General features: G+C 65.3%; 103 protein-coding genes (2 of these 103 running past the window's edge). 56 read left to right on the top strand and 47 right to left on the bottom strand.

Annotation, left to right across the window (positions count from 1 at the left end):
- On the bottom strand, positions 1-1,087 hold the 5' portion of the coding sequence (gene trmFO / locus L7H23_RS02865) for a methylenetetrahydrofolate--tRNA-(uracil(54)-C(5))-methyltransferase (FADH(2)-oxidizing) TrmFO (RefSeq protein WP_237837858.1). 260 nt of this gene lie to the left of the window's left edge; only the first 1,087 of its 1,347 coding nucleotides appear in the window; it begins with the start codon at positions 1,085-1,087; its stop codon lies beyond the left edge, outside the window.
- Between the two features lie 75 nt (positions 1,088-1,162).
- On the opposite strand from trmFO, the gene L7H23_RS02860 reads away from it, so the two are divergent.
- A complete protein-coding gene (locus tag L7H23_RS02860) occupies positions 1,163-1,825 on the top strand; it encodes a lysoplasmalogenase (RefSeq protein WP_237837857.1) in 663 nt (220 codons plus the stop codon).
- Here L7H23_RS02860 and L7H23_RS02855 read toward each other — a convergent pair.
- Positions 1,822-2,343, bottom strand: a complete 522-nt coding sequence (locus tag L7H23_RS02855) for a hypothetical protein (protein ID WP_237837856.1) — start codon at positions 2,341-2,343, stop codon at positions 1,822-1,824. The two genes, L7H23_RS02860 and L7H23_RS02855, sit on opposite strands and share 4 nt — an antisense overlap.
- A gap of 115 nt (positions 2,344-2,458) precedes the next feature.
- On the bottom strand, positions 2,459-3,298 hold the full coding sequence (locus L7H23_RS02850) for a TauD/TfdA family dioxygenase (RefSeq protein ID WP_237837855.1): 840 nt from the start codon (positions 3,296-3,298) through the stop codon (positions 2,459-2,461).
- A gap of 187 nt (positions 3,299-3,485) precedes the next feature.
- On the opposite strand from L7H23_RS02850, the gene L7H23_RS02845 reads away from it, so the two are divergent.
- Positions 3,486-3,839: a glycine zipper 2TM domain-containing protein gene (locus L7H23_RS02845; RefSeq protein ID WP_237837854.1), complete on the top strand. Its 354-nt coding sequence runs from the start codon at positions 3,486-3,488 to the stop codon at positions 3,837-3,839.
- Between the two features lie 105 nt (positions 3,840-3,944).
- Positions 3,945-4,505 (top strand): peroxiredoxin, encoded by a 561-nt coding sequence (locus tag L7H23_RS02840; RefSeq protein WP_237837853.1) that lies wholly within the window; start codon positions 3,945-3,947, stop codon positions 4,503-4,505.
- A gap of 42 nt (positions 4,506-4,547) precedes the next feature.
- On the opposite strand, the gene L7H23_RS02835 is transcribed toward L7H23_RS02840, so the two are convergent.
- The 4 genes from L7H23_RS02835 to gyrA form a co-directional block, all read right to left on the bottom strand.
- Complete coding sequence (locus L7H23_RS02835; RefSeq protein WP_237837852.1) at positions 4,548-6,704, bottom strand: EAL domain-containing protein; 2,157 nt, start codon at positions 6,702-6,704, stop codon at positions 4,548-4,550.
- 121 nt (positions 6,705-6,825) lie between these two features.
- Positions 6,826-8,895 (bottom strand): amidohydrolase family protein, encoded by a 2,070-nt coding sequence (locus L7H23_RS02830; protein WP_237837851.1) that lies wholly within the window; start codon positions 8,893-8,895, stop codon positions 6,826-6,828.
- A gap of 107 nt (positions 8,896-9,002) precedes the next feature.
- Positions 9,003-9,311, bottom strand: a complete 309-nt coding sequence (locus L7H23_RS02825; protein ID WP_237837850.1) for a DUF952 domain-containing protein — start codon at positions 9,309-9,311, stop codon at positions 9,003-9,005.
- Complete coding sequence (gene gyrA, locus L7H23_RS02820; protein ID WP_237837849.1) at positions 9,308-12,007, bottom strand: DNA gyrase subunit A; 2,700 nt, start codon at positions 12,005-12,007, stop codon at positions 9,308-9,310. The genes L7H23_RS02825 and gyrA overlap by 4 nt, the downstream gene beginning before the upstream one ends.
- Before the next feature lie 382 nt (positions 12,008-12,389).
- Between gyrA and L7H23_RS02815 the strand changes: the two genes are divergently transcribed.
- From L7H23_RS02815 to L7H23_RS02805, 3 genes are read left to right on the top strand one after another with little or no spacing between them, the layout of a single operon-like run.
- Positions 12,390-13,604: a hypothetical protein gene (locus tag L7H23_RS02815; protein ID WP_237837848.1), complete on the top strand. Its 1,215-nt coding sequence runs from the start codon at positions 12,390-12,392 to the stop codon at positions 13,602-13,604.
- A 57-nt stretch (positions 13,605-13,661) separates the two neighbouring features.
- The gene (locus tag L7H23_RS02810; RefSeq protein ID WP_237837847.1) at positions 13,662-14,552 is read left to right on the top strand and encodes a hypothetical protein; all 891 of its coding nucleotides are present in this window, start codon (positions 13,662-13,664) and stop codon (positions 14,550-14,552) included.
- Positions 14,545-15,924: a HAMP domain-containing sensor histidine kinase gene (locus L7H23_RS02805; RefSeq protein WP_237837846.1), complete on the top strand. Its 1,380-nt coding sequence runs from the start codon at positions 14,545-14,547 to the stop codon at positions 15,922-15,924. The genes L7H23_RS02810 and L7H23_RS02805 overlap by 8 nt, the downstream gene beginning before the upstream one ends.
- A gap of 57 nt (positions 15,925-15,981) precedes the next feature.
- On the opposite strand, the gene L7H23_RS02800 is transcribed toward L7H23_RS02805, so the two are convergent.
- Both L7H23_RS02800 and gltX read right to left on the bottom strand, forming a co-directional pair.
- Complete coding sequence (locus L7H23_RS02800; RefSeq protein ID WP_237837845.1) at positions 15,982-17,265, bottom strand: citrate synthase; 1,284 nt, start codon at positions 17,263-17,265, stop codon at positions 15,982-15,984.
- Positions 17,266-17,301: 36 nt separating this feature from the next.
- Complete coding sequence (gltX, locus tag L7H23_RS02795) at positions 17,302-18,756, bottom strand: glutamate--tRNA ligase (RefSeq protein WP_237837844.1); 1,455 nt, start codon at positions 18,754-18,756, stop codon at positions 17,302-17,304.
- A 131-nt stretch (positions 18,757-18,887) separates the two neighbouring features.
- Between gltX and L7H23_RS02790 the strand changes: the two genes are divergently transcribed.
- Positions 18,888-20,975 (top strand): ComEC/Rec2 family competence protein, encoded by a 2,088-nt coding sequence (locus tag L7H23_RS02790; protein WP_237837843.1) that lies wholly within the window; start codon positions 18,888-18,890, stop codon positions 20,973-20,975.
- Here the strand turns inward: L7H23_RS02790 and lexA are convergent.
- From lexA to L7H23_RS02740, 10 genes are all read right to left on the bottom strand, one after another.
- A complete protein-coding gene (lexA, locus tag L7H23_RS02785; protein WP_237837842.1) occupies positions 20,929-21,606 on the bottom strand; it encodes a transcriptional repressor LexA in 678 nt (225 codons plus the stop codon). The two genes, L7H23_RS02790 and lexA, sit on opposite strands and share 47 nt — an antisense overlap.
- A 65-nt stretch (positions 21,607-21,671) precedes the next feature.
- On the bottom strand, positions 21,672-22,862 hold the full coding sequence (locus L7H23_RS02780; RefSeq protein ID WP_237837841.1) for a molybdopterin molybdotransferase MoeA: 1,191 nt from the start codon (positions 22,860-22,862) through the stop codon (positions 21,672-21,674).
- Positions 22,859-23,329: a cyclic pyranopterin monophosphate synthase MoaC gene (gene moaC / locus L7H23_RS02775; protein WP_237837840.1), complete on the bottom strand. Its 471-nt coding sequence runs from the start codon at positions 23,327-23,329 to the stop codon at positions 22,859-22,861. Before moaC ends, L7H23_RS02780 begins: the two co-directional genes overlap by 4 nt.
- On the bottom strand, positions 23,326-24,120 hold the full coding sequence (gene trpC / locus L7H23_RS02770) for an indole-3-glycerol phosphate synthase TrpC (protein WP_237837839.1): 795 nt from the start codon (positions 24,118-24,120) through the stop codon (positions 23,326-23,328). Before trpC ends, moaC begins: the two co-directional genes overlap by 4 nt.
- Positions 24,117-25,115, bottom strand: coding sequence for an anthranilate phosphoribosyltransferase (trpD, locus tag L7H23_RS02765; RefSeq protein ID WP_237837838.1), 999 nt, complete (start codon positions 25,113-25,115; stop codon positions 24,117-24,119). Before trpD ends, trpC begins: the two co-directional genes overlap by 4 nt.
- Complete coding sequence (locus L7H23_RS02760) at positions 25,112-25,702, bottom strand: aminodeoxychorismate/anthranilate synthase component II (protein WP_237837837.1); 591 nt, start codon at positions 25,700-25,702, stop codon at positions 25,112-25,114. The genes trpD and L7H23_RS02760 overlap by 4 nt, the downstream gene beginning before the upstream one ends.
- Before the next feature lie 159 nt (positions 25,703-25,861).
- A complete protein-coding gene (locus L7H23_RS02755; protein WP_237837836.1) occupies positions 25,862-26,938 on the bottom strand; it encodes an alpha/beta fold hydrolase in 1,077 nt (358 codons plus the stop codon).
- 9 nt (positions 26,939-26,947) lie between these two features.
- Positions 26,948-27,727, bottom strand: a complete 780-nt coding sequence (locus L7H23_RS02750) for a phosphodiester glycosidase family protein (protein WP_237837835.1) — start codon at positions 27,725-27,727, stop codon at positions 26,948-26,950.
- Positions 27,724-29,241: an anthranilate synthase component I gene (gene trpE / locus L7H23_RS02745; protein ID WP_237837834.1), complete on the bottom strand. Its 1,518-nt coding sequence runs from the start codon at positions 29,239-29,241 to the stop codon at positions 27,724-27,726. Before trpE ends, L7H23_RS02750 begins: the two co-directional genes overlap by 4 nt.
- 5 nt (positions 29,242-29,246) lie before the next feature.
- On the bottom strand, positions 29,247-31,196 hold the full coding sequence (locus L7H23_RS02740) for a peptidylprolyl isomerase (protein WP_237837833.1): 1,950 nt from the start codon (positions 31,194-31,196) through the stop codon (positions 29,247-29,249).
- A gap of 161 nt (positions 31,197-31,357) precedes the next feature.
- Here L7H23_RS02740 and tpiA point away from each other — a divergent pair, with 161 nt between their 5' ends.
- The 11 genes from tpiA (at position 31,358) to L7H23_RS02685 (ending at position 44,705) form a co-directional block, all read left to right on the top strand.
- Positions 31,358-32,107, top strand: coding sequence for a triose-phosphate isomerase (tpiA, locus tag L7H23_RS02735; protein WP_237837832.1), 750 nt, complete (start codon positions 31,358-31,360; stop codon positions 32,105-32,107).
- 86 nt (positions 32,108-32,193) lie between these two features.
- On the top strand, positions 32,194-32,628 hold the full coding sequence (secG, locus tag L7H23_RS02730) for a preprotein translocase subunit SecG (protein WP_237837831.1): 435 nt from the start codon (positions 32,194-32,196) through the stop codon (positions 32,626-32,628).
- 113 nt (positions 32,629-32,741) lie between these two features.
- Positions 32,742-34,373 (top strand): CTP synthase, encoded by a 1,632-nt coding sequence (locus L7H23_RS02725; RefSeq protein ID WP_237837830.1) that lies wholly within the window; start codon positions 32,742-32,744, stop codon positions 34,371-34,373.
- Positions 34,374-34,399: 26 nt separating this feature from the next.
- Positions 34,400-35,086, top strand: a complete 687-nt coding sequence (locus L7H23_RS02720) for a Crp/Fnr family transcriptional regulator (RefSeq protein ID WP_237837829.1) — start codon at positions 34,400-34,402, stop codon at positions 35,084-35,086.
- Positions 35,087-35,241: 155 nt separating this feature from the next.
- On the top strand, positions 35,242-35,676 hold the full coding sequence (locus tag L7H23_RS02715) for a DUF3617 family protein (RefSeq protein ID WP_237837828.1): 435 nt from the start codon (positions 35,242-35,244) through the stop codon (positions 35,674-35,676).
- A 349-nt stretch (positions 35,677-36,025) separates the two neighbouring features.
- Positions 36,026-37,276 (top strand): lipoprotein-releasing ABC transporter permease subunit, encoded by a 1,251-nt coding sequence (locus tag L7H23_RS02710; RefSeq protein WP_237837827.1) that lies wholly within the window; start codon positions 36,026-36,028, stop codon positions 37,274-37,276.
- Entirely contained in the window at positions 37,269-37,946 is a 678-nt protein-coding gene (locus L7H23_RS02705; RefSeq protein ID WP_237837826.1) for an ABC transporter ATP-binding protein, read from the top strand. The genes L7H23_RS02710 and L7H23_RS02705 overlap by 8 nt, the downstream gene beginning before the upstream one ends.
- 25 nt (positions 37,947-37,971) lie before the next feature.
- The gene (locus tag L7H23_RS02700; RefSeq protein WP_237837825.1) at positions 37,972-38,571 is read left to right on the top strand and encodes a hypothetical protein; all 600 of its coding nucleotides are present in this window, start codon (positions 37,972-37,974) and stop codon (positions 38,569-38,571) included.
- Entirely contained in the window at positions 38,572-39,048 is a 477-nt protein-coding gene (locus L7H23_RS02695) for a glutathione peroxidase (protein WP_237837824.1), read from the top strand. It abuts the gene before it with no gap.
- Between the two features lie 39 nt (positions 39,049-39,087).
- Positions 39,088-42,576, top strand: a complete 3,489-nt coding sequence (gene dnaE / locus L7H23_RS02690) for a DNA polymerase III subunit alpha (RefSeq protein WP_237837823.1) — start codon at positions 39,088-39,090, stop codon at positions 42,574-42,576.
- A gap of 524 nt (positions 42,577-43,100) precedes the next feature.
- Positions 43,101-44,705, top strand: a complete 1,605-nt coding sequence (locus L7H23_RS02685) for a long-chain fatty acid--CoA ligase (protein ID WP_237837822.1) — start codon at positions 43,101-43,103, stop codon at positions 44,703-44,705.
- On the opposite strand, the gene L7H23_RS02680 is transcribed toward L7H23_RS02685, so the two are convergent.
- The 5 genes from L7H23_RS02680 to L7H23_RS02660 are packed head-to-tail and all read right to left on the bottom strand — an operon-like array spanning position 44,702 to position 49,501.
- Positions 44,702-45,790: a PA0069 family radical SAM protein gene (locus tag L7H23_RS02680; protein ID WP_237837821.1), complete on the bottom strand. Its 1,089-nt coding sequence runs from the start codon at positions 45,788-45,790 to the stop codon at positions 44,702-44,704. The two genes, L7H23_RS02685 and L7H23_RS02680, sit on opposite strands and share 4 nt — an antisense overlap.
- Positions 45,791-45,832: 42 nt before the next feature.
- A complete protein-coding gene (locus L7H23_RS02675) occupies positions 45,833-46,435 on the bottom strand; it encodes a hypothetical protein (protein ID WP_237837820.1) in 603 nt (200 codons plus the stop codon).
- A complete protein-coding gene (moaB, locus tag L7H23_RS02670) occupies positions 46,432-46,956 on the bottom strand; it encodes a molybdenum cofactor biosynthesis protein B (protein WP_237837819.1) in 525 nt (174 codons plus the stop codon). Before moaB ends, L7H23_RS02675 begins: the two co-directional genes overlap by 4 nt.
- Positions 46,946-48,703 carry a lytic transglycosylase domain-containing protein gene (locus L7H23_RS02665; protein ID WP_237837818.1) on the bottom strand — a complete coding sequence of 586 codons (1,758 nt, stop codon included), beginning with the start codon at positions 48,701-48,703 and terminating at the stop codon, positions 46,946-46,948. Before L7H23_RS02665 ends, moaB begins: the two co-directional genes overlap by 11 nt.
- 12 nt (positions 48,704-48,715) lie before the next feature.
- On the bottom strand, positions 48,716-49,501 hold the full coding sequence (locus L7H23_RS02660; protein ID WP_237837817.1) for a uracil-DNA glycosylase family protein: 786 nt from the start codon (positions 49,499-49,501) through the stop codon (positions 48,716-48,718).
- Positions 49,502-49,621: 120 nt separating this feature from the next.
- On the opposite strand from L7H23_RS02660, the gene L7H23_RS02655 reads away from it, so the two are divergent.
- From L7H23_RS02655 to L7H23_RS02620, 8 genes are read left to right on the top strand one after another with little or no spacing between them, the layout of a single operon-like run.
- Positions 49,622-51,277, top strand: coding sequence for an electron transfer flavoprotein-ubiquinone oxidoreductase (locus L7H23_RS02655; RefSeq protein ID WP_237837816.1), 1,656 nt, complete (start codon positions 49,622-49,624; stop codon positions 51,275-51,277).
- Positions 51,278-51,326: 49 nt separating this feature from the next.
- Positions 51,327-52,934: a hypothetical protein gene (locus L7H23_RS02650; RefSeq protein ID WP_237837815.1), complete on the top strand. Its 1,608-nt coding sequence runs from the start codon at positions 51,327-51,329 to the stop codon at positions 52,932-52,934.
- Entirely contained in the window at positions 52,934-53,782 is an 849-nt protein-coding gene (locus L7H23_RS02645) for a 4-(cytidine 5'-diphospho)-2-C-methyl-D-erythritol kinase (protein ID WP_237837814.1), read from the top strand. Before L7H23_RS02650 ends, L7H23_RS02645 begins: the two co-directional genes overlap by 1 nt.
- Entirely contained in the window at positions 53,779-54,510 is a 732-nt protein-coding gene (locus L7H23_RS02640; protein WP_237839314.1) for an N-formylglutamate amidohydrolase, read from the top strand. The genes L7H23_RS02645 and L7H23_RS02640 overlap by 4 nt, the downstream gene beginning before the upstream one ends.
- Before the next feature lie 59 nt (positions 54,511-54,569).
- A complete protein-coding gene (ilvD, locus tag L7H23_RS02635; RefSeq protein WP_237837813.1) occupies positions 54,570-56,426 on the top strand; it encodes a dihydroxy-acid dehydratase in 1,857 nt (618 codons plus the stop codon).
- Entirely contained in the window at positions 56,426-56,812 is a 387-nt protein-coding gene (locus L7H23_RS02630) for a hypothetical protein (protein WP_237837812.1), read from the top strand. The genes ilvD and L7H23_RS02630 overlap by 1 nt, the downstream gene beginning before the upstream one ends.
- A gap of 35 nt (positions 56,813-56,847) precedes the next feature.
- On the top strand, positions 56,848-58,206 hold the full coding sequence (locus L7H23_RS02625; RefSeq protein WP_237837811.1) for an NAD(P)H-hydrate epimerase: 1,359 nt from the start codon (positions 56,848-56,850) through the stop codon (positions 58,204-58,206).
- A gap of 1 nt (position 58,207) precedes the next feature.
- On the top strand, positions 58,208-59,407 hold the full coding sequence (locus L7H23_RS02620; RefSeq protein WP_237837810.1) for a class I SAM-dependent RNA methyltransferase: 1,200 nt from the start codon (positions 58,208-58,210) through the stop codon (positions 59,405-59,407).
- A gap of 3 nt (positions 59,408-59,410) precedes the next feature.
- Here L7H23_RS02620 and L7H23_RS02615 read toward each other — a convergent pair whose 3' ends face one another.
- The 5 genes from L7H23_RS02615 to L7H23_RS02595 all read right to left on the bottom strand — a co-directional run bounded on the left by L7H23_RS02615 (position 59,411) and on the right by L7H23_RS02595 (position 64,752).
- Complete coding sequence (locus tag L7H23_RS02615) at positions 59,411-59,845, bottom strand: MAPEG family protein (RefSeq protein ID WP_237837809.1); 435 nt, start codon at positions 59,843-59,845, stop codon at positions 59,411-59,413.
- 13 nt (positions 59,846-59,858) lie between these two features.
- Positions 59,859-60,293 (bottom strand): MAPEG family protein, encoded by a 435-nt coding sequence (locus L7H23_RS02610; RefSeq protein WP_237837808.1) that lies wholly within the window; start codon positions 60,291-60,293, stop codon positions 59,859-59,861.
- A gap of 65 nt (positions 60,294-60,358) precedes the next feature.
- Complete coding sequence (locus L7H23_RS02605; RefSeq protein ID WP_237837807.1) at positions 60,359-61,519, bottom strand: CoA transferase; 1,161 nt, start codon at positions 61,517-61,519, stop codon at positions 60,359-60,361.
- Between the two features lie 115 nt (positions 61,520-61,634).
- Positions 61,635-63,440, bottom strand: a complete 1,806-nt coding sequence (locus tag L7H23_RS02600) for a sulfatase-like hydrolase/transferase (protein ID WP_237837806.1) — start codon at positions 63,438-63,440, stop codon at positions 61,635-61,637.
- A gap of 118 nt (positions 63,441-63,558) precedes the next feature.
- Positions 63,559-64,752: a type III PLP-dependent enzyme gene (locus L7H23_RS02595; protein ID WP_237837805.1), complete on the bottom strand. Its 1,194-nt coding sequence runs from the start codon at positions 64,750-64,752 to the stop codon at positions 63,559-63,561.
- Between the two features lie 246 nt (positions 64,753-64,998).
- Between L7H23_RS02595 and L7H23_RS02590 the strand changes: the two genes are divergently transcribed.
- Both L7H23_RS02590 and L7H23_RS02585 read left to right on the top strand, forming a co-directional pair.
- Positions 64,999-66,657: an FAD-dependent oxidoreductase gene (locus tag L7H23_RS02590; protein ID WP_237837804.1), complete on the top strand. Its 1,659-nt coding sequence runs from the start codon at positions 64,999-65,001 to the stop codon at positions 66,655-66,657.
- Between the two features lie 55 nt (positions 66,658-66,712).
- Positions 66,713-67,447, top strand: a complete 735-nt coding sequence (locus L7H23_RS02585) for a hypothetical protein (protein ID WP_237837803.1) — start codon at positions 66,713-66,715, stop codon at positions 67,445-67,447.
- 6 nt (positions 67,448-67,453) lie between these two features.
- Here L7H23_RS02585 and L7H23_RS02580 read toward each other — a convergent pair whose 3' ends face one another.
- The 5 genes from L7H23_RS02580 to L7H23_RS02560 all read right to left on the bottom strand — a co-directional run bounded on the left by L7H23_RS02580 (position 67,454) and on the right by L7H23_RS02560 (position 72,399).
- On the bottom strand, positions 67,454-68,626 hold the full coding sequence (locus L7H23_RS02580) for a carboxynorspermidine decarboxylase (protein WP_237837802.1): 1,173 nt from the start codon (positions 68,624-68,626) through the stop codon (positions 67,454-67,456).
- Between the two features lie 81 nt (positions 68,627-68,707).
- Positions 68,708-69,529, bottom strand: coding sequence for a N(4)-(beta-N-acetylglucosaminyl)-L-asparaginase (locus L7H23_RS02575; protein ID WP_237837801.1), 822 nt, complete (start codon positions 69,527-69,529; stop codon positions 68,708-68,710).
- Positions 69,530-69,749: 220 nt separating this feature from the next.
- On the bottom strand, positions 69,750-70,100 hold the full coding sequence (locus tag L7H23_RS02570; protein ID WP_237837800.1) for a DMT family protein: 351 nt from the start codon (positions 70,098-70,100) through the stop codon (positions 69,750-69,752).
- The gene (locus L7H23_RS02565; protein ID WP_237837799.1) at positions 70,097-71,188 is read right to left on the bottom strand and encodes an alpha/beta hydrolase; all 1,092 of its coding nucleotides are present in this window, start codon (positions 71,186-71,188) and stop codon (positions 70,097-70,099) included. Before L7H23_RS02565 ends, L7H23_RS02570 begins: the two co-directional genes overlap by 4 nt.
- A 2-nt stretch (positions 71,189-71,190) precedes the next feature.
- The gene (locus L7H23_RS02560; protein WP_237837798.1) at positions 71,191-72,399 is read right to left on the bottom strand and encodes a saccharopine dehydrogenase family protein; all 1,209 of its coding nucleotides are present in this window, start codon (positions 72,397-72,399) and stop codon (positions 71,191-71,193) included.
- A gap of 66 nt (positions 72,400-72,465) precedes the next feature.
- Between L7H23_RS02560 and L7H23_RS02555 the strand changes: the two genes are divergently transcribed.
- The 5 genes from L7H23_RS02555 (at position 72,466) to L7H23_RS02535 (ending at position 76,572) form a co-directional block, all read left to right on the top strand.
- Positions 72,466-73,455, top strand: coding sequence for a pyridoxal-phosphate dependent enzyme (locus tag L7H23_RS02555; RefSeq protein ID WP_237837797.1), 990 nt, complete (start codon positions 72,466-72,468; stop codon positions 73,453-73,455).
- A 50-nt stretch (positions 73,456-73,505) separates the two neighbouring features.
- Positions 73,506-73,958, top strand: coding sequence for a hypothetical protein (locus L7H23_RS02550; protein WP_237837796.1), 453 nt, complete (start codon positions 73,506-73,508; stop codon positions 73,956-73,958).
- Between the two features lie 126 nt (positions 73,959-74,084).
- Positions 74,085-75,305 carry a DUF3419 family protein gene (locus tag L7H23_RS02545; RefSeq protein WP_237837795.1) on the top strand — a complete coding sequence of 407 codons (1,221 nt, stop codon included), beginning with the start codon at positions 74,085-74,087 and terminating at the stop codon, positions 75,303-75,305.
- Between the two features lie 2 nt (positions 75,306-75,307).
- Positions 75,308-75,946: a class I SAM-dependent methyltransferase gene (locus L7H23_RS02540; RefSeq protein ID WP_237837794.1), complete on the top strand. Its 639-nt coding sequence runs from the start codon at positions 75,308-75,310 to the stop codon at positions 75,944-75,946.
- A gap of 35 nt (positions 75,947-75,981) precedes the next feature.
- Positions 75,982-76,572 (top strand): GNAT family N-acetyltransferase, encoded by a 591-nt coding sequence (locus tag L7H23_RS02535; RefSeq protein ID WP_237837793.1) that lies wholly within the window; start codon positions 75,982-75,984, stop codon positions 76,570-76,572.
- Positions 76,573-76,578: 6 nt separating this feature from the next.
- Here the strand turns inward: L7H23_RS02535 and L7H23_RS02530 are convergent, their stop codons facing one another.
- The 4 genes from L7H23_RS02530 to murI all read right to left on the bottom strand — a co-directional run bounded on the left by L7H23_RS02530 (position 76,579) and on the right by murI (position 80,746).
- Positions 76,579-77,826 carry a YceI family protein gene (locus L7H23_RS02530; protein WP_237837792.1) on the bottom strand — a complete coding sequence of 416 codons (1,248 nt, stop codon included), beginning with the start codon at positions 77,824-77,826 and terminating at the stop codon, positions 76,579-76,581.
- An 85-nt stretch (positions 77,827-77,911) separates the two neighbouring features.
- The gene (locus L7H23_RS02525; RefSeq protein WP_237837791.1) at positions 77,912-78,601 is read right to left on the bottom strand and encodes a nitroreductase; all 690 of its coding nucleotides are present in this window, start codon (positions 78,599-78,601) and stop codon (positions 77,912-77,914) included.
- Complete coding sequence (gene hemA / locus L7H23_RS02520) at positions 78,598-79,812, bottom strand: 5-aminolevulinate synthase (protein WP_237837790.1); 1,215 nt, start codon at positions 79,810-79,812, stop codon at positions 78,598-78,600. Before hemA ends, L7H23_RS02525 begins: the two co-directional genes overlap by 4 nt.
- Positions 79,813-79,936: 124 nt before the next feature.
- Complete coding sequence (gene murI / locus L7H23_RS02515) at positions 79,937-80,746, bottom strand: glutamate racemase (protein WP_237837789.1); 810 nt, start codon at positions 80,744-80,746, stop codon at positions 79,937-79,939.
- Positions 80,747-80,871: 125 nt separating this feature from the next.
- Here murI and plsY point away from each other — a divergent pair, with 125 nt between their 5' ends.
- From plsY to L7H23_RS02480, 7 genes are all read left to right on the top strand, one after another.
- Positions 80,872-81,477 carry a glycerol-3-phosphate 1-O-acyltransferase PlsY gene (gene plsY, locus L7H23_RS02510; protein WP_237837788.1) on the top strand — a complete coding sequence of 202 codons (606 nt, stop codon included), beginning with the start codon at positions 80,872-80,874 and terminating at the stop codon, positions 81,475-81,477.
- Complete coding sequence (gene dprA, locus L7H23_RS02505) at positions 81,474-82,559, top strand: DNA-processing protein DprA (protein WP_237837787.1); 1,086 nt, start codon at positions 81,474-81,476, stop codon at positions 82,557-82,559. The genes plsY and dprA overlap by 4 nt, the downstream gene beginning before the upstream one ends.
- Before the next feature lie 165 nt (positions 82,560-82,724).
- Positions 82,725-84,275 (top strand): vWA domain-containing protein, encoded by a 1,551-nt coding sequence (locus tag L7H23_RS18490; protein WP_275671220.1) that lies wholly within the window; start codon positions 82,725-82,727, stop codon positions 84,273-84,275.
- Between the two features lie 168 nt (positions 84,276-84,443).
- Positions 84,444-85,115, top strand: a complete 672-nt coding sequence (locus L7H23_RS02495; RefSeq protein ID WP_237837786.1) for a hypothetical protein — start codon at positions 84,444-84,446, stop codon at positions 85,113-85,115.
- A 66-nt stretch (positions 85,116-85,181) separates the two neighbouring features.
- On the top strand, positions 85,182-87,719 hold the full coding sequence (gene topA, locus L7H23_RS02490; protein ID WP_237837785.1) for a type I DNA topoisomerase: 2,538 nt from the start codon (positions 85,182-85,184) through the stop codon (positions 87,717-87,719).
- A 25-nt stretch (positions 87,720-87,744) separates the two neighbouring features.
- The gene (locus L7H23_RS02485; protein ID WP_237837784.1) at positions 87,745-88,122 is read left to right on the top strand and encodes a hypothetical protein; all 378 of its coding nucleotides are present in this window, start codon (positions 87,745-87,747) and stop codon (positions 88,120-88,122) included.
- Between the two features lie 65 nt (positions 88,123-88,187).
- Positions 88,188-89,309: a lipase family protein gene (locus L7H23_RS02480; RefSeq protein WP_237837783.1), complete on the top strand. Its 1,122-nt coding sequence runs from the start codon at positions 88,188-88,190 to the stop codon at positions 89,307-89,309.
- Between the two features lie 4 nt (positions 89,310-89,313).
- Here L7H23_RS02480 and L7H23_RS02475 read toward each other — a convergent pair whose 3' ends face one another.
- From L7H23_RS02475 to lepB, 4 genes are read right to left on the bottom strand one after another with little or no spacing between them, the layout of a single operon-like run.
- Positions 89,314-89,754: a hypothetical protein gene (locus tag L7H23_RS02475; RefSeq protein ID WP_237837782.1), complete on the bottom strand. Its 441-nt coding sequence runs from the start codon at positions 89,752-89,754 to the stop codon at positions 89,314-89,316.
- Positions 89,755-89,763: 9 nt separating this feature from the next.
- Positions 89,764-90,657: a GTPase Era gene (era, locus tag L7H23_RS02470; RefSeq protein WP_237837781.1), complete on the bottom strand. Its 894-nt coding sequence runs from the start codon at positions 90,655-90,657 to the stop codon at positions 89,764-89,766.
- The gene (gene rnc / locus L7H23_RS02465) at positions 90,654-91,337 is read right to left on the bottom strand and encodes a ribonuclease III (protein ID WP_237837780.1); all 684 of its coding nucleotides are present in this window, start codon (positions 91,335-91,337) and stop codon (positions 90,654-90,656) included. The genes era and rnc overlap by 4 nt, the downstream gene beginning before the upstream one ends.
- The gene (gene lepB / locus L7H23_RS02460; protein WP_237839312.1) at positions 91,334-92,266 is read right to left on the bottom strand and encodes a signal peptidase I; all 933 of its coding nucleotides are present in this window, start codon (positions 92,264-92,266) and stop codon (positions 91,334-91,336) included. The genes rnc and lepB overlap by 4 nt, the downstream gene beginning before the upstream one ends.
- 114 nt (positions 92,267-92,380) lie before the next feature.
- Here lepB and pgi point away from each other — a divergent pair, with 114 nt between their 5' ends.
- The 3 genes from pgi to L7H23_RS02445 all read left to right on the top strand — a co-directional run bounded on the left by pgi (position 92,381) and on the right by L7H23_RS02445 (position 96,402).
- Positions 92,381-93,886 (top strand): glucose-6-phosphate isomerase, encoded by a 1,506-nt coding sequence (gene pgi, locus L7H23_RS02455; protein WP_237837779.1) that lies wholly within the window; start codon positions 92,381-92,383, stop codon positions 93,884-93,886.
- Positions 93,887-93,978: 92 nt separating this feature from the next.
- Positions 93,979-95,325 (top strand): glutathione-disulfide reductase, encoded by a 1,347-nt coding sequence (gene gor / locus L7H23_RS02450; RefSeq protein WP_237837778.1) that lies wholly within the window; start codon positions 93,979-93,981, stop codon positions 95,323-95,325.
- A 60-nt stretch (positions 95,326-95,385) separates the two neighbouring features.
- The gene (locus L7H23_RS02445; protein WP_237837777.1) at positions 95,386-96,402 is read left to right on the top strand and encodes an aldehyde reductase; all 1,017 of its coding nucleotides are present in this window, start codon (positions 95,386-95,388) and stop codon (positions 96,400-96,402) included.
- Positions 96,403-96,408: 6 nt separating this feature from the next.
- On the opposite strand, the gene L7H23_RS02440 is transcribed toward L7H23_RS02445, so the two are convergent.
- On the bottom strand, positions 96,409-97,194 hold the full coding sequence (locus L7H23_RS02440; protein ID WP_237837776.1) for an SDR family oxidoreductase: 786 nt from the start codon (positions 97,192-97,194) through the stop codon (positions 96,409-96,411).
- Positions 97,195-97,311: 117 nt separating this feature from the next.
- Between L7H23_RS02440 and L7H23_RS02435 the strand changes: the two genes are divergently transcribed.
- Positions 97,312-98,205, top strand: a complete 894-nt coding sequence (locus tag L7H23_RS02435) for a LysR family transcriptional regulator (RefSeq protein WP_237837775.1) — start codon at positions 97,312-97,314, stop codon at positions 98,203-98,205.
- Here the strand turns inward: L7H23_RS02435 and L7H23_RS02430 are convergent.
- Positions 98,202-99,611, bottom strand: a complete 1,410-nt coding sequence (locus L7H23_RS02430; protein WP_237837774.1) for a helix-turn-helix transcriptional regulator — start codon at positions 99,609-99,611, stop codon at positions 98,202-98,204. The two genes, L7H23_RS02435 and L7H23_RS02430, sit on opposite strands and share 4 nt — an antisense overlap.
- A gap of 108 nt (positions 99,612-99,719) precedes the next feature.
- Between L7H23_RS02430 and L7H23_RS02425 the strand changes: the two genes are divergently transcribed.
- The 10 genes from L7H23_RS02425 to L7H23_RS02380 all read left to right on the top strand — a co-directional run bounded on the left by L7H23_RS02425 (position 99,720) and on the right by L7H23_RS02380 (position 109,370).
- Positions 99,720-101,252, top strand: a complete 1,533-nt coding sequence (locus L7H23_RS02425) for an acyl-CoA carboxylase subunit beta (protein ID WP_237837773.1) — start codon at positions 99,720-99,722, stop codon at positions 101,250-101,252.
- A 102-nt stretch (positions 101,253-101,354) separates the two neighbouring features.
- Entirely contained in the window at positions 101,355-102,104 is a 750-nt protein-coding gene (locus L7H23_RS02420) for a hypothetical protein (protein ID WP_237837772.1), read from the top strand.
- A gap of 10 nt (positions 102,105-102,114) precedes the next feature.
- Positions 102,115-102,552: a methylmalonyl-CoA epimerase gene (mce, locus tag L7H23_RS02415; RefSeq protein WP_237837771.1), complete on the top strand. Its 438-nt coding sequence runs from the start codon at positions 102,115-102,117 to the stop codon at positions 102,550-102,552.
- Positions 102,553-102,633: 81 nt separating this feature from the next.
- On the top strand, positions 102,634-104,781 hold the full coding sequence (gene scpA, locus L7H23_RS02410; RefSeq protein WP_237837770.1) for a methylmalonyl-CoA mutase: 2,148 nt from the start codon (positions 102,634-102,636) through the stop codon (positions 104,779-104,781).
- A complete protein-coding gene (locus L7H23_RS02405; RefSeq protein WP_237837769.1) occupies positions 104,778-105,143 on the top strand; it encodes a hypothetical protein in 366 nt (121 codons plus the stop codon). The genes scpA and L7H23_RS02405 overlap by 4 nt, the downstream gene beginning before the upstream one ends.
- Positions 105,140-106,144 carry a biotin synthase BioB gene (gene bioB / locus L7H23_RS02400; protein ID WP_237837768.1) on the top strand — a complete coding sequence of 335 codons (1,005 nt, stop codon included), beginning with the start codon at positions 105,140-105,142 and terminating at the stop codon, positions 106,142-106,144. The genes L7H23_RS02405 and bioB overlap by 4 nt, the downstream gene beginning before the upstream one ends.
- The gene (locus L7H23_RS02395) at positions 106,141-106,506 is read left to right on the top strand and encodes a hypothetical protein (RefSeq protein ID WP_237837767.1); all 366 of its coding nucleotides are present in this window, start codon (positions 106,141-106,143) and stop codon (positions 106,504-106,506) included. The genes bioB and L7H23_RS02395 overlap by 4 nt, the downstream gene beginning before the upstream one ends.
- Positions 106,507-106,522: 16 nt before the next feature.
- Entirely contained in the window at positions 106,523-108,529 is a 2,007-nt protein-coding gene (locus tag L7H23_RS02390) for an acetyl/propionyl/methylcrotonyl-CoA carboxylase subunit alpha (RefSeq protein ID WP_237837766.1), read from the top strand.
- 4 nt (positions 108,530-108,533) lie between these two features.
- Entirely contained in the window at positions 108,534-108,905 is a 372-nt protein-coding gene (locus L7H23_RS02385) for a tRNA-binding protein (RefSeq protein WP_237837765.1), read from the top strand.
- Between the two features lie 54 nt (positions 108,906-108,959).
- Positions 108,960-109,370, top strand: coding sequence for an MAPEG family protein (locus tag L7H23_RS02380; protein ID WP_237837764.1), 411 nt, complete (start codon positions 108,960-108,962; stop codon positions 109,368-109,370).
- Here the strand turns inward: L7H23_RS02380 and L7H23_RS02375 are convergent.
- A complete protein-coding gene (locus tag L7H23_RS02375; RefSeq protein ID WP_237837763.1) occupies positions 109,367-110,134 on the bottom strand; it encodes a cyclase family protein in 768 nt (255 codons plus the stop codon). The genes L7H23_RS02380 and L7H23_RS02375 overlap by 4 nt on opposite strands.
- Before the next feature lie 105 nt (positions 110,135-110,239).
- On the opposite strand from L7H23_RS02375, the gene L7H23_RS02370 reads away from it, so the two are divergent.
- Positions 110,240-111,871, top strand: a complete 1,632-nt coding sequence (locus L7H23_RS02370) for an MFS transporter (protein ID WP_237837762.1) — start codon at positions 110,240-110,242, stop codon at positions 111,869-111,871.
- A 41-nt stretch (positions 111,872-111,912) separates the two neighbouring features.
- Positions 111,913-112,956 (top strand): alanine racemase, encoded by a 1,044-nt coding sequence (gene alr / locus L7H23_RS02365; protein ID WP_237837761.1) that lies wholly within the window; start codon positions 111,913-111,915, stop codon positions 112,954-112,956.
- Here the strand turns inward: alr and L7H23_RS02360 are convergent.
- On the bottom strand, positions 112,953-113,936 hold the full coding sequence (locus L7H23_RS02360; protein WP_237837760.1) for a 2OG-Fe(II) oxygenase: 984 nt from the start codon (positions 113,934-113,936) through the stop codon (positions 112,953-112,955). The genes alr and L7H23_RS02360 overlap by 4 nt on opposite strands.
- Before the next feature lie 88 nt (positions 113,937-114,024).
- Positions 114,025-114,297, bottom strand: the final stretch of a protein-coding gene (locus L7H23_RS02355; RefSeq protein ID WP_237837759.1) for a TonB-dependent receptor. 3,024 nt of this gene lie beyond the right edge of the window; only the last 273 of its 3,297 coding nucleotides appear in the window; its start codon lies off the right edge, out of view; the stop codon is at positions 114,025-114,027.

Genomic DNA, 114,297 nt, shown 5'->3' with positions numbered 1-114,297 from the left:
CGAGGCCGATCGCGGCGCTTTCGACATAGCCTTCGCAGCCGGTGATCTGGCCGGCGAAGCGGATGTGCGGCGCGGACTTCAGGCGAAGCTGGCCGTCGAGCAATTCGGGCGAGCGGATGAAGCTGTTGCGGTGAAGGCCGCCGAGGCGTGCGAACTCGGCCTTTTCGAGGCCGGGGATGGTGCGGAACAGCTCGACCTGCGCAGCGTGCTTCAGCTTGGTCTGGAAGCCGACCATGTTCCACAGCGTGCCGAGCGCATTGTCCTGCCGGAGCTGGACGACGGCATAGGGCCAGCGCCCGGTGCGCGGGTTGTCGAGGCCGACGCCCTTCATCGGACCGAAGCGCAGCGTTTCGGGGCCGCGTTCGGCCATCACCTCGATCGGCATGCAGCCCTCGAAATAGGGCGTGTCCTTTTCCCAGTCCTTGAAGTCGGTCTTGTCGCCGTCGACCAGCCCCTGGACAAAGGCGTGATACTGATCCTTGTCCATCGGGCAGTTGATATAGTCCTTGCCGTCGCCGATCGGCCCGACCTTGTCCCAGCGGCTCGCCATCCATGCGACGTCCATATCGATGCTGTCGCGGTAGACGATGGGGGCGATCGCATCGAAGAAGGCGAGCGCATCCTTGCCCGTAGCGGCGCCGATGCTCTCGGCGAGCGATGCGGCGGTCAGCGGACCGGTGGCGACGATGGTCATGCCCTCGCCCGGCAGCGTGTCGATGCGTTCGCGTACGATGGTGACGTTGGGATGCTCTGACAGCGCCCTGGTGACGCCGCCCGAGAAGAGGTCGCGGTCGACGGCGAGCGCCGAGCCTGCGGGGACTTTGGTGGCGTCGGCCTCGCGCATGATGATCGAGCCGAGCGTCCGCATCTCGCGGTGGAGCAAGCCGACCGCGTTGCTGTCGCCGTCGTCGCTGCGGAAGCTGTTCGAGCAGACCATCTCGGCGAGCGTCTCGCCCTGATGCGCAGGGGTCATGTCGCCCCCGCCGCGCATTTCGGACAGGCGGACGCGATAGCCGGCCTCGGCGAGCTGCCATGCTGCCTCGGAGCCGGCGAGGCCGCCGCCGATGATGTGAATGTCGTGGCTCATTTACGCTATCCGTTGACTTGTACTTGTGGAGCCGCGCACTAGGCCGGTTGGAGACAAGATGCAAAGGGGCGGAGCATGAGTGAAGCAGGCTGGGATCGCGCGCGGTGGCTTTGGTGGCTGGCGCTGCTGGGCGGGATCAGCTTCTTCGTCGCTGTGCTCCAGCGGCTTGACGGCCCGGCGATCTGGGCGTGGAAGACGAGCGGCGTCGGTCTGCTCGCGGTCTGGGCGGCGGCGAATGCGCGCGAACGGAACGGCTGGCTGATCGCTGCGGTGCTCGGCTTCGGAGCGCTCGGCGACTGGCTGCTCGATGCGAAAGGGCTGATCGCCGGCGCGTCGGCGTTCGCGGTGGGGCACATCATCGCGATTACCCTGTACCTCATGAACCGCCGCGCGCAGATGACGCCGTCGCAGCGCCTGCTGGGCTGGCTGACGATGCCCGCGACGCTGGCGATCGTCTGGGGCATGCTCAGTCCTCAGCCCGGCTGGTGGCACGCAGCGGTCTATTCGCTGTTCGTTGCCGCGATGGCGGCCGCCGCGTGGACGAGCCGCTTTCCGCGCTATCGCACCGGCATCGGCGCGATGATGTTCCTTGCGAGCGACCTGTTCATATTTGCGGGCGAGGGGGCCGTGCTCAGCAAGGATGTCACGATGTGGCTTGTCTGGCCGCTCTATTTTGGCGGGCAGGCGCTGATCGCGTGGGGCGTGGTCAGCACCCTGGCAAAAGAAGCGAAAACCTAGTCCCTACCGGCGGCGCACGACACCAGCCACGCCTCGTCGTCGGCCTCGGGGCCTTCGTTCGAGAGGGTTCGGACTTTCGGCAATCCAGCCTCGGGCCGCGCGGCGGCGCAGGAGAAGGCTTCGCCATCGTCGGCGCCGTAGAGGTGGTTGCCGCAGGCGTGGAGCGTCCGGTTCGAAGCTCCCCACCCCGTCTTTTCGACGCCGGCGGGCGCACGGCCGGCGCAATATGTGTCGGTTTCGGAACCAGGATCGCCGCAGATCCTGTCGATGCGCGCGCTCTTGCCTTCGGCAGTCGCGACGAAGCGCTGTGTATAATAGGCGTTGGTCGCGAAATCGCGCTGGACGCCGCAGACGCGCGTGCCTGCCTGCACCATCAGCGTGTAGGAACAGATGTTCGCGCCTTGATAGCTCTCGCAGTTCATCCATGCGCCGTCGAAAGGCGTGCGCGTACGTTCGGGCGCGGCACCGCCGGTCAGCAAGGCGCCGAAGGGAAGGAGAAGGAGGGCGGCAAGGCGCATGGCAGATCGCTTTCGTATGGGGGGCAGGCTCCGGCTACCTCCGCATCCGCATGCATGACAATGTCGGCGATCACAGCCCGTGCCGATATTTCATGTCTTTGGAAGAGTTTGGCGGTCAACCATCCCATGCCGCGATGGTCGTGCGGTGGAGCAGGCGGTCGTGGCCATCGTAGCCGCCGGTCGCGCGGTGAAGCACCGAACGGTTGTCCCACATGACGAGCATGTCTGGCTCCCAGGCGTGGCTATAGCGGAACTCTTCGCGTCCCTGCCACTGGATGAGATCGTAGAGGAGGGGCAGCGCCTCGCTATCGTCGAGGCCGTCGAAGCCGATGATATAGCCGGCGCAGCCGAAGAGGCCCTTGCGGCCGGTTTCGGGATGCTCGCGGACGAAGGGATGGCGCTGCGTTTCGAGCGCCTTTTCGTCCGAGCGGATGTCCATGCTGCGACCCTGATCGTTCGCCCCATACATGCCCGTGGGGGCGTAGCCGTTGCGGGCACTGTGGACCGCCTGCAGCCCGTCTACGCGCGCGCGCAGCTCGGCGGGCATTGCGTCGAGCGCGGCGTGCTGGTTCGAAAATTCGGTGTTCCCGCCGACGGGCGGGATGGTGATGCCGAAGAGGCAGGTGCCCGCGGGCGGACGCTCCTGAAAACTCCAGTCGCTGTGCCAGTTCTCGGCGAACAGCGGCGCGGTCTCGTCGGCCTTGCGCTTCACCGCAATGATATGCTCGTGCCCGGGGATGGGCCGGATAAAGGGATCGTCCCCGAAACCGCCGAAATAGCCGGTGAAGCGTTCGAGATCGCCCGCACTCATCTTCTGGTCGGGGAAGGCAAGGACGTGATGATCGAGCCAAGCGGCGCGGATTTCGGCGACCGTTTCGGCATCGAGCGGCTGCGTGAAGTCGACGCCGGTCACGCGTGCGCCGCAAGCCTGACCGCTGGGGGTGATGGTGATCATGGCGCGATGCTGCGCCGATTGCGGCGCCGGGTCAATCGCGCGCGACGGGCCGCCCCGAAAGCTCGCCGAGCCGATGCGGGCGCCGGGCCGGGGCAGGGGGAATTCAGCGGGGCGCCATCTTTCGACTCCTAATCTGCTTCGCGGGGACCATTGGAGACGACAGATGCTATTTTTCAGGAAACTGGCGTTGACCGTGCTGATTGGCGCGAGTGCCGTTGCGGCGCTGCCCGCCGAAGCCGATGCGCGCGATCGCCATCATCGCCACGGCCATTACAGCCACCGCGATCATGACCGCTACAGCGACCGCCGCGACTATCGGCGCGATTATTATCGCGATCATCGCCGCAGCGACTATCGCGACCGCCGCTATTATTGCCGCCGCGGCAGCGGCACGACGGGCCTGATCGTCGGGGGCGCCGCGGGTGCGCTGCTCGGCCGCGAGGTCGATCGCTATGGCGACCGCGTTCCGGGAACGATCATCGGCGGCGCTGCCGGTGCGCTGATCGGGCGCGAGATCGATCGCGGCGGCCGCCGCTGCTGATCCGCTGACCGGATCCGTCGCCGCACATTTTTATGCCGTGTCGGCGGATATCGCGGTAGAGATGCCGGAGCGAGGCGCCCTTGCGCTTCGCTCCGGAGTCCGCCGATGAAAACCCTGACGAAAATCACGATGTCGTTCGGCCTTGGCCTGTCGCTGGCCATTTTGCCTGCACAGGGCGTCGCTGCTCTTAAGCAGGGCACCAAGGCTCCCGACTTCACGCTGAATGCCGCGCAGGGCGGCAAGGAATTCAGCCTGTCGCTGAAGCAGACGCTGCGGAACGGGCCGGTGGTGCTCTATTTCTTTCCCGCCGCCTTTACCCCCGGCTGTACGGTCGAGGCGCATCTGTTCGCGGAGGCGAACGGCCAGTTCAATCAACTCGGCGCGCGCGTGATCGGCGTGACCGCGGGCAATATCCACCGCGTCGCCGAATTCTCGCGCTCCGAATGCCGCGACAAGTTCGCCGTCGCGGCCGATCCTGGCGCGAAGACCGCGGCGAAATATGACGCGACAATGCAGGGGCCCGACGGCAAGCCGCTTTCCAATCGCACATCCTATGTCATCGCCCCGAACGGGACGATCCTGCTGAGCTACACCGACAGCAAGCCGCAGGCACATATCGAAAAGACGATGGCTGCGGTTCGCGCCTGGAACGCCAAGCGCCGCTAATTCGGGCCCCCGCGGGAGGACAAGGCGGTTATCCCTGGCCTATCAGACGGCCGAGGCCATGCGCTTGCCCAGATAAAGCTCCTCGAAGATCGCTGCCGGAACGGGCTCGCCGAACCAATAGCCCTGTCCTTCGTCGCAACCATAGGAGCGGAGAAAGGCGGCATCGTCTTCATCCTCGACGCCTTCGGCGATGACCCCGATTCCCAGCCGGCGCGCCATTTCCACAAGCCCGGTGACGATGACACGGTCGCGTTCCGAACTGCGCATGAGGAAGGTGAAGCTCTTGTCGATCTTGATGTGCGTCACCGGCACCACGCGGAGCAGGTTCAGCGACGCGAAGCCGGTCCCGAAGTCGTCGAAGGACAAGGCGACCCCGCGTTCGCGCAGAGCCTCAAGATGCGCGATCACATCATCCTCGTCATGGAGCAGGATGTTTTCGGTGATCTCCAGTTCAAGCGTCTCGGGCGCGATCCCGTGGCGCCGCAATGCCGTATCGACGACCTTCACCAGATCGCCACGCCGGAACTGCGCGGACGAAAGATTGACTCCCATCCGGAAAGCGGGAGCGAGCCGGCGCCACGCGGCCGCTTGCGCACACGCGGTCTCGATCACCCATGTTCCGACCGGCGCGGCCAGCACGCCCGCGTCGAGCGCGGGGAGAAAGGCCGAAGGTGGCAACAATCCGCGCGTCGGATGCTTCCAGCGGATGAGCGCCTCGGCGCCGGCAAGCCCATGGTCAGCAAGACGGACCTGCGGCTGGTAGAAGAGGCAAAACTCCTCGCGCTCGAACGCGTGGTGAAGCTCGGCGTCGTACATGCGCCGTGCGACCGCTTCGGCGCGGAGATTCGGGATGAAGTGGAACGATGTGCCGGGCCCGCGCTGGCGCGCTTGGAAGAGCGCCAGCTCGGCGCTGCCGATCAGTTCGGCGTCGCTCGCGCCGTGCGCGGGCGCAGCGGCGATCCCGACGTTTCCGGCCAGTCGGACCTCCTGTCCGTCGACGTGGATAGGCTCGGCGATCGCTGCGAGTATCCGGCTGGCGAGCGCGTCGAGCGCGAGCGGATTGCGCCCTTCGGCCACGAACGCGAAGGCGGCGCCGCCGATCCGAGCGACGAGGTCGAGCCCGCCGCCGATCGCGCTCAGCCGATCGCCGATTTCGGAGAGAACCGCATCGCCGGCGGCATGGCCCAGCGTATTATTGATGTCGGCGAACCCGCCAAGATCGGTAACGAGGATCGCAAGCGGAATTCCCGCGCCGATGGTTTCGGCGAGCCGGGTCCGCAGCAGGTTACGGTTCGGAAGGCCGGTCAGGCTGTCATAGTTTGCGAGGCGATAGAGCGCGTCATGCTCGCGGCGCACTTCGGTCATATCGCGAACGATCGTGCCGAAGTGCATCTTGCCGTTTTCGTGCCAGTGCGACCAGTGAATCTCGCCGGGAAAGCGGTCGCCCGATGCGCGAACGCCAGTCAGAGGGGTTGCTTCGGTCAGCGGCGTGCCGCCGCCGAGCACCCGCGCGATCGCGGCATGGACGAGCGGATGGTCGCGCGCGTCGATAATCCGGTCGATCGGTTCGCCAATCATCGTGGCTTCCGCATGGCCGAACATGGCTGCGGCGGCGGCATTCCACGCCGTGATCCGTGCATCGGTACCAAAGCAGATCACGGCGTTCGGCGAGGTCGCGGCGCTTGCCTCGAAGCGGCTGGGTTTCGCGGCTGCCTGGGTCTCCAGACGGCGGAGTTCCAGCTTGTCCGAGACGAGCGAGGCGAGATCCATCAGGCGACGCCGGTCCTCTGTCGCGAACGTCGCGTGGGGTTCGCCGTCGAGCACACAGAGCGCTCCAAGGGCGTGCCCCGAAGGCGATTTCAGCGCGACGCCCGCGTAGAAGCGGATCAGGCCGGCCTTGACGAGCGGGTTGTCGTGAAAGCGCGGATCGTGGGCGGCATCTTCGACGACCATGACGCCGTCCTGGTTGATCGCATGGGCGCAGAAGCTGACGTCGCGCGACATGTCGCAGTCGCGAACTCCTTCGTTCGCAGCCAGAAAGACATGGTCGTCGCCGATCATGTTCACCGCGGCGGCGGGGCAATCGAACATGCGAACGGCCATCTCGACGATCGGCTGCAGGCTCGGCAGTCCCTCGCGCTCGTCGATCCCATATTCGGCGAGCGCCGCAAGGCGCCCCGCCTCATCGTCTGACCGCACCGGACACTTCACATCGAACCTCGCGCCATCCCCCTAGAATATGGAGTAACGGCAGGTCTGTCCGGAGTTAAACTGCCAGATTGGTGTCAATTGCTCCGTATCGGTTTCAAACCGCCGCCGACTATTTCGGGCGGCCGCTGTACCCGGCCGCTTTCCGCAACTCGTCGGCATCCATGACATAGCCGTCGCTGATCACCGTCACGACGCGGCGCAGTGCGCCGAGGTCGGTCGAGGGGTCGCCGTCGACGAGCACCATGTCGGCCTCCTTGCCGACGGCGATCGAGCCGGTGCGCTTGTCGGCGCCGACAACGCGTGCGGGGACGATCGTCGCGCTCTGGATTGCCTCGGCGGGGGTGAAGCCCGCCTGGCGATAGATTTCGAGCTCGCGGATCAGTTCGATCCCCCAGCCGTCGGTGCCTGCGACGATCGGCACGCCCGCCTTGTGCAGGCGGCCGACGAGATCGACCATCTTCGCATAGCTCTTGCGATAGTCGTCGCGCGTCAGGCCATCGACCAGCGGATAGCCCGCCGCGGTGAAGGTCGAACGTTCGAGGACGGGCGAGATGATGCCCATATAGGGAGCATAGGCGGGCTGGGCCTTGCCGCCGTCCTGCGTCAGCATGCCTTCGAAGATCACGATCGTCGGGTCGACGATGGTCTTCTTCTTCGCAAGGTCGGCGACGAAGCCCGACATGAGCGGCCCGTCGAGGTCGACATCCTTGAAGTAACGCGCCGGTCCCTCGACTCGTGCCCGTGTGTTCGCCTTGTCGATCACCTCGCGCGGCATTGCTTCCATCGCGACGAAATTGAGGTGGGTGAGTTCGTCATAGCCTGCGGTCACCGCCTCGCTGGGCTTCATCCCGGCGGGCACATGGCCATGAACATGGAGGCCGAGGCGGTGGGCTTCGGCCGCGGCGGGGGCAATCCACGCCGGGTTCATCGACGTGTAGAATTTGACGCCCCACAGCCCCGCCGCCTTGATCCGGCGCACTGCGGCGATCGCTTCCTCGGCGCTGCTGACGACCTCGGCGCCCTGCGCCGAGAGCGGATCCTTCTTGTCGACGATGACCGAGATGAAAGGTTCGCCCATCAGCAGGCTGTGATCGGCGCGGCGCTTGGTCGCCTCGACCGCGCGGTCGAGGTTGGTTCCGGGGCTGCGGAAGCTGGTGATCCCGTTCGCCATGTTCGACAGCACGTCCCAATCGTCGCCGATGTGGAGATGGCTGTCCCAGATGCCCGGTACGAGCGTCTTGCCGCGTCCGTCGATGACTTGCGCGCCGGCGGGGGCTTTCAGCGAGCCCGCGGCACCGATGGCGGCGATCTTGCCGTCTCTGGCGAGGACCGCGCGGTTCGCGAGGAACACGCCCTTGTCGGCGTCGAACAGCTGGACGTTGTCGATCAGCACGGGGGCTTTCGCTGCATCAGACAGGAAGCGCTTCGCGATGCCGGCAACGGCATCCGCTGTGGCCTTGTCCTGAACGGCCTTGAGCTGTTTGAGCACACCCTCATAGCCTGCAGGGATCACCGAGATGAAGCTGATGTCGGCGAAATAGCGCTTGTTTTCGTCGAGCCAGACGGGGAGCGGCGAGGGCAGAATACCGCTGATGAAGGCAAGCTGGACCGTCTTGGGTCCGCCGGGCCCCTGAATGACCTCGGTCGGGCCAAAGGTCATCCGGCCCCGGCCGCTTGGCAGAAAAGCGATCCCCGCATCGCCCGCGGCGGCGAGCGCGTCGATCATCGGCGCGTTGGCGATGCCGACGCCGCCGGCAGGGATGTACCAGCCGCCAGCGGCCGCCTCGCCCGTGTCGGTGGCCGTATTCCAGCTCGCGCGGCCATCCGCGACCCGATAGTCCTCGGCGGCGTCGCCCGAGGGTGTGACCCCGCGCATGGTTGTTGCCGCGATCGTGCCGCCGGGACCGAAGGTGGTGACCTGATCCATCTCGGTGATCCAGCCGCGCAGCTCTTGCGACCAGCGATAGGCGGTGCGGCCATCGGCAAGCTGCCAGCGCCACTGGTCGCCATGCTTGCCCGATTCGGAGACGACGACATAATGAACCGCGTCAGCGGGAGGCTTCAGCAGTTCATCCTTGGGAACGGGTTTGGATTGCGCCACGGGAGCGGGCTCTTCATGTGCATGCACGGCGGCGGGTGCGGCCGAGGCCAGCAGGGCGGCAAGCAAAAACAGGCGCATCGTCAATCTCCCCTGAACGCGGACGGCCGCGAAGCGCGACCGTGGTAAGAGGATTTGACGGCGCGAAGCAAGAAGCGACCAACGCCGGTCGGCGTTCGACCGGCGTGTTAGTCGCGCCGTTGCAGGCTCACCACCGCGTGGATCGGGAGCTCGGCATAGATGTGCGGGAACAGGTCGCCGCCGCGCGCGGGCTCCCAGCGGATCGCATCGCCGAGGCAGATGAGGTCCACCTCGGCGATCATCAGGCCGCTTTGGCCCGCGAAATATTTGGCGATGGTCGCCTCGAGCTGTTCCGCCGTCGACAGGTGGATATAGCCGTCGGCGATATCCACCGGTGCGCCACGGAACACGCGTTCGCGCTCGAAATCGGCCCATTGTTGTGCGGTGAGCACCTTGAAGGCCGTCGAGGGCGTCATTCGGAGGGGGCTTCCGTCGCAGGGGCTTCGGGCGCGATTTCCGTGCCGTCGGCTTCTTCTTCGTCGCTGTCCTCGATCAGCGCCGCCGAAACGACATGCTCGTCGTTCGCGACATCGAACAGGCGCACGCCCGCGCTGCCGCGGCCGATGACGCGCATCGAATCGAGCCCCATGCGGATCAGCTTGGCCTGGTCGGTGACCAGCATCAGCTGATGCGCCTTGGTTGCAGGGAAACTCGCGACGACAAGGCCGTTGCGGGCGATGTTGTCGATGTTGGTGATCCCCTGGCCGCCGCGGCCGGTGCGGCGATATTCATAGGCCGACGACAGCTTGCCATAGCCGTTCGCGCAAACCGTCAGGATGAACTGCTCGCTGGCGGCAAGTTCGGCCATGCGGTCGCCGTCAAGCGTCGGCTCGTTCTCGTTGTCCTTCCACGGCGCGGCGCGCAGATAGGCTTCGCGCTCCTCCATGGTGGTTCCGACGCGGTGCAGGATCGACAGCGAGATGACTTCGTCGCCGTCGGCGAGGCGCATGCCGCGGACGCCGGTCGAGTTGCGGCTCTGGAATTCGCGGACGTCGTCGCCGGCGAAGCGGATCGCCTTGCCCTGGCGGGTGGCGAGCAGGACATCGTCGCTTTCGTCGAGCAGCGCGACGCCGATCAGCCGGTCGTCCTCGTCCTCGCCCTCGAACTTCATCGCGATCTTGCCGTTCGAGGGCACGTTGGTGAAGGCGTCCATGCTGTTACGACGCACATTGCCCTTTGCGGTTGCAAACATGACGTGCAGCTTACCCCATTCGCCCTCGTCCTCGGGCAACGGGAGCACGGTCGAGATCGTCTCGCCCTGTGCGAGCGGCAGCAGGTTGATCATCGGGCGGCCGCGCGTGGCGGGCCCGCCCTCGGGCAGGCGCCACACCTTCATGCGATAGACCTTGCCCGCGGTCGAGAAGAACAGCACCGGCGTGTGCGTCGAGGTGACGAACAGCTCGGTAACGACATCCTCGTCCTTGGTCGCCATGCCGGCGCGGCCCTTGCCTCCGCGGCGCTGGGCGCGGAAGGTGTCGAGCGGGGTGCGCTTGATATAGCCGTCGAGGGTAACGGTGACGACCATCTCCTCGCGCTCGATCAGATCTTCGTCGTCGATGCCGTCGGCGGCGGGGGCGACGAGCGTCTTGCGGGGAGACGCGAATTCGTCGCGCACCGCGACAAGCTCCTCGCGCATGACGGCATAGAGTTTTTCGCGGTCGGCGAGGATCGAAAGCAATTCCTCAATCTCGGTAGCCAACTCACCAAGTTCCTTGCCGATTTCATCGCGGCCGAGCGCGGTCAGGCGGTGGAGGCGAAGATCGAGGATCGCCTTCACCTGCACTTCGGACAGGCGATAGGTGGCGCTTTCCTCCATTTCGCCCTCGATCGCCTCGACGAGACGGATGTAAGGTGCGATCTCGCCGATCGGCCATTCACGCGCGAGCAGCGCCTCGCGGGCGAGCGCCGGGCTAGCCGAGCCGCGGATGATGCGAACGACTTCGTCGAGGTTCGAGACCGCGACGACGAGACCGAGCAAGATATGTGCCCGGTCGCGGGCCTTTGCGAGTTCGAACTTGCAGCGTCGGGTGATGACCTCTTCGCGAAAGGCGATGAAGGATGTCAGGATATCCTTCAGTCCGAGCATTTCGGGGCGGCCGCCGCGGATCGCCAGCATGTTCGCGGGGAAGCTCGACTGCGCCGGCGTGTGGCGCCAGAGCTGGTTGAGCACGACCTCGGCGGTTGCGTCGCGCTTCAGTTCGATAACGACGCGGACGCCTTCACGGTTCGATTCGTCGCGGATGTCGGCAACGCCCTCGATCCGCTTGTCGCGCGCCGCCTCGGCGATCTTCTCGACGAGCCCCGATTTGCCGACCTGATAGGGAATCGACGTCAGAACAATCGATTGCCGGTCGTTCCTGCCTTCTTCGATAATATGCGTCGCACGCATCATGATCGAGCCGCGACCCGTCAGATAGGCGTTACGCGCGCCACCCTGGCCGAGCATCAGCGCGCCGGTCGGGAAGTCGGGCCCGGGGACGATCGCCATCAGATCTTCGAGCGTGATCGCGGGATTTTCGATCGTCGCGAGCGTCGCGTCGATGACTTCGCCGAGATTGTGGGGCGGGATGTTCGTGGCCATGCCGACCGCGATGCCGCCCGCGCCGTTGACGAGCAGGTTCGGGAAGCGCGCCGGGAGCACGGTGGGCTCGTCGCGGCTCGCGTCATAGTTGGGCTGGAAATCGACCGTATCCTTGTCGAGGTCGTTCAGCAGCACCATTGCGGTCTTCGCGAGGCGCGCCTCCGTATACCGCATCGATGCCGGCGGATCGGGGTCCATCGAGCCGAAATTGCCCTGACCGTCGATCAGCGGAACGCGCAGCGACCAGTCCTGCGTCATGCGTGCGAGGGCATCGTAGATCGCGCTGTCGCCGTGGGGGTGATAGTTACCCATCACGTCCCCGACGATCTTCGCCGATTTCTTGTACGGGCGGCCGGGAACGAAGCCGCCTTCCTGCGCCGCGTAGAGGATACGGCGATGCACCGGCTTCAGGCCGTCACGGACGTCGGGCAGCGCGCGGCTGACGATCACGCTCATCGCGTAATCGAGGTATGAGGTCTTCATTTCATCGACGATATTGATCGGCGAAACGCCGTCGTCGGACGGCTGCATAGGCGTATTTTCTTCGGTCAAGACCCGGCCTTTTTTCTGCTTATCGGGAGATGGTTCCGGCCTAGCCGATGGGGGCGGGAAAGGCCAGCGATTCGGTCGGTTTCAATCATATTTTTTGTCCGCTCCCGCAAAGGGTCTAGGGCAATAAAAATGAAAATATTCCAACGGATTATGATGACGTCATGGCGGCCGATCGAATGCGCCCGCAGGCCGTCGTCCGGATATGCTCTCCGGTGGATGGATCGGCCGGCGGGAGCCACGATCCACGAGCGCCGGCTTGCGCCGGCAAACGCAGGCGATCGGCCGTGGAAGCCGCTTGCCAATTGCGGCTTCCACCCTAAAGCTGCACCGCGATGACCAAGAGCCTGCCTGGGGGGCGCCAGTGGCCCTGATCGCGCTGGTCGGTGCCAGCGAAGCGCTGCCCGATGGCAGCTTGCGTGCGCTCGTCACGGTGGCGGGCGAGACCCTGATCGAGCGGCAGGCGGCGCGGCTTGCCGACGTCGGCGTGACGCATGTTGCGGTTGCCGTCGCAACGGTTCCGGCGGAACTGATCGCCACCTGCGATCGCATCCGCCGCCGGGGCATGAAAGTGACGCCGGTACGCGAGGCGTCGGACCTCGTTGCCCTTGTCGAGCCCGATGACCGGATCATCCTTGTCGCTGACGGCCTGCGCGCCGGCGGTACGCACTACGGCGCTATCGCCAAACCGGGATCGCCTGCGATCCTCGTCACCGGCGACACCGTGCTGACGCAGGGGTTCGAGCGGATCGACGCGACGCGGCGCTGGGGCGGGCTCGCCGCAATCTCGCAGCCGATGGTCGCCGAACTCGCCGCGATGCCCGGCGAATGGGACATGATGCTCACCTTGCTGCGTATGGCGGTGCAATCGGGCGCGCGGCGGCTCTATTGTGAACCCGCCCTGTTCGAACAGGGCGAGATCGCGATCGTCGCCGATCGGCCGACTGCGGCGTTGATCGAGCAGTCGAGCCTGCAGCAGGTCGAATATGGCGGGATGGGGCTCGGGCGGTCGGCGGTGATGATGCCGCTGGTCCGCCTCGCAGGGCCCTTGCTTGTAAGGTCGCCGAAGACCGCACGCTATCTACCCTATGTCACGGCGATTTTATGGGTTTCGGTTGCTGTGCTGGCGGCGAGCGGATTGGCTGCGGCAGGGGCGCTCGTCTCGATCCTCGGCGGACTTTGCCTCGCCGCCATGCGCTTCCTGTCGGCCTTCCGCGCGGAAAGTGCGGCGCAGGACCGCGTGCGCGACGTGATCCGGACCTTCGGATGGCTCGTCCTCGGCGTTTATCCCTGGCTCGTCTCGCTCGGCGGCCCCGACCATCTGATGCCGCGCTTTTCAGAAGCGGCGCTCGCGCCGTGCCTTGCGGCCGCGATCCTGCTTGCACGCTGGCTTTATGAGGACGCGGGCGACAAGCGACGCTTTCATTGGCTGCTTCCCGATACCGATCAGGCCTGGATATTGCTCGCGCCCGCGTTGATTTTTGGCCTGTCCACGCTGATGTTTGCGATCCTGCCGCTTCTGGCGCTGCTGCAGATATTGCTGTGGTTGCGGCTCGCGCGGCGGCCCGAAACACGTTAAAACAACCGTCTTCAAGGTTTAATGCCTATTAACGACATGCTGCTATCGCGGGCGTGCATGGCTGAATCCTTCTCCTCGGGCATCGATCTGCCGTCGCCGATTCTGTCGGCGCGTCTGCGCGAGCTTGCGAGCTTTCTTGCGGCGCCCTCGGCGGGACGCCTGACCGAGGAGCAGCGCGCGCTGGCGCTCGGCATCGCGCGGCGCCTTGTCGCCGATGTCGCGGCCGAGCTCGATCCCGCGATCGACGGCGCGGTGCTGTGGCAGGACTGGTTCGCCGCTGGGGTGCCCGCGGCCGAACGGATCACTACAGTCTGTTTCGGGCGCGCCGAGGAGCACCGCTGGCGCGAACAGTCGGCGCAACGCGTCGGGACCCCGCCCCCGTTGGCAGAGGGGAACGACGAAGCGCCCGCTGCTTCCCCGATTTCGGACGTCGATCGCGCCTATCTGGCGCTTCGGATCGCCGATCGCCGCCGGTTCGATGCCTATGGCTCGCCGCGCGTAGCACTTGCAGACATTCCGGCGGGCCTGCTTCGTACCCTGTTGCTCGATATCGCAGGGTGGCGACTGGCGCAGGTCGCGAAGGACAAGAAGCTGGCCGCCGACCTGGGGGAGGCCGTCCGCGATGCGACCGACCGGCTGGCCACCGCGAGCGGGATCGACGCCGCAGCGAGGCTCTATCACGACCGGCTCGCGGAGCAGGGTGATCTGGCCGCGGCGGCGACATCAGCGATAGCGCGGCACGATTGGGCGGCGTTTGTCGCGCTCGCAAGTGCCGCAGGCCGGAGCAGGTTTGATGAGATGGCGCTTGCCTTGCTGAGCTCTGCAGCCGCGGCGTTGCCCATCCTGCTGGCGCCGTTGAAGCTGGATCGCGCGTCGCTGGCGCCGCTTGAGGCGTCGCTCGCGATGTTGCCGGCACGAGCCGTCGACGGCGGAGGCGCCGGTGACTGATCGCATCATCCGCGGGCGGATCGACCGCGCGGGCGCACTTGTCAGCGCCGATGCGCCGTTGATGCGACTTCAGCAGCGTGCGGGCGCCGGGATCGGCAAACCGCTTGCGCTTCCGCATCTCGCGCGGCTGGTTGCGCTGGCGCAGCGGTTGCAGCGCGATATTTCGCGGCCGCTCTATACAGCCGACGACCATAGCGACATTCATGCGCTCGTCCGCGTCGTTCCCGACGAAGACGGCGCAAACCTCGAAATCAGTGACTGGCGGACGCGGCCCACAGTCATGCCGCAGATGCCGGTTGTCGGCGAGCTTGCGGCGCGGCCGCGAAGCTGGAGCTGGGAATGCGACCAGCAATTGCGGATGGTCGCACTGCGCGAAGGGGACGGAGCCCCGCTAGCGCCGACGGATTGGGAAGGGCGTTCGCTGTCCGAGCTGTTCGAGTTGCAGCCCGATGAGGAAGGTCGCTTTCCGGTATTGCGCGCGCTCGCACGACAGTCGGCGTTCGAGGGACAAAAGGTCCAGGCCGATAGCAACGGGTCGCGGATTGCGATGATCCTGGTCGGCGAGCCGCTTTTCGACGCAACCGGTCGTTTCACGGGGTTCCGGGGTACGACGAGCATCGACGCAGGCTTCGAGACCAGCCCGTCGCCGGACGCTGCCGCACCGGTCGACCCCGCCTTCGGATCATTGCCGCTATCCGATCCGCAGTTCGGACGCCGGATCGACGGTGCCCTGCGCGGGCCGCTCAGCCGCATCATTGCGACCGCCGAGACGATCTCGGGACAGTTCGACGGGCCGATCCGCGCCGACTATGCGCGCTATGCCGGCGATATCGCGCACGCAGGGCGCCATCTGCTCGGGCTGGTCGATGATCTGGCCGATCTCCAGAATATCGAACGTCCGGGTTTCAAGGCGGCCGCGGACGAGATCGATCTCGGCGATCTGGCGCGTCGCGCGGTCGGGCTGCTCGGCATGAAGGCCGAGGAAAAGGGCATTCGCATCGACGCGCCCAAAGTCGACGACAAGATGCCGGCGACCGGCGAGTTTCGCCGCGTATTGCAGGTGCTGCTCAACCTGCTCGGCAATGCGATCCGTTATTCGCCCGACAATTCGCAGATATGGATCCGCGTGGATCGCGAAGGCGACCGCGCGATGATCACCGTTGCCGACCAGGGGCAGGGAATCTCGAGCGAACAACAGGCGGTCGTGTTCGAGAAATTCGAACGGCTGGGCCGCACCGACAGTGGTGGCTCGGGGCTGGGACTCTACATCGCGCGGCGTCTGGCGCGGGCGATGGATGGCGACCTGACCGTCGAGAGCGCGCCGGGGCAGGGTGCGCGCTTTACGCTGAGCCTGCCGGCACGCGACGTGTGAATCGAAACGGCGGCGCAGTTTCCTGCACCGCCGCTCGAAAACGTCTGAAACTGGCAGTTAGCGCTTGTCGACCGGAACGAACGGACGATGCGTTGCGCCGGTGTAAAGCTGGCGCGGACGGCCGATCTTCTGTGCGGGGTCCGAAATCATTTCGTTCCACTGCGCGACCCAGCCGACGGTGCGGGCGAGAGCGAAGAGCGCGGTAAACATGGTCGTCGGGAAGCCGATCGCCGACAGAATGACGCCCGAGTAGAAATCGACGTTCGGGAACAGCTTCTTCTCGACGAAATAGGGGTCGCTGAGCGCCATTTCCTCAAGCTGCAGCGCGACTTCGAACACGGGGTCGTTGACCTTGAGCGCAGCGAACACCTCGCGCACGGTCTTCTGCATCACGGTCGCGCGCGGATCGTAGTTCTTGTAGACGCGGTGGCCGAAGCCCATCAGGCGGAACGGATCGTCCTTGTCCTTCGCGCGCGCGATATATTCGGGAATGCGTTCCGGACGGCCGATCTCGCGCAGCATGTTGAGCGCGGCTTCGTTCGCGCCGCCGTGCGCCGGACCCCAGAGGCATGCAATGCCCGCCGCGATACACGCAAAGGGGTTCGCGCCCGACGAGCCGGCAAGGCGAACGGTCGAGGTCGATGCATTCTGCTCATGATCGGCATGGAGGATGAAGATACGGTCAAGCGCGCGCTCGACGACCGGGTTCACCTCATAGGGCTCGGCGGGAACGCCGAAGGTCATCCGCAGGAAGTTGCCGGTGTAGCTCAGCGAATTGTCGGGATAGACAAAGGGCTGGCCCACCGAATATTTATACGCCATCGCCGCGATCGTCGGCATCTTCGCGATGAGACGGTGGCTGGCGATCATCCGCTGGTGCGGATCGTGGATCTCGGTCGAGTCGTGGTAGAAGGCGCTGAGTGCGCCGACCACGCCGCACATCACCGCCATCGGGTGCGCGTCGCGGCGGAACCCGCGGTAGAAGGTCGCAAGCTGCTCGTGCAGCATCGTGTGGCGCGTGATCGTGGTGTCGAATTCGGCCAGTTCCTGCGCGTTCGGCAGTTCGCCGTTCAGCAGCAGATAGCAGGTCTCCATGAAGCTCGAATGTTCGGCGAGGTCGCCGATTGCGTAGCCGCGGTGGAGCAGAACGCCCTCGTCGCCATCGATATAGGTAATCGCCGATTCACAGCTCGCGGTCGAGGTGAAGCCGGGATCATAGGTGAAGGCGCCGGTCTGGGCATAGAATTTGCGGATATCGACGACATCGGGGCCGACCGTGCCCTTGAGCACGGGGCTTTCGACGGTGGTGTCGCCCAGGGTGATCTTTGCGGTATCGGTCATTTTCTTCCCCTGATGATAGGGCGGGAGGCGTTGCGGTTACGCCCCTGCCGGATAATTGTGCGCTGCGTCAAGTCGCGCCAGGCTCGCGTCGCGGCCGAGCAGCAGCAACACGTCGAAAATCCCCGGAGACACCGTCCGTCCGGTCAGCGCGGCGCGTAGCGGTTGCGCCAGTTTGCCGAGCCCTATTTCGGCCGACTCGCTCGTCTCGCGAACCGCGGCCTCGATATCTTCGGGATTCCAGTCATTCAGGCCGCGCAGCTTTTCGGTGACGCTGGCGAGCACTCCCTCCGGGGCGTCCTTTAGCACCTGCGCCGCCTTTTCGTCCACTGCCAGCGGCAGCGTTTCGAAGAGGAAGAGCGCGCCCTCGGCGATTTCGTCCAGCGTCTTGGCGCGGGGCTTCAGCGACTCCATTGCCCGGCCGAGAAGGTCGCGGTCGGCATCGTCCAGCGCGCGGTCGACCAGCTTTTCGATGCGCGGTGCGACGAGCCCGGCGAGGCGGCTGTTGTCGGCCTCGCGAATATAATGACCGTTGAGATTCTCCAGCTTCTTGAAGTCGAAACGCGAGGGTGAGCGGCCGACATGGTCGAGATCGAACCATTCCACGGCCTGTGCGCGGCTGATGATCTCGTCGTCGCCATGGCCCCAGCCGAGGCGGAGGAGATAGTTATTCACCGCTTCGGGAAGATAACCCATCTCGTCGCGATAGGCGTCGACGCCGAGCGCGCCGTGGCGCTTCGAGAGTTTCGCGCCGTCAGCGCCATGAATCAGCGGGACATGTGCATAAACCGGCTCGCGCCAGCCCATCGCACGGATCAGCGCGAGCTGGCGGAAAGCGTTGTTGAGATGATCGTCGCCGCGGATGACGTGCGTAATTCCCATGTCATTGTCATCGACGACGACGCTCAGCATATAGGTCGGCGTCCCGTCGCTGCGGAGAAGGACGAAATCGTCGAGTTCGGCATTCTGCACGGTGACGTCGCCCTGCACCTTGTCGCGGATCGTAACTTCACCCTCCTGCGGAGCCTTCAACCGCAGGACGTGCGGAACCGACGGGTCACCGTCGGCGCGGTCGCGCCAGGGGCTGCGGACGCGGAAGGGAATACGCTTTTCCTGCGCTTCGGCGCGCATCGCCGCGAGTTCGTCCTGTGTCAGATAGCAGCGATAGGCATCGCCCTTTGCGAGCAGCTCGTGCGCGACCTCCGCGTGACGCGGCGCGCGGGCGAACTGGAATACGGTCTCGCCATCCCAGTCGAGGTCGAGCCACTGCATTCCGTCCAGAATCGCATCGATCGCGGCATCGGTGGATCGCGCGCGGTCGGTGTCCTCGATGCGGAGAAGGAATTTGCCGCCGTGATGGCGCGCGAAGAGCCAGTTGAACAGCGCGGTGCGCGCCCCGCCGATGTGCAGATAGCCGGTCGGCGAGGGAGCAAAGCGCGTCACGACTGCGGCGCCGGTCGCTTCTGCCAAATCGGTTGGGGTTTCGGTTGCCACTATGGCCTCTTTCACTCAGTTTTGGTTCGCCGGAAACGGAACCGGTACACAGGATCGGGGCAGCCCCTAGCATGGCGACAAGGCGGCTTCAAACGACCTTTGGTCCGGGCGGGGTAGCCGGCTGGCGGCGGTTGTTTCATGCGCTGGAGGCGCAGCTTGAAGCCGAGCGCGAAAGGCTGGGGCTGTGGCTGCCTGTCGCGTCGGGCGCGGGGATCGCCGCCTGGTTCATCTTGCCGGCAACCATGCATTGGGCCGGGCTTCTGTTCTTGCTGGGAGGCGGACTGTTCTGTGGGCTGCTGATCGGCTGGCATAGTCGAACCGGCAGAATGGCGGCGATCGGATTCGGCGCGATGGCTCTCGGACTGTTGCTGATATGGGCGCGGGCGCTGTGGGTGGCCGCGCCGATTCTTGCCGGACCGGCGACGACGGCCTTTTCGGCCGAGGTCGAGGCGGTCGAACCGCTGCCGGCGAAAGACCAGACGCGGCTGATCGTGCGGCCGCAGGCACGCGAGGACTTGCCGCCGCGGATTCGCGTAACGCTGGCCGGCGAGGCGGGCACTGGGATTGCCCCTGGCGAGAGGATCGGACTGCGCGCGCGACTGATGCCGCCCCCGACAGCGAGCCTTCCGGGCAGCTATGATTTCGCGCAGCGGGCATGGTTCGACCGGATCGGCGCCGTCGGAACGGTCCTTGGCGACGTGTCGCGCAGCGCGAACGCGGGGAGAGGGGGGCAACCGGTTCGGGCACGGCTGAGCGCGCATATCCACGACCGGATCGCGGGCTCGCCGGGCGGTATCGCCGCGGCCTTCGTGACCGGCGACCGCGGCGCGATTTCGTCCGAGGACGAGGAAGCGATGCGGCGTAGCGGGCTCGCGCATCTGCTGTCGATCAGCGGGCTGCATGTCACCGCCGTGATCGGCTTCGCGATGTTTCTTGCGATGCGCCTGCTAGCGTTGAGCCGGCGGATCGCGCTTGGCGGTTATGTGCTGCCGATCGCGGCGGCTGCCGGGGCACTTGCCGGCGCGGGCTATACCTGGCTCGCAGGCGCGGAGGTGCCCACCTTGCGCTCGCTGATCGCGGCGTTGCTTGTGCTGGTTGCTTTCCTGATGGGGCGGGAGGCGCTGACTCTCCGGCTGGTTGCGGCGGGGGCATTGATCGTGCTGGTCTGGCGACCTGAATCGCTCGTCGGGCCGAGCTTCCAGCTGAGTTTCGCGGCGGTGACGGCAATCGTCGCGCTGCATGAAAGCAGGACGATGCAACGCTTCATGGCGCGGCGCGAGGAGCCTATCGTCTTTCGATGGGGGCGCGGGCTTGCGGGGCTGCTGATTACCGGGATCGCCGTCGAAGTCGCGCTGGCGCCGATCGCGCTCTTTCATTTTCACAAGGCAGGGCTTTATGGAGCGCTCGCCAATGTGGTCGCGATCCCGCTGACGACCTTTGTCATCATGCCCGCCGAAGCGCTGGCGCTGGCGTTCGATAGTGTCGGGCTGGGAGCCCCCTTCTGGTGGGTGACCGAACAAGCGCTGACGCTGCTCATTCAGCTCGCGCATCGCGTCGCGGAGGCACCGGGCGCGGTTGCGACCTTGCCGCGCTTCCCGCCTTGGGGGTTCGCGATGGCGGCTTTCGGCGGGCTGTGGATATTGATCTGGTCGACCCGTTGGCGCTGGTGGGGCGCTGTTCCGTTACTCGCCGGAATGCTGGCGCTGTTGATGCAGCCGCGCCCCGACCTTCTGGTGACGAGCGATGGACGTAATATAGCCGTGGCAGCGCCCGGAGGTGGGTATGCGCTCCTCCGCGACCGTGCCGGCGATTTCGTGCGCGACACGATGAACGAGGCGGCGGGAAGCGATGCGCCGCTGGGGGCGCTGGCCGATCTCGATCATGTCGAATGCAATCCGGACTTTTGTCGATGGGTGCAAGAGGGGCGCATCATCCTTGCCTCGCGAGGTCGGGACAGGATCGAGGGTGAAGAGATGGCGGCGGCGTGCAGGGCGGCCGACGTCGTGATCAGCGACCGCTGGTTGCCGCGCGAGTGCGCCGCGCGCTGGCTGACGATCGATCGCGACAGTCTGGCGGAAAGCGGCGGGCTGGCGATCTATCTCGGTAAAAAGCCGAAGGCCGTCGCCACGCTGGATGCGGGCGACGGCCATCCGTGGCGCCATGCGCCGCTGGTCAGTGGTAACGACGAAGCAGTCCCGAAAGCCGACCTTGCACGATGACGCGTCCGGCTTCGTAGCGCTGCGGTTCATACGCGCTGTTCGCGGGATCGAGCCGGATCATCTTGCCCTCGCGACGGAAATATTTGAGCGTCGCGTCCTGACCATCGACGAGCGCGACGACGATGTCGCCCTCGCGCGCGGTGCTGGCCTTCTGGATCAGCGCATAGTCGCCGTCGAAAATGCCTGCCTCGACCATCGAGTCGCCCGAAACCTCGAGCGCATAATGTTCGCCGGCACCGAGCAGCGCGGCAGGCACCGCGAGCTGGTTGTGATCCTCGAACGCCTCGATCGGGACGCCCGCGGCGATCTTGCCGTGCAGCGGTACCTCGATGATGTCGTTCGCGGCGATCGGCTTGAGCGCCGGCGCGGGTTTGCGGAGCGGAACGATATTATCGTTGCGCACGGGCGTCTTGGCGGCTTCGGGGACCTTCAGCACCTCCAGCGCGCGGGCGCGGTTGGGGAGGCGGCGGAGAAAACCTCTTTCTTCCAAGGCACTTATCAGGCGATGAATGCCCGATTTCGACTTGAGGCCGAGCGCTTCCTTCATCTCCTCGAACGAGGGTGAAATCCCGCTCGCGTCGAGGCGCTGTTGAATGAAGTGGAGCAGTTCATGCTGCTTCGCGGTCAACATCGGTCGTTCTCCATGATGCCAGTTCCGGACATAATGAGAACGATAATGGAACAAAGCGGAACTTGTCAAGCGATCGCGATATAGTCCGCCTGCTCGCCCGCGGCGCGCGGGGGTACGCCGATCTCGCGGATGACCAGCGCATTGGCCTCGACGAGCGGAGCAGTGCGTCCACTGTCCTGCCCGTCGAATACGGTGAGCGCGCCGCGATCGAGTCGGGCGCGGAGATAGTCGCGGCGTTTGGCGCCGGGGCCCAGCGCGCTTGCAAGCGGCGCCTGATGGATGTCGGGCAGCGGGCTCGGGGCTCCGGCGAGATGGCGGACGAGCGGGATCAGGAACAGCGTCGCGGTGACGAAGGCCGACGATGGATTGCCGGGCAGTCCGAGGAGCAGCGCATCGCCGATGCTGCCGGCGATCAGCGGCTTGCCCGGGCGCATCGCGATCTTCCAGAAATCGATGCTGCCGCCGGCGTCTCCGAGCGCGCCGCGGACATGGTCATGATCGCCGACCGAGGCGCCGCCGACGGTCACGATGACGTCGTGACGTCGCGCCAAATCCTTCAATACACGCGACAAGATCGTCCGGTCGTCGCGGATGTGGAGCGGCAGCGTAACGACTGCGGGTTCGCCTGCCAGCATCGCGGCGAGCATCGTGCCGTTGCTGTCGGGGATCTGGCCGGGGGCGAGGGCGTGGCCGGGCTGGACGAGTTCGTCGCCCGTGGTGAGGATCGCGACGCGCGGACGCCTGCCGACGGTGAGCTGCCCGGCGCCGCTCATGATCGCGGCCGCAATCGCGCCGGGAGTGAGGCGGGTGCCGGCGGGGACGAGCGTCGTTCCGGTCGCAAAGTCGCTGGCGCGGGCGCGGATATGCTGGCCGGGCTGGATCGTATCGGCGGTCGACAGGCGCAATGTGGTGCCGTCGGCCGCCACATCTTCCTGAATGATCACCGTGTCGGCGCCATCGGGCAGCCACGCGCCGGTGAAGATGCGCATCGCCTCTCCCTTGCCGACCGGCGCGGACGGAACGCTTCCCGCGGCGCTTTCGCCGATGATCGTCCATGGTCCCGGCAGGTCGGCGAAGCGCACCGCATAGCCGTCCATCGCCGAGAGCGGCGCGGCGGGCTGATCGCGGCGGGCGACGATGGCTTGCGAAACATAGCGGCCAAGCGATTCGGAAAATGCGATATTCTCCGCCCCCAGCGGTTCGCGGAGCGCGAACAGGCGCGCCTGCGCTTCCTCGACGGGAAGCAGTCCGCTCATTCGGCGCGCCAGTCGCCCGAGCGGCCGCCGCTCTTTTCGAGGAGGCGGATGTCACCGAGGATCATCGCGCGGTCGAGCGCCTTCGCCATGTCATAGAGGGTGAGGAGCGCGACCGAGGCGGCGGTGAGCGCCTCCATCTCGACCCCGGTCGGGCCGGTCGTCGCGGCGGTCGCGCGCACTGAAATGCCGTCCATCTCCCAATCGAACTCGACCGCGACCTTGGTAAGCGCGAGCGGGTGGCACAGCGGGATCAGGTCGGCGGTGCGCTTGGCGGCCATGATGCCGGCGATGCGCGCGGTCGAGAGAACGTCGCCCTTGGGCGCATTGCCGCTGCGGATCGCTTCAAGCGCATCCGCCGACATGGTGATGCGGCCGCCCGCGACGGCGCGCCGTTCAGTAGTGGGCTTGGCGCCGACATCGACCATATGCGCCGCACCCGTTTCATCGAGGTGCGTCGGGCGGCTCATGCGGTGGCCCCTTCGAGCAAGGCCCTTGTTGCCGTCGTGACGTCACTTTGCCGCATCAGGCTTTCGCCGACGAGGAACGCATTTACGCCGCTTTTGGCGAGGCGCTGGCAGTCGGCATGGGCTGCGATGCCGCTTTCGCCGACGAGCAAGGTGCCCGGAGGGACGAGCTTCGCGAGACGTTCGGTGACGGCGAGATCGGTCTCGAAGGTGCGGAGGTCGCGGTTATTGACCCCGATCAGGCGCGACTGGAGCTGTGTCAGCGCGCGGTCGAGTTCGGCCTCGTCATGGACCTCGACAAGGACGTCCATGCCGCGTTCGACAGTCGCCGCCTCGATCTCGCGCATCGCGCCGTCGTCGAGCGCGGCAACGATGATCAGGATCGCGTCGGCGCCGATCGAGCGCGCCTCGGCGACTTGCCAGGGGTCGATCATGAAATCCTTGCGCAGGACCGGCAGGCCGCATGCGGTGCGCGCGGCGATCAGGAATTCCTCGTGGCCCTGAAAATAGGGCGCATCGGTGAGGACCGAGAGGCACGCCGCGCCGCCGGCTTCATAGGCTCGGGCGTGATCGGCGGGATCGAAATCTTCGCGAATCAGTCCCTTGGATGGCGAAGCTTTCTTGATTTCTGCGATCAGGCCATAGCCGCCAGCGTCGATCTTCGCCTGCAGGGCCGCCTGAAAGCCGCGCGGCGCGCCGGCGTCGATGCGGTCGAGGTCGGCGACCGAATAGGCCTGCCGCCGTGTCGCGACCTCTTCGGCCTTGGTGGCGAGGATTTCGGTGAGCTTGTTCATTTATACGCGATCCAGCAATTGAGGAGCGCGTTGGCAAGCCCTTTATCGATAGCCTCGGCGGCCTCCTCGACCCCGTCGAGCAGGTTTTCGGCAGCTCCGGCGACGACGAGCGCCTCGGCGGCGTTGTAGAGCACGGCGTCGCGATAAGCGCTCTTCTCGCCCATCAGCAGGCGGCAGAGCGCCTTGGCATTCTCCTGCGCATCACCGCCGCGGATCGCGGATACGGGATGCGTAGGCAGGCCGGCGTCGGCGGCGACGCTGCGCTGCATGCGGACACCCTCGGGAGTGATCACCGCAACCTCGTTGCCGCCCGCGAGCGACAGTTCATCGAGGCCTTCATCGCCCGAAATCACGCGCGAATGCTCGGTCCCGAGCCGGTGAAGCGCCTCGGCATAGACGGGGACATAGGCGGGGCGCGCGATGCCGACGAGCTGGCGCGTCACGCGCGCGGGGTTGGCGAGCGGACCCATCAGGTTGAAGATCGTGCGGCGGCCGATCGCCTTGCGGATCGGCATGATGCGCTTCATCGCCGGGTGATGATGTGCGGCGAAAAGGAAGCAGATGCCGAGATCGGCGAGCTGCGCCTCGGCCATCTGGCCGGCGCGCTCCATGTCGAGGCCGAGCGCTTCGAGCGTGTCGGCGGCGCCAGATTTGGAGGAAGCGGCGCGATTTCCGTGCTTTGCGACCGGTACTTCGCACGCCGCGACGACGATCGCGACCGCGGTCGAGACATTGAGCGTGTGGTGGCCGTCGCCGCCGGTGCCGCAGACGTCGATCGCGCCCGCCGGCGCGTCGATCGGGATCATCCGGTCGCGCATCGCCTGCGCCGCGGCGGCGATTTCGACCATCGTCTCGCCGCGTTCGGCAAGCTCGATCAGGAATTCGGAGATATTGTCGTCGCTCGCGGTGCCGTCGAGGATCGCAGTGAAGGCGGCCGCGGCCTCGTCATGATCGAGCAGCGCGGCGGGATCGGGAAGCGGGCCGAGACGGCTCATGCCGCCTGTCGCGCCGCGACCGGCAATCCTGCAAGCGTCAGGAAGTTGGCGAGCATCGCATGGCCATGCTCGGTCGCGATGCTTTCGGGATGGAATTGCACGCCGTGAATCGGCAGCCCGGCATGGCGGAAACCCATCACCGCGCCGTCGTCGCTGGTCGCGTTGATGAGCAGTTCGGCGGGAATGTCGACGACCTCGAGGCTGTGGTAGCGCGTCGCGGTGAGCGGCGAGGGCAGGTCGGTGAAGAGACCGGTGCCGTCGTGGCAGACGGGCGAGGTCTTGCCGTGCATCAGATGGCCGCGCTGGACGGTGCCGCCGAAATGCTGGCCGATCGCCTGATGACCTAGGCAGACGCCGAGAAGCGGCTTTTTCGCGGCGGCGCAGGCGGCGACGAGATCAAGGCTGACGCCCGCCTCGTTCGGGGTGCAGGGGCCGGGCGAGATGAGGAAGGCCGACGCCCCGGTTGCGAGCGCTTCGGCCGCGGTCAGCGCGTCATTGCGTTCGACGCGCACGTCGGCGCCCAGCTCGATCAGATAATGAACGAGGTTGAAGGTGAAGCTGTCATAATTGTCGATGACGAGGATCATGGGGGCGCACTAGCGGTCTTGCGGGCGTTGGGGAAGCTTTACGAACTATCGGTGGGGCAAACCTGGCTTCGTCATTCCCGCGAAGGCGTGAATCCAGCTGGACCGCGTTCAGAGTCACGTGCCTCGGAACGCCCTTCGCGGGGGTGACGAAAAACAAGGCTATTCCGCCATCAGTTTCGCGAGATCGTCTTTCCAGAATTTGGCCCAGGTGTGTGTCCCGTGCCCTTTGGTTTCGGCGCTCGCGGGGATCAGGATGTAGCGCGCTTTCGGCATGCGTTTCACGCCGTCTTCGGGGTAGGAATAGCCAGGCGGGTTGATGAAATCGTCGCCCGAGTTGATCCACAGCACGGGCACGGTGATCTTTTCAAGGTTCGGCCAAGGATTGTAATTGCGGGACGAATCGAGCTGGTAGATGGTGTCGTTGGCATCGTTGCGGCCGAAGGTGCGCGCGAAGGCCTCGTCCTTGTATTTCTCTGCCGCGATGCGGGTCGGATATTGCGCCTGCAGCGCATAGGGGTTCGCGCCCGCGATCATGGTGAGCGAGGCGGCGGTGCGCAGACCGCCGAGCGGCGGGTCGGTATAATTGCCGTCCTTCCAAAGAGGATCGGCCTTGATCGCGTCGATCGAGAGGGTACGCCACATGCGGTTCTCGCCCGCGATCTCGACCGGCTGGCATGCGAAGGGCGCGAGGCGTTCGGCAAAGCCCGGGTGCGTCTCGCCCCAGACGAAGGCGTGCATGCACCCCATCGAGGTACCCAGAATGAGTTTCAGGCTCTTCACGCCGAGCTTTTCGGTGAGCATCCGGTATTGGGCGCTGACCATGTCGTCATAGTCGTATTTCGGGAACTGCATCCGGAGGCCGTCGCTCGGCTTCGACGAGCCGCCGTGGCCTAGATTGTCGGGCAGGATGACGTAATATTTGGCCGTATCGAGCAGCTGGCCGGGACCGAACAGCTCGTTCGCGAACTGCGGCTGGAAGAATTGCTTTCCCGTGCCGCCGGTGCCGTGGAGGATCATCACGGCGTTGGTGACATTGCCCTTCTTGTCGCGCTGCGGCGTGCCGAGCGTCGTGTAGTGCATCTTGATTTCGGGCAGCTTTTCGCCGGTGCCGAAGGTGAAATCCTTGAGGATCGCGTCGCCCTCGACGGCGCCTTCGACCGTCTGGGCCTGAGCCTGAATCGATGCGGGAACGGTACTGGCGAGCAGCAGGGCGAGGGGGGCGAGATAGTTGCGCATGGCGCAAGGCTAGTCGGCGCTGCGCATCGATACAAGGATCAGCGGACCGAGCGGGTAGCGCGCGTCGAGACGGCCGTGCGCCGGGTCCCAGAGCGCGGACACCGTCCCGTCGAGAAACAGCGCGTCGCGGGCGCCCGCCTGGTCGCGCAGGAAGCGGGCGAGGGTGCCGAAGGCAACGGGCTCGTTCGAGATGACGAAATGGGCGCGGCCCGCCGCGTCGACGCCGACGCCGTTGCGGAGCTTCAGCGAGGTGCCGTCGGCGGCGATCTTCGGGTGGAGTTTGCCCCCGATCAGCAGCATCGGACCCGACTGGGTCCCGAACGATGGGCGCCGGTTCACGATCGTCGCGAAATCCTCGCTCGTCATGACCCGCCATTTGCCGTCGGCGTCACCGAAGAAGACGCCGTTCGGCTTGAGATAGAAATTGCCGCCCGCATCGCGCGTGTTGAGCGGATAGAGGCGCTTCCCGCTTTCGGCGTAATAGCCGATCGGGCGGCTGCGGACGTCGTACATGCCGCCGTTGACTGCAAAGGCGACGCGGCTGGTGTCGATATCGGCCGCGAGCCGCGCGAAGCCGCGATAGATTGTGCCGTCGGAGCCGGTGATCTTCGTGTCGATCCGGTGCTTGCCGGGGACGGCGATGCATTCGGTGAAGCGCTTGCCCTCGAAGGTCACAATTTTACAGGCATCGGGCGCGCCGGGAGTCGCCGAGTTGCCGTAATGCTGAAAGAATATGAAGCCCGCGAGCAGGGTGGCCGCGCTGACCGAGGCCAGCGCGGCGCGCCTCACTGGCCGTAACCCGGCGTCCCGGCGAGCCGCACCGCCTCGCGTGCCGCGGCGAACAAGGCGCCGGCCTTGGCCTCGCATTCGCGCTGTTCGTAAGCGGGGTCGCTGTCGGCGACGATGCCCGCGCCGGCCTGGACGTGCATTTCGCCGTCCTTCACGATCGCGGTGCGCAGCACGATGCAGCTGTCCATATTGCCGTCGGGGGCGAAATAGCCGACGCCGCCCGCGTACGGCCCGCGCGCATCGGCCTCGAGCTCGGCGATGATCTGGCACGCGCGCACCTTGGGCGCCCCGCTCACCGTTCCGGCGGGAAAGCCCGCGAACAGCGCGTCGATCGCGTCCTTGTCGGGCGCGATGCGGCCGATGACGTTCGAGACGATGTGCATGACGTGGCTGTAGAATTCGACGGTGTAGCTGTCGGTGACGGTCACGGTTCCGCCGATCGCGGCGCGGCCGACGTCGTTGCGGCCGAGATCGAGCAGCATCAGGTGCTCGGCGCGCTCCTTGGGATCGGCGAGCAGGCTTTCGCGGTTCTCGACATCCTCGGCGCTGGTGCGGCCGCGCGGGCGGGTGCCGGCGATGGGCCTGATCGTGATCTCGCCGTCGCGGACGCGGACGAGGATCTCGGGCGACGAACCGATGATCGCGAAGCCGGGGAGATCGAGGAAATAGAGGAAGGGCGAGGGATTGATGCGGCGGAGGGCGCGGTAGAGGTCGAAAGGCGGCAGGTCGAACGGGGTCGAGAAGCGCTGCGACAGCACGACCTGGAAGATGTCGCCCGCGGCGATATATTCCTTCGCGGTCGCGACCATTTTCGCGAATTCGGCAGGGCTGGTCGCCGGATTGGCGGCGATATCCGCGGGCAGGGCATCGGTCTTTGCGGGCTCGCCGTGCGCGCTGACGGTCGAGAGGCGCGCGGCGATGTCGTCGAGCCGGTCCTGTGCCGCCTCGATCATCCGGTCGATCGCGCCGCTCGCTTCGGGCCAGATCGGGGCGATCAGGAAGAGTTCGTCGGCGAGGCGGTCGAACACGAGGATGATGGTCGGACGGACGAACACCATGTCGGGCAGGCCGAGGCCCTTGCCCGGCGCGCGCGGGATGCGCTCGACGAGGCCGATCGTTTCATAGGCGAAGAAGCCGACGAGCGTTGCCAGCGCCTTGGGCAGGCCCTCGGGCACGTCGAAGCGGCATTCGGCTACGAGATCGCGCAATGCCTGCAACGCGCCGGCTTCGATCGGTTCGAAGGCATCGCGGTCGCGGCGCCAGTCGCGGTTGATGCGCGCGGCATTGCCGGTGACCTCGAACAGCAGGTCGGGGTCGAGACCGATCAGGCTGTAGCGTCCGCGCGTCTCGCCGCTTTCGACCGATTCGAGCACCCAGTCGCCGCGGCCCGGCTCGATGAGCTTGAGCGCGGCCGAGACCGGGGTCTCGATATCGGCGATCAGCCGTTGCCAGACGACCGCACCGCGGCCGCCGGCCAGCGCCTCGAGCGCAGCCGCTCTGCCCTCGAGAGCCACTGGCCTTATTCGCCGACCGGCGCGGCGCCGGTCAGTTCCTTGCGGAGTTGCTCGACCAGTTCCTTGTTGATCGTCACGCCGACGCGGCGCTTCGCTTCGGCGGCGAGCTGTTCGACGAGCTCGTTCCCGATCGCGGGCGCAAGCGGCTGGGCGATGGCGGCGACGCGGGCCGGTTCGATATCCTTCGGGTTCGGGCGGTCGACGTCGCCGAGCGCGAGAACCATCCAGCCACGGTTTCCGGGAACTTCCAGCGTCTTCACGCTTCCCTTCGCCATCGAGAAGAGCAGGGCGAGTTCGGGCGGAACCGGCTTGCCGTCGCGGCCAAGGTCGGCACGGCGGCCGCCGATCGTCTGGACGCCGGCCATGGCGGCACCGGCCGCATTGGCGGCTTCCGACAGGCCCTTGCCACCCTCGACCGCCTTGACGATCGCGCGGGCCTTGTCGCGGGCAACCTTCTGACCCTGTGCAAAGCGCCAGTCGGACAGGATTTCGCCGCGGATCTGGGCGAACGGCGGCGGTGCGGCGGCGACGATCGACTTGACCGAATAGACGGCGAATTTTTCATTCTCGACCAGCGTCGCGATATGGCCTTCGCCTTCCTCGCTGCCCTGGAACGCGCCGCTGACCATCGGGGCCAGTTCGGGCGAGGGGACGAAGCCGGGAAGGCCGGGGGCGCGGCCGCTGGGGAGCAGCGCGGGGGTCGTCTCGACCTTGAGCTTGCGGTCGGCAGCGATTTCCTCGATCGAGGCGCCGCTGTTCACGGCATCCTGGATCGCGTTGTAATAGTCGACGATCGCCTCGTTCGCCTTGTTCTTCTGAAGCTCCGTGCGGATTTCGGGGGTCGCTTCGGCCAAATTGCGCGCGGGCTTCGCCGTCACGCTTTCGACGCGCGCGACGGTCCAGCCGAGCCCTTCCTGCAGCGGCCCGACGACGTCGCCGCGCTTCGCGGTAAATGCGGCCTTCGCGGTCGCGGCGCTGCTCTGCGCGGCATAGGCCTGCTGCGTCAGTTCGCTGGTGGTCGAGGCCGAGAGGCCCGAGGCCTGCGCTGCCGCTGCGAGGGTAGCGCCGCCGCGAACCTTTGCGGCAATGCTGTTCGCTGTCGCCTGATCGGGGGCGATCACCTGCGCGAAGCGGCGCGTTTCGCTCGCCGCATATTGGGCGGCATTGGCCTTATAGGCCTTGGCGATCTCGGCATCGCTGACGGCGGGAACCGGGACCGCGCTGCGATCGAACAGCGCATATTGCAGCACGCGCCGTTCGGGGATGGTGAACTTCGACTTGTTCTGCGCGAGATAGGTCTGAAGCGCGGCATCGCCCGGATCGCCCGCGGGGGCAAAGGCGCTGGATGGAATGAAAAGCGCCTGTCCGCGGCGCTGTTCGAGCAGTAGCGCGGCATAGGGCTGTGCCATGCCGGCGGCCACGCGCGGCAGCGAGCCGATCGGCACGCCAAGCTGTTCGAGGAGCAGCTGCTGTTTGAGTTCGCGGCGGATTTGCGCTTCGGTCAGGCCGTTCTGCTGCATGAAGCTTTCGAACGCCTTCTGGTCGAACTTGCCCGAGACGCCGGCGAACGCCGGGATGTCGGCGATACGCCCGTCGATCTGGCGTTTGCTGACGGCAAAGCCGAGCTGCTCGGCAAATTGTTCGAAGGCGAGGCCGTCGACGGTCTGGTTCAGCGCCTGATCGAGCCCGCCCGATTCGACGAAGGCCGCCATTGTCAGGCCCGGCTGCTGCTGGCGCGCCTGATTGTAGGACTGGCGGACGCGATTGCGCAGCTCCTCGATGCTGATCGATGCATCGCCCACCTTGACCGCGCTGGCTCCGCCGACACCGCCAAGAGGCGAAGAGGTTCCCGTCACGTCGGCGAGCGCGAAGAGAACGCCGATCAGGACGATGAAGGCGAGGGCGACGAACTTGCCGAGGGTCGATCCGAAGAGGCGGCGGAGGGTCGTGATCATGAAACAGACTGTCTTTCGGCCAGGCGCGGGAGGCCGCGCGATTTGGCGCTGCTTTAGGCGGGAGGCGAAGATGCTTCAAGGCGGGAAAGCGAGCGGCTTGCCTTTGCGCCTCGCGCGCCGCTAGGGCAGGTCGACAATGTCACAGCGAAGGGGACGGGACTATGGCGCGGCGCAAATATGTGGTCGGCAACTGGAAGATGAACGGGCTGACCGCCGCGCTCGGCGAAGCGCAGGCGATTTTCGCCGCGGCTGGCGAGAATAAGGGTGTCGATGTCGCGCTTTGTCCGCCGTTCACGCTGATCGGCCCGATGATCTCGGCCGCTCCCGGAGCCGCGGTTGGCGGGCAGGATTGTCACGCCGCGGCCTCGGGTGCTTTCACGGGGTCGGTCGCGGCCCCGATGCTGGCCGATATCGGCGCAAGCCTCGTCATCGTGGGGCATAGCGAGCGGCGCGAGGGCTTCGGCGAAAGCGACGCCGATGTGAAAGCGAAGGCCGGGGCCGCGCTCGCTGCAGGCCTTTCGGTAATCCTGTGCGTCGGCGAGCCGCGCGAGGTACGCGAATCGGGCGGGGCGGCCGATTATGTGCTTGCGCAAATCGCGGGTTCGCTGCCCGGCGATTTCGATCCGGCGCGGCTGGCGATCGCCTATGAACCGATCTGGGCGATCGGCACCGGACTGGTGCCGACCGTGGGCGACGTAGCGGCCATGCATGGCGCGATCCGCGCAAAACTGGGCGAACAGGCCGGCGGGAGCGCGGCCGGGACGATGCGCATCCTTTATGGCGGCTCGGTGAATGCCGAGAATGCGGCCGAGTTGCTGGGCGCCGGCGATGTCGACGGCGCGCTCGTCGGCGGGGCGAGTCTGACCGCGGGCAAGTTCGTGCCGATCATCGAGGCGGCCGCCGCTCTCTAACGCTGTGGGTTGAAGCCGCGGCACTTCATCTCTATGTGCGCCGCGGGCGCGGTCCGTGTGGGACCGTGCAAGTCCGGGAAATTTCGATGTCCAGCCTCTTCACCTTCCTGCTCGTCGTCCAGGCGCTCGTTGCCGCGGCGATGATCGGCGTCATCCTGATGCAGAAGTCCGAAGGCGGCGGTCTGGGTGTCGGCGGCAGCCCCGCGGGCCTGCTTTCGGCACGCGGCGCGGCGGACTTCCTGACCCGGGCGACGACGATCCTCGCCAGCCTGTTCGTCGGCCTGTCGATCGTGCTTGCGGCGCTTGCTTCGGTGGGCGGTGCCGGCGGTTCGGCGATCGACACCTCGCTGTCGAAGACCGCGCAGAGCGGTGGCGCAGCGCCGACGTCGGCGCTGACGGGGCCGGCGCAACAGACCCCGGCCCAGAGCGCACCGGCGCAGACGGCCCCGGCTTCGGGCGATCCGCTCGAAGCGGGCAAGGCTGCCACTCCGGCGCCTGTCGAGGCACCTGCCAAGAAATAATATCCGGCGGCTTCGGCCTCCAGCATCGCTCCCGCGGCGGCGGAAATATTTTCCGCCGTTTGCGATTCGACGGCTTGCGCCGTCACCCTCCTGTTGAGTAAGTCTTTCCTCCCATGGCGCGGTTCATTTTTATCACCGGCGGCGTGGTCTCCTCGCTTGGCAAAGGTTTGATGGCGGCTAGCCTCGCGGCCTTGTTGCAGGCGCGTGGCTATCGTGTCCGTATTCGCAAGTTCGATCCCTATCTGAACGTCGATCCCGGAACGATGTCGCCGTATCAGCATGGCGAGGTCTATGTGACCGACGACGGGGCCGAAACCGACCTCGACCTCGGCCATTATGAGCGCTTCACGGGCGTTGCGGCGCGGCAGAGCGACAATGTCACCTCGGGCCGTATCTATCAGCAGATCATCACCAAGGAACGCCGCGGCGATTATCTGGGTGCGACGGTGCAGGTCGTTCCGCACGTCACCGACGCGATCAAGGCCTTTGCGCGCGCCGAGACCGACGACCTCGATTTCGTGCTCTGCGAAATCGGCGGCACGGTCGGCGATATCGAATCGCTGCCTTTCATCGAAGCGATCCGGCAGCTTCGGAACGAAGAGGGTCGCGACCGCACATTGTCGGTCCACGTCACGCTGGTGCCCTACATCGCCGCCGCGGGCGAGCTGAAGACGAAGCCGACGCAGCACAGCGTGCGCGAGCTCGCCTCGCTGGGCGTCCAGCCCGATATCCTGCTCTGCCGCTGCGAAAAGCCGTTGCCCGAAGGCGAGCGCGCGAAGATCGCGCAATTCTGCAACGTGCGGAAGGAAGCGGTGATCCCGGCGCTCGACGCAGATTCGATCTATTCGGTGCCGGTGCAATATCATGGCGAGGGCCTCGACAGCGAAGTCCTGCGCGCGTTCGGCATTCACGACGCGCCCGATCCCGACCTGACGGCCTGGTACGACATCATGGACCGCAAGCAGCACCCTGAGGGCGAGGTCACGATCGGCGTCGTCGGGAAATATGTCTCGCTGCCCGATGCGTATAAATCGCTTAACGAAGCGCTGGTGCATGGCGGCATGGCGAACCGCGTGAAGGTCAACATCCGCTGGCTCGACGCCGAGATGTTCGAGAATGATGGCAATCTCGTCGAAAATCTCGAGCCTCTGCACGGCATTCTCGTGCCCGGCGGCTTCGGCGAGCGCGGGTCCGAAGGGAAGATTTCGAGCGTCCGCTTCGCGCGCGAGCGCAATGTGCCCTTCTTCGGGATCTGCCTCGGCATGCAGATGGCGTGCATCGAGGCGGCCCGCAACACGAGCGGTATCGCCGGCGCATCGAGCACCGAGTTCGGCAAGACCGACGAGCCCGTCGTCGGTCTGATCACCGAATGGATGAGCGCCGAAGGGCTGCAGCAGCGCGGTGCGAACACCGACCTCGGCGGAACGATGCGGCTCGGCGCCTATGAGGCGAAGCTGTCGCCGAACAGCCATGTCGCGACCGTCTATGGCGCGAACGACATCAGCGAGCGCCACCGCCACCGTTACGAGGTCAACGGCGCGTATCGCGACAGTCTGGAGAAGGGCGGTCTCGTCTTTTCTGGCATGTCGCCCGATGGCATGTTACCCGAAATCGTCGAACGGCCGGACCATCCGTGGTTCATCGGGGTGCAATTCCACCCCGAGCTGAAATCCAAACCCTTCGATCCGCATCCCTTGTTCAAGGGATTCATCGAAGCCGCGGTAAAGCAGAGCCGGCTCGTCTGACGAGGCAAAAAAGGGGCATCAGGGGCATGGATCACGCGAAACTCGCCGAGTTGCAGGGCCCCGATTCGATATTTTCCGGCCTGACCGTCGAGGATTGGGCCGAAATCGCCAGCCGGTCGGTGCAGATCAGCTTTGCCAAGGGCAAGGAGCTGCTCGTCCAGGGCGATCCCGGCGACATGATGCTGATCCTGACCGAAGGGACAGCGCGCGTGTCGATGCTGACCGCGGGCGGGCGCGAGATCGTGCTCGCCTATGCCGAGCCCGGCGCGGTGCTGGGCGAAATCGCGCTGCTCGACGGCGGTGAGCGTACGGCGTCGGTGACCGCGACGAGTGCGGGCAGCGCGCTCCAGCTTGGCCGCAACGCGCTCAAGGATTTTTCGGCGAGCCATCCCGAATTCACCTGGTCGCTGATGCAACAGCTCGCGCGGCGGTTGCGCACCGCCGACCAGACGATCGAGAGCGACCGCGCCTATGCGTCGGGCCCGCGTCTCGCGCGCTATCTGAAGCGGCTGATCCGCAAGGACAGCATCGAAAAGACGCACCGCGTCGAACTCAGCCAGACGGAACTCGGCAATTTCGCCGGGATGAGCCGCGAGCATATCAACCGGCAGCTCAGAAGCTGGGAGGAATCGGGCGTGATCTCGCTCGAACAGGGTCGCGTCCGTGTGCTCGATGCCGATATGCTCGAGGATATCAGCGAGAGCGAGAGCTGAACGGGACCGGCCGCGCTCGCGGATCGATGGATGAGGTCGGGGAAGCTAAGGTGCGGTGGAACCATATATTGGCAATTCCCTGTGCGGCCGGGGTGCTATCATTTCCCTCCGCGCTTGCTACGCCGCCATTGAGTGCGCAGGCGATAGTCGAACGGATGGGCCTGAAGCTCGGTCGCTGGGACACGACCTCTGAAATCGTTGCGATCGAGATGATCGCCGAAGACGGGAAATCCCCTCCGGCGGACGTTCAGGCAAAGATTCGGGAGAAGATCGGCACGTCGTTCAAAAGCGTCGATTGCGTCGGACCGAAGGCGTCGCGCGCCGCCGATCTGAAGTTGCCCGGAATTACGATTTCCGCCAGTTGCAGCTTCGCTGACGTCGAGGTCGGCAAGGCGCATCTTCAGCTGACAGCTTCGTGTCGTTCGTCAGACGGGGGCTTCAAGGCGGAAACCCGCATAAGAACAACTCATACCGACGTCGCTTTCGCCGCGGATGTCGATACTTCGGCCTTCTCGGCCGGGGCGGGGTACACGACGAAGATCAGCATGAAGACGTCGAGCGTTTATTCAGGCACCTGCCCAAAATCCTGAGATACCGGAATCACAACGCCCGGGCCTCGCTTTGCGAAACCCGGGCGCCTGTGACGAACACTCGCCATCCCCCTTGTGCGCAGACCGGCGAAGGATCTGCACTCCCTGGAGCCGGGCCATTCGGCCGCTTTGAACCAGAAGCCTTGGGGTAGGTCCGCATCGGGGGTTTGTCACCATCCCTCCGGCATTTGCGAGTCCTTTTGCGACGCGCCTGTGGCCGATGGGCAACAGGTTGTGCGAATCGGTCGCAACAGATGGCGGCGCCAGCGCTCCTTGCCAGCGTCGCCGCCGCTCCCTAAAGCGAGGCCATGACCGCACCGCGTAATGCGCTCCAAAGGCCGCTCGCCCCATGATCCTGCGCTCTTACGAACGCGCCATCTTCAAACGCTATCTGCTTCCACAGCGCGGCGAAGGTTTCATCTTCGTCGCGGCGGCATTCAGCTTCACGGCTGTCATGCTCGGCGTCGCGGCGCTGGTGATCGTGATGAGCGTGATGAACGGGGTTCGCTCCGACCTGTTCGACAAGATCGTCGGGCTGAACGGTCATGCGGTCGTGCAGGGCTTCGGCGGCCGGCTCGACGACTGGCGCGATGTTTTGAAGCAGGCGAAGGCGACGCCCGGTGTTACGGCGGCAACCCCGCTGATCGAACAGCCCTTGCTCGCGAGCTTCAGCGGCCGGGTCGAGGGTGTGCTGGTGCGCGGGATGACCGTGCAGGACATCCGCAAGAACGATGTGCTTGGCGGCAAGGTGCTGCAAGGCAGTCTCGATTCGCTGACGCCGAATGCAGGCAATATTGCGCTGGGGAGCGAGCTGGCGCGCAATCTGGGCGCGACCGTCGGCTCGACGGTGACGATCATCAATCCGCAGGGGCGGTCGACGCCGTTCGGGACGGTGCCGCGCGAGATTGCATACCGCGTGTCGGCGATTTTCGAGATCGGCGTCTATGATTTCGACAAGGCCTATGTCGTGATGCCGATGGAGGATGCGCAGCTCTTGCTGCTCACCGGCGACGCGGTCGGGATGATCGAGGTGAAGGTCACCGATCCCGACAGGGTCGGCGACATCCTGCAGCCGCTTGCCGAAAAGGTTGCGGCGAAAGCCGTCGTTTCCGACTGGCGATCGATGAATGCCAGCCTGTTCGAGGCGCTGTCGATCGAACGCGTCGCGATGTTCGTGATCCTGTCGCTGATCATCCTTGTCGCGGCATTCAACATCATCTCTTCGCTGATCATGCTGGTGCGCGCCAAGACGCGCGACATGGCGATCCTGCGGACGATGGGCGCTCCGCGCGACGCGGTGATGCGCATCTTCATCGCGATCGGCCTGTCGATCGGCGTTGCGGGAACGGTCGCGGGGATGGCGATCGGGTTCGGCCTGCTGTTCTTCCGGCAAGGCGTCCTGCGCGCCATCGAGTTCATCACCGGCCAGTCGCTCTGGGACCCCTCGATCCGCTTCCTGACCGAGCTGCCCTCGAAGCCCGATCCGTTCGAGATCACGGGAATCGCCGCGATGACCATCGTGTTCAGCTTCCTCGCGACGCTGTACCCGGCGTACAAGGCCGCAAATACCGATCCCGTGCAGGTGCTTCGCTATGAGTGACGTGATGCTGGAACTCGTCGCGCTGAAGCGCAGCTTCACGCAGGGCGACGTTACGATCGACGTTCTGCGAGGGGTAAACGCGAACCTGCGCAAGGGCGAGATCGTTGCACTGCTCGGGCCGTCGGGGTCGGGCAAGTCGACGATGCTGCAGGCGGTGGGGCTGCTCGAGGGCGGTTTCGAGGGTACGATCCGGATCGATGGCGAGGACGTCACCCGTATCGATCAGGGCGACCGCACGAAGACGCGACGCGAGAAGATCGGCTTCGTCTATCAGTTCCACCATCTGCTGCCGGACTTTACCGCGATCGAGAATGTCGTGCTGCCGCAGCTGATCCGCGGCGCGGGCCAGGCCGAGGCCGAGGAGCGCGCGAGCGACCTGCTCGGACGGCTGGGCCTCGGCGAGCGGCTACATCACAAGCCCAGCAAACTGTCGGGCGGCGAGCAGCAGCGCGTCGCCGTCGCACGCGCGCTGGCGAACCGGCCCTTGCTGGTGCTCGCCGACGAGCCGACGGGCAACCTCGACGAGGCGACCGCCGACCGTGTGTTCGACCAGTTCGTGAAGCTGGTCCGCGATCATGGCTCGGCCGCGCTGGTCGCGACGCACAACGAACGGCTCGCGGCCAAGATGGACCGCGTGCTGCGCTTGCACGAGGGGCATATCGAGGCGTAGGCTGCTTGCCTTGGGGAGGGGCCGGATGATCCGTTCGCTGTCGGTTACGTTGCTCGCTCTGGCTGCGGTTCCCGCGCAGGCCGCGTTCCAGTCTGCCCCGCTTGCGCCCCCGGTCCGGCTTCCGCCGGCGCCCCCTGCGATTCCGTCGCAGCCGGCACCGCTGATCCAGTCGGCGTGCACCGGGCCCGAATATCATGCCTTCGACTTCTGGGTCGGCGAATGGGATGTGTTCCCGAACGGCAGTTCGACGCAGATCGCGACGAGCAGCATCGAATCGATGTTCATGGGGTGCGCGATCCGCGAGACGTGGAAACCGCTGAAAGGCGGCGGGGGCGGATCGTTCAGCCATTACGACAACGAACGCCGCTATTGGCGCCAAGCGTGGGTCGACAGCAGCGGCGCGCGGGTCGATTTCGACGGCGGTCCGGTCGACGGCAAGATGGTGCTCACCGGGCACTGGGCGAATGTCGTTGCCAAGGGCAAGGATGGCCTTATTCGCATGACGTACAGCAGGCAGGCGGGCGGTTCGGTGCGCCAGCATGGCGAGCAGTCGGTCGATCAGGGGCTGACGTGGACGACGAGTTTCGATTTCATCTACAGGCCGCGCAAGGCGGGGGAGAAATAAATGGGTCTCTATGATCTTTCGGCGAAGCTGCCGGGCGGCGGATCGCAGTCGCTGGCGGACTATCGGGGCAAGGTGCTGCTGATAGTCAACACCGCATCGAAATGCGGCTTTACGCCGCAATATGAGGGGCTGGAGGAGCTGTACCGCGATTACAAGGATCGCGGGCTCGAAATCCTCGCCTTCCCGTGCAACCAGTTCGGCGCGCAGGAGCCGGGCGACGCCGAGGAAATCAAGAATTTCTGTTCGCTGACCTATGATGTCAGCTTCCCCTTGATGGCGAAGATCGACGTCAATGGATCCGACGCCGACCCGATCTTCAAGCATCTGAAGAGCGAAAAGACCGGGTTGCTGGGCAGCGGGATCAAGTGGAATTTCACCAAATTCCTCGTCGGCCGCGACGGCAAGGTCGTCTCGCGCCACGCGCCGACGACAAAGCCCGAGCAACTGCGCAAAGAGATTGAGGACCTGCTGGGTTAACCCTTGGCAGAATCACCGCTGTCACTGTAGCGTCATCCGATGGCCTACAGCCCCTTCGTTCCCCTGCGCGTCTTTTCCAGTTTCACGATGCTGGAGGGGGCGATCGAGCCCAAGGCGATTGCGAAAGCCGCGCGCGAGCGCGGTTTTCCGGCGATCGCGGTCGCCGATCGCAACGGGCTCTATGGTGTCATGGCCTTTGGCGAGGCGTGCAAGGCGGCGGGTGTTCAGCCGATCGTCGGCGCCTTCCTGAGCGTCGCGCGGCCGGGGCAGCGGCTGGCAAACGGCGCGCCGCTCATCGACTGGCTGGCGCTCTATGCGCAGGACGATGCGGGCTATAACAATCTCTGCGCGCTGGTTTCGGCGGCGCATCTCGGGCGGCCGGTCGAGCAGGACCCGCATGTCACGCTGGCGGACCTTGCCGGCAAGACCGACGGGCTGATCTGTCTGACCGGCGGCGGCGAGGGCGCGCTGGCGCGACTGCTCGCGGGCGAGCAGAAGACCGCGGCCGAGGATTATGTCGAGCAGCTCGAAGCCTTGTTCGGCGGGCGGCTTTATATCGAGCTGTCGCGGCGCGGCGACGCGACCGAGGCGGCGGCCGAGAATGCGCTGATCGACCTGGCCTACGCGCGCGCGCTGCCCATGGTTGCGACGAACCCTGCGAACTTCGTCGAGCCGCAATTCCATCCCGCGCACGATGCGATGCTGTGCATCGCGCAGTCGGCTTATGTCGAGAGCGAGGACCGGCGCGTGTCGAGCCCCGAGGCGTGGCTGAAGCCCGCCGAGGCGATGGAGGATGCGTTCAGCGACCTGCCCGAGGCGATGCACAACACGCTGGTGATCGCGCAGCGTTGCGCGTTCATGGCGCCGAAGCGCAAGCCGATCCTGCCGAGCCTCGCGGGCGACCGCGAGGGCGAGGCGGCGCAGCTTAAGGCCGACGCGCATGCGGGGCTGGAAGCGCGCTTGGCGCTTCATCCCGACCTGTCGGCCGAGGAACGCGAAGCCTATGTGACGCGCCTCGATTTCGAGGTCGACGTCATCACCCAGATGGGCTTTCCCGGTTACTTCCTGATCGTTGCCGACTTCATCAAATGGGCGAAGGCGCATGACATTCCGGTCGGACCGGGGCGCGGGTCGGGTGCGGGCAGCGTCGTCGCGTGGGCGCTGACGATCACCGACCTCGATCCGTTGAAGCTTGGCCTGCTGTTCGAACGCTTCCTCAACCCCGAGCGCGTGTCGATGCCCGACTTCGACATCGACTTCTGCGAAACGCGGCGCGGCGAAGTGATCCGCTATGTGCAGGAGAAATACGGCCGCGACACCGTCGCGCAGATCATCACCTTCGGTAAGCTGAAGGCGCGCGCGGTTCTAAAGGATACTGGCCGCGTGCTCCAGATGAGCTATGGTCAGGTCGACCGGCTCGCGAAGCTGGTTCCGAACCATCCGACCGACCCCTGGACGCTCGAACGCGCGTTGAACGGCGTTTCGGAGCTGATGACCGAATATAAGCAGGACGACGGGGTACGCCGCCTGTTCGACATGGCACGCCAGCTCGAAGGTCTGCCGCGACACAGCTCGACGCACGCCGCAGGCGTGGTGATCGGCGACCGGCCGCTCGACCAGCTCGTCCCGCTCTATCGCGATCCGCGCTCGGACATGCCGGTGACGCAGTTCGACATGAAATATGTCGAGACTGCGGGGCTGGTGAAGTTCGACTTCCTCGGTCTCAAGACGCTGTCGGTGCTGAAGGAGGCGAAGCGCCTGCTCGCGCTGCGCGGCGTCGACGTCGATCTCGACGCGCTCGCGTGGGACGATACGGCGGTTTACGAGCTGCTCCAGCGCGGCGAGACCGTGGGGGTATTCCAGCTGGAATCCGAAGGGATGCGGCGTACGCTGTCGGCGGTGAAGCCCACCAATTTCGGCGACATCATCGCGCTCGTCGCGCTCTATCGGCCGGGGCCGATGGACAACATCCCGCTGTTCGGCGCGCGCAAGAACGGGCGCGAAAAGATCGCCTATCCGCACCCGTTGCTCGAAGGCATCCTCGCCGAAACCTATGGCATCTTCGTCTATCAGGAACAGGTGATGCAGGCGGCGCAGATCCTCGCCGGCTACAGCCTTGGCGGCGCCGACCTTCTCCGCCGCGCGATGGGCAAGAAGGTGCAGGCGGAGATGGACGCGCAGCGCGACACCTTCGTCAAGGGCTGTGGCGAGCATAACGGCATCGACGCAAAGGCTGCGAACGAGCTGTTCGACTTGATCGACAAGTTCGCGGGCTATGGTTTCAACAAGAGCCATGCGGCCGCCTATGCGCTGCTGTCGTATCAGACCGCCTGGCTCAAAGCGCATTATCCGCACGAATTCTTCGCGGCGTCGATGTCGTTCGACAGCCATCAGACCGACAAGCTGTCGATCTTCATCGACGACATGCGGCGGCTGGGCGTCGATGTGTCGGCGCCGTCGATCAACGAGAGCGAAGCCGATTTTTCGGTCGGGCGCGGCGATGAGGGGCTGACGGTACGCTATGCGCTCGGCGCGCTGAAGGGCGTCGGCGAGAAGGCGATGGAGGCACTTGCTGCCGAGCGCCATGCGAAGGGCGATTTTGCGAGCCTCGACGATTTTGCGGCGCGCATCGATCCGAAGCTGCTCAACCGGCGCCAGATCGAGGCGCTGGCCGCTGGCGGAGCGTTCGATTGCATCGAGCCTGATCGGCCGCGCGCCTATGCCGGCGCTGAAGCCCTGCTCGCGTGCGCGAACAGTTCGGCGCACGAGCGGTCGACGGGGCAGGGCGGGCTGTTCGGCGGCGATGTCGCGATTATGCCGGTGCTTCAGCTTCCGGCGGCCGAGCCGTGGACGCTCGCCGAGCGGATGACGCGCGAAAAGGAGGCGTTCGGCTTCTATTTCTCGGCGCACCCGGTCGAACAGTTTGAGGCGATCGTCGCTGCACGCGGCGCGCGGTCCTACGGTGACATTTGCGAGAATGTCGAAATGACGCCGGGAACGCGCATCCCCATGGTGATGGCGGCGATGGTCGAAAGCGCGCGCCCGCGCGTGTCGCAGCGCGGCAACCGCTTCCTGAACCTCACGCTTTCGGATCGCAGCGGGCAATTCCAGTCGAGCTGTTTCGACGAACAGGCGGGCAAGATACTCGAAGCGCTGGCCGAAGATGGCGGCTGCGCGATCCTGTCGGTCGAGCTCGACCTGCTCGAAGGCGAAGAAACGCCGCGTGTCACCGTGCGCGGCGCGCAGGCGCTCGCCGACATCGCGGCGACGGCGGCATTGCAGCTGACGTGCCGTGTCGAGCTGCCCGAGGCGATGGCCGAAATCGCGAAGCTGCTCGAGAGGCGCGACGATGCGCGCGGCAAGATGATCGTCGCGACGCGCGATCCGCTGACTGACGAGGACATCCGGATCGAACTGGGGAATCGCTTCGCGCTCGGCCCCGACACCGTCTCGCGGCTCGAAATGATTTCCGGGGTGACCGAGCCCGCATTGTCGCTCGTTGCTCCGCGCGATTTCCGGGTGCGATAGTCAAAAGCCGGACGATGATGCGAAAAACACCTGGAAGCTGCCTTTGCGGGACCGTCCGGTTCGAGGTGTCGGGCGACTTCGACGCCTTTTTCCTGTGCCACTGTGCGCGATGCCGGAAGGGCAGCGGATCGGCGCACGGCGCGAACCTTTTCGCAAGCGGAGCAACGATCGAGTGGCTGGCCGGCGCAAGCGCGGTTGCATCCTATCGCCTTTCCGGCACCCGGCACGAGCGCAGTTTTTGCCGGACGTGCGGATCGGCGCTGCCCGGTATCCAGATGGATGGTGCCTTGCTCGTCGTTCCCGCTGGGAGCCTCGATGGTCCCGTCGATATGCGCCCGACGGCCCATATCTGTTGCGAAAGCCGCGCTGATTGGGATTTCGGCTTCGCCGACATCCCCCAATTGGCAGGGCTTCCGGGCTAGACGCCGCCGCCCGGGCGCGGCTTGCGCCTGTTTGGTCTTGCGCGGACTTCGCTTCCCCCCCTATCCCTAGTGGGCAACGATAAAATCGAGGATGCCTGAACGATGGGAATGCAAGGTCAGCCGCTGCTCGTCACGAGCCTGATCGACCATGCCGCGCGTGAACATGCGGGACGCGAGATCGTCTCGCGCTGGGCCGACGGTAGCGTGACGCGATCGACGTGGGGCGAGGTGGGAACCGACGCCCGCCGTTTTGCCGCCGCGATGGTGAAGCTGGGGATCGGGAAAGGCGACCGCATCGCGACGCTGGCGATGAACCACGGGCATCATCTGGTGAGTTGGTACGGCAGCGCCGGCATGGGCGGCGTACTGCACACGGTGAACCCGCGGCTGTTCGATGAGCAGCTGGTCTATATCATCAATCACGCCGAGGACCGCGTGCTGCTGTTCGACGCGATGTTCCTGCCGATCGTCGAGCGCATCCGGCCCGAGCTGAAGAGCGTCGAGCATTTCGTGCTGTTCGATGCGCCCGCGCAGGGCGACTACAAGTCGTATCGCGATCTGGTGGGCGCCGAGGATAGCAGCTTTGCGTGGGTAGAACTCGACGAGCGCGATCCGGTCGGGCTTTGCTATACGAGCGGCACCACCGGCAATCCCAAGGGCGTGCTCTATGAGCATCGCTCGAACGTCATCCACGCGATCACCGAAATCCAGCCCGACGTGTTCGACATGTCCAACCGCAGCGTGATCCTGCCGATCGTGCCGATGTTCCATGCGAACAGCTGGGGCATTCCGTTCGCGGCGGCGACGGTCGGCGCAAAGCTGGTTTTTTCGGCGACAAACGATGCGCAAATACTCTGCGACCTGATGCACAGCGAGGGCGTGACGCACAGCGCGGGCGTGCCGACGGTGTGGCTCGCGATGTTCGGCCATATGGACGCAACAGGTATCGATTATGGCAAGCTGCAACGCGTCATCATCGGTGGCTCCGCAGCGCCGCGCGCGATGATCGAGCGCTTCATGAGGGCGGGGGTTGACGTCGGCCACGCGTGGGGGATGACCGAAACTTCGCCGATAGGCACGATGGGCAAGCGGCCGTGGAACTGGGACGAGATGAGCTTCGACGAGCGCGTCGATGTCGTCTGCCGCCAAGGCTGTCCGCCGTTCGGGGTCGAACTGCGGATCGTCGACGATCAGGACAATGAACTGCCGCGCGACGGCGAGACGAGCGGGCGGCTGCAAATCCGCGGGCCGTGGATCATCCAGCGCTATTTCAAGGCCGACGCCGATGCGGCGGATGGTGAGGGCTGGTTCGACACCGGCGACGTGTCGGTGATCCATCCCGACGGGGTCATGCAGATCACCGACCGCGCGAAGGATGTGATCAAGTCGGGCGGCGAATGGATTTCGTCGATCGAGCTGGAAAATGCCGCGGTGGGCGCACCCGGGGTGCAGGAGGCGGCTGCGGTCGGCGTCTATCATCCCAAATGGGACGAGCGGCCGATCCTGCTGATCGTCCGCAAGCCCGATGCCGCAGTCAGCGAGGCGGATGTCGTCGATTACCTCAAGGACAAGGTCGCCAAATGGTGGCTGCCCGACGAGGTCGTGTTCGTCGACGAACTGCCGCACACCGCGACGGGCAAGATTTTGAAGCGCCAGATCCGCGACGACTACAAGGACTACAAGTTGCGGTCGCTGACGGCGGCCTAGAACAGTTCCATCTGGCCGTCGCGTTCGGGCGGTCGGAAGAGGTCGCTGCGGAGCGGCGGGAAGTTCCGGTCCATGCCATGTTCGCGCGCGGCGCGCTTGACGCGCTGGCGGATGAGCTGCGGCCAGATGCCTTGACCCTTCATGCGCGTGAAGAAATTGGGGTCGTTGTCCTTTCCTCCGCGGATGTCCTGCACGATGTGCATGACCTTGTCGGCGCGATCGGGATAGTGCGCCGCGAGCCAGGCACGGAAGAGCGGCGCGACCTCGAAGGGCAGGCGCATCAGGATATAGGATGCGCGGATCGCGCCGGCCTCGGCTGCGGCGGTCATGATCGCTTCGATCTCGTGGTCGGTGATCGCGGGAATGATCGGAGAGATGTTGACCTGTGTCGGGACGCCCGCGTCTATCAGCTTGCGGATCGCTGCGAGGCGGCGGCGCGGGTGCGGGGCGCGAGGTTCGAGCGTGCGCGCGACCTTGGGGTCGAGCGTGGTGACCGAGATCGCGACCCCGACCAGATTGTCGCGCGCCATAGCCGCGAGCAGGTCGATATCGCGGAGCAGCCGGTCGGACTTGGTGGTGATCAGCAGCGGGTGCTTCGTCTCGGCGAGAACCTCGATGATCGAGCGGGTGATGCCCCATTCGCGCTCGATCGGCTGGTATCCGTCGGTGTTGGTTCCGATCGCGAGCGGGGCGACCTTGTAGTTGCGCTTCGCCAGCTCGGCGCGGAGCAGCTTTGCCGCGTCGGGTTTGGCGAACAGCTTGCTCTCGAAATCGAGCCCCGGCGACAGGTCGTGGAAGGCGTGCGTCGGGCGCGCGAAGCAATAGATGCAGCCATGCTCGCAGCCGCGATAGGGATTGATCGAGCGGTCGAAGCCGATGTCGGGCGAGGTGTTGCGCGAGATGATCGTCTTCGGGTGCTCGATAGTGACCGTCGTGCGCAACGGCGTTGGCGCACCGTCGATGTCTTCGGCGGCATCGAGCCAGTCGCCATCGGCCTCGCGGTCGAGCGATCCGGTGCGGGTCGGGCGCAAATTGGTCGGCGCGCCGCGGCCAGAGATCGGGGGTAGAGGCTTGGTTGGTTCCACTGCCGCATTGTAGCGCGGCATATGGAACAAATGAAGAACAAACTATTCGGCGGGCATTTGATATCCGCTTGCCGTCGTGCAGGCGAGCGCCGCTGCCTCCAGATAGGGGCGGTCCCAGCAATGAAGCAAACCGGCAAGAACGCCCGCGTTCATCCGGTCGGCAAAGCCCGATTGCGTGGCGAGCGAGGCCTGCCGTGCGGCCAGCGTTTCGCGGTCTCGGGTGAGGAACGCGACCGTTCCCTGGACATAATCGTTCCAATGCAAACCACCGACTTCGGTCTCTCGGCGGGCAGTGGCGATTATCCGCGCGGCCTCTTCGGTCCGGCCTGCATAGGCCAGCGACCTGCCCAGATGAAAGCGTGCCGTCGTCTGGTATCGCTCGCCGGCTATCGGCGGGCCGAAGGCAAGATAATCGGCATAGGCAATCGCCGCCGCATCGTGGCATCCGGCCGATCCGAGGGCGCTCCATGACGTGCGGCTGTTCTGGCGCTGATCGAACTCGGACCATGAAAGCGAACGATTGGCTATCAGGTCGTCCCTGGTAAGGCGGCATTGATCGGGGGACGTAGTGATCGACGAAGGAGGCGTCTTCGCGGCGCATCCGACGAGAACTGAAAGAGCGGCAAGCGCCAGAAAATGCCTCATTCCATGAGGCGTGGCATCAGTTCGACGAAGTTGCAAGGCTTGTGGCGGCTGTCGAGCTGGGTCGACAATATGCCTTCCCACGCGTCGGTCACGGCACCTGTCGAACCGGGGAGCGCGAAGATATAGGTGCCGCGCGCGACGATGGCGCAGGCGCGCGACTGGATCGTCGAGGTGCCGATCTTCTGATAGCTGAGCCAGCGGAACAGTTCGCCGAAGCCGGGAATATCCTTGCCGTCGAGACGGTGCAACGCTTCGGGTGTGACATCGCGCCCGGTGACGCCCGTCCCGCCGGTGGTGATGACGACATCGACTTCGGGATCGTCGATCCAGTTGTGGAGGCGCGAGACGATCAGGTCGCCCTCGTCGGGAATGATCGCACGCGCAGCGAGGATGTGGCCGGCGGCGGTGAGCAGTTCCTCGAGCTTGTCGCCCGACTTGTCGGTCGCTTCGCTACGGCTGTCCGACACGGTCAGCACGGCGATCCGGACCGGTCGGAACGGCAGGCTTTCGTCAATCGGCATTGGCGAGGCTCGCGGGACCGGCATAGGTCAGCCGCACGCGGTCCTTGCTGTCGGGGAAGCGCGGCCATTTGCCCTGCGCCAGTGCATCGCGGCTCACCGAGGGCTTGCCCTGCTGCGCCTCGTACATCCAGTAGTTGCGCAGTACGATGCCGACATAGCCGCGCGTTTCCCAATAGGGGATCGATTCGATGTACAGCAGCGGATCGCCGCCATCGCGTATCTCGGTCTGCCAGCGCGCGATCGGTGCGGGCCCCGCGTTGTAGGCGGCGATGACCTTGGGCAATTGCCCGCCGGTCGAGCTGTCCTTGCTGAGATATTGCAGATAGCGCTGCCCGAAATCCATGTTGACTGCCGGAACTTTCAGATCCCCGGGAGCCCGGCCATCGCCGCCCCAGCGGGCAAGGTCCGACGCCGTGCCCGGACGCACCTGCATCAGGCCCATCGCGCCTGCGGGGCTGACGGCCTTCTTCTGGAAGCGCGATTCCTGAAGTGTGTGCGCAAAGACGAGCGCGGGATCGACCCGCCAGCCGCCATTCGGTTCCCATTTCGGCTGCGGATAGCGCGTGGCGGCCGCGAGCTTGCGGCCCTGCGGTGTATTGTGCGCGAGCCAGAGCTGCGTTTCGGGCAGGCTGAGCGCCTGCGCCATGCCGATCAGTTGTTCGTGCTGGCGGGGGTCGCCGATGCGCGCCTGATGGCGGAGCAGTTCGTCGGCGTAGCCGTCTTCGCCGATCTCCGAAAAGGCCATGGCGGCGCGGACGTTGGGCAGGTCTTCGAGCGCGCGCCAGGCACTGCGGTCGGCGCGGACATTCTCGCGCTGCGTGCCCGCTTCCACGCCGAGCGTTTCGGCCGCGAGCAGGCCGTAAAAGGTTTCCTCGTTTGCAGCGGCAGCGCGCAGGCGCGGCTGGACGGACGCGGGTTCGCCAACCGCGATCGCGGCGCGGGCGGCCCAATAATAGGCGGCGGCGCGCAACTCGCTGTCGGGCGCCTCGCGGGCGACGCGGTCGAAGGCGTTCAGTGCGGTGCGATAGTCGCGGAGGCGCCACGAGGCGAGGCCTTGCACCCATGCGGCCTGCGTCGGCCAAGCGCCGCGACTTGCAACGCATTCGGTCGACAGGCGAAGCGCGTTGGCGTCGTCATTCTCGATATAATAGGACCAGGCGATCTTCTGACGCCATTCGTCGCGGGCTTCGGGCGTCAGCCTGTCGGCGGCGGCAAGATAGAGCGCTTCGGCGCCTGCCGGGTCGTCATTCTTGATCCGGTCGGGGATCGTGCGAGCCAATCCCGAGGCCGAGGGGTCGCCGACGCTGTCTGCGCCAACCCGGCGCGGCGCGGTTCCCGCCCAGCTGAGGCGTGCCTGCAAGGGAAGGGTGGGCAGATCGGTTGCGCCGCGTTTCGTGGCGAGGCGGCCGAGCTGTTCGGCCTGCGGCAGTTGCGGCGAACGCGACAAAACCGGCATCAGGTCGCCGATTTCCGCCTTCGGGCTGTTCGCGGCTGTCAGCAGTTCGGCACGAAGGAAATCGCCGAGCGGGCCGTTGTCGTCGCCGATCAGCGATTTGGCTTCCGCCCAGCGCTGGCCGCGGATCGCGGTCAGGACCTGCGTGTAAAGCTGCTTCTGTTTCGACGAGAGCGTGTCGGGCACGGTCTGCGGCGCCGACGTGAAGTCGGACGGGCCGGCATCGGCGGCGAAGGCCGGAACCGTTCCCAGAGTCAGCGCGACAACGGCGCACGAAAGGAGAGTCTTTGTCATATTCTGCATCTGTCAACGTCCCCGGTTGAACAGTTTCAGGCTGTCCCAGGCGGCGGCTTTCTGTGCCGGCCGGGCTAGCAGCATCGCGGGATGCGCGACGGCTACGGCGTCCACCTTGCGGCCATCTTGGTTAATATCGAGTAACTTTCCGCGCGCATCGGCAAGCTGGATGTTCGCCGTCATGCGGACGATGTCGCTGCCGATCAGCAGCAGCCGTTCAGGCTTTGCCAGTCGCAGATGATGCCAGAGCAGCCGGTCGAGTTCAGCCGCGTCGCGTTCGTCGATGCGTCCGCCCGGCGGACGTGTGATCGCGAGACTGGCGAGATAGCAATCGCTGCGCGTCGTGCCGATCGCGCGAAGCATCGCGTCGAGGAGCTGGCCGGCGGGGCCGGCGAAAAGTTCGCCGTCGCGCTGGTCGTCCATTTCGGGCCAGGCGGTAAGGAGCATGAGCGGCGCTTCGGGATTGCCAACGGGGAGAACGCGGCGTGCATCCCATTGGCTGCCGGGAACGTCGGGGCTGTTTGCCAGCCAGTTCCGGAACGTGTCCCAATCGGCGGGAAGCTCGATCGGGCCCTTCGCCTCCGCTCCTACGGGCGCTTCCTGCCGTTGCAGCGCTGCGGGAAGCGGAGCGGCTTCTGGCTCGGCAATCGGCGAAATCTTCGGCTTTGCCGCACCGTCGTTCGCTGCAGGCACGTCGAGCCAGCCCGCCGGCACCTCGCCGACGAGCGCATCGACGCCCGCCAGCGACCACCAGTCAGTATAGCTTTCGGCCAGCAACGCGGAATTTCGCCCACCCATGATTTTGTTTCAAACAGACAGTTGACGGACGCGTCAATTGGAAGGCATCGCATTTCGTGACAGAATGAGCGCGGGACACGATGAATGATCCCGCGCGGGGACGGCAGAAAGGTACTTGCGGTGAGCGAACGGGAATCGATGCCCTATGACGTCGTGATCGTCGGGGCGGGGCCTGCGGGGCTTTCGGCGGCGATCCGGCTGAAGCAGCTGGCGAACGAGGCGGGCAGCGAGCTGTCGGTCTGTATCCTCGAAAAGGGGTCGGAAGTCGGCGCACACATCCTGTCGGGTGCGGTTATCGACCCGAAAGGGCTCGACGAATTGCTGCCCGACTGGCGCACGCAGGGCTGCCCGCTCGCCGAAGTGCCGGTCAACGACAACCAGCACTGGGTGCTGACCAAGGCGAAGAAATTCAGCCTGCCGCACATCATCACGCCGCCCTTCATGCACAACAAGGGTACCTATACCGGCAGCCTCGGCAATCTGTGTCGCTGGCTCGCCGAACAGGCCGAAGGGCTGGGGGTCGAGATATTCCCCGGCTTCGCCGCTGCCGAAATCCTGTATAACGATGACGGCTCGGTAAAGGGCGTCGCGACCGGCGACATGGGGATCGCGCGCGACGGCAGCCACAAGCCCGACTATGCGCCCGGTCTCGAACTCCACGCGAAATACACCTTCTTTGCCGAGGGCGTACGCGGGCACCTGACCAAGATGCTGAAGCCGCAATTTGCGCTCGACGCAGACAGCGAGCCGCAGGTTTACGGCATCGGCGTCAAAGAATTGTGGGACATCAAGCCCGAGAACCATGCTGCGGGCCGCGTCATCCATACGCAGGGCTGGCCGCTCGACGAGAATGCCAACGGCGGCGGCTTCCTCTATCATCAGGCGAACGGGCAGGTCGCATTGGGTTTCGTGACCTGGCTCAACTATCGCAATCCGCATATCTCGCCGTTCCAGGAGATGCAGAAGTGGAAGACGCATCCCGAGATCGCGAAGATCCTGAAGGGCGGCAAGCGCGTCTCCTATGGCGCCCGCGCGATCAGCGACGGCGGTCTGCAGTCGGTTCCGAAGCTTGCGTTCCCCGGCGGCGTGCTGATCGGCGATACCGCAGGGTTCCTCAACGTGCCGCGGATCAAGGGCACGCATACCGCAATGAAATCGGGCATGATGGCGGCCGAAGCGGCCTTTGCCGCGGTGGCTGCGGGCCGGACGGGCGACACGCTGGATGCCTATCAGGGGGCGTTCGAAGAGAGCTGGGTGAAGAAGGAACTGAGCGTCGTCCGCAACGTCCTGCCGCTGGTCGAGAAGTTCGGCGATTTCGCCGGCACGATCTTCTCGGGCATGACGATGTGGCTCGAAACGCTGGGCATTCGCGTGCCCTTCACGATGAAGCACCATCCGGACAACACGACGCTGTACCGCGCCGACATGATGCCGAAACCCGATTATCCGAAGCCCGATGGCGTGCTGACCTTCGACCGGCTGTCCTCGGTGTTCCTGTCGAACACCAATCACGAGGAGGACCAGCCGGTCCACCTGCAGCTGAAGGATCCGTCGATCCCGGTCGAATATAATCTGCCGATGTATGACGAGCCGGCGCAGCGTTACTGCCCGGCGGGAGTGTACGAGATCGTCGGGCAGGACGAGGGCAATCCCAGGTTCGTCATCAACGCGCAAAATTGCGTCCACTGCAAGACGTGCGACATCAAGGACCCGACCCAGAATATCAACTGGGTCACCCCCGAAGGCGGCGGAGGCCCCAATTATCCCAATATGTAAGCCCGTTCGCTTTGCCCTGATCATCGGCGCCCTCGCCGCGGCGGGGCCTGTGCAGGCTGCGAGCAGTGACGGCGGGTCGGCGATCCACGCGCTCGCGCGCGCGAAGCTCGCCGAAGAGGCGGGTGATCCGGCCTCGGCGCTCGCGGCGCTGACGATCGTCGCAAGCGAGGCGCCCGAGCTTCCGGGCCTGCGCGCGCGGATGCTTGAACAGGCGATCCAGGCGGGCGACCTGGTCGCGGCGCGCAGTGCCGCATCCCTGCTGTGGAGCGCAGGCGAGCGGCGTTTCGATGCGCAACTCGTGCTCATTGTCGATGCGATGCGCCGGTCGGACTGGAAGGCCGCGCGCGATTATCTGGGCGGCCGACCGGACAAATCGGGCGGCGACGCCATCGCGAGGCTGATCCAGCCTGCCTTTAACAGCTGGATCGACGTCGGCGCGCGTGAACAGACGCCCGAACGACACCTCGTCGCGGCCGCCGGGAGGGCGCGCCCGGAGCCGGCGATCGCGCTTGAGGCGGCGATTGTCCAGGCCGTGGCGAAGCGCCCGGCCGATGCGGTCGTTCTGGCTGCGAACACCGTCTTGACGGACAGGACGAGCCAGCTTGTCGCGCTGCGTCTCGCGGCGACGCTGGAGGCGACGGGACAGGGCGACGCGGCAAAGGCTCTGCGTGGGCGGATCGCCCTTGCGGCGGGCGGACGCGAAGACCCGGTGTTGCTGCTCTCCGGCCAGCCGGTGTCGACGCCGCGGGGCGGGATGGCGCATTGGCTGGGGCTGCTTGCGGACGGGCTCGCGCGGACGCCGAACGGCAGCCCGAAGCTGCCCCTGCTGTTCGCGCGTGCTTCCTATTGGCTTGACGACAAGGACTGGACGGCAAGGTCGGCGCTCGTCGAGGCGCTTGATCGCAACGGGCAACGTGCCGATGCGATCGCGCTGCTCGCCGGACCCAAGCCATTGCCCCCGGCGCTGCAGATGCGGCGTGCGGAGTTTCTGGCCGGGACGGGCGATCTGGCCATGGCGGTCCGGGAAGCGGAAGCGGCCGCAAGCGACGGGCCGCCGGCGCGCAGCCTGCTGGTACGCTTCGCCGATATCGCGCGGCAGGCCGGTGACCGAGCCGCAGCGGCTCGCGCCTACGACGGGATCGAGGCGACGCTGGGCGAAGATGCCGGGGACCGGAACCTGCGCGGAAGCCTGTTGATTGCCCGCGCTGAACTGCTGCTGCAGGGAAATGACTGGGACGCGGCGAAGCAGCTTATGGATCAGGCGCTCGCGATCTCGCCCGCCGATCCGACGATCCTGAATTTTACCGGCTATTCGGCAATCGAACGGCGCAAGGACGTCCCGCAGTCGCTCGCGCGGATCGAGGCTGCTTGGAATGCGGAGCCGCAGAATGCGAGCATTACGGATTCGCTCGGCTGGGCCTATTTTCTGACCGGCCGCACCGATGAGGCCGTCGCGTTGCTCGAAAAGGCGCAGCGTGGCGATCCGACCAATGCGGTCATCGTCGAACATCTGGGCGATGCCTATTGGCAGTCGGGAAGCAAATTCCAGGCGCGCTATACCTGGCGGGCGGCGGCGCTGCTCGCCGAGGCCGATATGGCGACCCGGATCGAGGCGAAATTGCGCGACGGGCTGACGCACGCCACGACGGCCCCCTGATGGCGGGGCTGCACGAAACTGGCTGGGCCAAGATCAATCTCGCGCTCCATATCAGGGCGCGGCGGGTCGATGGCTATCACGAGATCGAGACCTTGTTTGCGTTCGTCGACGGTGGCGACGCGATCGAGGCAAAGGAAGCGACCGCTGACCGGCTGACGATAGACGGCGAGTTTGCCGAAGGACTGGGTTCCGGCGCCGACAATCTGGTGCTGCGCGTGCTGGTGCTGCTCCGCGAACGCTATGGCGCGGCACGGGTGCCGCCGCTGGCGATCCGGCTGACCAAGCGGCTGCCGGTTGCAGCAGGAATCGGCGGTGGATCGGCCGATGCGGCTGCGATGGCGCGGCTGGTGCGCGATGCATTTCTGCCCGAGGTCGGCGATGCAACGCTGGCGCGGCTGGCAGGAGCGCTCGGCGCCGATATTGCCGCCTGCGTCGCCAGCCGGACCTGCCTGGGCGTCGGTGTCGGCGAGCAACTGAGCGAAGTGCCCGAGCTGCGGCTTGGCGGGACACCCGTGCTGCTTGTCAATCCGCGCCAGCCGGTGGCTACCGGGCCGGTCTTTGCCGCTTGGGACGGCGTCGACCGCGGGCCGCTGTTCACTGGGGCCGATTTGCGCGCGCAGCTCTTCGCCTCGCGGAACGATCTGCAAAGGCCTGCCGTTGCGCAATGCCCGGCGATCGTCGACGTGCTGACCGAGCTGGGGGCGCTGAAGCCCTGGCTCGCGCGCATGTCGGGGTCGGGCGCAACCTGTTTCGCGCTGTTCGATGCGCCCGCCGAGCGTGATGCCGCGGCGGCCGTTCTCGCCGAAAGGCACCCGGACTGGTGGCAGATGACCGGGGCATTGCGATGAGCGAGGCGTGGCGGCGGCTTGGCGAACCGCGGGCAGGGGGCGTGCTGCTGATCGGCGATCATGCGTCGGCGCACGTGCCGGATGATATTGACCTCGGGATCGATGCCGCCTTGCTGCGCGAGCATATCGCGATCGACATCGGGGTGGCGGAGGTGGCGGAGCTGCTGGTCGAAAGCGGCGCGGTCGACGCGGCGATCCTCGGCGGCGTGTCGCGGCTCGTCGTCGACTGCAACCGCGACGAAGACGCGCCGGGCGCCGTGTCGGTCGCGAGCGACGGGCATGCGATCCCCGGCAATGCGCTCGACCATGACGGGCGCGAGGCACGGATGGCCCGTTTCTTCCGGCCCTATCATGACCATATCGCCGCGACGATCGCGGCGCACCGTCCGGCGATGATCCTGTCGCTGCACAGTTTCACGCCCTCGCTCGCGAGCGATCCGGAGCAGGCGCGGCCGTGGCATGTGGGGGTGCTCTATAACGAAGACGACCGGCTCGCGGCGCCGGCAATCGCAGCGCTTGCTGGGGAGGGCCTGACCGTAGGCGATCAGCTTCCCTATTCGGGCAAGCTGCTCAATGCGACGATGAACCGGCACGCCGAGGCGAACTTCATTCCCTATGTAGGGATCGAAATGCGACAGGATCTGGTGGGCGATGCGGCGGGGCAGAGGCGCTTTGCTGGACAGCTTTCTCGCATGTGCAACAAACTTGCATTGAATCTGGCAGGATAGGCGTGTAGAGGCGCGTTTCTTCGCCTATTTTTGAAATAAAATTATCAGGAATCCTCCCAATGCCTTCATATCGTTCGCGCACCACCACTCACGGCCGCAACATGGCGGGTGCGCGCGGGCTGTGGCGCGCAACGGGGATGAAGGACAGCGACTTCGGCAAGCCGATCATCGCGGTGGTCAATAGCTTCACCCAGTTCGTGCCGGGGCATGTGCATCTGAAGGATCTCGGCCAGATGGTCGCGCGCGAGATCGAGGCAGCGGGCGGCGTCGCCAAGGAATTCAACACGATCGCGGTCGATGACGGGATTGCGATGGGGCATGACGGCATGCTCTATTCGCTGCCGAGCCGCGACCTGATCGCCGACAGCGTCGAATATATGGTCAACGCGCATTGCGCCGACGCGATGGTGTGCATCTCGAACTGCGACAAGATTACCCCCGGCATGCTGATGGCGGCGCTGCGCATCAACATCCCCGTCGTGTTCGTGTCGGGCGGTCCGATGGAGGCCGGCAAGGTCGTGCTGAAGGGCAAGGAGGTCGCGCTCGATCTGGTCGATGCGATGGTCGCAGCGGCCGACGAGAAATATACTGATGAGGAAGTCACCGCGATCGAGCGCTCGGCGTGCCCGACCTGCGGGTCGTGCTCGGGCATGTTCACCGCCAACTCGATGAACTGCCTGACCGAGGCGCTGGGGCTGTCGCTGCCGGGCAACGGCTCGACGCTCGCGACGCACGCCGACCGCAAGGAGCTGTTCCTGCGTGCGGGACGAATCGTCGTGGAGATGTGCCGTCGCCATTATGAGGAAGACGACGACAGCGTGCTGCCGCGCAATATTGCGACCTTCGAGGCGTTCGAAAATGCGATGAGCCTCGATATCGCGATGGGTGGATCGACGAACACGGTGCTGCATCTGCTCGCGGCGGCCTTCGAGGCGGGGGTCGATTTCACGATGACCGACATCGACCGGCTGTCGCGGCGTGTGCCGTGCCTGTCGAAGGTCGCGCCGGCGAAGAGCGACGTCCATATGGAGGATGTCCATCGCGCGGGCGGGATCATGGCGATCCTTGGCCAGCTTGAGCGCGCGGGCCTGCTCCACGCGCACCTGCCGACGGTGCACAGCGCAACGATGGGCGATGCGCTCAACAAATGGGATGTCTCGCGCACCAACGACCCCGACGTGCAGAAATTCTTCATGGCGGCGCCGGGCGGGGTCCCGACACAGACCGCGTTCAGCCAGGACCGGCGCTGGGATAGCCTTGACCTCGACCGCGAGGCGGGGGTGATCCGTTCGGCCGAGCATGCCTTCAGCAAGGATGGCGGCCTTGCGGTTCTGTCAGGGAATATCGCGCTCGACGGCTGTATCGTGAAGACCGCGGGCGTCGACGAGAGCATCCTGAAATTTTCAGGCCCCGCCAAAGTTTATGAAAGCCAGGACGCGGCGGTCGCGGGTATCCTGACGGGACAGGTGGAAGCGGGCGACGTCGTTGTCATCCGCTACGAGGGACCGAAGGGCGGGCCGGGAATGCAGGAAATGCTCTATCCGACGAGCTATCTGAAATCGAAGGGACTGGGCGCGGCCTGCGCGCTGATCACCGACGGCCGCTTTTCGGGCGGCACGTCCGGGCTGTCGATCGGTCATGTCTCGCCCGAGGCGGCCGAGGGCGGCACGATCGGGCTGGTCGAGAACGGCGACCTGATCAACATCGATATCCCGTCGCGGACGATCACGCTGGCGGTCGCCGATAGTGTCCTCGGCGAGCGGCGCGCGGCGATGGACGCGAAGGGCGAGGCGGCCTGGCAGCCCGAAAAAGCGCGTCCGCGCAAGGTTTCGGTAGCACTTCAGGCCTATGCCGCGATGACGACGAGCGCTGCGCGCGGAGCGGTGCGCGACCTGTCGCAGCTGAAGGGCAAGTGATGAAAAAGACCGGGGCGATCATCGGGGTGATGCTGCTGCTCGCGGGCTGCGGCGGTCCCGATAACAGCAAGCTGGCCGAAGCCGAAGCGCGCGGATCGAAGGACGCGGCCGAAAATGGCCGCATCGAATGCGCGCTCGAAGGCGCGAAACTGTTCGATCGCACCTGTACCGTCGAGGAAATGAACGGCGCCGACGGTACCGTGCTGATCGTCGGCAAGGCGGACGTCGGATACCGCCGCCTGCAAATCACCACTGACGGACGCGGCGTGGTCTCCGCTGATGGCGCCTTACCTGCGAAGGTCACGATCGTCGGCGACGGCGTGATCGAGGTTGCTGTCGGCAAGGACCGCTATCGCCTGCCGGCCAATACGACCGGATCGAAGTAGCGCGACTTTTATCGCGGGCGTGTTAGGCTTTGCTCATGTCCGTTCCCGCCGACGCCCCGATCCTGACCAGCGACGCGATGCGCGCCGCCGAGGCAGCTTGCGCAGCATCGGGAACCTCGCTCGCCGAGTTGATGGACCGCGCCGGCGCGGCGGTAGCGGACATCGCTTGGCGGATGGCGGCGGGCGCCCCGATCCTGATCCTGTGCGGGCCCGGCAACAATGGTGGAGACGGCTATGTAGCGGCGGCGTTGCTCGCCGAGCGCGGCGCGAGCGTTCGCGTGGCCGCGCTCGCGCCGCCGACCACCGATCTTGCGAAAGCCGCACGGGCGAAATGGACGGGTGAGATCGAAGCGATCGACGGGCACCTGCTGCCCGCGCCGGTCGTCGTCGATTCGCTGTTCGGCGTGGGGCTGACGCGGCCGTTGGCGGACGAATTGGCGGCGCGTCTGAGCAGGTTTGCGGACAAGCGCATCATTGCGGTTGATGTGCCGAGCGGCGTCGAAGCCGACGGGAACGAAGACTGGAACCCCCCGCTTGCGGCGGATGTTACGGTGGCGCTTGGTGCGCTCAAACCGGCCCATGTCCTGTTGCCGGCGTCGCAGCATATGGGCCGGGTTATGCTCGCGGCGATCGGGATCGAAGCGGATCGAACGGTACGAACCTTGCCGCGGACGATTTCGGCAACACCCGATGCGCATTCGCACAAGTTCAATCGCGGGATGATGCTCGTGAAGGCCGGCCCGATGGCGGGCGCGGGGGACTTGGCTGCAGCTGCTGGATTGCGGGCGGGCGCTGGCTATGTCGTGCTAAGCGGCGCGGAGAGTAAGTCATTCTCGGCGATCATCGCCGAGGACGCGGTGCGCTACGGCGAGCGACTGGAGGACAAGCGGCTGGGCGTGGTCGTGATCGGGTGTGGCTATCCCGCGAGTGATAGCCTTGGTGCCGATGTGGTCGCAGCGCTCGATGCTGGAAAGCCACTGGTGCTCGACGCCGCGGCGATCGATGCGGCATTGCCAAGGCTGCGAGCGCGGCGCGGCGGGGTATCGGCGATCCTGACCCCGCACGAAGGCGAGTTCGCGCGGGCCTTTCCCGGTCTGGGCGGCAGCAAGATCGAGCGGGCGAAGGCGGCCGCGTCGGATAGCGGTGCGGTCGTGATCTACAAGGGCGCCGACACGGTCATCGCGGCGCCCGATGGCCGCGTTGTGGCTGCGTGGCCGGGGAGTCCATGGCTGGCAACGGCGGGGACGGGCGACGTCCTCGCCGGCGCCTGCGGAGCGATGCTCGCGCGCGGGGGAGATTCCTTCGATGCGGCGGTTGCGGCGGTGGGCTGGCATATTGCGCAGGCGACGCGTATAGGCCCCGGCCTTGTGGCCGACGATCTGATTAGGGACTGACATGGGTGAACCAGCGCTGATCGAGCGCATCGCCGCGCGCGGCGATGGCGTGACTGCCGACGGCCGCCATGTGGCGGGCGCGGTGCCGGGCGATCGCGTCCGCGATGACGGCATCCTGATCCCCGGCCCCAACCGCACCGATCCCGTCTGCCGTCACTTCGGCAAATGCGGTGGCTGCGAGCTCCAGCATGTCGCCGAGCCCGCGCTCGCCGACTTCGTGCGCGACCGCGTCGTCGGGGCGCTGGAGGGCCAGCAGATTTCGGCTGGCGAGGTGCTGCCGGCGCTTCTGTCGCCGCCCGAGAGCCGCCGCCGCGCTACGCTGACCGCGCTTCGCACCGGCAGGCAGGTCGCGCTGGGCTTCAACGCGGCGCAGAGCAACCAGATCGTCGACATGCGAATGTGTCCGCTGCTTCTACCCGAATTGTTTGCGCTCGTCGCGCCGATCCGGACTTTGCTCGAAACGATCGCGCCGCAGCGCCGCCCGGTAAAGGTCAAGCTGCAGATCCTCGATCAGGGCGCCGAAGTGGTCCTCGAAGGCGTAAAGGCCGAAGGGCTCGACGCCGCGATGGCGCTGCAGGATTTCGCCGGCGAACACCGACTGGCGCGGCTCGAGATCGATCAGGGCGATGGGCTGGAAACCGTGTGGCAGCCCGAGCCGCCGTCCGTGCGCTTCGGCGATATTTTCGTCGAGGTGCCGCCCTTTGCGTTTCTTCAGGCGACGGCGACGGGGCAGGCGGCGCTGATCGACGCTGTGCGCAACGCGATCGGCGATGCGCCCGCCGTCGCCGACCTGTTCGCGGGCGTCGGCACCTTTGCGCTATCTGTGCAGGCTGGGCGCAAGGTCTATGCGGCCGAGGGCGCGCGCGATGCGATCGCGGCGCTGACCGGGGCAGCGAACCGCGCGCGGGCGCTGGTCGCGACCGAGCATCGCGATCTGTTCCGGCGGCCGCTGGTTCCGGCTGAGCTCAACCGCTTCGGAGCGGTCATCCTCGACCCGCCGCGTGCGGGAGCCGAGGAGCAGGTGAAGCAGATTGCGGACTCTACGGTGCCGGTAATCGCCTATGTCAGCTGCAATCCCGCAAGCTTCGCCCGCGATGCGAAAATCCTCATCGCGGGCGGCTATCAGCTCGACTGGGTGCAGCCCGTCGGCCAGTTCCGCTGGTCGACCCATGTGGAACTGGCCGCGCGGTTTTCCCGCTAGGGCTCAGTGCAGCACGAAACCCATGAAGGCGTGCAGGCAGAGCGCGATCAGCGCGAGGCTTGCCAGCGCGAAGATGCCGAAGCGCCACATCACGCGATTTACGGTCGCCTGGATCAGGCTGTGCAGGATGCGCAGGCCGACATAGGCCCAGGCAAGCTGGGTATTGAGCCCGCCGCCCATGCCGCCGACCGCGAGCGCCAGCGCGACGGCATAGAAGACCGTCGGCTGCTCCATCAGATGGTTATAGTTATGCGCCTTCCACTGAACTTCGGCGGGCAGCACCTCGTCGAGGCCGCGGCCCGTCGTGCCGATGAGGTTCTTGGCGTCGATCTTCGCGCGCTGCATCGCAGGAATCCGCGTCGCGTACATCCAGATCCACATGATCATCGACCAGAGCGCGAGCGTCGCAACCGGCCCCAATATGGCGTTAGTTTCCATTATTCTCTCCCCCTCAATCCCCAAGAGTTGCGATCACCGCGAGCACCGACAGCGCGAGCAGGCACAGCGTCGACAGCAGGAAGATGACGAAGCGCACCGGAATGCGGTTCACCGTCGCCTGCCAGACGCTGTGGACGATACGCAGCACGACATAAGCCCAGGCGAGGCCACGCGTGTATTCGGTGTTGCCGCCCGACAGATGCAGGAAGACGATAACCGCATAAAAGAGCGTCGGCTGCTCGAGCAGATGCGTGTAATTGTGAGATTTCCAGTTGGTCTCACGCGGCAATATGCCTTCGAGGTCGGCCCCTCGTCCGCCGGGAGGCGCCTTCGACAGATCGATGCCGGCTTTCTTCAGCGCCGGGAATCGCGTTGCGGCGACCCAGCCGAACATGATGAGCGTCCAGAGCGCGAGGACCGCGCCGGGCGCTAGCAAGCTTGTTGACATATTTGCTCCCCCTTATGCTTTGTGACGATGCTAGGCCGCGAACGCCAATATGCAACGTCAGAAGTTCAACCCTTGCCCGCGGCGAGTTCGGCGCGGATCGCATCGCCGTCACCCCCGACCGCCGGTGCGAAGCCAAGGTCGCGCGGGACGCCAGCGCCATATTTCACCGGCGGCTGCATCTCATGGAAGCCGCCGACTTGCGGGTGTTGGCGCCGCCGGAAAAATCCGGTCGCGACAAAATGGGGATCGTCCTTGATGTCCTGAAGGTCGCGAACCGACATTGCGGGAATGTCGTTCTCGGCGAAGAGCGTGAGCCATTCGCCGGTGGTCTTCGCCGGCGTCTTGCGGGCGATCTCGGAATAGACGAGGTGCATGTGCTTACCCTCTGCTTTTGCGGCCTCGAACGCCGGGTCCGTCAGCAGGGTCTCGCTGCCGAGAAGCGCCATCAGCCGCCCGGTGGATTCGACGGTATAGGGGACGATCGCGATATAGCCGTCGATGGTGGGAAAGGGCTGGCGCGTCGGATCGAGCTGGCGCGGATAGCCCGCCGGGCCGATCGCGGGATCGAGCGTCGCGTCGCGCAGATGCTCGGTCAGCATGAAGGCGGCGAAACATTCGAACATCGGAACTTCGACCTCCTGTCCGTCGCCGGTGCGCAGCTTGTGGACCAGCGCGGCAAGGATGGCCTGCGCGCCGAACTGGCCCGCGATCTTGTCGGCGATGAGCGACGGGAGATAGCGTGGCCGCGGATCGCCGTCGACGCGCGGCAGCAGGCTGGTCGTCCCCGTCGCCGCCTGGATGACGTCGTCATAGGCCTGCAGGTCGGCATAGGGGCCGTCCTGCCCGAAACCCGTGCCGTGAACATAGATGATGTCGGGCCTGATCGCCTTGCAGGCTTCGTAATCGAAACCGAGGCGCGCGATCGCCTTGCCCCGGATATTGTGAAAGAAGACATCGGCAGTCGCGATCAGATCACGCAGTACGGCGGCGTCATCGGGATTCTTGAGATCGAGGGCGATCGAGCGCTTGCCGCGGTTCACGGTCAGGTGGATCGATCCCATCGTGGGGTCCGGGATTCCGCTGCCCAGATAGCGCGACACGTCGCCGATTCCGGGGGTTTCGACCTTGATCACCTCGGCGCCCAGGTCGGCGAGCATCTGCGTTGCATAGGGGCCGAAGATGACCGTGGTCAGGTCGACGATGCGAATGCCGTCGAGCATCGTCATGCGTTGCAGGCCCGCGTGGGTTCAGAGGCCATATTCACTTTTCTCCTCTCCTTGTTGGCGAAGAGGATAGAAGGATTGCGAAGTGAAACGGAAGCGCAAAAAGCGCCCGCGCATCCTAGCGATAATGGTTGCGGTAAATTTGCCCCAGCGCCTGCCGCGTGACGGGGTTGCCTGCGGCCAGCCGGAAGAGGTCGTCATCGGGCGTTGCCGGACGTCGATAGGTCAACCTCGTTCCGTCGGCGCGGCTCAGCCGGCAGAGATTGGCCTTGCCGCAAGTCATCCGCTCCTGCCCGCGCGAAACCGCGATCGCGGCGCTCGTCCATCGCCGCCATTCGTTCGTCGACGTCGAATAGGCGACCCGGTCGGATGGCACCGGCCGCAACAGGCTGTAGCCGGCATAGGACACCCCGTCTTCCAGCTTGCCGCCAAGCATGTCGGCGACGGTCGGTGCGATGTCGAGATTGGCGACAAGCTTGCCGGAGTTGGCCTTCAGGGTCTCGACGTCGGTTCCGGGCATGTTCGACGATGCCTTGATGAGGAAGATCGGGGAAAGAATGCCCTCGTCGAACGTATCCATCCGCATCCGCGGCATCCGCAGCGTCGACGTATAATCGAACTCGCCATGATCGCCGGCGATGATGATCAGCGCGTCGTCGAGCCGGCCCGATTTTCGCAGGGCGTCGAAGAGGAGCCTGAAGCCGCTCGCCGCGATGTAGCTCGCCCGGGCGCGTTTTTCTTTGATGTTCGTCGGCACGTCGAAGCTGCTTTCGGCCTGGAACGGCCAGTGCAGCGATTGCGGATAGAGGGTCAGGAACAGCTTGCCGTCGGCCTTTGCGACGCGATCCGCCGCGCTCTGATAGACGAAATGGTCATCGACGGCGAGGTCGTTGATGAAGGGCAGGCCTGAATCTTCCGCCGTCACGACCTCGTCCATGTGCGACCCGGCGAAGAAGGTCTCGAAGGCGCCCCATCGCATCGTCGATGAGGTGATGAAGCTTGTCCGGTAACCGCGCGCGGCGGCATATTGCGATACGAAGGGGAGCGCGTGGAGCTTTGCGGCGGGCTCGTGCGCGCCGCTGCCGGTGAGCAGCGTCGGCACGCTGATATCGGTCGCATTGCTGTTGGTGACGGCATTTGGGAAGTCGACCCATCCGCCGGCGCCGCTGCCCGCCACGATATCCTCGCTCAGCAGGCCCTTGCCCGTGGCCGAAGGCGTCGAGGCGCCTGTCGATTCCATGATGACGAAGATGATCGTTTTCGGCTCTGTGCGGGCGTGCGCGGTCAGGCTGAAGTTTTCGGGGCGATCGGCCCCCTCCAGCTTGGCCAGCGATCCCGGGGGGGCGTCCATCAGCGCGATGATCCGCGGATCGGGCGGAGCCGACGCGGCAGTCGACAACCAGCTAGCAAACCACAGGAGCGGGAGCAGGGCAACGACGGTCAACCGCGCCCGGCCGCCGTTGCGCAGCAATCTGGATGCGCCGAGGCTCAGGAAAACCGTTGCGCCCGCGAGCAGCCATATGCGGGGCGGCACATAGGACATCGCATATCCGACGAGCGCTTCCTTGGTCGCACTACGCGCGGTGACGGGCAGATAGGGATAGAGCTTGAAGAACGGCGCGTCGAAGAAGCGCAGCGTGGTGAGATCCGCTGCCAGCAACGTCGCCACAAGCAGACCGGCGAGGATCGACAGGATGGATGCGACGCGCTTGCCGGCGAAGATCGGCGGCAGAAGGAGAAGGATATAGCTGTAGCCGAGGATGTAGGGATAATAGCGGCGTACCGGCCCCTGTTCGCCCGGGCTCGCTTCGGCGACCAGCGACCATGAAAGGGCGACGAGCGTAACGATCAGGATCGCTATCGCGATATCGCGCAGACCGTCCCGTTCGACAGGTTTTGAAATCCGCACAATCGCCCTCGCCAAGCCGAACGATGCCAATGCCCGATTTGCGATAAAATATGATTAACCATGCTCTTCCGCGGCCAGCAAAAAAGGGTCGGCGCATCGCTGCGCCGACCCTTCTCGATTCTTTCGGGCCCGCTCAGAAGAGCTTGGTCACCGTCGCGCTGCGGCGCTCGGGCTCGGCCGCGCCGGTGTAGAGGCTCGCCATCGGTTCGTCGCTGACGACGTGGATTTCCTCCGCGCCGAATCCGTTGAACTTCGTCCGCATCGCACAGCCATAGGCGCCGAGCAGGCCGATCTCGATGAAATCGCCCGCCTTGACGTCCGCCGGCAGGAAAAAGGGGCCGGTCATATGGTCGAGGTCGTCGCACGTCGGGCCATAGAAGCTGTACGGCACCAGTTCGGCTTCGCTTTCGGGCTCGCGCAGCAGCGCGACAGGGAAGCGCCAGCCGACATGCGCGGCGTCGAACAGCGCGCCATAGGCACCGTCGTTGATGTAGAGCTCGTCGCCACGGCGCTTTTCGACGCGGACGATCAGCGAGCTGTACTCCGCCGACAGCGCGCGGCCCGGCTCACACCAGAGCTCGGCCGAATAGCTGATCGGCAGACTTTCGAAGCTGCGGTGGATCGTTTCGAAATAGGCGCCAAGCGGCGGAGGTTCCATGCCGGGATAGGTCGAGGGGAAGCCACCGCCGACGTCGATGATGTCGACCGTCACCGCCGCACCGACGATCGCGGCGCGGACGCGCTCCATCGCTTGCGCATAGGCATGCGGCGTCATCGCCTGGCTGCCGACGTGGAAACAGATGCCGAGCGCATCGGCCGCCTGACGGGTCGCCATCAGCAGCTCGCCGACTTCCTCGGGCTCGGCGCCGAACTTGGCGGCGAGGCTGAGCTTCGAATGGTCCGACGAGACGCGCAGGCGCACGAGCAGGTTCAGGTCCGCCGCGCCTTCGGTTGCGCGGACGATCTTCTCGAGTTCTTCCATCGTGTCGAGCGAGAAGGTGCGTACGCCATGCTTCCAATAAGCCTCGGAAATCGCTTCCTCGGCCTTCACCGGATGCATGAAGCAGAGCGTCGCGTTCGGCAGGGTGCGCGCGACAAGGCGCACCTCGGCGATCGAGGCGACGTCATAGTGCGTCACACCCGAATCCCACAGCACGCGCAGCAGATCGGGCGACGGATTCGCCTTGACCGCATACATGGTCGTGCCGGGAAATCGCTCGATGAAGAAACGCGCTGCGCGCGCCGCGGCGTGCGGACGGACAAGCGTAACAGGTTCGACCGGCGAAAGTGCCTGAATCAGCCCGTGGGCGCTATGATGCTGGTGCAACTCAAGGGACCCCCAAAAATAACGTTCAACACAAAGGCTGCCTTGCGGTTATTGGAAGTCCCCCTGGGGCAGCGGAGGGCGATATATGCAGGGGGGTCCCCCCTGTAAAGACCCTATCGCGCAATTTTGTAATAGCGCGGTAACACTCGCGCCGAACCGGGGCAGAGCTGCGTTTACCGGCGCAAAACCGAGACAAGATCATGCGGCGTCGTTAGACAGGGCCGCCCACGAAAGGATAGAATCGCCATGACCTCCCGCGCCGACGTCAATTATGATTTCACCGACGCCGAGCTCGAGGAACTGAAGGCATTCGGGACGGTTGAGTCGCACAAGGCCGGCGACCTGCTGGTCGAGGAAGGCGCGATGGCGCCCGACTGCATTGTCACCCTGTCGGGGCATACCGATATCTTCGCATCGACCGACGAGGGCCGGAAGCGGGTCGGTTGGATGGAGCATGGGCAGTTTGCCGGCGACCTGTCGGTCTTGACCGGACAGCGGCACTTGTCGCGCGTCGAAATGGGCGCCGATGGCGAGATCATCCGTATTGCACACGCCGACTTCCAGCGGCTGATCGCCGGCAATTCGCATTTCTCCGACATCTTTATCCGTGTGCTGTCAGCAAGGCGCGAGTTCAGCAAGCACCGCGGATTCGCAGTGACGATCATCATCGGCGATGCGATGGACCGCACCGTCTATGCGCTGCGTGACCTATTAATGAAGCATGGCGTCGCGCACCGCTGGTTCGATCCGGCCGACGGGCCCGTCGCGGCGCATCTGCTCGCCGAGCGCGGGCTGACCGAAGAGCAATTGCCCGTCGCGATCCTAGGCTCGGCGGAAGTGCTGATCCAGCCGACGCCCGAGCAACTCGCGCAGGGACTGGGGCTCGACCTGTTGCCCGACGGATCGACCGCCGACGTCATCGTCGTCGGCAGCGGTCCCGGCGGACTTGCGGCCGCTGTCTATGCGGCGTCGGAGGGGTTGACCGTGATCGCTATCGACTCGCTGGCGCCGGGCGGACAGGCAGGCACCTCGTCGAAGATCGAGAATTACCTCGGTTTCCCGACGGGTATTTCGGGCAACGAGCTTGCGCGCCGGGCAACCGTGCAAGCGCAGAAGTTCGGTGCGCGGCTGGTGTCGCCCGTGCGCGCGGCATCGATCGGACGCGATGGCGATGCCTATTGCCTGCATCTTGCCGACGGACGCAAGCTGCGCAGCCGTGCGGTGGTGGTGTCCAGCGGCGCGCAATATCAGCGGCTGCCGATCGAAGGGATCGAGAATTACGAAGGGCGCGGTATCTATTACGGGGCAACCCCGATGGAAGCGCAGCTCTGCAGCAATGCCGAGGTGACGGTGGTCGGATCGGGCAATTCGGCAGGGCAGGGTGCGATCTATCTCGCGGGCGTTGCGAAGAAGGTCTATGTTATCTTTCGCCGCAAAAGCCTGCGCGAGACGATGTCCGAATATCTGGTCAAGCGGCTCGAAGAGCATCCGAATATCGAGATCATCGGATCGACCGATGTTGTCGCGCTGCGTGGCGAGGGGCAGCTCGACGGGCTGACCTATCGCTGCCGCGAGACCGGTGCCGAGGATCTTTGCGACTGCAAATTCCTGTTCCTCTTCCTCGGCGCGAGCCCGAACACGACATGGCTGCCGAAAGAAATGGTGTGCGACGAGAAAGGCTTCGTGAAGACGGGCGCCGATATCGCGCCGCTCGAACTGGTCCGCGCAGGCTGGTCGCTTGATCGCATGCCGAGCCGCTTCGAGACGAGCTGGCCGCGCATCTATGCCGTGGGGGATGTGCGCAAGGGCTCGGTGAAGCGGGTCGCATCGTCGGTCGGCGAGGGATCTGTCGTGGTCAGCGACATTCATCAGGCGCTGGCGGAAATTACCCCGGCCGCAGATTGACCTCGCCGCCATTCGGGCGATAAGCTCCTGTCATTGAAACGAAAAGGGAGCTGAAATGAGCCTCGCAGCTTTGGCGATGATGATGATGGCGGCCAGCGAACCGCAGCCGGCGAAGACCGATATCCAGACGGACTTCTCGACCGTCATCTGCCCCGACGAGGCGGCCGCACGCACAATGCTGGACAGCTATTACGGCGTCCAGCCGGCGCCGCGGAACCACACGATCGACACCAGCCTGTTTTTCAGGGGACTGGAAGCAACGGGATGCACGCAAAGCAGTCCCGACGCGGCATCGGTCATCACGATCGATCAGGTTGTCGCGCGACGGACGCTGCAGCTTGCCGGCGGGAACGAGACCCATCTGGTCTATCGCGGTACCAATGCGAAGGGGGTCGCGCTGGTCGGAATCGTCGACGAGACCGGCAACGACAGCCACCCGCGCAACGATTTCGAACGCTGGCTTTCCGAATTCATCCCCGGCGGCGTACTCGACTATGATCCGACGGTGATGGAAACGGTCTATCTGTGTCCGACGGTCGACGGGGCGCGTGCCGCCGTCCGGGCGATTCCGGCAAAGGGCAACGACACGGTGCGAAATGCCGCCTTCGCGCGGGCCCGCATCGCGAACGGCTGCAAACAGGCGGAGGCAGGTCGCTACAGGATCACCGCGCGCCACGAGAATCGCGACATCGCCTGCGGATATGAGTGCGAAGACGTCTGGAACGCACTCGCCGCGACCGATCAGCGCGGCCGTCCTGTCGCGCTGATCTTCGACGGATCGCATTTCTGAACGGCGTCAGCTCAGGCGCGTCCTGAAATCCTCGTAACCGAATTCGCGGATCAGCCGCAGTTCGTCGGTCTCGCTGTCCCACAGCCAGATCGACGGCAACGGGACGCCATTGAAGGTATTCGTCTTCACCATCGAATAATGCGCTTGGTCGAGGAAAGCGAAACGCTGGCCGATGCGCGCGCCGCCGGGCAGGCGATAGTCGCCGATGACGTCGCCCGCGAGGCAGGAGGGGCCGCCGAGCCGCGTCGGCAAGCCCTCTGTGCCTTCGTCCAGCATGGCGGGGCGATAGGGCGCCTCGATCACGTCGGGCATGTGACACGTCGCCGAAATGTCGGTGATGCCGATCGGCATGCCGTTGTCGAACAGGTCGAGGACTTCGCCGACGAGGATGCCCGCATCGAGCGCGATCGCCTCGCCCGGCTCGATCATCGCGTCGCAGTTCGTCGCGGCGCGGACCTGCTTCAGGAAGGCGATCAGGTCGTCGACCTGGTAATCGGCGCGGGTCACATGATGGCCGCCGCCGAAGTTGATCCATTTGAGCTGGCCGAAGAAGGGGCGCAGCATCGGCTGCACCGCGCTCCAGGTGCGTTCGAGCGGCGGAAAGTCCTGCTCGCAGAGGCTGTGCATATGGATGCCGTCGACGCCCTCCATATGTTCGGGCAGCAACTGGCTGACCGGAAAGCCAAGGCGGCTGCAAGGCGCCGCGGGGTCGTATTTCGCGACCTCTCCCTCGCTGTGCATCGGGTTGATGCGGAGCCCGATATCGAAGCTTTCGCCCTGCGCGCGGAGGTCATCGAGCAGCGGACGGAAACGTGCGATCTGGCCGGGGGAGTTGAAGATGAGGTGATCGGACAGTTGTGCGATCTCGGGCAGATCGGCTTCCTTGTAGCCGGCACAATAGGTCGCGACCTCGCCGCCATATTCCGCGCGGCCGAGCTTTGCTTCGTAGAGCCCCGAAGCGCAGACGCCGTCGAGGTAGGAGGTGACGGTCGGTCCCAGCGACCACATCGAAAAGGCCTTGAGCGCCGCAAGCACGCGCGCGCCCGACCGGTCGCCGATGTGGCGCAGCAGTGCGAGATTCGCGCGCACCTTCGCCGCGTCGACGACGAAGGCGGGAGAGGGGACGCGGGTGAGGTCGAAGCGGGCAAAGGCTCCGGGATCGCCGGCTCTGGTTTCCATGGCGCGTCTCTAGTGTCTTTCGGTCGGGGATGAAAGCGGGTCGCTTTCGCCGTCGCTTATTTTGGAGACCGGGGACGTTTTTCAAGCCACGGGGATTTTTGCATTTCCCGCTGCCGTCTGCACCGAATAGCTGAAGGGTTCATCCTTCCACCCGGTCTTGGCGCCGCCATGCGCCCCGTCGCGCCGCATCACCGCGATCCCGCCGTCGATCCGGTAACCGGCTTCCTCGATCCGCCTGATCGTCGCTTCGGCGGCCGCCTGCGGTTCCATGCCGCCGCGCATCAGCTCGACGACATGATAGGTGGGAAGAAAACGCATCATCACGTCGCCATTGCCGGTCGCCACTGCGGCGCCGACGGCCTGGTCGCAATAGGCGCCGGCGCCGATGATCGGCGAATCGCCGACGCGGCCCGGAATCTTGAATTCGCGCCCGTTGGTCGAGCAGCCGACGCAGAGATTGCCTGCGGCGTCGAGCGCGATGCAGCCGACGGTGTCGTGCCCGACAAGATCGGGATTCTTGCCGATCGGTTCGGGATCGAAGGCGTTGGTCTTTTCGCCCTTGGCCGCCCATTTGTCCCACGCCTGCTGCGACACGACGCTGGTCAGAGAGGTTTCGGTGAAGCCCATGCGCGCGGCAAAGCGCGTGGCATCGTCGCCGACGATCAGGCTGTGCTGGGTTTCCTCCATCACCTTGCGCGCCACCGAAATGGCGCGCTTGACGCGCTTGAGGCACCCGACCGCGCCGGCGTCGTGCGTCGGCCCCCACATGATCATCGCGTCGAGCGTCGTCTCGCCGACCTCGTTCGGGACGCCGCCGGCGCCGACCCAATAGTCGCCGAGCAGTTCGACATGGTTGATCGCGGCCTCGACGACGTCGAGCGCCGACGCGCCAGAGGCGAGCATGGGCCAGCCGATCGCATTGGCGCCGGGGCCGAAGTCCCATGTCGTGAGAATGAAGGGCTTGCCGGTCGGTATGGGACCGGGCTTCGCCGGTTTGGCCGACGTCGTTGTAGCGCTTAGGGCTGCCAGCCCAGCCGCGCCCGCTGCGAACGCCCGCCGTGAAACTCTCTTGCCGTCGCCCATCGCCTGCTCTCCCGTTTGGCAGAAGCTAGCGGGCGGAAGATCAGGCGGCAATCGGTCCCTTGAAGATGAAGAAGGCGCCTGCAGCGATCAGGCCGAAGCCGACGAGATGGTTCACGGTGAGCTTCTCGCCCAGCCAGAAAACCGCGAATCCGGCAAAGATTATCAGCGTGATCACCTCCTGCAGCGTCTTGAGTTCGGCGGCGCTATACGCGCCATAGCCGATGCGGTTCGCGGGGATGACGAGGCAATATTCGAAGAAGGCGATCCCCCATGCGATCAGCACCGCGAGCCAGACCGGCCGCGACATCTCGCCGAGCTGGCCGTACCAGGCAAAGGTCATGAAGATGTTCGAGATGAACAGCAGGCCGATCGGCGCAAGATAGGCGGTCATTTCTTCTCTTTCGTCAGCGGCAGCACAGCGGAGAGTAGCGCGGCGAAGAAATGCCCCGGCTCCTCGACCATCGGCATATGCGCCGAATGTTCGAGCCAGATAAGCCTTTTCGACGGCGCCTTGACCTGTGCGAACCAATCGGCCGCTACCGGCGAAGGCACAGTATAGTCATGCCGTCCGAGCAGGAAGATCAGCGGAACGTCCAGCTTGTGCACCGGCTTGAAGCTGACGTCGGCAAGCCGCGGCCAGAGCGTCGTCACCGAAAATTCGCTGCCCTTGCCCCACGCCTGACGGTCGGCTTCGCTATATTCGGGCGAGAGCCGCGGCGTCTGGAAATAATAGGTCAGGTCGGGCTTGTTGTAGACGAGCGAGCCATAGGGGATCGCATATTTGCGCCAGCCATCGGCCTTGGCGATCGTGAACTCGCCTTGCGGATAGGGCGCGAGCGCGTCGATGGCCGCGACCGCTTCGGTGTTGCCGGCGGCCAACGCCTTGGCGCGGGTCCATGCCATGCCGGCCTTTTCGCCGTCGCGGAAATCGATCCCCTGACCGACGCCGACATAGGCATAGAGCAGGTCGGGGCGCTTCACCGCGACCGACAGGCCGACGATCGATCCCCAGCTGTGACCCATCAACACCACCTTGCGCTTGCCGTACCGTTTCCTCAGCAGTTCGATCAGCTCGATGGCGTCGTCACGATAGCGTTCGGGGGTCATCGTCGGCGCGAGCGTCGCCGGATCGTTCAGCGGATAGCTCCGCCCCGCGCCGCGCTGATCGTACTGGACCACGGTGAAGACATCTTCCCACGGCCGCTGGAACGCCCAAGCGAAAGGCATCTCGACCGCGCCGGGACCGCCGTGGACGAAGATCAGGATCGGATTGTCGCGGTCGGAACCGCGCACATTCACAACCTGCCGCGCGCCGCCGAGCGTAACCTCGAAGGTTTCCTGCACGCCGTTCGGGGTGAGGATCTTGCCGATGTCGGCGACGATCGCGCGGGCCGGGGCATAGGCGTCGTCGGTTTGCGCGAAAACAGGCGCCGTGACCATGGTGGTCGCGGCGGCGATAAGGGCCAGCAGTCTGCGCATCGTCAGAACGCCAGCGGCGCGTCGAGTTCCTTCACCTGCCAGGGCAAGCCGTGCTTGTTCAGCATGTCCATGAAGGGATCGGGGTCCATTTGCTCCATGTTGAACACGCCGTCGCCGGACCAGGTGTTCGTCACCATCATCGCAGCGCCGATCATCGCGGGGACGCCGGTGGTGTAGCTGACCGCCTGATTGCCGGTTTCGGCATAGGCATCCTCATGGTCGCAGATATTGTAGAGGTAGAGCGTCTTTTGCTTGCCGTCCTTGCCGAGGCCGGTCGCGATGACGCCGATGTTGGTCTTGCCCTTGGTCGTCTCACCCAGGCTCGACGGCTCGGGGAGCACGGCCTTCAGGAACTGCAGCGGGATGATTTCCTTGCCCTCATAGATGACGGGGTCGATCCGCGTCATGCCGACATTCTGCAGCACGGTGAGGTGCTGGATATAGGCATCGCCGAAGGTCATCCAGAAACGGATGCGCTTGATCTCGGGCAGGTGCGTTTTCAGGCTTTCGATCTCCTCATGATACATGAGGTACATGTTCTTCGGGCCGACAGCCTCGAAGTCGAATTGCTGCTTCACCGACATCGGCGGGGTCTCGACCCAGTCGCCATTTTCCCAGTGCCGCGCGACCGCGGTCACTTCGCGGATGTTGATCTCGGGGTTGAAGTTTGTCGCGAAATGCTGGCCGTGATCGCCGCCGTTGCAGTCGAGAATGTCGAGCGTGTCGATGCGGTCGAAATGATGCTTGCGGAGCCACGTCGTGAAGACGCTGGTCACGCCGGGGTCGAAACCCGAACCGAGCAGCGCCATCAGTCCCGCGGATTTGAAGCGGTCCTGATAGGCCCACTGCCAGTGATATTCGAACTTCGCCTCGTCGCGCGGTTCGTAGTTCGCAGTGTCGAGATAATGCGCGCCGGTCGACAGGCACGCCTCCATGATCGTCAGGTCCTGATAGGGAAGCGCGAGGTTCACGACATGCGTCGCGCCGATCGAGCGGATCAGCGCCGCTGTCGCGTCGATATGGTCGGCATCGACCTCGGCGGTTTTGATCGTGACGCCGGTGCGTTCCTTGACCGACTCGGCGATGGCATCGCACTTGAACTTGCGACGGCTGGCGAGCGTGATGTCGGGAAAGATGTCGGGATTCATCGCCATCTTGTGCACCGCGACCGAACCGACGCCGCCTGCGCCGATCACCAGAACCTTGCTCATGTGAAAAATCTCCTGCCCGCTACCTATGCGGCTTGTCTTGTATGCCCGGCCCTATAGGACGAAGCGATGACACAGCAAAGCCCCGAAGCCCTGATCGACCCGAACCGCGCACCTACGTTCGCAGGGGTCGAACGCGCGGCGGCGAAAGTCGCTGCATTGCTGCCGCAAACCCCGCTGCTGCCGCTTGAGATCGACGGCAAGACCGTCTGGTGCAAGGCCGAGTGCCTTCAGCCGGTGGGCGCCTTCAAGATCCGCGGCGCATGGCACCGGTTGACCGACCTGACGCCCGAGCAGGCGAACGAAGGCGTCGTCGGCGTGTCGAGCGGCAATCACGCGCAAGGCGTCGCTTGGGCCGCGAAGCGGCTGGGGATCAGGGCTACGATCGTGATGCCGAGCAATGCGCCTGCGATGAAGCTGGCGGCCACGCGCAAGTTGGGCGCCGAGGTCGTGTTGTACGACCGGGTAACCGAATCACGCGATGCGGTCGCGGCGAAGCTGCTTGCCGAGCGCGGCGGGACGCTAGTTCACGCCTATGGCGACCCTTGGATCATTGAGGGGCAGGGTAGTGCGGGGATCGAGGCGGCCGCGCAGATGAAGGCACGCGGGATCGATGGTCCCGACAAGGTGATCGCCTGCTGCGGCGGCGGCGGTTTGTCGGCGGGGCTGGCGCTTGCCTGTCCTGATGCGGGGATCGTCGCCGTTGAGCCCGAGGGCTGGGATGACGTGACGCGCAGCCTTGCCGCGGGCAAGATTCTGTCGGTCGAAAACATGGCTTATCCGACCGAATGCGATGCGCTGCAGACGCCCGAAACCTGGCCGATCAACTTCGCGGTGCTGCAGGCGCGCGGGGTTGAGGGCGTCGTCGTGACGCGGAGCGAGGTGCGCGACGCGATGCGGTTGGTGTTCGAGAAACTCCACCTCGTCGTCGAACCCGGGGGCGCGGCCGCATTGGCTGCGGTGCTTGCGGGTAAAGTGTCGGTGACCGACGCGACGCTCGTCACGCTGTCGGGCGGCAATGTCGATCCGCTGAAGTTTGCCGAGATCATTACCGAATAGCCTCGCGGAAACTTATCCGCGGCCAAGCGTTGGGACCGGGAAGGAGAAGCATGATGCACAAGAGCATGATTTTCGCGAGCGCTGCGGCGCTCGTCCTGCTGGCCGGCTGTGAAAAGGCCGAAGCGCCAGCGCCCGCCGACACGAAATCGACGACAGAGGAAGTGCCGGTCGAAACCGTTCCTGCCGAGGGAGCCGAAGCCGCCGACCCTGCGACCGCACCGCACCGCTTTGCAAGCTGGGCAGGCAAATGGACGGGCGTCGAGGGTATGTACGTCACCATCACCACCGCCGAACCCGGCAAGTACAAGCTGGAGATGCAGTCGGACCTCGACACCAAGGGGACCTATGACGGCGAAGACAGCGAGCATGGCATCAAGTTCAAGCGCGGAACCGAGGAATTGAGCCTGCGCCGCGGTAACGGCGACGAAACCGGCCTCAAATATCTTGCGGGCAAGAAGGAATGCCTGATCGTCAAGGATGGCGAAGGCTATTGCCGCGACTGACGTCTTGATTGGCGACAGCGACTTTTTTGACGCTGTCGCCGTTTCGTAACCGAACTGACGCGAGAATCGCACTGTCCGCTGCCATGCGCGGCCCCGGATCCACCTCGCTCCGGGAGACCCTGAATCATGGCCAGCCAGCCCAACCGCAAGATCGCCGCCGCCGTCGTTCGCGAGGATGCCGAGCAGAAACAGCGCCTGCTCGACCGCGCCTTTGCGCTGGCGTTCAAGGGGCTGGTCTATGCGCAGATATGGGAAGATCCCGTCGTCGACATGGAGGCGCTGGCGATCGAGCCCGGTAACCGGATCGCGACGATAGCGAGCGGGGGCTGTAATGTTTTCTCCTATCTGACTGCCGATCCCGCCGAGATCGTTGCCGTCGACCTCAATACCGCGCACGTCGCGCTCAATCATCTGAAGCGCGTCGCGGTGCAGCGGCTGCCCGACTATGACAGCTTCCGGCGCTTCTTTGCCGAGGCGGACAATGTGGCCAATATCGCGGATTATCGTACCTTTGTCCGGCCGCATCTCGATGAAACGAGCCGCCGCTATTGGGAAGGTCGCGATCTCGTCGGTCGCCGTCGGATCAACGGCTTCGCAAGCGGCCTCTACAAGCGCGGCCTGCTCGGAAACTTCATCGGCCTCGCGCACCTTGTCGCGCGGTTGCACCGCATCGATCTGAAACGCTTCCTCGACGCGAAGACGATGGAGGAGCAGCGTGCGATCTTCGACGCCGAGTTTGCGCCTTTTTTTGATCGCAAGCTCATCCGCTGGATTACCGATCAGCGTTCTTCGCTCTTCGGGCTCGGCATTCCGCCCGCCCAATATGATGCACTCGCGGACGGAAAACCCATGGCAGACGTGCTGCGCGGACGCCTTGAAAAGCTAGCCTGCGACTTCCCGCTCGAAGAGAATTATTTCGCCTGGCAGGCGTTCGGGCGCGGTTATGGCAAGGGCCGCGCAGCGCCGCTCCCGCCCTATCTGCACGCCGATCATTATGCGGCCGTGCGCGCACGCGCCGACCGGGTGACGATGCTGCACGCGAATATGACCGACATGCTTGCTGCGGCTGATGCTGCGAGCTTCGACCGCTATGTCTTCCTCGACGCGCAGGACTGGATGAGCGATGTGCAGCTGACAGCGCTCTGGGCCGAGGTCACGCGCACGGCGCGGCCCGGCGCGCGCGTTCTTTTCCGCACTGCGGCCGAGCCGAGCCTATTGCCCGGACGTCTGCCGGGCGACCTGCTGAGCCGCTGGGAGTATCGCGAGGAGGAATCGCTCGGCTACACGCGCCGTGACCGCTCGGCGATCTATGGCGGCGTTCATCTGTACGTGCTCAAGGGCGCCTGAACGTGGTGGGCCACGGTGAGATGATGGACGGCGTCTATCGCACGCAGCGGCACATCTATGACCTGACTCGCAAATATTATCTGCTCGGTCGTGACGGGCTCATCGCCGATCTCGCGCCGCCACCCGAGGGTTCAGTGCTGGAAATCGGCTGCGGTACGGGGCGGAACCTGATTGCGGTCGGCAAGGCGTGGCCCGAAGCGCAATTGTTCGGAATCGACATATCGGAGGCGATGCTGGAGACCGCCCGTGCTTCGACGGCAAAGGCGGGCGTCAGCCCGATGCTTGCGCAAGGCGACGCCTGCGATTTCGACGCCGCAGTACTGTTCGGTCGCGCAAGCTTCGATCGGGTGTTTATCAGCTATGCGCTCTCGATGATCCCCGACTGGAAGGTGGCGCTGGTGCAGGCGGCAAGCTGCGTTGCTCCGGGCGGACGACTGGAGGTCGTGGACTTCGGCCAGCAGGATCGTTTGCCCGGGCTGTGGCGACGCGCGCTGTTCGGATGGCTGGCGCAATTCCACGTCACGCCCCGCGCCGAACTCGGGCGGGTCATGGCCGCGCTGGCGAAGGAAACCGGCAGCGCGGGGCATTGCCGCAGCCTCTATCGCGGCTATGCGATCCGCGGCGGTCTCGCGCGCGGCTGATTTGCTGCTATCGTCTCCTGAAAGAGGAGGGGCGAATGGGCGACGTGATCGAACAGGCGGGGCCGCGCGATTTCCCTGCGGCGATGGAAACGCTGGCGCAGGCGTTCCAGAAGGATCCCGCGCTGTCGTGGATTCTGCCGGATTCCCGGCATCGTGCACATGCACTCAGGAGCCTGTTTCGTGTCCTCGTTCCGGCAGACGCGCGTGCCGGCCTGGTGCTGCGATCGGATGATGACGAGGCGGTGTCGCTGTGGCGCGCGCCGGGACAGGCGGACAGCGGCGTGCTCGAATTCCTCCGTAACGTCCTGCCGCTGATCGCGACCTTCGGCACGGCTCTGCCGCGCGGGCTGAAGGTTCAGGGCAGCATCGACGCGCACCGGCCGAAAGGGCGCTTCTGGTACCTCCATTATGTCGGCGTACGTCCGGAGCATCAGGGCAAGGGCCATGGTGGACGCATCATCCGCGCGCAGACCGCGGTGGCCGACGCTGAAGGTCTTCCATGCTGGCTGGAGACTGCAACGCCGGAGAATGTCCCGCTTTACGAGAGGCTCGGGTTCGAGACACAGGTCGAGTGGGACGTGCAGGGCGGTCCCCACTTCTGGGGGATGATGCGCCCGGCGCGCTAGCCGGGATCAGCTGGCCGGGCGAATGGCACCGAACGAAAAGTCGATACCTACGCTGGCGGCGATCGCATCGGTTGTGGCCCATTCGCCTTGCCCCACGCCGAACGCCGTGCGGTCGATCCGTGCGTTCCCGGACACGCGAGCCTTGTCGCCTTCGATACGCAGCGTGAAGCGAATGGTGGCGGGCTTTTTGACGCCGCGCAGGTCGAGCGTGCCGCGCGCCTCGTAGCGGTCACCGCCAAGGTGGCGGATGTCGCGCGCGGTGAAGACCGCTTTCGGATGCGCGCCGCTGTCGAAGAAGTCGCTGCCTTTCAGCGAATCGTCGCGTTGCGCATCGCCGGTGTCGGCCGAGGCGAGGTTGACGGTGACCTTTATCCGCGACGCCGGCAGGTCATCGGGGCTGAAACGGATGTCGGCGTCCCAGCGGCTGAAGCTGCCGTTGATTGCTTCGCCGTTCCAGCTGGCGGTGAAGCCGAGCTTTCCGCCCGATCCGACGGTCCAGTCGGCGAGCGGCTGAGCGGCGTCCTCGGGCTTCGCTTCCGGCTCCGCGGTTTCTTCTTTCTTCTCGTCGTCTTTCGCGGCTTCCTCGGGGGCGATGGGCGCAGCGACGGGCGTGGCGGTCTTTTCGGCGGCCGTGCGCGGCTTGTCGGGATGGACCATCTTGCCGACGGCCATCGCCGCGAAGATCAGCGCCAGAGCACCGATCGCGGCGCCGACCGCCTTGCCGCGGGCGAAGGGGATCATGCGTTGAAGCTCGGGCTTGTCGAGCAGCCACTGATGCCGGAAGGCGCCCGCGATGTGGAGAAGGAACAGCCCGATCGCGAGCCACGCCATCGCGCCGTGGAGGCTTTCCGCCGGATCGTGCCAGCCGTGTCCCACGGGCAGATGCGGCCACGGAACGATACCGAAGAGCAGGGTTGGAACCTGCACGCGCGCGGTCGAAACGATCAGCCATCCGGTAACGGGGCCAAAGATCATGACCAGATAGAAGAGCCAGTGGACGGTGCTTGCCAGCGCGCGCGTCCACGCCGGCCCGGCGGAGGCGGGCGGGCGGGGTGTGAAAAGGCGAACCGCCAGCCGCACGAGGCTGAGCAGCAGGATCGTGATCCCGACCGACTTGTGGAGTTGATACCGCGCGAACAGTTCGGGGCTGTTGTGGCCTTCGAGCGCCCAGCCGAGCGAAATCTGGAAGGCGAGCAGCAGTGCGAGCAGCCAGTGAAGGGTAATCGCCGTATAGCTATAGCGCTGGGGGTGCATGACAATCTTTCGCGACCGGGGAGGAGTCGGCGGCCACTCTATCGCCGCGCCCCGATCTTGTCGAAGGGGCTTGCGCCGACAAGGGTCAGTCGTCGAACCCCACGAACCGCACGGCATCTTCAACGCTCTTGCGGTTCGAAACCACGGCATTGGCCGGGAAGGCGGCATCGGGCCACCCCATCGCGACGCAGATCATGATGACCTGATCGTCGGGGATGTGGGCATGTTCGCGCACCACGGGGCTTTGCATGATTCCCTGGCTGTTGATGACGCAGCCGAGCCCGCGCGACCAGGCGGCGTTGACCAGCGCATTCGTCACCGCGCCGCAGTCGAAGGGCGCGATATCGCTGCCAAGCAGGACGCGGTCATAGGTAACGACGATGCTGACCGGGGCGTCAAACTGGCGGAAACCACGGAGGACCCAGTCCTGCCGCGCATCCTTGTCGTCGCGCGCGATGCCCATCGCGCCGAACAGTTGTTTGGCGATCTCGATCTGGCGCGCGCGATGGTCGTCGGCGATGCCGTCGAAGCGGCGGAACTCGCGGCTGTCGGGCTTGCCTGCGAGGATGCCGTCGGTGTTGCCCTGCCGGATCGCCGCAAGCGGCTCTCCGGTGATGACAGAGAAATTCCAGCACTGGTTGTTGAACGACGATGGCGCGCGCATCGCGACCTCGATCACCTCGGCGACGAGAGCCTTCGGAACGGGTTTGTCGAGGAAGCCGCGGATTGAGCGTCGCCCGACGACGACCTCGTCGTAGCCGGGTAGAACGGTCACGCCGCCTTGCGCAGTTCGAGGCGGTCCCAGATCTCGGCGAGTGCTTCGGTCAACTCGCGCATCATCGCCTCGTCATGCGCCGGGCCCGGCGTGAAGCGCAGGCGTTCGGTGCCGCGCGGTACGGTCGGGAAGTTGATCGGCTGCACATAGACGCCATATTCGGCGAGCAGGATGTCGCTGATCTTCTTCGCGCGCACGGGGTCGCCGACCATCAGTGGGACGATATGCGTCGTCGAATCCATCACCGGCAGGCCCGCGTCGCGGAAGCTCTGCTTGAGATAGGCGGCGGCGGCCTGCTGCGCGTCGCGCTCCACGCTCGACGATTTCAGGTGGCGAACGCTCGCGAGCACGCCCGCGACGAGCACCGGCGACAGGCTGGTCGTGAAGATGAAGCCCGGCGCATAAGAGCGGATCACGTCGATGATATTCTTGTCGGCGGCGATGTAGCCGCCCATCACGCCGAACGCCTTGCCGAGCGTGCCCTCGATGATCGTGACGCGGCTTGCCGCCTCGTCGCGGTCGGTGATACCGCCGCCGCGCGGGCCGTACATGCCGACGGCATGGACTTCGTCGCAATAGGTGAGCGCGTTGTACTTTTCGGCCAGATCGCAGATCGCGTGGATCGGGGCGACGTCGCCGTCCATCGAATAGACGCTTTCGAACGCGATCAGCTTCGCGGCCTCGGGATCGTCCGCGGCCAGCAGTTCCTCGAGATGGTCGAGGTCATTGTGACGCCACACGCGTTTTTCGCAGCCCGAATTGCGGATGCCCGCGATCATCGAGGCGTGATTGAGCTCGTCCGAATAGATGATGCAGTTCGGGAGCAGCTTGCCGAGCGTGCCCAGCGTCGCCTCGTTCGAGATATAGCCCGAGGTGAAGAGCAGCGCGCCGTCCTTGCCGTGCAGGTCGGCGAGCTCGGCCTCGAGGTCGATGTGGTAATGGGTATTGCCGCCGATGTTGCGCGTGCCGCCCGATCCCGCGCCGACGTCGTGCAGCGCCTCTTCCATCGCGGCGATGACCTTCGGATGCTGGCCCATCGCGAGATAGTCGTTCGAACACCAGACGGTGATCGGCTTGGGGCCATTGTGCCCCGCGAAGCAGCGCGCGTTCGGAAAAGCGCCCTTGTTGCGCAAAATGTCGATGAAGACGCGGTAGCGTCCTTCTTCGTGCAGCCGGTCGATCGCGCGCGCGAAAATATCGTTATAGTTCACGTTTCAGCCCCGCATGTCAGGTGCTTCGCCGCTCCCTCCGGCGACGGTATTCCGGGCCGCATTACCTTCGAAAGTCCTCGAAAGCCAGTGCGAACGATTCGCAGCTATGGGGCAAATTGTCCTATCAGATCGTCTCGATCGACCCGAGGCCATAGGGTGCCAGCGCGGCGAGGGGGGGCGGCGGGCGGTCGTCACTGCGCGTGAAGACGGCGATACCGGGCGGGGCGGTAGCCGGCCATGCCTGCCCCTCTGTGAGGTAGGCAATCCGGCGTGCGATCCCCGCCGCGCCGTCGATGAGCGCAACGTCGGGGCCGAAGGCGGTCCGCAACTCATCTTCGAGAAGCGGAAAGTGGGTGCAGGCGAGGACGACGACGTCGAGCGCATCGCCGCCGGGCTGGTCGCGCAGGCCCGCCACAGCCCTCTCTATCGCTGCAGGGTCGACGGGCTCGCCGCGCAGTTTGGCTTCGGCGCCGGTGACGAGGCCGGGGCTACCGTGGCGCAGCACCGTCTTGTCGCCCGCAAATTTTGCGCCGAGGTCGTCGACATAGCGTTGGCGCACCGTCGCCTCGGTTCCGAGTACGCCGATGACGCCGGTCCGGGTCATTTCGGCAGCAGGCTTGATCGCGGGCACGGTCCCGACGATCGGCAGATCAAGCGCGGCGCGGACGTGCGCGAGCGCGATCGTCGAGGCGGTGTTGCAGGCGATGACCGCAAGCCGCGGCTGATAGCGTTCGACGAGGCGTCCGAGCAGCGCAGGGACGCGCGCTGCCAGTTCGACATCGCTTTTCTGGCCATAGGGCAGGCCGGCATAGTCGGCGGCATAGACGATTGGGGCCGTTGGCAACAGCGCGCGCGTCGGGCCGAGCACGGTCAGCCCGCCGAGGCCGCTGTCGAAGAAGAGGATGGGCGCGTCGGGCGAAGGGGAATGATCCATATCGGACGCGGCGATACGCCAAACGCTCGTCCGGCGGCAAGCGCGGCGTTGACCCCGTACCCGGTCTGCCGCCAAAAGGCGCTTCGCAGCCGGATGCGATTCCGGCGGGCAGGGGAGCCTACCGCATGACGACCGCCATCCTGATCCTGACGGGCTATCTGCTTGGATCGATCCCCTTCGGTATCATCCTGACGCGCCTGTTCGGCGCCGGCGACCTGCGCCAGATCGGATCCGGAAATATCGGCGCGACCAATGTGCTGCGCACGGGGCGGAAGGAGCTCGCAGCGGCGACGTTGATTCTGGACGGCGCCAAGGGTGCGGTTGCGGTGCTGCTCGCGCGGCATTTCATGCCCGAGCTTGGCGACGAAGGCGCGATGATCGCGGGCGCGGCGGCAATGGTTGGCCATTGCTATCCGGTCTGGCTGAAGTTCCGCGGCGGCAAGGGGGTTGCGACTCTGCTCGGCCTGTCCCTCGCGCTCGCTTGGCCGATCGGATTGGTGTTCGCCATCGTATGGCTTGCGACCGCGCTGCTCTCGCGCATCTCGTCGCTCGGCGGCATGGTCGGCGCGGTCTCGGCGCCGGTCGCTGCGCTGGCGCTCGGCCATCCGGTCTATGCGATCGGGCTCGCCGGGCTCGCGGTGATCGTGCTGTGGCGGCACCGCGAAAACATCGCGCGGCTGCGCGCCGGCACCGAGCCGAAGATCGGAGCGAAGAAGGACGGCGCTGCGTGACGCACGCCGAGCGGCTGGCGCGGATCAGGTTGATCCGCACGCCGCATGTCGGGCCGGTGAGCTGGCACCAGTTGATGCAGCGTTTCGGGTCGGGCGAAGCTGCTCTCGAAGCCTTGCCCGACCTCGCTCTCCGGGGTGGCGCGGGGAAGCCGCGCATCGCCTCCGCCGATGTTGCCGAACGCGAGCTGGCGCGCGTTGCCGAACTCGGCGCGCGGCACGTCTTCAGCGACGAGGCGGACTATTCGCCGCTGCTCCGCGAGGTCGAAGGCGCGCCTCCTGCGATCATCGTGCGCGGCGACACCGCGATGTTGCAGCGCCCGTGCGTCGCGATCGTCGGCGCGCGCAATGCCTCCGCCATCGCCAACCGCTTCGCGCGTCAGATGGCGGCCGATCTGACGGCGCGCGGCGTGACCGTCGTCAGCGGGCTTGCGCGCGGCGTGGATACGTCGGCGCATATCGGCGCGCTTGGCGGATCGACTGCGGCGGTGATCGCGAGCGGCATCGACGTCGCCTTTCCGCCCGAAAATGTGGAACTGCAGGAGAAGATTGCCGGCGATCAGCTGCTGATCGCCGAACAGCCGCCGGGGACCGAGCCGCTCGCGCGGCACTTTCCGACGCGCAACCGGATCATCGCGGGGCTATCGCACGGCACGGTGGTGATCGAGGCTGCGCCGAAGTCGGGATCGCTGATCACGGCGCGGCGCGCGGGCGATTATGGGCGCGAGGTGATGGCGGTGCCCGGCTCGCCGCTCGATCCGCGCGCGCAGGGTTGCAATCAGCTGATCCGTGAGGGCGCAACGTTGATCCAGACTGTCGACGATGTGCTCGAAGCCCTGGGGCCGATCGACGCGCGTATGGCGCGCGAACCGCGGCGTGCTTATGTTGAAACGCTCGCCGTACCGGACATGGGCGACGCCGATCGCGATATCGTCGCAGGTCTGCTCGGCCCGACACCCGTTGCGGTCGACGAACTCGTCCGTCAATCGGGACGACCCGCCGCTGCGGTGCAGCTCGTGCTGCTCGAACTGGAGCTTGCAGGGCGCGTCGCACGCCATGCCGGCGCGCGCGTTTCGCTCATGTGACGGACGGCACAGCGGCCCAAATTCCTACAATATAACGCTTCATCGCGGTTCAGCCACGGTTCAGCGGCTGAGCGACAGGCTGATGATATTGTATCACATGTGGGGAGTTTGACGATGCGAAGCCGGTTATTGACGGGTGTCACGATGTTTGCGGTTCTGGCCTCGATGCCTGCTCCGCTCCCGGTCGCGATCGCCCATGCGAAGGCGCCCGCGACACAGCAGGGCTTCTGCCGCAACGCCGATCCGCTTCCGCGGCTCGACCCCGAGGCGGCACAGCGCCCGCAGCAGTCGAATGCCGGAGGCTATAAATCGGATGGCCGGCGCGATCGCGATGCGGTGACCGAAGCGTTGCCCATGCCTGCACCGCCGCCGCCTCCCGCGCCGCCGCCACCGCCTGTCATGGCCGAGCCGAGCTATGAAGCCCCGGCAATGGATATGGCGAGCCCGGTGGCATCGGTCGGCGATTCGGCCAAGGCGCTGCCGCCGCCGCCTGCGTCGGCTTCGCCGGTGCCGGGCTCTTCGAGCGATTATTCGGAACGCGCGGTGTCGTCCACGAGCCTGCCCCCGCCGCGTCCCTATCCGCGTCCGCAGCCGCAATCGGGTATCTTGACCGCGGGCGAGCATGACGACCTGCTCAATCCCGAACTCTACGCCTCCTATGTGAACCGCAGTGGCGATCTGGGGCAGGAAGTCCGCGACTTGCCGCGTGTCGACACGATGCGCGTCGTTACGGTGAAAGTGAATGATCGTAGCGGCCAGCCGATTCCCTTTGCCGACGTCGTTGTCACCTGCAGCGACGGCAACAGCATCACGATGGCAACGCAGGCCGACGGCAGCGCGGTCTTTTTCCCCGGCCTCGACCGGCTGAGCGACAGGATCACCATTTCGGCCGCGAAAGGTGGCCGGACGATCGCCGATGCGCGGCCCGTGCTTGTCTCGAACGCCGCGGGCGGGCAGGTTGTGGGCCTTACGGCCAATCAGGCCGCGACGAAGGCGACGAAGCTCGACCTGATGCTGGTCATCGACACGACAGGCAGCATGGGTGACGAAATCCGTTATCTCCAGTCCGAGTTGCGGTCGATCATCGGCTCGATCACCGAAAAGCATCGCGACCTCGATATTCGCGTCGGCTTCGTCTTCTATCGCGATCTCGGCGATGACTATGTCACGCGTACCGTCGCGTTCGACCGCGACATCGGGCGCGTGCAGGGCGCGCTCGCGCGGCAGGACGCCGATGGCGGCGGCGACTATCCCGAAGCCATGGATCAGGCGCTGATCCGCGCGGTCGGGCAGGAATGGCGGCCCGACGCGGTGAAGTCTCTGCTGCTGGTCGCCGATGCGCCGCCGCACGACGAATTATTCGGGCGGACGTGGAAGGCGGCCGAGGCTGCGCGCGCGAAGCGGATCCATATCACGCCGGTTGCGGCGTCGGGCGTCGCCGACAAGGCCGAATATGCGATGCGCGCGATGGCGGCGGCGACCCAGTCGCGCTACCTGTTCCTGACCGATGACAGCGGCGTCGGCAATCCGCATGCGCCACCGGCGATCGACTGCTACCTTGTGACGAAGCTCGATGCGCTCGTCCGCCGGGTAGTCGACAGCCAGATCAGCGGCCGCCGGATCGAACCCGAGGATCAGGAAATCATCCGCAGCGTCGGCAAATATGACGCGGGCAAATGCATCCTGCCGGCCGATTTCAAATGGCAGAACAGCTGACGCCCTGAAGCTGTAACCGACATGCCCTCGCACCCGACCGGTGCGGGGGCATTGCTAACTGCGGGTGCGGCGCCGCGACGACGACGGATGGATCAGATCCCGCTTGACGAGGCGCGGGGCCACCGGCCACCCTTCCGACCGACAAGGGGTCGTGGGGAGAGGTTTCACATGCAGTTCGATGCGGGATACGCCGCTCCGGTCGCGCGCGATACGTTCGCGTGGTTTCGGGCCGATATGCCGACGTTCGCAATCATCTATGGCATATTGATCGCCACGGGCGTCGCCTATGACGCGGTAGTCATAAGGTATCCCGACTGGTTCATCGCCGTGCAGTTCGCCTTGATCGCGGTGAATCTCTTTCTGCAGGCGTGGACGACGCTGACGATTCTGCGCCTTGCCTCCGTCCCTTTGCCCCAATCGGCCAAGTCGCGCATTGCCGGTGTGTTCGGCGTCGGCCTGCTCTTCGGTCTCGGCGTCGGCTTTGGCCTGCTCCTGCTGATCCTGCCGGGCATCTATTTCGCGGCGCGCTGGTACCTCGCCGTCCCGATCCTGCTCGCGGAGGACAGCGCCGTTTCAGAAGCGCTCTCGGCCAGCTGGGCGCGGACCGAGCGATATTGGCTTAGCTGCGCCATGATCGCGGTGCTGGCTTTCGTATGGCAGATGGTTCCGCTTGCGGCGACCGAGTTCGTCAGGCTCCCCGATGATGACACGGTCTTTCTCTGGTTGCTGCTCTCCAACGCACTGTCGCAGGCGGGGTGGTTGTTCGGCGTCGCGGCCGCCACCACATTATTTCTGGCGTTCGGAAAGCGGCAGTCGACGACCGCCGAAATTTTCGGTTGACGATCGCGTCAGCCGCGCCACCCTCGCGCGTACGTACGTAGAGAGTTTCCGGGGAACGAGTTTTTCATGCAGTTGGTAATTGTGGAATCGCCCGCCAAGGCGAAGACGATCGAGAAATATCTCGGTCGCGATTTTAAGGTGCTGGCCAGCTATGGCCACGTCCGCGACCTCCCACCCAAGGATGGATCGGTCGATCCCGACGACAGCTTCGCGATGCAGTGGCAGATGTATCCCGACAAGGCGAAGCGGATGAAGGACATCCAGGATGCGGCCAAGTCGGCCGACCGTCTGATCCTCGCGACCGACCCCGATCGCGAGGGCGAGGCGATCAGCTGGCATGTGCAGGAACTGCTGCGTCAGAAAAAGGCGCTGCCGCAGGCGGTCGACCGCGTGACCTTCAACGCGATCACCAAGCAGGCGGTCACCGATGCGATGGCGCATCCGCGCGAGCTCGATACCGACCTGATCGACGCCTACCGCGCGCGCCGTGCGCTCGACTATCTGGTCGGCTTCACCCTGTCGCCCGTGCTGTGGCGCAAGCTGCCCGGCGCCAAATCGGCGGGCCGCGTCCAGTCGGTGACGCTGCGCATGATCGTCGAGCGCGAGCGCGAGATCGAGGCCTTTGTTGCGCAGCAATATTGGTCGGTGACCGGGCTGTTCGAGATGGCCGGCACGCCGTTCAAGGCGCGGCTGTCGCGCTGGCGTGGCGACAAGATCGAACGGCTGTCGATCGGCACCGAGGCCGATGCGCGCGCCGCCGAAGCCGATGTGCAGGCGGGCCACTTCACCGTCGATACCGTCGAGACCAAGCCGCTCACCCGCAACCCGCCGCCTCCCTTCACGACCTCGACCTTGCAGCAGGAGGCCGCGCGCAAACTCGGCTTCTCGGCAAGCCACACGATGCGCGTGGCGCAGGACCTCTATGAGGACGGCGCGATCACCTACATGCGTACCGACGGCGTCCAGATGGACGGCAGCGCGATCAGCGCGGCGCGCAAGGCAATCGCCGATCGCTACGACGGCGGCTATGTCCCCGACCAGCCGCGCCAGTATCAGACCAAGGCGAAGAATGCGCAGGAAGCGCACGAAGCGATCCGTCCCACCGACTTTTCGAAAGACAAGGTTGGCGGCGGAGATCACGCGCGCCTGTACGAACTGATCTGGAAGCGCGCGCTCGCAAGCCAGATGGCGTCGGCGCGGCTCGAACGCACCAGCGTGGACCTCAGCGATGGCACCGGCAAGACGGTGCTGCGCGCGACCGGTCAGGTCGTGAAGTTCCCCGGCTTCCTGGCGCTCTATGACGAAGGCCGCGACGACGCGGAGGATGAGGATGCGCGCCTGCTGCCCGCGATGGACAAGGGCGATGCGCCCGCGAAGACCGGCGTCGAGGTCGAGAAGCACGAGACGCAGCCGCCGCCGCGCTATTCGGAAGCCAGCCTCGTCAAGAAGATGGAAGAGCTCGGCATCGGGCGCCCGTCGACCTATGCCGCGATCCTGCAGGTGCTGAAGGACCGCGCCTATGTGCGCGTCGAGAAGAATCGTTTCATTCCCGAAGAGAGCGGGCGTCTGTTGACCGCGTTCCTCGAACGCTTCTTCAATCGCTACGTCGAATATGATTTCACTGCCGGGCTCGAAGAAGAGCTCGACGACGTGTCGGGCGGCCGCGCGCAGTGGCAGGCGGTGCTCGAACGCTTCTGGCGCGATTTCAAGCCGCGCACCGGCGAAGTGATGGAGCAGAAGCCGTCGGAGATCACCGCCGCTCTCGACGAGTTCCTCGGGCCTTATCTGTTCCCGGACAAGGGCGACGGCAGCGACCCGCGCCTCTGCCCCAATTGCGGGACCGGCCGTTTGGCGCTGCGCGGCGGCAAGTTCGGGCCGTTCATCGCGTGCAGCAACTATCCCGACTGCAAGTTCACGCGCAAATTCGCACAGCCGGGCGGGCCCGACGGTGGCGACACCGGCCCCGAGGTGATGGGTACCGACCCCGAAAGCGGGCTGGAAGTGTCGAAGCGCAGCGGGCGCTTCGGCCCCTACATCCAGCTCGGCGACGGCAAGGAGGCGAAGCGCTCGTCGATCCCGAAGGACATTCCGGCCGAGGATTTCGACCTCGATTATGCGCTGCGGTTGCTGAGCCTGCCGCGCGAGGTCGGAACGCATCCCGAGAGCGGAAAGGTCATCATGGCGGGGCTGGGGCGCTATGGTCCCTATCTGCTCCACGATGGCAAATATGCGAAGCTCACCGGCACCGCCGAAATCTTCGACATCGGCATGAACGCCGCGGTCGCGCGGATCGCCGATGCCGCGAACGGCGGTGGACGCGGCGCACGCGCCAAGGCCGAACCGCTCAAGACCTTCGGTGCGCATCCGACGAGCGGCGGCGAGATGAAGTTGATGGCTGGACGCTTTGGCCCCTATGTCACCGACGGCACGACCAATGCGACCCTGCCGAAGACGGTCGAGCCCGACGCGCTGACGGAAGAGGAAGCGATCGCACTGATCGACGCCCGCGCCGCCAAGGGGCCGGCCAAGGGCAAGAAGAAGGCGCCAGCCAAAAAGGCCGCCGCCAAAAAGGCGCCGGCCAAAAAGAAGGTCGCTAAGGAATAGGAGCAATTTCGGGGGGAGGATCGAGATGTTGTTTCCGGTTTTGATGCTGTTGCAGGCGGCGCCGGCCGTCGGTGCGGAGGACAGCTGCAGGGTGCTTGCGCGTCAGTGGCGCGGCATCGAAATGGACCTTGCCGCCGACTATGCCGAGGGGGTTGCAGACAACAGCGCGCCGCGGGCGACGCTGCGCGAGCAGCGCGAGACCAATGCTCTCCTGCGCGCCCAGATGCTGCTGGCCATGATGCGCGACAATAAATGCAGCCTGCCGAAGGCGCCACCAAGCTATGCCACCTATGCATTGCCAGCGGTCACCTGCCGGACCGATCGGCTGCAATCCTATTCGGTCAAGGATGTCCCGCCGTCGTGCAACCGCGACAACTGGAAGGCCGCCGGCGCCGGACAATAGCCGCAGCAAAGCGATTTTCCTTTGGACGCGTCCATGTTAGCCTGGGCGCATCGGGAGGTATTTCGATGCGCCGCTTGTTTGCCGCCGTACTCACGTTCCTCGCCATTGTCGCGACCCCCGCTTCCGCTCAGCCGCCGCGATACCTGATTTCGGCGCAGCCGATGCAGGATGCGCCGCCCGGCGTCCAGGCTTGGCGCGTACAATATTGGACGACCAACGGGAATGGGCAGCGCCTTGCGGTCACCGGTATCGTTGCGGCGCCAATGGAGGCGATCCCGCCGCGTCCGCGCCGCGTCATTGCGTGGACACATGGCGCGTGGGGTGTCGCGGAAAAGTGTGCGCCGTCGCTGAGCCCGAACTTCTTTGACTATAGCGCCGGGATGGATGCGGTGCGCAGCGGCTATGTCGTGGTCGCGCCCGATTATATCGGCCTGGGCAGCCCGACCATGCATCCGTTTCTCGTCGGAGCCGACACCGCGAATGCGGTGCTCGACGCGGTACGGGCGACGCGTGAGATTCCGGGGGCAGCCGCTGGAAGCAGCTTTGCCGTCTGGGGTGAATCGCAGGGCGGTCACGCCGCGCTGTGGACCGCGATTTCGGCGCGCAGCCATGCGCCCGACCTGACGCTCGTCGCCACCGCCGCAGCGGCGCCTCCGACCGATCTCGCTGCCAACCTGGCCCAGGGAAGCGACAAGAATGCGCGCGCGCTGCTCCTGTCCTTTGCGCTTCATAGCTGGTCGACGCTCTACGGATTTTCGCTCGATCCGATCGCAAACCGTACCAACCAGGGCATCATTCGCCGGTTGTCCGAGAATAATTGCGTCAGCTTCAACAAGAAGCCGAAGCTGGGCACCATCCTCGGTATCCTTACTGTCGCCCGCGCGACGAAGAACAAGGACATCGCGAAGATCGAGCCCTTTGCGTCGTTCGAGCGGGCCAACAGCGTCGATCCCGCGCGCGTTCCGGGGCCGCTGCTGATCGCGCAGAGTAGCAAGGACACGATCGTCGCCGCCGCCGTGACGCGCAAGTTCGCGAAAGCGGTCTGCAAGCGCGGGACGCCGACCCGCTGGATCGACCTCACCGGCGATCACGGCGCCAGCGCAAAGGACAGCGCGCAGGAAACGATCGGCTGGATCACCGCGCGCTTCGACGGGAATGCGCCGCCGAACGATTGCCGGCGGATTTAGATCCTCACTCGAAGATCCGTGGATCCACATTCTTGCCCGCGAACCAAGCGCGGGCATCCTTACGAAACAGAAAGTAGATCGAAAGCGCCGTCAGCCCGGCACCGGCAAGTGATAGCGCGAATGCGAGACCTTTCGGCGACAATGGGTCGTTCATGGTGGTGAAGGACGACACGATGCCGAATCCCATGAGCACGACATAAATCCATTTCGCGACGTTGCTTGCCCGGCGCGAGATCAGATACCAAAGCAATCCGCCGAAAGCGAAAGAGAGTGCAACGGCAAAGCCGATTCCGATCACGGCGGCGTCGGCCGACTGCGACAGGACGGGATCTTTTTCGACCAACTCTCTCATCATGCTCCATTGCAAGACGGTGCTGACGACACCAATCAGGATAGAAGCCCAGAAGCTACGCTCGAAGTTGATGATCGATACCGGACGTCCCATTTCTCCCCCTCAATCGACCCAGTCGAGCCCCATGTCGCGATAGACCCCGCGGTCTTCGTCCCAGTCTTCCTTGACCTTGACGTGCAGGAACAGATGAACCTTGCGGCCCATCAGCTCGGTGAGTTCGGCGCGGGCGCGTGCGCCGATTTCCTTGATGCGCGCGCCGCCCTTGCCGAGCACGATCGCGCGCTGGGTGTCGCGCGCGACGAAGATCTGCTGGTGGATTTCGGCGCTGCCGTCGGGGCGGGTCTTGAACAGCTCGGTCTCGACCGTCGACTGATAGGGCAGTTCCTCGTGGAGCTGGCGATAGAGCTGTTCGCGCGTGATTTCGGCCGCAAGCATGCGTTCGGGCGCGTCGCTGACCTCGTCCTCGGGGAAATGCCACGGCCCTTCGGGCATCAGCGCGGCGAGATTGGCCTTGAGCTCTGCGACCCCGTCGCCGCTGCTCGCCGAGATGAAATAGGTCTCGTCGAACGTGACCTTCGCATTGAGCTCGGTCGCGATCGTCAGCAGCTTGTCCTTCTTGGTCAGGTCGACCTTGTTCAGGATCAGATATTTCTTCTCGGGGCGGTTGGCGATTCCTTCGAGGACGCGCTCGACGCGGCCTGTCAGCTTGGCGGCGGCATCGACCATGACGAGGATCGCCTCGGCCTCCTCGAGGCTGCTCCACGCCGCCGCAACCATTGCGCGGTCGAGGCGGCGGGTGGGCGCGAAGATGCCCGGGGTGTCGATCAGCACGATCTGCGTATCGCCGTCCATCGCGACGCCCATCAGGCGGGTGCGTGTCGTCTGCGCCTTCGGACTGACGATCGCGACCTTCTGGCCGACGAGCGCGTTGACGAGGGTCGATTTGCCGGCATTCGGCGCGCCGACCACGGCCACGAAACCGCAGCGCTGGGTCATTTCATTTCATCCTGTATCAGTCGTTCGAGCAGCGCCGCCGCCGCCGCCTTTTCTGCGGCTTGCTTCGAGGCGCCTTCGCCCTCGGCCTCCGCGAGCTTGCCGACCGCGACCGCGACAAGAAAGCGCGGTGCATGGTCGGGGCCCTCACGGCGAACGAGGCGATATTCAGGCGGTTTGCGCTTGCGGGCAAGCGCCCATTCCTGAAGCGCGGCCTTTGGGTGCTTCGGTGCGGCGACCTGGCCCTCTATCATCGCGCCCCACTTGGCGACGATGAACGCACGCGCGGCCTCTTCGCCGAGGTCTAGCCAGAGCGCGCCGATCAGCGCCTCGAGCACGTCGGCGGCGATATTGTCGCTGTGCCGGCCGCCGTCGCCGATCGCCTGGCTGCCGAACCGGACATGCGCGTTGAGGTCGATGCCTTGCGCGATCCGCGCGCAGGTCTCACCCGAGGCAAGGGCATGCAGGCGCGACGACAGCTCGCCTTCGGCTGCCTTCGGAAAGCGGCGGAACAGTTCGGACGCGATGACGAGACCGAGCACGCGGTCGCCGAGAAACTCGAGCCGCTGATAGTCGCCCGCGCCGCTGCTGCCATGCGTCAACGCCTCATGATAGAGGCCAAGGTCGCGGGGTACGGCGCCGGTGATGGCTGCGATCGTCTCCGCGGAAACGCGGTCGTTCAAAAGCCGTCCCCGATGCGGCTCCACCGCGCCGCCGTGAACCAGCTGATCGGGTTGATCCAGCTTGCCGAGCCGTCGGTCGAAAACATCGAAACCATGGCGTGGCCGACAAGATTTTCTTCCGGGACGAGGCCGATGCCCTGGTTTTCGATCGCCGGGAAACGGCTGTCGGCGCTGCGGTCGCGGTTGTCGCCCATCAGGAACAGGTGACCTGCAGGCACCGTGACCGGATCGGTATTGTCCTGGGATATCGTTGTGATGTCGAGAATCTCGTAGCTCTTGCCGCTCGGCAGCGTTTCCCGGAAGCGCTTGTAGCGGCAAAGGCGCTCGCCGTCGAAAGACCGGTCTTCGAACATCTTGTCAAAGCAGGTATTCAGTTCGTTATCGTCACTGGGAACGGGTAGGCCATTCTTGCGCAGCTCCTCGCGTGCCGCTTCAAGCATATTCTCGGTCACGGGAATGACGAAGTCTGCCATCGGTTCGCGCTTCAGCGGCTTGCCGTTCAACCAGACGATGCCGTCCTTCACCTGGATCGTGTCGCCGGGCAGGCCGATGACGCGCTTGATATAGTCGTTGTCGTTGACCGGCGGCGCCTTGAACACGACAACGTCGCCGCGCTCGGGCGTGCGCGCGAAAATGCGGCCCGGGATCAGCGGCACGCTGAATGGCAGGCTGTACTTCGAATAGCCGTACGCCATCTTGTTCACGAGCAGATAGTCGCCGATCAGCAGGCGCGGCTGCATCGATTCCGACGGAATGTTGAAGGGCGACAGAAAGAAGCTGCGAAAGACCAGCACCGCGATCGCGAGCAGCGCGAGGAAGCGGATCGTGTCGACCGCCTCTTCCTTGGCCGAGAGGGGCGCAGGTTCGGGCGTGGTCTGGCCGGGTTCGGTCGCGGGCGAATTATCGGCGGTAATGCTGGCGTCGGTCATGTCGCGCATTGGCGACGAATAGGTCTGCACGTCAAGCAAATATCGGCGGATGACGCTGGCGCGGCGCCGTTCGCAGGGGTAGAGGCGAGGGCCCACAGACAAGGAGTTCGCGAGATGACGACCGTCGATCAGGCCTGGCAGGCACTTGCCGACTGGCAGCCGCGCAAACTGACCGATCTGGTCGCCGCGGACCCCGAAGCGCGACTGCAGGCGCTGGTGCGCAACGTCGCCGACATCCGTTTCGATTTCGCCAAGACGCATCTCGACGAAGCTTCGATCGCCATCCTGAACGATCTCGCGGCGGCGCAGGACTTTGTTGGCCGGCGCAAGACGCTCTTTGCGGGCGGCATCGCCAACCCGACCGAAGGCCGCGCCGCCGAACATAGCGCCGAGCGCGGCGAGGGCAGCCCCGAATCCGTCCATGTCGCGCGGGCCCTGCACCAGCGGATGCGCATGATGGTCGACGCGATCGAGGCGGGCGCGTTCGGGGAAATCCGGCACCTTCTGCACATCGGCATCGGCGGATCGGCTCTCGGCCCCGACCTGCTCGTCGATGCGCTTGGACGGCATAGCGGCCGCTATGACGTCGCTGTTGTATCGAACGTCGACGGCGCCGCGCTCGACGAGGCTTTTGCGAAATTCGATCCTGCCTACACGCTGGTTGCGGTGGCATCGAAAACTTTCACGACGACCGAGACGCTGCTCAACGCCGCGTCCGCCATGCAGTGGCTTGAAGACGGAGGCGTTGCCGATCCGGTGGGCCGTTTCATCGCGCTGACTGCAATGCCCGAACGCGCCATCGAGTGGGGGATCGACGAGACGCGCATCCTGCCGTTCAGCGAGACCGTCGGGGGGCGCTATTCGCTGTGGTCGTCGATCGGTTTCCCCGCTGCGCTTGCACTCGGTTGGGATGCCTTCGCTGACCTGCTCGAAGGCGCCGCCGAGGTCGACCGCCATTTCCGCCTTGCCGACGGCGCCGACAACATCTGCCTGCTCGCGGCCTTTGCCGACCAGATCTATGCCAACCGCCTAGGCTGCCAGACGCGCGCGGTATTTGCATACGACGAACGGTTGCGGTTGCTGCCGTCCTACCTGCAGCAGCTCGAAATGGAATCGAACGGCAAATCTGTGACTTTCGAGGGCAAAACTCTGGCGCAACAGACCGCGCCGATCACCTGGGGCGGCGTCGGCACCGATGCTCAGCATGCGGTATTCCAGCTGCTTCATCAGGGCACGCACCTGACCCCGGTCGAGTTCGTCGTCGCGCGCGAACCCGACCATCTGCTCGACGACGCGCATCACGAGACGCTCGTGGCCAACTGCATCGCGCAGGGCGCGGCGCTGATGACGGGACGGGCCAGCGAAAACGGTGCGCGCGCCTATCCCGGCAACCGCCCGTCGACGACGATCCTGCTCGACCAGGTCACGCCGCGCAGCCTGGGAGCGCTGATCGCCTTTTACGAGCATCGCGTCTTCGCCAATGCCGTGCTGCTCGGCATCAACCCGTTCGACCAGTTCGGGGTCGAGCTGGGCAAGGAAATGGCGAAGGGCCTTGCCGAAGGAACGGTCGAGTTCGACGCCGCGACGCAGGCGCTGATGCAGGCGGCTCTCGGCGAATAAGCGTAAACGCAAAATTCGATTGGCAAGCCGCCGCGGCGTAACCACATAGGCGGCCGCTGCGAATTGCGGTCTGTCCATAGCTAGGGTTGTTCATGAGCGAGTTCGACTACGATCTTTTCGTCATCGGTGCGGGTTCGGGGGGCGTACGCGCGTCGCGTATCGCGGCTTCGCACGGCGCGCGCGTCGCGGTGGCCGAGGAGTATCGGGTCGGCGGCACCTGCGTGATCCGCGGCTGCGTGCCCAAGAAGCTGCTCGTGTACGGCGCGCATTTCGCCGAGGATATCCATGACGCGCGCAAGTTTGGCTGGGATGTGCCCGAGTGCCGTTTCGACTGGAATGTGCTGCGCGACAATGTGCTGGCCGAGGTCGACCGGCTGGAAGGCCTCTATGGCCAGACGCTCGACAACCACAAGGTCACGGTCTTCAGGACGCGCGCGACGATCGTGGGACCGCAGAAAGTGCGCCTCGCCGACGGGACCGAGCTGACCGCCGGGCGCATCCTGATCGCCACCGGCGGCTGGCCGCACGTTCCCGACTTTCCGGGCAGCGAACATGCGATCACCTCGAACGAGGTCTTTCATCTGGAAACACTGCCGAAGCGGATCATGATTGCCGGCGGCGGCTATATCGCGAACGAGTTCGCGGGCATCTTCAACGAATTCGGCAGCCAGGTGACGATCGTCAACCGCGGCGACACGATCCTGCGCGGCTATGACGAGCAGATCCGCGACCGGCTGCTCCAAATCTCGATGACCAAGGGCATCCATTTCAAGTTCAACGTGCCGTTCCGGTCGATCGAGAAAAATGACGACGGCACGCTGACTGTCCATTTGGAAAATTGCGATCCCTTCATCGTCGACGCGGTGCTGATGGCGACGGGCCGCGTGCCGAACACCAAGGGCATCGGCCTCGAAGAGGTCGGCGTCGAACTCGACGAACAGGGTGCGATCAAGGTCGACGAGACGAACCAGTCGTCGGTGCCGAGCATCTATGCCGTCGGTGATGTCACCAACCGCATCCAGCTCACCCCCGTCGCGATCCGCGAAGGTCAGGCCTTTGCCGACAGCGTGTTCGGCGGCAAGCCTACCGTCGTCGATTACCAGAACGTCCCGAGTGCGGTGTTCAGCCATCCGCCGATCGGCGCGGTCGGGATGACCGAGGCCGAAGCGCGCAACAAGCTGGGATCGGTGCGCATCTACACCAGCGATTTTCGCGCGATGAAGAATGTCCTCGCCGGCCGTAACGAGCGTGCGCTCTACAAGATGGTCGTCAATGCCGCGACCGATCAGGTGGTCGGGCTGCACATGATCGGCCCCGACGCGCCCGAAATCCTGCAGGCGGCCGCGATCGCGGTGAAGGCCGGGCTGACCAAGGCCGATTTCGACGCGACGGTCGCGCTGCACCCGAGCATGGCCGAGGAACTCGTCCTCCTGAAATAAGGTTTCGGCCTGCAACCTTCATGCGCTATCTTCTTATCCATAACAGGAGGGGAGGGGCGCATGACGGGTACGGTATTGGTCACCGGAGGCAGCGGTTATATCGCGGGCTTCCTGATCCGGCAGCTGATCGCAAACGGCTGGGCGGTGAACACCACGGTGCGCAGCCTGAAGCGCGAGGACGAAGTTCGCGTCTGGCTGCAGGTCGACAACAGCAAGCTGCATTTCTTCGCCGCCGATCTGGAAAATGACGCGGGCTGGGCCGAGGCGATGGCGGGATGCAGTCATGTCGCGCATGTCGCATCACCCTTTCCGCTCGACGTGCCGAAACATGCCGACGATCTGGTGATCCCGGCGCGCGAAGGCGCGTTGCGCGCGCTGCGTTTCGCGAAAACGGCGGGCGTGAAGCGCTTTGTCCTGACCTCGTCGATGGCGGCGATCGCCTATGGTCATGGCAAGGCGCGCGACCTCTATAACGAGGCCGACTGGAGCAATCTCGATAACCCGGCCGTCATGCCCTATCCGCGCTCGAAGACTGTCGCCGAACGCGCCGCGCGCGACTGGGCAAAGGCCGAGGCGCCCGAGATCGAGTTTGCGTCGGTCAATCCGGCTGCAGTGTTCGGGCCGTTGCTCAGCGACGATCTGTCGACGTCGATCGAGGTGGTGAAGCAGTTGCTGGAGGGCAAGGTGCCGATGTGTCCCGACATCGGTTTCGGGACGATCGACGTGCGCGACGTCGCCGATCTCCACTATCGCGCGCTGACCGCGCCGGGGATCCGCGACGAGCGTTATGTCTGCTCGGGGCCGTTCCTGAAGATGATCGAGGTCGCGGATATCCTACGCGCGAACCTTGGCGATCAGGCGAAGAAGGTGCCGACGAAGAAGATGCCCGACTGGGTGCTCAAGATCTTCGCGCTGTTCCGCCCCGAGCTCAAGCAGCTCGTCGCCGAACTCGGCAATGTCCGCGGCGGCGACAGCAGCCATGCGATGAAAACGCTCGGCTGGACGATGCACACGCCCGAAGAGGCTGTGCTCGCTACGGCGCACAGCCTCCTCGAACGTGGCATTGTGAAGGTCTGAACCCGCTTACGCGATCGTCGGAACGATCCCGCCTTCGGCGCGGATCGCGGCGCCGTTGGTGACCGCGGCGAGCGGGCTCGCCAGATAGGTCACCATCGCCCCGATCTCATCGGCCTCGATCAGGCGGCGGATCAGCGACAACGGGCGCAGCTCTTCGAAGAAGGTCTTTTCACGCTCGGCTTCGGACGCGTCGGGGTTCGAGACCACCGACTTGATGAAGTCGACGATGCCTTCGGAGCGGGTCGGTCCGGGGAGCACGGTGTTGACGGTGACACCCGTGCCCTTGGTCTGCTCGGCGAGCCCGCGTGCGATGGTGAGCTGTGCGGTCTTCGTCATGCCGTAGTGGATCATCTCGGCGGGCGGCAGCAGGCCGCTTTCGCTCGCGATGAAGATCACGCGGCCCCAGTTGTTTTCGAGCATCTTCGGGAAATAGTGCCGCGACAGCCGCGCACCGCTGACGACATTGACCTCGAAAATATGGTGCCAGTCGGCGTCGCTGATGTCGGCGAAGTCCTTGGCTTCATAGATGCCGAGGTTGTTGACGAGAATGTCGGTTGCGGGAACCGCCGCGATCAGCGCTTCGGCGCCCTCGGCCGTCGCCGGATCGGCGAGCACGGCCCGGATTTTACCCGACTGCGACAGCTCGGCGGCGGCTTCGTCGAGCTTCGCCTGATTGCGTCCCGTGATAACGACGTCGACGCCTTCTTCGGCGAGGCGCTTGGCGATCGCAAAGCCGATGCCGGCGGTCGATCCGGTGACGATGGCGGTCTTGCCCTTCAGTTTCAGGTCCATGAGTGAATTCCTTTCACGCTTTGGTTCTTGTTCGATGCGCCGAAGATAGCGTTCCGCACCATTGTTGATTAGAATGCGCTTCATCACTTCAGTGATGATTTGAAATCAGGAATGGCGATGGATAACCGGTTCGGCGATATCGAGACTTTCCTTGCGGTGGCGAGCGGCGGAAGCTTTGCGGCAGGGGCCAAGGCCCTCCGTCTTACGCCATCGGCCGTGAGCCGCAGTATCGCGCGGCTCGAGGAGCGTCTCGGTACGATCCTGTTTCGCCGCACGACGCGCTCGCTTGCGCTCACCGCCGAGGGGGCTGCCTATCGCGACCGGATGAGCGTGCTGCTCGCCGAGATCGAGGCGGTCGAGAACGGCCTCGGTCGCGAAAAGCAGGGGCCCCGTGGGCTTCTGCGTGTCAACGCGTCGCCCTCGATCAGCGTGCCGCTGCTGCCGATCCTGCCGCGCTTCATGGCCCGCTATCCCGAAATCATCCTCGACCTCGCGCTGTCCGATGCGATCGTCGACCTGGTCGAAGAGCGCGCCGACATCGCGATCCGGATCGGCCCGCTCCGCGACACGAGCCTTCGCGCCAAGAAGCTCGGGCGCAGCCGCATGGCGCTGGTCGCGAGCCCCGATTATCTTGCACGGCGCGGTACGCCCCAAGTGCCCGATGATCTCGACGCGCACGACTGCCTGCGCTTCAGCTTTCGCCGCTCGGTCGACAGCTGGCCCTTCTGCATCGGCGGGCGGGTCGTTCATCGACCGGTCCATGGCAGCTTCTTCGGCAATTCGGGCGATATGGTGCGCCAGATGGCCATCGCGGGCGGTGGCATTTCGCGGCACGGCCATTTCCACGTCGCTGGCGATCTTGCGGCAGGACGCCTTGTCGAAGTGCTCGCGGATTACCACCCGGGCGACGGGGAAGATATCCATGCGCTCTACGCGGCCGAGGATCGTGCCGCGGCACGCATTCGTGCCTTCCTCGACTTCCTCGACGATGAACTGGTAATCGCGCCCTAGCCGATCCGGTACGGCACGACATCGCGCCGGTCGGGGTCGACCAGGATCGGGCGGTCGCTTGGCGGGAAGGCGCGCTGATCGCAATCGTCGCGCGGGCAGATACGGCACGACAGGCCGATCCGCGTCGCTGCCTGTGGCGCGGCGACATCGACCCCGTCGGCATAGACGAAGTCGGCAGCATATTGCGCCTCGCAGCCCAGCGCGACGGCGTAGCGGCGCGGGCTGCGAGCGTAGCTCCCCGACGGCTTCACCAGCCCTTTGGCCATCGACACATAGCGCAGGCCGTCGGGCGTCTCGGCGAGCTGGAAGAGGATGCGGTCTGGGATCGCCGCGGCCTCATGGACGATCCACAGTGGGCAGGCGCCACCGAAGCGCGCGAACTGCAGCCGCGTCGCGCTGTGCCGCTTGGTGATATTGCCGGCCATATCGACGCGGCAGAAGAACATCGGAATGCCGCGTGCGCCGGGACGCTGAAGCGTCGACAGGCGGTGGCACGCCTGTTCGAAGCTGACGCCATATTCGAGGCGCAGCCGGTCGATGTCGTGCCGCACGGTGCGGGCGCTGGCGCGAAAGGGCGCGTAGGGCATCAGCACCGCGCCCGCGGCATAATTGGCAAGGCCGACGTGAAGGAGCTGCCGAGCCGCTGCGGTACGGAGCGGCGACGCTTCGACGACCGCGGCGATCTCGTTCGCCAGTGCGAGCGCGGCGAGTTGGTGCGCCAGCTGGAAGCGGCGCGTTTCGGCGGGCTGCGACGGGTCGATCACCAGATGCCGCATCGTCGCATCGAAATCGCGCAGGGTCTGCGTCTGGTTATAGACGATCGATATGCCGAGCGCGTCGCGCAATCTCCGCTCGATCGTCTCGATCGCGGGCGACGGGTCCTTGCCACGGAGCTGGCCCGCCAGCGTTTCGGCAGCGCGGTCGATGCTGTCGACATAATTGCCTGCATCGTGGAACCAGTCGCGCACCTCTTCCCATGGCAGGCGGCTGCCCTCGGCGGTGCCGCCGGTCAGCGCCTCGTCGATGATCTGCAGCCGCTGGCCCGCGCGGCGATAGGCGGCGTGGAGCGCGACGAACTGGTCGGCCAGTTGCGGCTGTTGCAGCGCTGCGCGCTCGAGTTGTTCGGGGGGCAGGGGCGAGGCGGCAAACAGCGGATCGGCGGCTGCCTCGCGGAGCGCGCCCGCGCGGCGATCGCCGGCCTCGGCCGCCACCTCTTCCCATTCGAGCGGGAAGAGTTTTTGCAGCCGGTCGAGCAGCGCCGGCGTCAGCGGGCGATCGTCATGCTCGATCTGGCTGAGGTACGACGCAGAGATGCCGAGCTGCGCGGCGAAGTCGGCCTGCCGGATGGTGCGGGTTTCCCGAAGTTGGCGAAGTTGTCGCCCAGCGTAGAGGCGGGTTGGCTGCATGGCGCGCAGACTACTTTGCAAACTTGCACTTTGCAACTTTGCAAATTCGCATTTGCATCGGCGCGCGGGCAGGGGCAGACGGCGCATTCGACACTATCGGAGAGCCGCATGTCCGCCAATATCGCCGAAATGGAACGCCGCCGCGCCGCCGCAGCCCTGGGAGGCGGGCAGAAGCGCATCGATGCGCAGCACGCCAAGGGCAAGCTGACCGCGCGCGAGCGGCTGAACGTGCTGCTCGACGAGGGCTCGTTCGAGGAGCTCGACACCTATGTCGAGCATAATTGCACCGATTTCGGGATGCAGGACCAGATCGTCCCGGGCGACGGCGTCGTTACCGGCAGCGGTACGATCAACGGCCGCCTCGTCTATGTCTTCAGCCAGGACTTCACCGTCTTCGGCGGTTCGCTGTCGGAACGGCATGCCGAGAAAATCATGAAGGTGATGGACAATGCGATGAAGGTCGGCGCGCCGGTCATCGGCCTGAACGACAGCGGCGGCGCGCGTATCCAGGAGGGCGTCGCCTCGCTGGGCGGCTATGCCGAGGTGTTTCAGCGCAATGTGCTGGCGTCGGGTGTGGTGCCGCAGATCAGCCTGATCATGGGCCCGTGCGCGGGCGGCGCGGTTTACAGCCCCGCGATGACCGACTTCATCTTCATGGTGAAGGACAGCAGCTATATGTTCGTCACCGGCCCCGATGTTGTCAAAACCGTCACGAACGAGGTGGTGACGCAGGAGGAGCTGGGCGGCGCGATCACGCACACGACGAAAAGCTCGGTCGCCGATATTGCGTTCGAAAATGATATCGAGGCGCTGCTCGCAACGCGCGATTTCTTCGACTATCTGCCCGAGAACAACCGCAGCGGCGTGCCCGTGCGGCCGACGAGCGATCCCTATGATCGCGCCGAAGCCAGCCTCGACACGCTGATCCCGCCGAACGCGAACCAGCCGTACGATATGCACGAGCTGATCCGCAAAACGGTCGACGAAGGCGATTTCTTCGAGGTGCAGCCGGCGCACGCCGCGAACATCATCTGCGGCTTCGGGCGCATCGAAGGCCGCACGATCGGCATCGTCGCGAACCAGCCACTGGTGCTCGCGGGCGTGCTCGACATCAATTCGTCGAAGAAGGCGGCGCGCTTCGTGCGCTTCTGCGACGCGTTCGAGATCCCGATCGTTACCTTCGTCGACGTCCCCGGCTTCCTGCCCGGCACGGCGCAGGAATATAACGGCATCATCAAGCATGGCGCGAAGCTGCTCTTCGCCTATGCCGAGGCGACGGTGCCCAAGATCACGGTGATCACGCGCAAGGCCTATGGCGGGGCCTATGACGTGATGGCGTCGAAGCATCTGCGCGGCGATTTGAACTATGCCTGGCCTACCGCCGAGATCGCGGTGATGGGCGCGAAGGGCGCGGTCGAGATCATCTTTCGCAGCGACATCGGCGACCCCGAAAAGATCGCGCAGCGTACGAAGGAATATGAGGACCGCTTTGCTAATCCCTTCGTTGCGGCGTCACGCGGCTATATCGACGAGGTCATCCACCCGCACAACACGCGCAAGCGGATCGCGCTGGGGCTGCGGAAGCTGCGGAACAAGCAGCTCGAAAACCCGTGGAAGAAGCATGACAATATCCCGTTGTGACGAATGTTGTGACGCCCCGCACATCGTCGCTGCCGGGCTGGAGGCAAGAGCGTCGGGCGGCTACGCTGCCGCGATGGTCTTGATTTTCCAATGAGGTTTGAAATGCGTAAGCTTCTTCTCCCCCTGTCGATCCTTCCGCTTCTGGCCGCGGCGCCTGCCGCATGGGCGTTCGATCCCGATACGCCCGTCGGCGAAAAGCGCGAATCTTTCCCGATCAAACTCGGGGATGAGGAAGATACGACGATCGAGCTCGCGTTCCGGACGGCCTTCGGACTGGAGAAGGGCGCGACCCCCGAAGCGGTGCGCCAGATCGACGAGCGGACCTATCATTTCCGGCCCGTCGCGATCCACATGATGGAGAATGGTGTTGCCGCGTTGCTGAGCGTCGGCTCGCTCGAGGACGCGGGGCACAGCGAAGGCGGCGTAAACGCGGTCCACTATCTGAAGGGAAGCCCGACGGGCTGGGTGAAGCGGGGCGAGTGGATCGGGCTCGGCGCGACCGGGACGGTCGGCAATGGTGCGACGAGCTGGGCCTTTACCGGGCTGCTCGGGGCAAACCCCTATCTGGTCACCGCCGGTGGCGGCGTGTGGCAGGGCTGCCTGATCAGCAGCGCGGTCGTGACCGAGCTGACCCCCGACGGGCCGGTCGATCGTGGCAGCTTCACCGATGCGATGGGCTCGGGCGCGGGCATCGGCCAGACCGAGCAGGGCTATGACGGTCAGATCGTCGCGGCGGTACCCGGCAAGAGTTTCACCGTCGGTTACACCGGCACCAAGGCGTTCAGGCAGCAATATGTGCTGAAGGACGGAGAATATGCGCTTGTGGGCAAAGACAAGGTTCCGGGCTGCTGAGGAGAATGCAATGAAGCTGGGTCGTCTCAATCATATCGGCGTCGCGACGCCGTCGATCGCCGACAGCATCGCCTTCTACCGCGACGTGATGGGGGCGACGCAGATTCACGAGCCGTTCGATCTGCCCGAGCAGGGCGTGAAGGTGTGCTTCGTCGATACTCCGACCGACAGCGGGTTAAACGGCACACAGATTGAGCTGATCGAACCATTGCCGGGCAATGAATCGATCGCCGGTTTCCTGCAAAAGAACCCGGCGGGCGGACAGCATCATCTTTGCTATGAGGTCCCCGACATCCACGCCGCGAAAGCCGAGTTCGAGGCGATGGGAAAGCGGGTGCTGGGCGAACCGCGCATCGGGGCGCATGGGACGCTGATTTTCTTCCTGCACCCCAAGGATATGGGCGGGGTGCTGACCGAGATTATGGAGACGCCGAAAGAGGCGCATTGATTTGTGTTCCCGGCGCAAGCCGGGACCCATGACCGCACGAGGCCCCGGCTTGCGCCGGGGATCACAACGTAGAGACTGCATATGACCGACAAGCCAACCCTCGACCAATGGGCCGCCGCCGCCGAAAAGGAAGTAAAGGGCAAGGACCTGACCTGGGCGACGCCCGAGGGGATCGACGTCAAGCCGCTCTATACGGCTGAGGACGTCACTGCCGATCCGGGCCTGCCCGGCTTCGCGCCGTTCACGCGCGGCGTGCGTGCGTCGATGTATGCGGGGCGGCCGTGGACGATCCGGCAGTATGCGGGCTTCTCGACCGCCGAGGAATCGAACGCTTTCTATCGCCGCAACCTTGCCGCGGGGCAGAAGGGCCTGTCGGTCGCCTTCGACCTTGCCACGCACCGCGGTTATGACAGCGACCATCCGCGCGTCGTCGGCGATGTCGGCAAGGCGGGGGTCGCGATCGACAGCGTCGAGGATATGAAGATCCTGTTCGACGGCATTCCGCTCGACCAGATGTCGGTGTCGATGACGATGAACGGCGCGGTGATTCCGATCCTCGCCTTCTTCATCGTCGCGGGCGAAGAGCAGGGGGTCGAGCGCAAGCTGCTCGACGGGACCATCCAGAACGACATCCTGAAGGAGTTCATGGTCCGCAACACCTACATCTACCCGCCCGAGCCGAGCATGCGGATCATCAGCGATATCTTCGGCTACACCAGCCGCGAGATGCCCAAGTTCAACAGCATCTCGATTTCCGGCTACCATATGCAGGAAGCCGGCGCGACGCAGGTGCAGGAGCTCGCCTTTACGATTGCCGACGGCGCCGAATATGTGCGCTATGGCGTCGCCAGCGGGCTCGACATCGACAAGTTCGCCGGACGCCTGAGCTTCTTCTTCGCGATCGGCATGAATTTCTTCATGGAGATCGCCAAGCTCCGCGCCGCGCGCGTGCTGTGGCACCGCGTGATGACGAACCTCGGCGCGAAGGACGAGCGGTCGAAGATGCTGCGCACGCACTGCCAGACGTCGGGCGTCTCGCTGACCGAGCAGGACCCGTACAACAACGTCATGCGCACGACGATCGAGGCGATGGCGGCGATGCTGGGCGGTACCCAGTCGCTCCACACCAACGCGCTCGACGAGGCGATCGCGCTGCCGACCGACTTCTCGGCGCGCATCGCGCGCAACACGCAGATCGTCATCCAGGAAGAGACCGGGATGACCAAGGTCGTCGATCCGCTCGGCGGCTCCTATTATGTCGAGGCGCTGACGCAGCAATTGGTCGATCAGGCGTGGGAGATCATCGAACGCGTCGAGAAGGAAGGCGGCATGGCGAAGGCCGTCGCCGCCGGCTGGCCCAAAGCGATGATCGAGACCGCCGCCGCGGCACGGCAGGCGCGCGTCGACCGCGGCGACGATGTGATCGTCGGCGTAAACAAATATCGCCTCGCGAACGAAGATCTGCTCGAAACGCTCGAGGTCGACAACACCAAGGTCCGCGAGGCGCAGATCGCGCGGATCAACAAGACCAAGGCGGGCCGCGACGAGGCCGCGTGTCAGGCAGCGCTGAAGGCGCTGCGCGATGCTGCGGCGGGCGAGCAATCGATCGAGAACAACCTCCTCGCGCATGCGGTCGAGGCTGCGCGCGCGCGTGCGACGCTCGGCGAAATTTCGTCGGCGATGGAGGAAAGCTTCGACCGTTACGGCACCCAGCCAACCCCGGTGAAAGGCGTCTATGCTGCGCCCTATGAGGGCGATGCGCGCTGGCAGCAGGTGCTCGACGGCGTCGCGGCGGTCGAACGCCGGATGGGACGCAAGCCAAAGCTGCTTGTCGCCAAGATGGGGCAGGACGGCCACGACCGCGGCGCGAATGTCATCGCCTCGGCGTTCGGGGACATGGGCTTCGATGTCGTGTCCGGCCCGCTGTTCCAGACGCCCGAGGAAACCGTGGTGCTCGCGCTCGACAGCGGCGTCGATGTGGTCGGCGCGTCGAGCCTTGCCGCCGGTCACAAGACTTTGATCCCCGAGCTCATCAACAAGCTTCGCGAAGCTGGGCGCAATGACATCAAGGTGATCGCGGGGGGCGTCATCCCGCCGCAGGACTATGACTATCTCCGCGACGCGGGCGTGCAGGGCATTTATGGCCCCGGCTCGAACGTGGTCGAATGTGCCGCCGACGTGCTGCGCCTGCTCGGCCACAATATGCCGCCGCTGGAGGATGCCGCATGAGCGACGATATCGACGAGGCCAAGGTCGCCGTGGTGCCCGAGCTCGATGACCGGTCGGCCTATCTCTACGATTATTTCAAGCATCTGACGTCGCTGTCTATTCTGACGCTGGGCGGCGTACTTGCGATCTCTACCGGAGCGGGTGCCGATAAGGCCGCGAAGGGATCGATGATCGCGGTGATCGTGCTGGTCGGCTTCGCCGCGCTGATGGCGTTCAGCGGAACCAGCGAAATCGTACGCCAAAAGGCGACGGGCCAGACCAAAGGCAAATGGCTGACCTTCTATCGCACCGGCGCGCCGATCGCCTTGTCGCTCGGCGTCGGTGGATTTCTCTATCTCTTCCTGAAAGGCCTTCCCGCATGACGCAGGACACCATCCGCACCGACTGGACCCGCGAGGAAATCGCCGAGCTGTTCGATCTGCCCTTCGACGAACTGATGTGGGAGGCGCAGGGCGTCCACCGCCGCCATCATGCGCGCGGCGAGGTGCAGCTTTGCACCTTGCTGTCGATCAAGACCGGCGGCTGTGTCGAGGATTGCGGCTATTGCTCGCAGTCGAAGCATGCCGACAGCGGGCTGAAAGCCACCAAGCTGATGGACGTGCGCGCGGTGCTGCAGGCGGCGGCGCAGGCAAAGGATTCGGGGTCGAAGCGCTTCTGCATGGGCGCCGCTTGGCGCAACCCCAAGGACCGCGACATGCCCGCAATCGTCGAGATGGTCGAGGGCGTGCGCCAGATGGGCATGGAAACCTGCATGACGCTCGGCATGCTCACCAAGGAGCAGGCGCAGACGCTCGCGGTCGCGGGGCTCGACTATTACAACCATAATATCGACACGAGCCCGGAGAATTACGAGAATATCATCTCGACCCGGACCTTTCAGGACCGGCTCGATACGCTGGAGGAGGTCCGCAACGCCGGGATCAATGTCTGCTCGGGCGGGATCGTCGGGCTGGGCGAAACCCGCACTGATCGCGTCGGCTTCATCCACGCGCTCGCGACGCTGGAGCGGCATCCCGAAAGCGTGCCGGTCAATGCGCTGGTGCCGGTGAAGGGCACCGTGCTCGGCGACATGCTCGCCGACACCCCGCTCGCGAAGATCGACGATATCGAGTTCGTCCGCACGATCGCGGTCGCACGCATTACCATGCCGAAGTCGATGGTCCGCCTGTCGGCGGGACGCGAGAGCATGTCGGAGGCGACGCAGGCGCTCTGCTTCATGGCGGGCGCGAACAGCATCTTCACCGGCGACAAGCTGCTTACCACCGGCAACCGCGGCGATAATGCCGACGCGGCACTGTTCGCGAAGCTGGGGATCGTGCCGATGGTCAGCGAAGAGCCGATGCGGATGGAGGCGGCGGAGTGAGCGACCCGAGCGATTTCGTCGTGGTCGATGTACCGAGCATGTTGGCGGTAAAGGTTACGATATCGGACGAGGGCGGAGAACGGCCCGACCCCAACTGGAATCGCGAGGCAGCAGAAAGCCAGTATGTCTTTGCTGAGTTTCTCGCGGCGAAGGGCCTACTGTCAGGCGATCTTAAGGTGGAACGCCGACCGGATCTTACGATCCGTTGGTCCCAGTTGACAGAGCTGGGCCAGAAGTTCGCGCGGAATGACTTTGATAAGTGGCTCGTCTCCGTTGACAAAACGGGCACGCCTGAAATCAAAAAGATCGAAAAGCTAGAGCGGCGCTGGACGAAGTTCTCTGCCTCTCAGACATCGCAATGATTGGAAGTTAGGCAAAATGTTCAAGAAAATCCTGATCGCCAACCGTGGTGAAATCGCCTGCCGCGTCATCAAGACCGCGCGGCGCATGGGCATCGCGACCGTTGCCGTCTATTCGGACGCCGATGCGCGCGCGCCGTTCGTGCAGATGGCCGACGAGGCGGTGCATATCGGTGCCTCTCCCGCGTCGGAATCCTATCTGATCGCCGACAAGATCATCGCGGCGTGCAAGGCGACCGGCGCCGAGGCGGTGCATCCGGGCTATGGCTTCCTGTCTGAACGCACCAGCTTTGCCGAGGCGCTGGCAAAGGAAAATATCGCCTTCATCGGCCCGCCGGTGAACGCGATCGCCGCGATGGGCGACAAGATCGAGTCGAAGAAGCTCGCGAAGGAAGCCGGCGTCAACGTCGTCCCCGGCTTCGTCGGCGAGATCCGCGACACCGAGCATGCCGTCGAGATTTCGAACGAGATCGGCTATCCGGTGATGATGAAGGCGTCCGCCGGCGGCGGCGGCAAGGGCATGCGCCTCGCCTATGACGAAAAGGACGTCCGCGAGGGTTTCGAGGCGACGAAGCGCGAGGGGCTCAACAGCTTCGGCGACGACCGCGTTTTCATCGAGAAGTTCATCCTCAACCCGCGCCACATCGAGATCCAGATCCTCGGCGACCAGCATGGCAACACGCTGTACCTCAACGAGCGCGAGTGCAGCATCCAGCGCCGCCACCAGAAGGTGGTCGAGGAAGCGCCGTCGCCCTTCGTGTCGCCCGCGATGCGCAAAGCGATGGGCGAGCAGTGTGTCGCGCTGTCGAAGGCGGTCGGCTATTACAGCGCGGGCACGGTCGAGCTGATCGTGTCGGGCGCCGACCCGACGGGCGAGAGCTTCTACTTCCTCGAAATGAACACCCGCCTGCAGGTCGAGCATCCGGTCACCGAGGCGATTACCGGTATCGATCTCGTCGAGCAGATGATCCGCGTCGCGGCGGGCGAGAAGCTCGAGATGACGCAGGACGATGTGAAGATCGACGGCTGGGCGATCGAGAACCGCGTCTATGCCGAAGATCCCTATCGCGGCTTCCTGCCCTCGACGGGGCGGCTTGTGCGCTATCGCACCCCCGTTCCGGCGTGGGAAGGCGACGAGCGCGGCGTCGATGGTGTGCGCGTCGACGCGGGGGTCGAGGAGGGCGGCGAGGTGTCGATCTTCTACGACCCGATGATCGCCAAGCTGGTGACGTGGGGCGAGACGCGCGATGCCGCCGCCGACCTGCAGATCGCGGCGCTCGACCGCTTCGAGCTTGAAGGGCTCGGTCACAATATCGATTTCGTCTCGGCGATCATGCAGCATCCGCGGTTCCGCTCGGGTGAGCTGACGACGGGCTTCATCGCCGAGGAATATCCCGAGGGCTTTCACGGCGCGCCGACCGACGCGAAGATTTCGCGCGCGCTTGCCGCGATCGCGGGCTTCATGGCGAGCGCCGAAGCCGACCGCGCCCGCCGCACCGACGGCCAGCTCGGCGACCGGCTCGAACCGCCGGCGAAGTGGCAGGTGTCGATCGACGGCGCCGCGCACAAGGTCAAGATCGGCGAGAAGCATATCAAGGTCGAGGGCGACAGGATCGACATCGCGCTTGAATATACGCCGGGCGACCGGCTCGTGGTGGCCGAGATCGACGAGACCGAACTCGCGGTGAAGGTCGCGAAGACGCGCACCGGGTGGAAGATGACCACGCGCGGCCACATCCATGACGTGCGCGTGCTGCCCTGGCATGTCGCGCCGCTCGCTGGACATATGATCGAGAAGATCCCGCCTGACCTGTCGAAATTCCTCATCTGCCCGATGCCGGGGCTGCTCGTGGCGCTGCATGTCGGCGCAGGCGACAAGGTCGAGGCCGGGCAGCCGCTCGCGACGGTCGAGGCGATGAAGATGGAAAACATCCTCCGCGCCGAAAAATCGGGCGTCGTAAAGACCGTCAATGCGGCGCAGGGCGATAGCTTGGCCGTTGACGCGGTGATCCTGGAGATGGAGTGACGCCTTGCACGTCCATCATGATCAGGATGCCGGCGCGGCCGAAGCGATCACTTTTGACGACTTCCTGAAGGTCGACATCCGCATCGGCACGATCGTCGAGGCCGAGCCTTTTCCCGAGGCGCGCAAGCCCGCGTTCAAGCTGAAGATCGATTTCGGCCCGGCAATCGGGGTGAAGAAGAGCAGCGCCCAGATCGTCGACCGTTATGCACTGGGCGACCTGCCGGGCCGTCAGGTCGCCGCGGTCGTCAACTTTCGGCCGCGCCAGATCGGTAAATTCATGTCCGAAGTTTTGACGTTGGGGTTCGCTGACGAAGAGGGCGCGGTGATCCTGTTCGCGCCCGACCGCACCGTCCCGAACGGCTCGCGGCTCTTCTGACCCTTTCGCCTGCGCGCGTTGCCGGTTAGGCTGCACGCGGGAAGAGGGAGAGTGATGATGACATTACCGGTTACCGCATTCGTCGCGGCTGTCTGCGCGCTGCTGCTGCTCGTCACCGCGATCGATACCGTGCGCCAGCGCCTGCGGCTGAAAGCTGCGTTCGGCGACCATGGCGACGCCAAGCTGATCAGCGCGAGCCGCGCGCACGGCAACCTTGCCGAATATGCGCCGATCACGATCATCCTGCTCGGGCTGCTCGAAACGGTGCGCGCCAATCATATGGCGCTGATGATCCTCGGCGCGATCTTCCTGATCGGCCGCGTCGGCCATATCATCGGCCTTTATACGCCGTCGGAGCCGGGCAAGGCCCCGCTCGGGCGCCAGGTCGGGGTGGTCGCGACCTTCGGCGTTCTGGCGGCGCTGAGCCTGTGGACGCTCTGGGTGCTGGGGACGCAGAACCTCTAGTCGATCAGCGCCACCGCGCGGATCCATCCCGCGCTGGCGCGCTCGATCTTCACCGGGAAGCAGCTCAGCGTCCAGCCGGTCGCGGGCAGGGCAGCTAGGTTGGTCAGCTTCTCGATCTGGTAATAGGGCTTGATGCGGCCCGCCTTATGGCCTTCCCAGATGATCGAAGGGTCGCGCGTTTCGGCCCAGCGCCTTGCGGTGTGACTGAACGGCGCGTCCCAGCTCCACGCGTCGGTGCCGACGACTTTCACGCCGCGTTCGGTCAGGTACAGCGTCGCCTCGGCGCCCATGCCGCAGCCCTGGTCGGTGAAATTGTCGGTGCCATAGATCGCGCCCGACTGGACGAGCACGATATCGAGTGGTTGAAGCGTATGCCCGATCCGTGCCAGCTCGGCCTCGACTTCGCCGCCGCTGACGACATGCCCCGCAGGCCGATCCGAAAAGTCGAGCTTTACGCCCGGACGAAAGAACAGGTCGAGCGGCGCCTCGTCGATGCTCGGCGCCGCGCTCGCGCCTTCATCGGTGGTCGAATGGAAATGCCAGGGCGCGTCCATATGCGTGCCGTTGTGGGTGCTCAAAGTGAGGCTCTCGACCGCCCAGCCTTCGCCGTCGGGCAGGTCGTCCTTCGTCAGGCCGGGAAAGAACATCGCGATCTGCTCCCACGTATTCTCGTGGGTCATATAGGTGATCTGCGGACGCATCACCGGCGGGTCGGAGACGACATCGTTGGTGATCGGGATCGAAAGGTCGATGAACTGGGTCATAACCCCAGTCTGCCACCGCTTTGACGTTACGCCAAGAAGGCTTGCACGGCACCGGACGCCCGTTAGAGATGGCGCAAGGCCCGGAACCGGGGCAGGGGAGAGTATATGACCGACGCAGCCGCCGTCGCCGATCATGGCGCGACCTATCAGCCGACCGCGAAGGACATCCGGATGGTCATCGCCGCCTCGTCGGCGGGGACGATCTTCGAATGGTATGATTTCTTCATCTACGGCACGCTGGCTGCGATCATCGGCAAGGCCTTCTTTCCCAGCGACAACGCGACGCTCGAGGTGCTGCTCGTTTGGGCCGGCTTTGCGGTCGGCTTCGGATTCCGGCCCTTGGGCGCGGTCTTGTTCGGCTTTCTCGGCGACCGGCTCGGTCGCAAATATACCTTCCTCGTCACGGTGACCCTGATGGGCATCGCGACCGCAGGCGTCGGCATGATCCCGTCCGCGGCAACGATCGGTATTGCGGCGCCGATCATCGTCATCCTGCTTCGCGTGCTGCAGGGACTGGCGCTCGGCGGCGAATATGGCGGCGCGGCAGTCTATGTCGCCGAACATTCGCCACCGGAAAAAAGAGGCTTCTACACCAGCTTTATTCAGGCGAGCGTCGTTGGGGGCTTCGTGCTCAGCCTGATCGTGGTTCTCGGCTGCAAGGCGTTGATGTCCGACGCGGTCTGGCAAAGCTGGGGCTGGCGCGTGCCGTTTTTGCTGTCGCTGCTGTTGCTCGCGATCTCGCTGTGGATGCGGCTCAAGCTTTCCGAAAGCCCGGTGTTTCAGGCGATGAAGGCCGAGGGCGAGATCGCGAAGAACCCGATCAAGGAGAGCTTCACCTATCCCGGAAATCCGAAACGCATCTTCGTCGCGCTGTTCGGGATCGCCGCCGGCCTGACGGTGATCTGGTACACCGCGATGTTCTCGGGCCGCAGCTTCCTGCAAGGGCCGATGAAGATGAACGATACGGCCGCCGATATCATCGTCGGGATTGCCGCGGCGCTCGGCATGGGGTTCTTCCTGTGGGCCGGGCACATTTCCGACAAGATCGGGCGCAAGAAACCCATCGTCTGGGGTTATGCGGCGACGCTTGTGCTGTTGTTCCCGCTCTTCTGGTGGATGGGCAGCGTGGCCAATCCCGACCTCAAGGCTGCAGCGGCCAAGGCGCCTGTGGTCGTCACCGGAAGCCAATGTTCGTACAACCCGTTCGCGCAAGGCCCGCAGGCGACGGCATGTGGTCGTACTATCGCCGAACTGACGAAGCTTGGCGTACCCTATAAGGTTGTCGCCTCGGGCAGCGGTCTCGACGCGGTAAAGGTCAATATCGGCGACCGCGAGGTTGCAGGTGAGGATCCGGCGGTGCTGAAACCCGCGCTCGAGGCCAAGGGCTATGATTTCGAAAAGCAGATCCCCGGCCCTGCAGGCCTTGCGGTAATCCTGTTGGCACTACTCGGCCTCAGCGCGCTGTCGGGCTTCACTTATGGTCCGGTTGCGGCGCTCCTGTCCGAAATGTTCCCGCCGCACGTCCGCTATTCGTCGCTGTCGATCCCCTATCATATCGGGACCGGCTATTTCGGCGGCTTCCTGCCGTTCATCGCCAGCCTGATCGCGGCGGTGACCGGCAATGCCTATGCCGGACTCTGGTACACGTGGGGTGTCGTGCTGGTGGCGTTCCTCGTTTCAGCTTTCATGCTGCAGGAACCCGCGAAGGATCAATGGGACAAGCCGACGCCGACCTGACGCCCATTGGCGCTGCGCCCAAAGCCGTCTAGGGCCGGGGCATGATCGACATCGCATCGCCCCTCCGTCTCCGCATCGATTCCGCCGCGCTCGTTTCCAACTGGCGCTGGCTCGCGACGCAAAGCGGCGCGGCATGCGGCGCGGCGATCAAGGCCGATGGTTACGGCCTCGGTGCGCGCGGCGTGATGAAGCATCTTGCCGCCGCCGGATGCGGCGACTTCTTCGTTGCGACATGGGCCGAGGCGGCGGCGCTGATGCCGCTCGCCGGCGATGTGTCGCTCTCGGTCCTCCACGGCGTCGGTGCGAGCGACATGGTCGCCGCGCGCACGCTGCCGGCGCGCCCCGTCCTCAACAGCCTCGATCAGGTCGCGCGCTGGCGTGAAAGCGGCGAGGGGCGGCCGTGCGACGTCATGGTCGATACCGGCATGAACCGGCTCGGCCTCCGTCCGGAAGAGGCGCTTGGCGGTGCGCTCGAAGGCCTCAAGATCGAAACCTTGCTCAGCCACCTCGCTTCGGCCGATGAGGATAGCGAGCAGAATGATCGTCAACTGGCGGCGTTCCGCGCGCTGCGGGAGCGGATCCCGGCGCGGCGCTACAGCCTCGCCAACAGCGCCGGCATCTGTCTCGGCTCCGACTACGGCTTCGACCTGACGCGCCCCGGGCTCGCGCTCTATGGCGGAGTTCCGCGCCGCGAAGCCGACGGCGCCATACGGCAGGTGGCCTTTCCCGAGGCCCGGGTGCTGCAATTGCGCGACGTTCCGGCAGGCGAGACGGTCGGCTATGGAGCGACATGGACGGCGGCGCGCGCCAGCCGGATCGCGATTGCGAACATGGGCTATGCCGACGGCTATCTTCGTTGCCATTCCGGGTCGGGCGGGGCGCGCTGGCAGGCGCGGACGCTGCCTCTGGCCGGACGCGTGTCGATGGATCTGGTCGCCTTTGATGCCGGCGAGGCCGACGGGCTGGGCGAAGGTGACTGGATTGCCCTCGATTACGACCTGCCGGAAGTCGCCGCACGAAGCGGCCTCTCGCAATATGAGCTGCTCACCGGCCTTGGGGGCCGCTTCGACCGTTACTGGATCTAGGCGGGATAAGCGCCCCACGGATCGAAATCATGCGCGCGTATCCAGCGCGTACACACCCATTTTTCGCCGCTCGTCACCGGCAGGCCGGCGTGCCGGCTGCGTTCGTCGACGCGGCGGTCGTCGATGGTGTTGGCAAACAGCACGGCATCGCCGATCTCGCCCCGGAACGCGATGCTGGCGGCGGGAAACTCCGTCGCGCCGCCCGCATAGCCGTCGTTGAGGTAGGCGATCAGCGTCGAGGTGCGCTGGTTCGCTTCTCCCGGCAGGCAATCGTGGTGGAGCCGATACTGCTGCCCGGGCGCGTAACGCAGCACCGACAGCGGCTCGCCCTGCCGGACGCGCGTTCCGCTGGCCGCGGCAATGCGAAGATTGAGGGCGTGGACGACAAGGTCTTGCTGGATCGGCCCCAGAACGGTGCCTTCCGAGGTGCGGATCGGGTTCGGCGCCTCGCGGCCCGTGCGGGAGTCGACAACGATCGAGGGCTGGAGGCGCGGACGTGACAGTTCGATCACATGCGCGCACTCGGCTGGCGTGAACAAGGCCCGGACCACCCCGACGCGGGGCGAGGCGGATTGCACCTCGATTGCGGGGACGCCGGCGGGGCTTCCATCGGTATCGAGCGTCATGGCAGCTATCAGCTCGCGCTGATGGCGAGCCACCGGATCTTTCTGCGCGGCTGCATCGAGCAGCGCGACCGCCTGCCGCCAGTCGGCTGGGCCGCCTGCGCCCATCGCCACGAACACGGCATGGGTCAGTGCCCCGCCGCGATGGCCGGCTGCACCCGCCCTTTCGAACAGCGCACGGGCGACCGCGAAATTGCGCGGCACAGGATTCCCGTAAACATGCCAGAGGGCGAGTTCGTGAAGCGCGTCGGGATCGCCGCGCTGCGCCGCGCCGGAAAGCAGCTGCGCCGCGCGGTCGATTTCGCCCGCCTGCAACAGGCGCTGCGCCTGACGGGAGACGGGATCAGCGGCGATCATGCTGGTTTCCTACCGGAGTGTGCCGGGCAAAAAAAGGGGGACGGAAGCGATGCTCCCGTCCCCCGATTTTGCCTTGCGGCAAGGCTGCTTAGAAGCGGGCCTTGAAGCCGGCGTACAGCGTGCGACCACGAACGTCGTAGATCGCGCTGCCCGCGCCGGTTGCCGTCGAGCCGAGCGGCGGCTTGCGGTTGAACACATTGTCCATACCGAGCGTCAGCTGATAGTCGCTGCCGATGCCACCGAGGTCGCGCAGGTTCCACTGCAGACGGATGTCGTGGTAGAACACGCTCGAATAGGCCTGAACGTCGGCATAGTCCGAGTTCAGCGGCGGACAGCCATTCGCCGTGCAGGCGCCCGGAAC

Origin of the sequence: Sphingopyxis sp. BSN-002 (genome assembly GCF_022024275.1) — a bacterium.
Taxonomy (GTDB): domain Bacteria; phylum Pseudomonadota; class Alphaproteobacteria; order Sphingomonadales; family Sphingomonadaceae; genus Sphingopyxis.
This window is presented reverse-complemented; position numbering and strand designations above follow the sequence as displayed.

What these genes read in the sequence shown, in the direction of transcription:
- L7H23_RS02860 (WP_237837857.1), top strand. Translation starts at nt 1,163, where the DNA reads ATGAGTGAAGCAGGCTGGGATCGCGCGCGGTGGCTTTGGTGGCTGGCG.
- L7H23_RS02830 (WP_237837851.1), bottom strand. Translation starts at nt 8,895, where the DNA reads ATGCGCCTGTTTTTGCTTGCCGCCCTGCTGGCCTCGGCCGCACCCGCC.
- L7H23_RS02545 (WP_237837795.1), top strand. Translation starts at nt 74,085, where the DNA reads ATGGCCAGCCAGCCCAACCGCAAGATCGCCGCCGCCGTCGTTCGCGAG.
- L7H23_RS02435 (WP_237837775.1), top strand. Translation starts at nt 97,312, where the DNA reads ATGGATAACCGGTTCGGCGATATCGAGACTTTCCTTGCGGTGGCGAGC.
- L7H23_RS02565 (WP_237837799.1), bottom strand. Translation starts at nt 71,188, where the DNA reads ATGCGCAGACTGCTGGCCCTTATCGCCGCCGCGACCACCATGGTCACG.
- L7H23_RS02810 (WP_237837847.1), top strand. Translation starts at nt 13,662, where the DNA reads ATGGCTGAATCCTTCTCCTCGGGCATCGATCTGCCGTCGCCGATTCTG.
- L7H23_RS02710 (WP_237837827.1), top strand. Translation starts at nt 36,026, where the DNA reads ATGATCCTGCGCTCTTACGAACGCGCCATCTTCAAACGCTATCTGCTT.
- gor (WP_237837778.1), top strand. Translation starts at nt 93,979, where the DNA reads ATGAGCGAGTTCGACTACGATCTTTTCGTCATCGGTGCGGGTTCGGGG.
- L7H23_RS02475 (WP_237837782.1), bottom strand. Translation starts at nt 89,754, where the DNA reads ATGGGACGTCCGGTATCGATCATCAACTTCGAGCGTAGCTTCTGGGCT.
- lepB (WP_237839312.1), bottom strand. Translation starts at nt 92,266, where the DNA reads ATGACCGACGCCAGCATTACCGCCGATAATTCGCCCGCGACCGAACCC.
- L7H23_RS02675 (WP_237837820.1), bottom strand. Translation starts at nt 46,435, where the DNA reads ATGAGGCATTTTCTGGCGCTTGCCGCTCTTTCAGTTCTCGTCGGATGC.
- L7H23_RS02375 (WP_237837763.1), bottom strand. Translation starts at nt 110,134, where the DNA reads ATGACCCAGTTCATCGACCTTTCGATCCCGATCACCAACGATGTCGTC.
- scpA (WP_237837770.1), top strand. Translation starts at nt 102,634, where the DNA reads ATGACCGACAAGCCAACCCTCGACCAATGGGCCGCCGCCGCCGAAAAG.
- secG (WP_237837831.1), top strand. Translation starts at nt 32,194, where the DNA reads ATGTCCAGCCTCTTCACCTTCCTGCTCGTCGTCCAGGCGCTCGTTGCC.
- L7H23_RS02405 (WP_237837769.1), top strand. Translation starts at nt 104,778, where the DNA reads ATGAGCGACGATATCGACGAGGCCAAGGTCGCCGTGGTGCCCGAGCTC.
- L7H23_RS02840 (WP_237837853.1), top strand. Translation starts at nt 3,945, where the DNA reads ATGAAAACCCTGACGAAAATCACGATGTCGTTCGGCCTTGGCCTGTCG.
- bioB (WP_237837768.1), top strand. Translation starts at nt 105,140, where the DNA reads ATGACGCAGGACACCATCCGCACCGACTGGACCCGCGAGGAAATCGCC.
- L7H23_RS02645 (WP_237837814.1), top strand. Translation starts at nt 52,934, where the DNA reads ATGGCGGGGCTGCACGAAACTGGCTGGGCCAAGATCAATCTCGCGCTC.
- L7H23_RS02610 (WP_237837808.1), bottom strand. Translation starts at nt 60,293, where the DNA reads ATGTCAACAAGCTTGCTAGCGCCCGGCGCGGTCCTCGCGCTCTGGACG.
- tpiA (WP_237837832.1), top strand. Translation starts at nt 31,358, where the DNA reads ATGGCGCGGCGCAAATATGTGGTCGGCAACTGGAAGATGAACGGGCTG.
- L7H23_RS02445 (WP_237837777.1), top strand. Translation starts at nt 95,386, where the DNA reads ATGACGGGTACGGTATTGGTCACCGGAGGCAGCGGTTATATCGCGGGC.
- L7H23_RS02780 (WP_237837841.1), bottom strand. Translation starts at nt 22,862, where the DNA reads ATGAGCGGACTGCTTCCCGTCGAGGAAGCGCAGGCGCGCCTGTTCGCG.
- L7H23_RS02370 (WP_237837762.1), top strand. Translation starts at nt 110,240, where the DNA reads ATGACCGACGCAGCCGCCGTCGCCGATCATGGCGCGACCTATCAGCCG.
- L7H23_RS02700 (WP_237837825.1), top strand. Translation starts at nt 37,972, where the DNA reads ATGATCCGTTCGCTGTCGGTTACGTTGCTCGCTCTGGCTGCGGTTCCC.
- alr (WP_237837761.1), top strand. Translation starts at nt 111,913, where the DNA reads ATGATCGACATCGCATCGCCCCTCCGTCTCCGCATCGATTCCGCCGCG.
- L7H23_RS02555 (WP_237837797.1), top strand. Translation starts at nt 72,466, where the DNA reads ATGACACAGCAAAGCCCCGAAGCCCTGATCGACCCGAACCGCGCACCT.
- L7H23_RS02705 (WP_237837826.1), top strand. Translation starts at nt 37,269, where the DNA reads ATGAGTGACGTGATGCTGGAACTCGTCGCGCTGAAGCGCAGCTTCACG.
- L7H23_RS02430 (WP_237837774.1), bottom strand. Translation starts at nt 99,611, where the DNA reads ATGCAGCCAACCCGCCTCTACGCTGGGCGACAACTTCGCCAACTTCGG.
- L7H23_RS02590 (WP_237837804.1), top strand. Translation starts at nt 64,999, where the DNA reads ATGACCTCCCGCGCCGACGTCAATTATGATTTCACCGACGCCGAGCTC.
- trpC (WP_237837839.1), bottom strand. Translation starts at nt 24,120, where the DNA reads ATGAACAAGCTCACCGAAATCCTCGCCACCAAGGCCGAAGAGGTCGCG.
- trpD (WP_237837838.1), bottom strand. Translation starts at nt 25,115, where the DNA reads ATGAGCCGTCTCGGCCCGCTTCCCGATCCCGCCGCGCTGCTCGATCAT.
- moaC (WP_237837840.1), bottom strand. Translation starts at nt 23,329, where the DNA reads ATGAGCCGCCCGACGCACCTCGATGAAACGGGTGCGGCGCATATGGTC.
- L7H23_RS02715 (WP_237837828.1), top strand. Translation starts at nt 35,242, where the DNA reads ATGGGCCTGAAGCTCGGTCGCTGGGACACGACCTCTGAAATCGTTGCG.
- L7H23_RS02530 (WP_237837792.1), bottom strand. Translation starts at nt 77,826, where the DNA reads ATGCACCCCCAGCGCTATAGCTATACGGCGATTACCCTTCACTGGCTG.
- L7H23_RS02720 (WP_237837829.1), top strand. Translation starts at nt 34,400, where the DNA reads ATGGATCACGCGAAACTCGCCGAGTTGCAGGGCCCCGATTCGATATTT.
- dnaE (WP_237837823.1), top strand. Translation starts at nt 39,088, where the DNA reads ATGGCCTACAGCCCCTTCGTTCCCCTGCGCGTCTTTTCCAGTTTCACG.
- L7H23_RS02550 (WP_237837796.1), top strand. Translation starts at nt 73,506, where the DNA reads ATGATGCACAAGAGCATGATTTTCGCGAGCGCTGCGGCGCTCGTCCTG.
- L7H23_RS02615 (WP_237837809.1), bottom strand. Translation starts at nt 59,845, where the DNA reads ATGGAAACTAACGCCATATTGGGGCCGGTTGCGACGCTCGCGCTCTGG.
- L7H23_RS02850 (WP_237837855.1), bottom strand. Translation starts at nt 3,298, where the DNA reads ATGATCACCATCACCCCCAGCGGTCAGGCTTGCGGCGCACGCGTGACC.
- pgi (WP_237837779.1), top strand. Translation starts at nt 92,381, where the DNA reads ATGACGACCGTCGATCAGGCCTGGCAGGCACTTGCCGACTGGCAGCCG.
- mce (WP_237837771.1), top strand. Translation starts at nt 102,115, where the DNA reads ATGAAGCTGGGTCGTCTCAATCATATCGGCGTCGCGACGCCGTCGATC.
- L7H23_RS02740 (WP_237837833.1), bottom strand. Translation starts at nt 31,196, where the DNA reads ATGATCACGACCCTCCGCCGCCTCTTCGGATCGACCCTCGGCAAGTTC.
- L7H23_RS02605 (WP_237837807.1), bottom strand. Translation starts at nt 61,519, where the DNA reads ATGACGATGCTCGACGGCATTCGCATCGTCGACCTGACCACGGTCATC.
- L7H23_RS02570 (WP_237837800.1), bottom strand. Translation starts at nt 70,100, where the DNA reads ATGACCGCCTATCTTGCGCCGATCGGCCTGCTGTTCATCTCGAACATC.
- L7H23_RS02620 (WP_237837810.1), top strand. Translation starts at nt 58,208, where the DNA reads ATGGGTGAACCAGCGCTGATCGAGCGCATCGCCGCGCGCGGCGATGGC.
- L7H23_RS02665 (WP_237837818.1), bottom strand. Translation starts at nt 48,703, where the DNA reads ATGACAAAGACTCTCCTTTCGTGCGCCGTTGTCGCGCTGACTCTGGGA.
- L7H23_RS02630 (WP_237837812.1), top strand. Translation starts at nt 56,426, where the DNA reads ATGAAAAAGACCGGGGCGATCATCGGGGTGATGCTGCTGCTCGCGGGC.
- L7H23_RS02580 (WP_237837802.1), bottom strand. Translation starts at nt 68,626, where the DNA reads ATGGAAACCAGAGCCGGCGATCCCGGAGCCTTTGCCCGCTTCGACCTC.
- topA (WP_237837785.1), top strand. Translation starts at nt 85,182, where the DNA reads ATGCAGTTGGTAATTGTGGAATCGCCCGCCAAGGCGAAGACGATCGAG.
- L7H23_RS02685 (WP_237837822.1), top strand. Translation starts at nt 43,101, where the DNA reads ATGGGAATGCAAGGTCAGCCGCTGCTCGTCACGAGCCTGATCGACCAT.
- moaB (WP_237837819.1), bottom strand. Translation starts at nt 46,956, where the DNA reads ATGCCGATTGACGAAAGCCTGCCGTTCCGACCGGTCCGGATCGCCGTG.
- L7H23_RS02485 (WP_237837784.1), top strand. Translation starts at nt 87,745, where the DNA reads ATGTTGTTTCCGGTTTTGATGCTGTTGCAGGCGGCGCCGGCCGTCGGT.
- gyrA (WP_237837849.1), bottom strand. Translation starts at nt 12,007, where the DNA reads ATGCAGCCGTCCGACGACGGCGTTTCGCCGATCAATATCGTCGATGAA.
- murI (WP_237837789.1), bottom strand. Translation starts at nt 80,746, where the DNA reads ATGGATCATTCCCCTTCGCCCGACGCGCCCATCCTCTTCTTCGACAGC.
- L7H23_RS02660 (WP_237837817.1), bottom strand. Translation starts at nt 49,501, where the DNA reads ATGGGTGGGCGAAATTCCGCGTTGCTGGCCGAAAGCTATACTGACTGG.
- era (WP_237837781.1), bottom strand. Translation starts at nt 90,657, where the DNA reads ATGACCCAGCGCTGCGGTTTCGTGGCCGTGGTCGGCGCGCCGAATGCC.
- L7H23_RS02760 (WP_237837837.1), bottom strand. Translation starts at nt 25,702, where the DNA reads ATGATCCTCGTCATCGACAATTATGACAGCTTCACCTTCAACCTCGTT.
- L7H23_RS02585 (WP_237837803.1), top strand. Translation starts at nt 66,713, where the DNA reads ATGAGCCTCGCAGCTTTGGCGATGATGATGATGGCGGCCAGCGAACCG.
- L7H23_RS02695 (WP_237837824.1), top strand. Translation starts at nt 38,572, where the DNA reads ATGGGTCTCTATGATCTTTCGGCGAAGCTGCCGGGCGGCGGATCGCAG.
- L7H23_RS02755 (WP_237837836.1), bottom strand. Translation starts at nt 26,938, where the DNA reads ATGCGCAACTATCTCGCCCCCCTCGCCCTGCTGCTCGCCAGTACCGTT.
- lexA (WP_237837842.1), bottom strand. Translation starts at nt 21,606, where the DNA reads ATGTTGACCGCGAAGCAGCATGAACTGCTCCACTTCATTCAACAGCGC.
- L7H23_RS02800 (WP_237837845.1), bottom strand. Translation starts at nt 17,265, where the DNA reads ATGACCGATACCGCAAAGATCACCCTGGGCGACACCACCGTCGAAAGC.
- L7H23_RS02725 (WP_237837830.1), top strand. Translation starts at nt 32,742, where the DNA reads ATGGCGCGGTTCATTTTTATCACCGGCGGCGTGGTCTCCTCGCTTGGC.
- L7H23_RS02440 (WP_237837776.1), bottom strand. Translation starts at nt 97,194, where the DNA reads ATGGACCTGAAACTGAAGGGCAAGACCGCCATCGTCACCGGATCGACC.
- plsY (WP_237837788.1), top strand. Translation starts at nt 80,872, where the DNA reads ATGACGACCGCCATCCTGATCCTGACGGGCTATCTGCTTGGATCGATC.
- L7H23_RS02360 (WP_237837760.1), bottom strand. Translation starts at nt 113,936, where the DNA reads ATGATCGCCGCTGATCCCGTCTCCCGTCAGGCGCAGCGCCTGTTGCAG.
- L7H23_RS02480 (WP_237837783.1), top strand. Translation starts at nt 88,188, where the DNA reads ATGCGCCGCTTGTTTGCCGCCGTACTCACGTTCCTCGCCATTGTCGCG.
- L7H23_RS02575 (WP_237837801.1), bottom strand. Translation starts at nt 69,529, where the DNA reads ATGCTCGCCTCTGGCGCGTCGGCGCTCGACGTCGTCGAGGCCGCGATC.
- L7H23_RS02625 (WP_237837811.1), top strand. Translation starts at nt 56,848, where the DNA reads ATGTCCGTTCCCGCCGACGCCCCGATCCTGACCAGCGACGCGATGCGC.
- L7H23_RS02825 (WP_237837850.1), bottom strand. Translation starts at nt 9,311, where the DNA reads ATGACGCCCTCGACGGCCTTCAAGGTGCTCACCGCACAACAATGGGCC.
- L7H23_RS02425 (WP_237837773.1), top strand. Translation starts at nt 99,720, where the DNA reads ATGTCCGCCAATATCGCCGAAATGGAACGCCGCCGCGCCGCCGCAGCC.
- L7H23_RS02380 (WP_237837764.1), top strand. Translation starts at nt 108,960, where the DNA reads ATGATGACATTACCGGTTACCGCATTCGTCGCGGCTGTCTGCGCGCTG.
- L7H23_RS02495 (WP_237837786.1), top strand. Translation starts at nt 84,444, where the DNA reads ATGCAGTTCGATGCGGGATACGCCGCTCCGGTCGCGCGCGATACGTTC.
- L7H23_RS02560 (WP_237837798.1), bottom strand. Translation starts at nt 72,399, where the DNA reads ATGAGCAAGGTTCTGGTGATCGGCGCAGGCGGCGTCGGTTCGGTCGCG.
- L7H23_RS18490 (WP_275671220.1), top strand. Translation starts at nt 82,725, where the DNA reads ATGCCTGCTCCGCTCCCGGTCGCGATCGCCCATGCGAAGGCGCCCGCG.
- L7H23_RS02855 (WP_237837856.1), bottom strand. Translation starts at nt 2,343, where the DNA reads ATGCGCCTTGCCGCCCTCCTTCTCCTTCCCTTCGGCGCCTTGCTGACC.
- L7H23_RS02535 (WP_237837793.1), top strand. Translation starts at nt 75,982, where the DNA reads ATGGGCGACGTGATCGAACAGGCGGGGCCGCGCGATTTCCCTGCGGCG.
- ilvD (WP_237837813.1), top strand. Translation starts at nt 54,570, where the DNA reads ATGCCTTCATATCGTTCGCGCACCACCACTCACGGCCGCAACATGGCG.
- L7H23_RS02390 (WP_237837766.1), top strand. Translation starts at nt 106,523, where the DNA reads ATGTTCAAGAAAATCCTGATCGCCAACCGTGGTGAAATCGCCTGCCGC.
- L7H23_RS02420 (WP_237837772.1), top strand. Translation starts at nt 101,355, where the DNA reads ATGCGTAAGCTTCTTCTCCCCCTGTCGATCCTTCCGCTTCTGGCCGCG.
- L7H23_RS02640 (WP_237839314.1), top strand. Translation starts at nt 53,779, where the DNA reads ATGAGCGAGGCGTGGCGGCGGCTTGGCGAACCGCGGGCAGGGGGCGTG.